The following is a 113,402-nucleotide window of genomic DNA, read 5'->3' as shown; positions in this document are numbered from 1 at the left end:
CTAAGCCGCCAGCGTTTCTTCCGCCGTCGATTGCGGGACACTGGAGCCATGGATCCGGGCCGGGAAGCAACCGTCGCCGAATACGGGCGTGCCTGCCTTCAGCTGAACAGTTGGCTGGCGAACGCGACGCCGTCGGATCTGCAACGCAAGAGTAACGGGACCCGCTGGACCAATGAGGAACTGCTTTTCCACATGGTCTTCGGGTACATGATCGTCCGCGCGCTTCTGCCATTGCTCCGGTTCATCAGCCGTTTGCCCCGCTCCTGGGGCAGGGGCTTCGCTGCGGCTTTGAACGCCTCCACAGGCGCGTTCGACGCCGTGAACTATTGGGGATCCGTTGCAGCCTCCATGGTCTATGACCGGCACCGGATGGGCCGGAAACTCGAAAAGACAATCACAGCGCTGGCACGCCGACTCGAACGCGAAACCCCGGACTCCTTGGCCCGCTCCATGCCTTTTCCCACCCGGTGGGACCCCTTCTTCACAGCTGACATGACCCTTGGCGACACCTACGCCTATGCCACCCAGCATTTCGACTTCCACGCGAAGCAGCTGAGCCTCCGGTCACTGGAGCTTTAACAAGTTTTCACAGACTGTTCCGATTTGTGAATATTTGGGGTAATCTCTTAATCAATGTTAACCAAATTTGAAGTACTAGAGACCATCGTCCGCACCGGCGCCTTGCTGATTGCCCGCTTGGACAGTGCCGACGAGGCCTACCGCGTATCTGAAGCGGCCATCGAGGGCGGCATCCGTGCAGTGGAGGTCCCGTTGACTGTTCCCGGCGCCCTGGGAGTCATCGAGCGGCTTGCCGACAAATACGGGGACCAGGGCATTGTGATCGGTGCCGGTACCGTGCTCGACGCAGAGGCTGCCTTTGCAAGCATCTCCGCGGGCGCGCGGTTGCTGGTCAGCCCGCAGTTCAATCCGAAGATGATCGCTGCAGGAAACCGCTACCAAGCCGTCACTGCCAGCGGAGCGTTCACCCCAACGGAGGTCGTCAACACCCTGGAAGCCGGGGCGGACATCATCAAGCTGTTCCCCGCTGAATTGGGCGGGCCTTCATACGTCAAGACCATCCTGGCGCCCCTGCCGCAGGCACCCATCATGCCTTCCGGCGGAGTTACCCCCGCAAATGTCGGCGCCTGGTTCGACGCGGGTGTGACCGCCGTCGGCGTGGGAAGTTTTGTGACAAAGGCGGCCCAGAACGACGGCGACTACGGACTCGTTGCCCGCGCTGCACAGACCTTCCTCGCAGCGATTGACGAAGCCCGGCGCTAGCCGAAACCCGGCGCAGCCGGAGTCCGGCACCGGCCGGCAAACCAATCCGGCAGGAGCCGGCGAAAGCACAACCCGACAAAGACCGTCGGTCAGAACACAAAGGAGTGAGCTGCATGAGCCAAGCATCAGCAGATATAGACGCCACGGACACCAAGCCCCTGAGGCGCGTGAGAATCAGGTGGTACCTGGTAGCTCTGCTGGTCATCGGCGGCATCGTGAATTACTTGGACCGAAACAACCTCAGCATCGCGAACACCACGATTGCCAAGGAATTTAGCCTCAACGCTTTCCAGATGGGGCTGCTGCTCTCGGCATTCTCGTGGCCGTACGCCATCGCCAACCTGCCGGCCGGTTACCTCGTGGACAAATACGGCCCCAAGCGCATGTTCGCCTGGGCAGCCGGACTCTGGTCCATCATCTCGATGCTGTCCGCCCTCGCCAACTCCTTCGGCTTCCTATACGCCGCCCGCGTGGCACTGGGTATCTCCGAATCCCCGTTCTTCACCTCCGGGCTGAAGGTTGCCGACCGCTGGTTCAACAAGACAGAGCGTGCCCTGCCGGTCTCGATCGTCAACACCGGCTCGCAGATCGCCAACGCCATCGCCCCGCCGCTGCTGACCTTCCTGTTGCTGACCATGACCTGGCGCGGCATGTTCATCGTCATCGGCGCACTCGGCGTGATCGTTGCCCTCGTGTGGCTCCGCGTCTACCGTGACCCCACCCTCAAGGAACAGTTCCTCATCAAGGGTGCCGAGTTCGAAGAACAGTCCAAGCCCAAGGAAAAGCAAGCCGGCTGGGGCGAACTGCTCAAGCAGAAGAACACCTGGTTCATGGTTCTGGGCGCGTTCGGCATCTTCTACACGGTGTGGGTCTACCTCACCTGGCTCCCGAGCTACCTGCAGACCGCCCGCGGCTTCAGCCTCAGCCAGAGTGGATGGCTCGCGGCCCTTCCGTTCCTCTGCGGCATCATCGGTGTACTGACCGGCGGCGTGATCTCCGGCAAGGCCATCCGCCGAGGCATTCCTACCATCACCGCCCGCAAGCTCCCGATCGTCGGGGGCGCGCTTCTTGCAGCCGCAGCTGTCCTGCCCGTTGCCTACGTTGACAACTCTGCATTGGCTATCGCCCTGCTCTCTGTCGGCTACTTCGCCGCCCAGGTGCCGATCGGTGTGCTTTGGACACTGGCCGCGGACATTGCAGAACCCACCCAGGTGGCTTCCTTGGGCGCCATCCAGAACTTTGGTGGCTTCCTCGGTGCAGCACTGGCCCCCGTCGTCACAGGCTTCATCCTCACCCAGACCGGCGGCAACTACACCCTGGTCTTCCTGATCGGAGGAGTCCTGCTTGTGGTGGGTGCACTCTCCTACGGTTTCTTTGTCAAGGACCGCCGGGCCACGGTTACGGCCTAGCCTGGGCGTTGTGGCGGGGAGGGCAACAAAGCCCACCCGCCACAGCCATTTGTTGAAAGAATTTGATCCAGAGTTCAATGCAGAACAGACAGTTGAAGACAAGCATGCCGAAGGTATTTTTCGTGATCGGGCCGGCCGGGTCCGGAAAGTCGAGCGTCAGCAAACTGATCGCCGAACACTACGGCGCCGTGTATATCGACAAGGACACCGCCACAAAACGGTTCACCGAACTCCTCCTGACGCTCAACGGCTCCGATCCGAACGAGCGCGACAACAACGAGTTCTACCAGCAAGCCATCCTTCCCCTGGAGTACGCGTCTATCCTGGACCTCAGCAGGGACAACCTCGCCATTGGCCGCTCGGTGGTCCTGGACGCGCCCTTTGGCAAGTTCTTCGCCGATCCGGACTACCTCGTCAATGCCCGGCGGGAGCACCATTGGCCCGAGGCCGAGCTGATCGTGGTGCATGTTCGAACCGATGGCGAGGCCGTCAGGGCGCGCCTTGTAGCCCGTGGATATGAGCGCGATGAGTGGAAGCTTAATAACTGGGAACAATTCTGGGCCGCGTCCCAGGCCAACGCCTGCGGGTGGAAAGGAGCCCGCCACGTCGACCTCGACAACAGCGGCGACGCGATCGACGTCGAGCTTCTTGACCTTGCCTTCGGCATCGGCGGTGTTCCGCCGTCTGACCCGCCGGCTTGAGCCCAGCCCAAAGGGCCTTCTAGCTTGCGCGGCACGCCTGCCATGACGGGTTTGTGAGGGTCTCCACCTAGAATTGCTGGTTGAAGCAATCTAAACGAGAGCCGCGGCGCAAAACGCTGCGAGTCCTAGGGGACAAGACCATGCCGGATTCTGTGGACAACGAAGCGAGCGCCGCTGCATCAAGCGAAGGGCAGCCGGAACTTCGGCGACGCCGCGATCGCCGCCGCGCAGAGGGTGACGACGACGCCTGGACAGGAACTATGCCGATCATTACGCCGAACGATTCCGACGCACCCGCAGTAGCCGCTGCCCCGCTTCAAAGCAGATCCTGGGCCGAAGCGGCAGCCGCCGCGGACGCGTCCGCCGGGACGGTAACGGACAGCACGGAAACAGGCAACGAAGACTCGACCAGCGGTGACCCGCGCCGTGAGATCCCGACGGCGGCAGCACCGGCGTCGGGCGCTGTTCCCCCGGCTGCCGCACGGGCCGGACGGGCGGCAGCCGCCAACGCTCCGATCTCCGACTTCATCTCCTCCCCGGGTTCCTTCGTGCGGGAACAGAAGCCGCGTCCCATCGGCGGCTTCCGCGGCATGCTCTACAGACTGACCGGCGGCGCCTGGAACCTCGGTCCGAGCGCCAAGCAGCGCGAAGAGGACGAGCTGGCGCGGCGCATTTCCCGCCAGCTTCAAGGCAGCTACAACACGGCCGTCCTGAGCCTCAAGGGCGGAATCGGCAAGACCTCCACCACGGTGGGCGTCGGCCTCACCTTGGCGGAATTCCGCGGCGACCCTCCCTGCGCCATCGACGCCAACCCTGATTCCGGGGACCTCGTGGAGCGCGCGCTGGGTGAGGGCATCTACCAGAAGGCCACTCCGCGCACCATCACGGACCTGCTCAAAAACGTCGACAACGTCGATTCGCTCACGGCGCTGGCCCGGTACATGCACCATGCCGGCCGGCTGCACCTGATCGCCGGCGAGCAGGACCCGGAAGTCTCGGATTCACTGACCGCCGAGGAATACCTGCGGATCCGCCAGTTGATCTCGGGCTACTATTCCATCGCGCTGACCGACTGCGGGACCGGCGTCACGCACAATGCGATGAGCGGCATCCTGCAATCGGCCGACAACCTCATCATCGCCGCCGGCTATGCCGTGAGCGGTGCCAAGCGTGCCCGCAGCACCCTTCAATGGCTCGCGAGCCACGGCTACGAGGAACTCGCCCGCAACGCGATCGTGGTCATCACGGACAAGGACGAGGTGTCGTCCCGCGTGGACAAGGATGCCATCGAGGAGCACCTCTCCGGGATCTGCCGCCAGTTGATTGCCGTGCCGCACGACAGGGGAGTGGCCGACGGTGACCTGGTCACCCTGGACGTCCTGCGCCCCGATACCCGCCGTGCGTACAAGGAGATCGCGGCCGCGATCGTGGACGGGTACGTATAGCGCCTCCGCTTTGGTGGCCCCGCCCAACTAGCTCGCATTAGATGTCGTTTAGAGGGCTCATAACGACATTAACTGCGAGTCAGTTGGGGTGGGGCTACTTAGTTATTGCCTAGCGTGACGCTGCCGACACTCTATTCATTACTTGGTTTACGCGGGCAAGAGCGGGTTATTACTCGACTACTACGCGGATTGCAAATTGTCGCTTCCGCCGGGATTTCCCTACAGTTGCACCTGGACGTCATTCGCTTTGCGGGGCGACCTCGCCATGACCGGGAACTGGGCCCGGGCATGGTGCACCCAATTCTGTGCCTTTATGACACCCAGCTGCGCCCGTTTCTGAACCCGAGGCCAGCACCCAGGAGCCTCCTTGATTCCCAAGAAACTTGCCGTGATGTTCGCTGCCGTGCTTCTCCTCGGACTGACGGGTGCCACTAGCGCCCGCACCTCCGCCAACACAGCGCCCGACGCCGCCCCGGCACCCATCGCGAACGCCGCACCCGCCGCTGAGGTGGCCCCGCTCGCGACGCCGACTCCAGCACCACCCGCCGTTCCGCAACCTGCCGCCGCGCCCGCGCCCGCCGTCGTCGTACCCCAAGCTGCAGCCGTACCCCAGGATGCTCAGGGCGGCTCGGTGAAGGTGCTCGACACTACCGCGGCCATCACCGACCCCAACTGGTTCCGCCAGGCCTACGCCGAGGGCTTCCGTCTCTACGTGATGCACTCCACCGCTTGGGGCACGTGCACTCCGTGGCAACAGACCCAAGCCCAATTGAAGATGGCGCTCGACGCCGGCCTCAAGATCGCGGTCTACACGCGTGACGCTTCCTGCTGGGAGAACGGGATCAAAGCCGCAGGCCCGTACATGGCCCAACTGCAGTTCTTCGCCCTGGACATCGAGCCCGGTGGATCCTTGGTAACGCGGGCCATGGTGGATGGCGTGCGGACCCTGGGTGTGCGACCCGTGATCTACAGCGGCAGCGGCATGTGGCCAGGCTTGATGGGCAACCGCACCGCATTCTCGGACGTACCCCTCTGGGATACCGACACGAGCAACCTCAACTACTCCAGCTGGACCGCGAACTACCTGGCGCCGGCACCTGTGCAGTACGGCGGTTGGAACACGGCAAGCACCATGCGCGTGGGGATCCAGCAGAAGTTCGAACACACCCTGAACGGGATCAACGTTGACCTGAACTCGTTCAACGCGAGCTTCCTGAAGTAGTCACGAAAGTAGTGTCCTAGGGCAATAGTCCTAGGATGAAGGGGATGACCACCACCAGCACCCTTCAGCCCTTCAATCTCCGCAGCATAGCGTTGCCCGCATTTGGGCCCGCCCTGCTGTTCTGTATCGGCGAAGGCGCGGTCCTTCCGGTGGTGGCGTTGTCCGCCCGCGACCTTGGTGCTTCCGTGGCCGTTTCCGCGTTGGTGGTTACCCTGATCGGGCTGGGATCGTGGTTCTTCAACCTGCCCGCTTCGCTCATCACCATCAAGTTCGGCGAACGATGGGCCATCGTCGCCGCAGGCGCCGCCGGAGCCTTGGCCCTGCTGGCGGCCGGATTCGCGCCGCTCCTTGCGCACAACGGCATCTGGCTGCTCGCCGCGGCGATGACCGTCGTCGGGATGTCCACGAGCGTCTTCAACCTCGCGCGACAGAAGTACCTCACGGAAGCCGTCCCGGTCATCTACCGGGCACGCGCCCTCTCGACGCTGGGCGGCGTCACCCGGATCGGCGTGTTCATCGGCCCGTTCGTCGGCGCGGCCGTGATGCAGTTCGCCGGCATCAGCGGCGCATATTGGGTTGGCGTGGCGGGCATGGCGGCAGCCGCGGTGCTTTCCCTCACCATTCCGGACCTTGTGTTGCCGGACGACGGCGACGGCGGGCGGAAGGGTCCCGAGCCCACCCTCCGTGGCGTCGCGGTTTCGCACGCGGGCGTGTTCCTGACGATAGGCACCGGGATCCTGCTGCTCAGCGCGCTGCGGGCCTCACGCCAGGTGGTCATCCCTTTGTGGGCGGACCACTTGGGATTGGACGCCACACACGCGTCACTGATTTACGGCTTGTCCGGCGCGATCGACATGCTGGTGTTCTATCCGGCCGGCAAGCTCATGGACCGCAAGGGGCGCATGTGGGTCGCTGTACCGTCCACCCTCATCATGGGCGCGGCGTTGTTCCTGATGCCGTCGTCCGCCGAGTTTGTGGGGCTGTTGCTGGCCTCCCTCCTGATCGGCTTCGGCAACGGCATCAGCTCAGGACTCATCATGACTCTCGGCGCCGACTTTTCCCCGGAGAAGGGTCGTGGGCAATTCCTGGGCTTGTGGAGGTTCATTTCCGACGCCGGTGCCACAGGCGGGCCCGTTCTGCTCTCGGCGCTGACGGCTGCAATATCGCTCGCGGCGGGCGTCTGGGCCACAGGCTTCCTTGGCCTGGCCGCCGCGGCGGTGTTCGCCGTCGCACTCCCGAAACTCAAGCACCGCAGGAACTACTAGTCCCCGCCGGTGCGGGCCCAACTGGCTCGCAATAGATGTCGTTTTGGGCCCTGAAAACGACGTTAACTGCGAGCTAGTTGGGTATGCAGCTCCCAGACTCCGGTCAGGTGCATCCGGTATGGTGAATTGGATGTTCTCAGTCATAGCGCCTCCGCATCGTGCCCCCACTGCGAATCCGACCGCTGGGAAGCCCGTCACGGACAACGCACCGCCGCTTGGTTCCGGGGCGGAGAACCGCCTGCCGAAGAGCGAGGCAAAGCAGTCCCGGCCTGATCTCGCGACGCTGACCGCGCTGCGTTTTGTTGCCGCTCTGTGGGTGGTGTTCTTCCATCTTCAGGCCATGCAGCACACCTTCCTCGCCCCCGTCTATGAGCTGTTCCGGCCCATTATTGCCAACGGCGACCTGGGCGTGGACGTGTTCTTTGTGCTCAGCGGCTTCATCATCACCTACACGTACCTGGACCGGCTTGGCCCACGTTTCCGCTGGCGAGCTGCAGCGGACTTTGTCTGGGCCCGGTTCGCCCGCATGTGGCCCGCGTTCGCCCTGGTGGTGGGCGTGTTGGGCCTGTGGTTCGTATATGGGACCGCGCAGGAATCCGTGCGGGAATGGTCCCTCCAGACCCAGGCTCCGGACCTGTCGCCGTGGGGGCTGGCCAAGCAGCTGCTGATGATGCATCTCTGGTTCCAACCGGGTACCGACGGCGCCAGCTGGTTCGGCCCGGGGTGGACGGTCAGTGCCGAGTGGCTGGCCTACTTGGCGTTTCCGCTGCTCGCGCTGGTCCTGTTCCGGCTGCGCCGGCTGCATCCGCTCGCGGCGCTGGCCGCCTCAGTGCTCGTCCTCCTGCCGACAGCCATCTGGGGCCCGGACCTGCCAATCGCCACGGATGAGGACCAGCCGTACCAATGGCTGCTGCGGATCGCGTGCTGCTTCATTGCGGGGGCTTTCGCTTGCATCGCAGCTCGGAACGCGGACCGTATGAAGTTCAGTCCTGCCCTGGCCGGTCCCGGCGCCCTGCTGACCGGAACCGCCGTCGTGATCTTCCTGGCCACGGCCGGAAAACCTGGCCCGGGACGGCTGGCCGTGCTTGCCTTCCCGCTGCTCATTGCGTTGCTTAGCCTGACCCGCGGCTGGCTCCGCTCGGCGTTGTCGGCGCGGTGGCTGCAATATGGCGGCCATAGCTCCTACAGCCTGTACTTGGTCCACATGTTCTTCATCTACCTCTTCTACTGGCTCATCAAGGACTGGCCGCATGGGGCCAGTCCGGTGGCGGAGAACTTGCTCGGGGCGGCGTGCCTGCTCGGGATTGCCTTGGCCACCCATCTGTTGTTCAAGTACGTCGAGGAACCGGCCCGGCTCCGGCTGCGCGCACTGGTGCCGAAGGCGGGGGCCGCGAGGGCGGGTGTGTGATGCCGTCCCAGAACCTCAGTCGAGCGAACTAAGGAACGCGGTGGCATCCGCTGCCACTTGGTCCGGGCACTCCCACAAGACCAGGTGCCCTACCCCGGGATAAACCTTCAACGCGGCGCCGGGTATTCGAGCCGCCAAGGCTTCCTGGTGCCTTCGAGGCAGCACACCATCATGTGCGCCCCACAAGATCAGGGTGGGCGCGAGAATGGTTCCGGACTCCGTGGGCGGAGTTGCCGTACGCAAGCCATCGAGGATGAGCTTCCACGTATGCGCGGGCATCCTGACTCCGTCGCGCACCCGGTCCTCGATATACCAAGCAGGAATCGCATGCAGTAGTGGGAACCATGCCAGGGAATTACGTACCCAGCTCTCGTCAACCGGGTCCTGGAGACTGGCGACTTCGTTGGCGAAAGCAGTCCGACCCCGCAGGCTTAGGGGAGAGCCCACCAGCACGAGCGCTGCGACACGATCGGGGTACCCGATGGCTAGCTGCTGGGCCACGTAGCCGCCGCTGGAGGAACCAAGGACGAAAGCCCTCTGGACACCGAGCGCATCCAGGATGGTTGCGGCGTCCTCGGCCTGTTCCGCCAACGAATAGCCGAGCTCCGGCTTCTCCGCGTCTCCCTGGCCGCGGGCGTCGGGTGCGTAGACCCTGAAGTCCGTCAGCAGAGGTACAAGGCGGTCAAAGCTACGACGGGATTCACCCCAGGCGTGCAACAGCAACAACGGCTTCGCAGCGGCGTCGCCCTGGACGAGGCACGGAACCCGTACGCCCGTGGTGAGCCTGAGATCCAGGACTTCGGCGCCCATAGCACCAGGTTACGCCTCGCCGCGCGCCACTAAGGTGAGTGCCGCCGTCAATGTACCCCAAAATCGGCCCAACGCAGGCCGACATCATCATCGAAAACCTCTATCGGGCGGAGGCGCTCAGCGCACCCGGCCTCTAGACCAGACCGTGCAGGAAGCCGCGCGCGGCACTAAGGTGACTGCCGCCGTCGGGCATTCAGACCGAAAAGCCAGGTGGCAGCGACCGTTGCCAGATAACCGGTGATGACAATCAGGGAGACGCCGGCCCAGAAATAGTTGGTGGTGCTTTCCTGCCCGAAATCGCTCGCGATTCCAATCAGCGAGTACCCCGCAACGGCCGCGGCGACGACGCCCGCCAGAGTCGACAGCGAAAGCCAGACACGCGACGACGCCCAGTGCTCACCGCGGCCGTCCTGGACATTCCAGCGCTTTCCCGTTCGCAGCACCAACCAGCCAGCCGGCAGCATGACCGCTCCCACCACGAGGAACGCGGCGACGACGTCGGCGGGCCGGTGCCACTGGTTGATCAGCGTGGAAACCCCGGCCGCCACTGCGAAAGTGCCGCCGAGGAACCCCGCCAGAGGCCGCCACCGCGGCGATACCACCAAGAAGACCGCGGCAGCCGCTGAGGCCGCGAGCGTGGTGTGACCGGAGGGCAGCGAGTTCAGTTCAATGGTCTGGACGCCGCGGAACGGCCTGTTCGGGAACCAGTCCTTGAGGAGCTGGGTGGCCAGGTTCGCCGCGACACAAGCGGCCACCGCGATCCCGGCGGACTTCCAGCGGCGGCGCATGATCGTGACGAAAAGAACGACGACGGCGGCGATCGCCACCGAGATGACCGGCAACCAATCGAGGAACTGGGTGGTTGCCCGCTCGGTGGGACCGTTGATGGTCGCGGCTTCCACCAGGGCGGATTCGTCGATGTACTGTCCCGTGGTGGTGCGCACGAAAAAATAGTAGGTGGCAACGAATGCGGCCATGCATGCCAAGGTGGAGACCACAAAAAGGAAGCCCATCCCAGCGCCGGCCCAGCGCCGGCTGGCGGTACCACGTGTGGCCGGCATCCGGCTCGTCTTAGGAAAACTCATTACTTTCAGGGTGTCATATTTGGCTGGGAGGATCACTTTTGCTCGGCGAGGAGTTCCTCATAGAGCGCCAAATGTTCGGCAACCATCCTCTCGGCGCTGAAGTAGTTTTCCGCGGCGCGGCGGCACTCGCCGCGGTCCAGCGTCGCGGCGGCAATGACGGCTTCGGCCAGTTCCGGGGGACTGGAACGGAGATAGCCCGTGACGCCATCGGACACGATTTCCGGGGCTGATCCCCGGAAAGTTGCCACCACCGGTGTCCCCGTGGCGAGGGACTCGATCATCGCCATCCCGAAGGGTTCATCCCACTGAAGCGGATTCAACAGGGCCACGGACCCGCCCAGGAGGACGAACTTGTCCGCCGCGTTCAGCTCGCCGAGGTATTCGACGTCGGGCCCGAGCAGCGGTGCGATGACCTCGGCGTAGTACTCATGTTCTTCCGCGCTGTACATCTTGGCCGCAATTCGCAGCGGTACCTGGGCCAGTCGGGCGGTCTCGATTGCTTCCGGCAGGCCCTTGCCGGGGTGCATCCGGCCGAGGAAGCAGGCGTAGCCGCCGTCGCCGGCTCCGAGCGGGACGGACTGCGTGTCTATCCCGTGGTGAATGACCTTCCGTATCTTGATGGCGGGGGCAGTGTCCGCTTGATGGTGCGAGATGGCAATGATCGCTGTGTCCGTGGCCATGGCCTGGTAGATGTCATGGTTTTCTGCCGAAAACGGGAGGTGCGCCGTTGCGACGATGGGCGTTCCCTTCGGCCGATGCCTGTACAGCGGCCCCGCCAGGGTGTTGTCGTGGATGAGGTCGACGTCGTCCATGGCCGCGAATGCGTACACGCTGTGGCGGAGTTCGTCCGTCCCGTTCCCTATCCTCGAGCCGTCCGCAAGCGGCGGGCCGGGGACTTTGTCCACTGGACATGTGCTTCCGGACGCCGCCGCCAGAAGCACATCGTGGCCCGAGGCAGACAAGCCTCGGGCCAGGATATCGATGATCGACTCCGTGCCGCCGTATGCAGGCGGCGGTACTGGAATCCAGGGCGGGGCAACCAGTCCGATGCGCACCTAGTGCCCCCGCCGCGGTCCGGCGGTGGCGTGGTGTACATCCAAGAGATCGGACAACGGTTTGCGGGCTTCGAGGTGGAGCGCGACATTCTCGGGCAGGTCCGTGACCCGTGTTTCTCCGTTGACCACCTCCACGGAGATCCGGGAGCCGGCGAGCGGGATGTTCCGCATTCGGATGTCGCCGAAGCCTTCGGGAACCACGGGCGCCAGCCAGAGGCCGCCGTGGGTGAGGCACGGATCGAAGCGGAGCAATACCCTCAGCAAGTGAACCGGTGTGGCAGCCGCCCATGCCTGTGGCGAACACGACGATGGGTAGGGGACGGGCGTCCCGTAGGTTTTCCTGTCCAGTCCGCAGAACAACTCGGGGAGCCGTCCGCCGAACGCCTCGGCCGCATCGAGGAGGCCTGTGACGAGGCGCTGGGACTCCTCGACGAAGCCGTAGCGCATCAATCCGCCGGCAATGAGGGCATTGTCATGCGGCCACACCGAGCCATTGTGGTAGCTCGCCGGGTTGTATGCCGCCATGTCCGAGGCCAACGTCCGGACGCCCCAGCCCGAGAACATGGTGTCCGACATCAGCCGCTCCGCGACTAACGGAGCCTTGTCGTCGTCGACGATTCCGCTCCACAGGCAATGGCCCATATTGGACGCACAGGCGTCTACCGGCCGCTTGTCCCGATCGAGGGCGATGGCGAAATAGCCGCGTTCAGGAAGCCAGAATTGCTCGTTGAATTTTCGCTTGAGCTCGGCTGCCCGTGCGCCCCACACCGCGGCCAGCTTCAGGTCTCCGTCTTCTTGGGCCATCAGGGCCCTGCTGAGGTAGGCGGTGTAGACATAGCCCTGGACTTCGCACAAGGCGATCGGCGGCTCCGCCAATGTGCCGTCGGCGAAGTTGATGCCGTCCCCTGAGTCCTTCCAGCCTTGATTGAGGAGGCCATGGTCCGTGGCCCGCGAGTACTCAACGAAGCCGTCGCCGTCGGCGTCTCCGTAGTCGCGGATCCAGTCCAGGGCGCGATCCACCGCCGGCAGAAGGGATTCCGAGACATCGGAATGGAACCCCCAGCGGGTGAGCTCCCCGGCGAGAGTGACGAACAACGGGGTGGCGTCCACTGAACCGTAGTAGGCACTCCCGCCGCCGAGCGCTAGGCCTGTGGTGGCGCCGAGACGCACCTCGTGCAGGATCCGGCCCGGCTCCTCTTCGCTGAGCGGATTGACGGTACGGCCCTGATGGTCGGCGAGGGTTTTGAGTGTTCCCAGCGCGAGCGAGGGATCCAGTGGAAGGGTCATGAAGGACGTCAGGAGCGAGTCCCGGCCGAAAAGGGCCATGAACCAAGGCGATCCTGCAGCCACCACCGTGCGTCCGGGATGGTCGGGGTCGAAGATCCTGAGGGAGCCGAGGTCTGCCCTGCTTTGGGCCAACGCTTTATCGAAGGCCTTGTTGGCAAGTTCCGTTGTAGGAACCTTGCCATGCCACTCCTGAAGCCTTTCTTCAGGGACATCGTAGGGGCGTTGGTTCCCCCAAACCTGGGCGTCCGCCTCGGGACCGACACCGTCGATGCGGGGCGTGGCCGTCACCCCCGTGGACCAATGGCCTTGAGGTTCAAGGGTGATGTCGTAGCTGATGACATCCCCGTCAACCACGCCATGCGGAGCGTCAACGGCGACCAGGACATGCCGGCCCTGCCGCTGGGACTCAAGGACCAACGAACCGTCGCTGCCCCGGGTCAAATGCACACTCTCGTGGCGTGCCCGGCCCTCCTTCACTTCGAAGATGTCGGCAAAGTCGGCATTGACCGTGAGCGAAACCGTGGCGCGGGTGGGCTTGCTGGAAAAATTCCTGACCGTGATCTCTTCGCGCACTCCGCCGAACAGGCTCCGCCGGCGTTCAATCAGCAGATGGCTGTCCGCCAAGCCATCGGTGCGAGACGCTCGGCCGACGAAATCGGCGCGATAGGGCTCCGGGACAGGAGAACCCAAGGCCTCGATGGGGTGGCCGTTCACCTCCAACGCCCAGTTTGAAACGAACCGCGTGTCACGGAAGAACATCCCGTGCGGTCGCAGTTGGTCCATGTCTCCGTTGGCCGCAGACACGCAAAACGATGTTCCTGCCAACAGTGTCACGGCACCTGCGCCGGCCGAACCTGCGAGGTTCTCGGCATTCCAACCTGTCATCAATGGGCTCCAAAGCTAGGGACGGGGGAATGGGGCAGCTTGTTTCAGCGTATTCGCCACGTCTTCGGAAGTGAACCCTCCTGCAGATATGTGGGCTTTTGGCTGGACGCTCGCTCGGATATGTGGGCTTTTGGGTGGACGCTCGCTCGGACATGTGGGGTTTTGGGTGGACGCTCGCTCGGATATGTCGGGCATTTGGCTGGACGCTCGCTCGGATATGTCGGCTTTTGGGTGGACGCTCGCTCGGATATGTGGGCTTTTGGGTGGACGCTCGCTCGGATATGTCCGGTTGGACCCTCGGTTTGGGGCACGGATGTGAGCGAGCGTTCGGGGTTTGGGGCACGGATGTGAGCGAGCGTTCGGGGTTTGGGGCACGGATGTGAGCGAGAGCGTCGGGAGGGTGAGGGGCGCGTAACACGAATGTGACGCTTGACACGTGTTAGGTGATGGATTTACGCTACCTAACACGTGTTAGGAAGGAATTGGACATGGCAGGAAGCAATGGGAAGCTGCGTGAGATCTCACGCAGGACAGCCCTTGGTGCCTTGGGTGCGGGAATTGTCGGAGCGACGGTGGCGTCGTGGCCGCGGTTGACCGGCATGGACATCCCGGGCCGCGGCGACAACAGCCTTAGCATCGCCATCTTGGGAACCGCAGCGGACGCAGCCGCCCGCCAGCGGGTCATTGATGCGTTCGCGAAGGTGCACCCGGAAATCAAGGTGAAAGTCCAGGCCATCCAGGCCGCGGACTGGAAGGACTTCTTCACCAAGATCCTCACCATGGTGGCAGCAGGAACGCCACCGGATGTGGTCTATGTGGCCACCGAAGGCGCCCAGCTCTTCGCCGAGAAGCTCGCGCACCCCTTGGACGAGTTCCTTCGCCGCGACGCCGCGGACATGAAGGAGTACTTCGCGGACGTCCACCCGAGCCTCGTTGAAGCGTTCATGTACAAGGGCAGCCTGTTCCAGCTTCCCATCGACTGGAACGCCGCCAACATGTATTACAACACCTCGGCCCTGCAGCAAGCCGGACTTGAACGTCCCGCAGATGACTGGACCCAGGTCGATTTTCGCAACACCTTGGCTGCCATGCGGAAAGCAAGGCCGCAGGACTTCACTCCGTACTACTGGACCAACAGGCTCTTCGGCGGCGTGGTGCCCTGGCTCTATGCGAACGACACCAGCTTCCTCAAGGAATCGAAGTCCACTGGCGGCGAATGGCTCTGGGACAGCTTCTACGCGCAGGATCCTTCACGCGGACTGCGCTCCGGCGGCTACCAGTGGCTTGAACCCAATGCAGACGACCCGCGGGTGTACGAATCCTTCGATTACCTCCGTGGCCTCGTCAAGGATGGTCTGGGTGTCCGTCCAGAAGAAGGCGGCGGAAATTCACTCGTCGGGCTGTTCGCCTCCAACAGGATCGGCATGACCCCGGCAGGCGGCTACTGGGTGGAAGGCCTCCACGAAGCCGGAATGAAGGAAGACGACTTCGACGTCCAGTTCTTCCCGCGCTGGCGCACCCAGCGGCACCAGTTCGGCACCGCCGGCTACGCCATCATGAAGACCGCCAAGGACAAGGACGCGGCCTGGGAATGGCTCAAGTTCGCTTCCAGCCTGGAAGCCATGCGCTTGGTCTTCCCGACGCCGAACACCACCCCGGCGCGCCGCTCCATGGTCAACGAGCAGCTGTATGCGGGACGCGGACCCAAACACTGGAAAGTCTTCTACGACACCCTCGACAAATTCCCCACCACAGGTCCCATTCCGGCACCGCCCCAGCAGGCCGCCGTCGAGACCGCATTGATGAAAAACGTATCCCTGGCCGTCAGCGGTGACGAGCGCCAGCTCAAGCAGGCCCTCGACTCCATGCAGCGCGACCTTGAGATCGCCCTAAGGAGGCAGGCATGAGCACGGCAACAACGGGCATGTCCACCAAACGCCGAAACGGCGCGGGGCCCAAACGCCGAAACGGCGCCGCGAAGAGCGAGGCAAGCGGAAGACAGCGTCAGCGCTGGCTGCCGTGGGCGTTCCTGGCCCCGACCATCCTGGGCATGGGCCTGTTCACGCTCGTGCCGATCGTCGCTTCGGTTGTCCTCGCGTTCTTTCGCTGGGACATCATTTCAGCGCCAAGCTTCGTCGGGTTCGACAACTTCGCCGAAGTGGTCCAGGACCCCACAGTGCGTGTCTCGTTCCTGAACACCATACTGTTCGTGGTGGTCGCCGTCGCGCTTCAGCTCGGCCTCGCGTTAGCACTGGCGATCATGGTGCAGGAGAAGCTCCCGGCCTGGCTCCGCGTCTTCTTCCGCAGCGCTTTCTTCTTCCCGCTGATCCTGTCCGCCGCGTCGGTGTCCATCTTCATGCGCTACCTGTTCAACGAACAATTCGGCGTAGTCAACTGGCTCTTGTCCTTCGTGGGCATCCCCGCCGTCCCGTGGCTGACGACGCCGGCCGGATCTGCCGCCGTCGTGATCCTCGTGTACGTGTGGCAGAACTTCGGGTTCTCGTTCCTGCTGTTCATCGGCGGGCTGGCGTCCATCCCTACCGAAACGTACGAGGCCGCGTCGATCGACGGTGCCACGGGCTGGCGCAAACACCTCCACGTGACACTGCCGCTCCTGAGCCCCACCACGCTAGTGGCATCCGTCATGGCGATCATCAACGCCCTGCAAGTGTTCGACCAGCCCTACGTCCTGACCCGCGGCGGCCCCGGCGACTCCACGCGCACCGCGGTGATGGTGATCTTCGAGTCCGCCTTCCAGCGCCTCGAGTTCGGCCAGGCCTCGGCGGTCGGCGTGATCCTCACCCTGATCATCATGGCCATCACTGCCGCGCAGTTCCGGCTCAGCAAACGATTCGTCTTCTACCAGTAAGGCCCGCCATGACTACAACCTCAACCCAGCGCGCCGTCGTCGGGCGCACCACCCCCAACGGTGCTACGCCCCGCAAGAAGCGGAACTGGAGCATGGCGGGACGAATCGTGCTGCTCCTGATCGCGTCCGTCTTCATCCTCGGCCCGGTGCTGTGGACCCTGTCCACCTCGCTGCGTCCACCGGCGGAATCGTTCCAGTTGCCGCCGTCGTTCCTTCCGCTCAATCCCGATTTCTCGTCCTACGACGAGGTCTTCAAGCAGCTCAACATCATGCTTCTGGTCCTCAACAGCGCCCTCGTGACGGGATTGATCGCCGTCGGGCAGATGTTCACGGCGGCGCTGGCCGGCTACGCGTTCGCGAACCTCAAGTTCCGGGGCCGCGGGGCACTGTTCTCGATTGTTCTGGCCACCATGATGGTCCCGGCGCAGGTGACGATCGTTCCGGTCTTCATGCTTATCCGCGGCATCGGTCTGTCCGATACGCTCCTCGCGCTCATCCTTCCGGCGATCCCGACGGCGTTCGGCACCTTCCTGATGCGCCAGTACTTCCTGGGGCTGCCAAGTGATTTGGGCGAGGCCGCCGCGATCGACGGAGCCTCGCCGTGGCGCACGTTCCGCTCGGTGTATGCGCCGCTGGCGATGCCGGGCATGGCGATCGTGGGCATCCTGGCCTTCAACTACCACTGGAACGAGTTCTTCCGCCCGCTCATCCTCACCATCTCCGAGCAGAACTTCACGCTCCCTCTGGGCCTGGTGTCGCTGCAGGGCAACCTCGGCACGGGCAGCATCTCCGTGGTGTTGGCAGGCGTGATCCTCTCCATGATTCCCGCCCTGGTGGTGTTCATGTTCGGCCAGCGCGCCTTGCGTGACGGACTCACCGCCGGCACCGGCAAATAGCCCCTACTTCCCTGAAAGGACTTCGATGACGGACCTCATATCCTCCGCCCCTGCACTAGCCGCGGCGGCCACCCACCCGGACCCGGCTTTCCCGCGCTTCCACCCCCGGCCGGCGCAAGGCTGGATCAACGACCCCAACGGCGTCAGCTACATTAACGGCCGCTACCACGTGTTCTTCCAGTTCAACCCGGAATCGGCCCGGCACCACCGGATCCAGTGGGGCCACGTCAGCTCCCCGGACCTGGTTCATTGGGATGAGCACCCTGTCGCGCTGCGCCCGCAGGACGGCGGGCCGGATGAGTTCGGTTGCTGGACCGGTGTGGTGACCGACGACGGCGGTGTCCCCACCGCCGCGTACTCGGGCGTGCGGGGCGACGGTGGTCACTCGCAAGTGGTGATTTCCCGGGGCTCCGCGGACTTGGTGACTTGGGAACAGGATGGTCACATTGCCGCATCCATGCCGGACGACGGACTGGTCACGGCCGTGCGCGACCCCTTCATCTTCCACTTCAACGGCAAGCGCTACGCCATGCAGGGCGCCGGGCTGGCCAATGGACATGCTGCTTTGCTGCTCTACACGGTGGAGGACATGTCCGACTGGAAGTACCAAGGCATTTGGCTGACCACCGAAAACCCCGTGGCAGCTACGCACACCCCGGCCGAGATCTGGGAGTGCCCGCAACTGGTTCAGGTGCCGTCTGACGGGGCCGAAACCTGGGTCATGATGTTCTCCCTCTGGCTCTCCGGCGATGATCACGAGCACGCCAACGGGGTGGGCCACCTGATCGGCTCGCTCGCTGAGGACCCGTCTACGGGGCTGCCCGTGTTCGTCCCGCGTTCCGGCGGCAGATCCGACCTTGGCCGGGACTTCTATGCCCCGCAGATTGCTCAGCTGGGTTCTGCGTCGGGGGCGGAGCCGCGTGCCCTGCTGTGGGGATGGGCCAACGAAGGCCCGGGCCGTGATGGCCGACGTGGCCGTTCGCAAGACGAGATCGACGCCGCAGGCTGGGCCGGCGTATTAACCCACCCGCGCTTCCTCTCGGTTGAGGACGGTGCATTGGTGGTCGCTCCTGCGGCGGAGGTCGAGGCGTACCGGGGTGTTGTGCTTGCGAGCGGAGCTTCCGGGACCGTCCCCTTGCCGCCGTTTGCCGAGGCGGCTGTGAAGACTGGGGCTGGCGGTGGAGCCGGTGAGGTTCGGCTGGTCCTGGCCTCGGGCGCGGAACGGCAAGTCGTGTTTGCGGGGCCGCTGTCCGCCAGCGAGGAACTCCGCATCTTCGTGGATGCTTCCCTCGTGGAGGTATATCGGAAGGGCTCCGTGGCCACGACCCTCCGCGCCTATCCTGCCCTGGGCGAGGAATGGATCCTTGAGCTTCCCGAAGGTGCGGAAGCGGACGTCTGGGAACTGAAGCTGCCGGAATAGGCGGCAGGTCGCCGTCGTAGTTTCCCCACTTTTGACCTCTTTTGGCCGGTGCTGCAGTCCGGGATCCCCGTATTTCCGCGGATTTCCGGGCGGCGGCCCGGCCAAAAGCGGGGAGATTCAGCGGGCGGGAACGGGCCCCGTGGACTCACGGACCACCAAACGGCAGGGAACCATGGTTTCCAAGCCGGCCTTGGCCTCCGAACCGGTGCTGCCGCCCGCCGTCGGCCGCTGTGCCGGATCCTCAATCTGCGCCAGCAACATGCTCATCGCGGCCGCGCCCATTTCCCGCAGCGGAAGCGCCATGGTGGTGAGCGCGGGGACCATGGTGGCCGCGATGCGGAACTCGTCGTCGTAACCAATGATCGAGAGGTCGCGCGGTACGGCCAGGCCCAGCCGCGCCGCAGCCAAGGCAACCCCGATGGCGAGTCGATCGTTGGCGCACACAATCGCCGTCGGCCGCTCGGTGGCGGAGAGCAGTCCAATGGCGCCATTGAAACCGTCGTTGATGTCCCAACCGGCCATGAACACGCGGTCTTCGCGAACGGGGATGGCGGCCTTGGCCATTGCTTCCCGATGCCCCCTGATGCGCAAAGGCACGGCCGGTGAGGTGGCGGCGCCGGCGAGGAACGCGATATCGCGATGGCCCAGCTGAAGCAAGTGCTCAGTGGCTTCGCGACCCCCGGAAACTTCGTCCGGGATCACGTGGTGCAGCCGTGGGGCGGGACTGTTGTCGAAGCAATTGGCGAGCACGGACGGGACGCGCAACATGCCCTGGGGCACGTCGAGCGGCTTCAAGCCGACCGTGACGTACATCAGCCCGTCCACTTGCCGGTCCAACAGGGTCTCGACGGCGCTCTCGTCACGGGAGGCGTCGCGCTCGGTGTCCATGACCACGGTGACAAAGCCGTGTGCCCGCGCGACGTCGTCGGCGCCACCGATGATGTTGCCGTCGAACGGGCTCACCACCACCTCGTCCGACACGATGCCGATCACGCGTGTTCGTTGGTTCCGCAGGCTCAGAGCGATGGCGTTGGGGGAGTATTTGAGGTCCGCGGCGGCCTGCCGGATACGGTCCTGGCTTTCCTTGGCCACGTTGCCGTCTCCACGGCCGTTGAGCACCAGCGACACCGCACTCCGCGAGACGCCCGCCCGTTTGGCGACGTCGAGTGCTGTGGCCTTGCGCTGCATGCGTGCTCCTCCGGCTGTGGTTCCGTGTCTTGCTGCATTCTACCTAACGCGTGTGAGGGGCGGCCCGCGCCCGTTCCCCAGCCCGACGCTCGCTCAGCTATGGGGCCAAAAGCCCGGACCCTCGCTCACATCATGTGAGCGAGCGTTTGTGGAAAACACCCCAAAGGTGAGCGAGCGTTTGGGGCCCTGTGTGTCAGGAACCCTCGCTCACATATACGCCCTTCGAGCCAGACCCTCGCTCAGATATACGCCCTTCGAGCCGAACGCCAACGCGGTATCGTTGGGCGTGCCGGGCAGAACCGGTGTTTCAGATCTATGGGGGTGGGTCCGATTTTTTCCTTGCGCCAAATGGCTACGATCGTCCTGACAGCTGCGGTGGCAGTGAGTCTCAACGCCTGCGTGTTCGACGTAACTGCGGCCAGACCGCTGGCCCAAGCCGGGACCTCCTCGGCCCCTCCGACCCCCAAGCCATCCGCGGCACCAACTACAAGCAGTGGTACCCAAACGCGGGTCCAATCGTCGCAAGAGCTGCAGGCGTTGCTTGGCAACCTCCGTGCTCCCGACGGCGTGATGTCGCGGCTCATCGATGAGGCAGCGATTCAGGACATGCAGGATTCGATGGCAGTCGGGCCCGCCGACATGACCACAGATCCCGCCAATTGCCGGGACCTCCTGAAAGCAGGAGAGTTGCTCGACTACAGGATCCCGACGGCGGCCGCGGTGCTTGGCCCCCAGGCGAATATGTCCGTCATCATGGCGTCCTCCGACGATTCCGGCTATTTCTGGCAGGGCATATACAGCATCGGTAAAGTCCTCGGATATTGCACCGAGGTGACTATTAGCTCGGGGAATCAATCCGTGCACTCGTCCCTGACTCGGTTGAATTTGGATCTTCATGGCTCGAAGTCGTTCGCCTACGTCACCACTATCACCGGTTCCGGGTCTCCGATCCATGTGCTGCGCATGGTCACCATGAGCGGAAACCTGTTCGTCACGGGCGTGCACCCGCTGCCGGATGCGCAGCCCACGGATGCCGTCATCCAGGAGCTCAGCAGCTACGTCAATGCGATCGTTGACCATGCCGGCGATCAACTGCCCACTATTCCTGCCACGAAACAGCCCACCCCGCCGCAAACAGGCAACTCGGCCTAGCACCGCCCCACGAGGCCTAGCGGCGCCCCACGTTACAGTGAAACCATGCCTCCATTCCCCACCCTCGACGAGCTCCTTGCCACAGCCAAAGTGGTCAGCCTGCCGATGCGGGTCAGGTTCCGGGGTATCACCGAGCGCGAGACCCTCTTGTTCCGCGGCCCGGCCGGATGGGGCGAGTTTTGTCCGTTCCCCGAGTACGGCGACGCCGAGGCTTCCCGCTGGCTCGCCGCCGCCGTCGAAGCCGCATGGCAAGGTTTTCCGCCGCAGCTAAGGGACACTATCCCCGTCAACGCCACCGTCCCCGCCGTGCCTGCCGCCCGGGTGCCCGAGGTCCTGGAGCGCTTTGGCCGCGTGGACGCCGTCAAGGTCAAGGTTGCCGAGCACGGGCAGGAACTGGCCGACGACGTCGCGCGCGTCACCGCAGTCCGGGACGCCCTGCCGGACGCCGCGATCCGCGTGGACGCGAACGCGGGCTGGAACGTGCCGCAGGCGGTTGAGGCACTCGGGCGACTCTCCGCCGTCGGGCTCGAATACGCAGAGCAGCCCGTGCCGCACATCGAGGGCCTCACAGAAGTCCGCCGACGGCTCGCGCAGCAGGGCACGCCCGTGCTCATCGCCGCCGACGAATCCGTGCGCAAGGAAGACGATCCCCTCAAGGTGGCCCGCGCGGGAGCGGCTGACCTGATCGTGGTCAAGGTGGCGCCGCTTGGGGGAGTGCGGCGCGCGCTGGACATCGTGGCGCAAGCCGGGCTTCCCGCCGTCGTAAGCTCGGCGCTGGACACCTCGGTGGGGATCCGCGCGGGGCTCGCGCTCGCCGCCGCGCTGCCGGAGCTGCCGTACGCCTGCGGGCTGGGGACCGTGCGGCTGTTCGGCTCGGACATTACGCAGGATCCGTTAGTGCCCGACGACGGCGCCATCCGCGTTCGCGAAGCCGTCGCCGACGAGGGGCTGCTGGAGCAGTATGCGGCCACCGCTGAACGTCGCGATTGGTGGTTGGAGCGGCTCCGGCGCGTGCACGCACTCCTTAATGCATAGATTGCTGTGAAAAAGCTGGGAATTCACCGGAACTTTACCGGAGCGTCCTCTCGGATTCCGCTGGCGCTGTAAGGGTGGGGAAATCACTCAATCCCCGGAGGTATTTCCCATGTCTGAATCAACCAAGCGCAAGTTCGACTTGCTCCCCATGCTCGGCCATACCAAGGGCAAGCGCAGCCCCGTGACGTGCGCCCTGAAGTGCGACAACGCCTGCTCGGGCGAGGTATGCAACACGAGTTCCAACGCCTACTTCCGCGACATCGCTTCCGCGGCTGTGTCCCGCCGCGCCGCCCTGGGCTTCGGCGCCGTCGGCGCGCTCGCCGTCGTGCTGGGCGGAAGCCTGCCTGGCAACGTTCCCGATGGTGCCGGCCTGTCCGCGGCGGCAAAGACGGGCTTCGACAAGGCCAAGCTCAAGTTCACGCCGATCAAGCCTGTCGACTACACCGTTGACGCCTTCACCGTGCCGGATGGTTTCGCGTGGCAGCCGATCATCCGTTGGGGCGATCCACTCTTTGCCGACTCGCCGGCCTTCGAGCTGAAGGGCCAGACCGCGGCAGCGCAGGCCCGCCAGTTCGGCTACAACAACGACTACACGGACATCCTGCCCATCCCGGATTCCAAGGACCGCCGTGCCGTGCTCTTCACCAACCACGAGTACACCAACGAGAACATCATGTTCCCGGCCACTTTGGCGGCTGCGGAGGCGCGGGCGATCGGGCGTGCCGCGCACGGGCTCACGGTTGTTGAACTCGAGCGCAAGAACAAGAACAAGCCCTGGAACTACGTGAAGGGCGCGCCGCTCAATCGTCGGTTCCTGACCGACACGACGTATGAGCTCACCGGTCCCGCCGCGGGCACGGACCTCGTCAAGACCATCGACGATCCGTCCGGCCGGAAGATCAAGGGCACCCTGGGCAACTGCTCCGGCGGCACCACTCCCTGGGGGACCATCCTCTCCGGCGAGGAAAACTTCAACGGCTACTTCGTAGCTCCCGGCACCTCGGCGGGCGACAAGCGCTACGGCCTCTCGAACAAGCCAACGGCCCGCAAGTGGGAACTGGATGAACCGCGTTTCAACACCAACAACGCCGGCTACGCCAACGAGGCCAACCGCTTCGGATGGATCGTCGAGGTCGACCCGTTCGACCCCTCCTCCACACCCAAGAAGCACTCCGCGATGGGCCGCTTCAAGCACGAAGGCGCCAACGTGATCGTTGCCGCCTCCGGCCGTGTGGTGGCTTACATGGGCGACGACGAGCGCTTCGACTACCTCTACAAGTTCGTCTCCAAGGGCAAGTACATGGCCGGCGACTCGGCCGCGGCCCGCCGGAACAACATGAACCTTCTCTCGGAAGGCGACCTCTACGTCGCCAAGTTCACGGGTGACTCTCCCGCGGCTGAGATCGACGGCACCGGAAAGCTGCCCTCCGACGGCGCGTTCGACGGTTCCGGCGAGTGGCTTCCCTTGGTGGTCGACGGCGCCTCCGCTGTTCCGGGCATGTCCGTCCCCGAGGTCCTGGTCTACACCCGACTCGCCGCGGACAAGGTCGGCCCCACAAAGATGGACCGCTGCGAAGACGTCGAGCCGAACCTTGCGACCGGCAAGGTCTACGTCGTCTGTACCAACAACTCGGACCGCGGCAAGCCCGGCAAGGAAGGCGCCACCGAGGTCAACCCGCGCACGCTCAACCGGGACGGCCACATCGTCGAAATCACCGAAACCGGGGACCAGACGTCCACGCGCTTCAATTGGACCCTCCTGATGGTTTGTGGCGATCCGGCCAAGAACTCCTCCACATACTTCTCCGGTTTCCCGGCCGACAAGGTCTCGCCCATTTCCTGCCCGGACAACGTCGCTTTCGACTCGGCAGGCTACATGTGGATCGCCACTGACGGCGCGCCGTCGTCGATCGGGTATGCGGACGGGCTGTTCAAAGTCACCCTGACCGGCAGCGAACGCGGCAAGGTTGAACAGTTCCTCGCCGTACCGCGCGACGCCGAGACCTGTGGACCGATCGTGCACGACGACGAGCGGACCGTCTTCGTCGCCGTGCAGCACCCGGGCGAGGAAGGGACGTTCGACGCGCCCCATTCCTTCTTCCCGGATTACGTGGGCGCCGGAGCCGCCCCAGCCGCCGGCCAGGTCCGCGCCCCGCGCCCGTCGATCGTGCAGGTGTTCCGCAAGGACGGCTAAGGCTCTTCCCTGCCGCCCGACGCTCGCTCACCTATGTGGGTCTTTCGGGAAACGCTCGCTCACCTATGTCTGCATAGGTGAGCGAGCGTTTGGGATTTTGGCCCCATAGGTGAGCGAGCGTTTGGGTTTGGGGGGCGATAGGTGAGCGAGCGTTTGGGATTTTGGCCCCATAGGTGAGCGAGCGTTTGGAGGGAGGCGCCGCTAATAGACTGGTGCGGTGACTTCGCAAGGCTCCCTGAGCTCCCTCGCCGCTGCCCGGATCGCCGTCAAGGCCCTGCTCGACGGCGGTGTGCGGCACGTGGTGGTCTCTCCCGGTTCGCGCTCGGCACCCATGGCGTACGCGCTGGCCGAGGCTGAAGCAGCCGGGAACGTCAGGCTCCTGGTGAGGATCGACGAACGCTCGGCCGGTTTCACGGCACTGGGCTTGGCCCTGTCGACGGGCGCTCCGGCGGCGGTCCTGACCACCTCGGGCACCGCCGTTGGGAATCTCTTGCCCGCGGTCATGGAGGCCAACCACGCCGCCGTGCCCCTAGTGGTCCTTTCGGCTGATCGCCCCGCCGAGCTCCACGGCACCGGCGCCAACCAGACCACCATCCAACTGGACCTCTTCGGCGAGCACGTTCGCTTCGCCGTCGACATCGCCGCTGGCAGCAATCCGCAGCGGGCCGTCGAGACCGCCATCTACGCGGCAACCGGCGCCCTCGAGGACACGCCACCCGGGCCGGTGCAGCTCAACCTCGCGTTCCGCGAGCCACTGGTTCCGGAACCGGGCGAGGCACTTCCCAGCACCAAGGGCCACGGAGTTTTCCACTACGACTCCGGCCCGCAGCCACTGAGCATGCCCCTCGCTCCCGCCGAACTGACGGAACGGCGCACGGTGGTTTTGGCGGGGCACGACGCCGGTCCGGTCGCCGAGGCGTTCGCCCGCGCCCACGGCCTCCCGCTGCTCGCCGAGCCGTCGTCCAACGCGCGCTTCGGTCCCAATGCGGTGGGGCCGTATCGCCTCATGCTCGACAACTTCGGGCCCGGGTCTGCCCTGCCGATCGAGCGGGTGGTGGTCTTCGGACGGCCGACCCTGTCGAGGCCCGTCGCCGCCCTCCTGGCACGCATCGACCTCCCCGCCGGCATGTACGAGCCCGTTCCGGTGGCCTGGTACGAGCACGGCCGGCGTCGCGAGGAGCGCTTTGACTCCCTGGCGGAGTTGGCCGGGTTCGCTGGCCGCGGCTCGGATGAGTGGCTCGACGCCTGGCTCCTGGCCGGTGCCGCGGCCCAACACGCGCTCGACGGCGTGCTCGAGGCCGAGCATGCAGCCAACGGGCCCGCGGTGGGAGCCACCGTCTGGAAACATGCGCGGGGGCAGCTGGTCCTGGGCTCTTCCAACGGCATCCGCGACGTCGATCTCGCCGGACAGCCCAGCCCCGAGCCCCTCGCCACGGTATTCGCGAATCGCGGTCTCGCCGGCATTGACGGCACCATCTCCACGGCCACGGGAATCGCCCTCGGCGCGGGCCGCGAAACCACCCTCCTCCTGGGCGACGTGACCTTCCTGCATGACGCGGGCGGCCTGTTCCTCGGAGCCGGAGAACCAGGACCGGACCTGCGCATCGTGGTCCTCAACGACGGCGGCGGCGGCATCTTCGGCCTCCTCGAACACGGCAAGGTGGAGGACGACGGCGGCTACGGCACCGCCGTCGAGCGCCTCTTCGGCACCCCGCACAGCGTGGACATTTCAGCGCTCGCCACGGCATACGGCGTCGGGCACACTTTGGTGCGTACGACGGCGGAGCTCGCCGCCGTGCTTGCCGCGCCTTTGAAGGGGCGAAGCATCGTGGAAGTACGCACGGACCGTTCGGAGCTGCGCCCGTTGCACGCGCGCATCAAGTCAGCCGTGGCCGCGGCAGTGTCCCAGGTGCTGCTCGGGGCGTAGGCGGTCCGGGAAGCGCAAACGGGTTGGAGAGGCGCAAACGGACTGGGGATACCCGGATACAAGTGTCGCCCGTCCGTAGTTGTGGCGCGCGTCGGGGAGAGCGTCCTCGGCAGTTGTCCACATACGGCAGAAAGTGCCTCGCGCAGCCCGTTGTTGGGCTGTGATCGTGGATGAATGAACACACTTCCGCCGTTGATTCTAGCGAAGGACCTGTCCAGGATCGGTCTGACTACCAGGGGATCGTCCGCGCAGGCCCGTTCAGGGAAGCTTGTCCGCATTCGTCATGGCGTATACGTGGAGGCGGTGCGCTGGAACGAGCTGCAGCCGTGGGAGCGGTACAGGCTCCGAGTCGAGGCCGCGGCAGAGACGTTTACTTCGCTCACCACGTTTTCGCACCGCTCAGCCGCGGCAATTAGCGGGATACCGGTCATCCTGCGGAAACAGCCGATCCACGCACTCACCGCATTCTCCGGCGGCGGTCGGTCCCGCGCAGGAGTCCGTCGGCACTATGTACCTGAACAAGCCCACAACAGTGAACAGTTGGAGGGGTTCCTCGTCACAGGCCGGATCCGTACTGTCCTCGATATCGCCGCGACGGTCCCCTTCGCGGAGGCCGTGGTGCCCATAGATCACGTCCTGAAGCCTGACACGGTGCGGCGCGTGCCTGCGCTCTCGAAAGAAGATCTGCTGGCTGGCATAGATGGGAGGTATTCGCAGGCGGCGGTTCGGCGTATCAGGGCGGTTATCGATTTCGCCGATCCGCAGTCCTGCTCGCCGGGAGAATCCTATAGCCGGGGGCTGATCCACGTTGCCGGATTCGCCCCGCCGGTGCTGCAATACGAGGTCAGGAACGGTACTGGCAGAGTCGCCATTACGGATTTCTACTGGGGGGAGACCCGGGTTGTCGGCGAATTCGATGGTCGCGAGAAGTACCTCAAACCGGAGTACCTGCGTGGCCGGACGCCATCGGATGTGGTGTATGAGGAGAAGGTTCGTGAGGACCGGATCCGGGCCACCGGCAGAAATGTGGCTCGGTGGGTCTGGGACGAACTCAACAATCCAGGCCGACTGGAACGAATACTGCTCGACGCCGGGGTGCCGCTCCGTGGTCGCGCTTCCGCAGGACACCCAAATGTGTCCGTGACAAGCAAACGGGCCGGTGACGCTCGGATATGAGTGTCACCGGCCCGTTTGTACAGCGATGGCCCGTTTGCGAGTCGCAGACGCAGCAGCAGGAACTACAGCACTCGGCTGAGGAATTCCTTGGTGCGGGCGTGCTGGGGGTTGGCGATGATTTCGCGGGGGTCACCGGATTCCACCACCACACCTCCGTCCATGAAGGTCAGGCGGTCGCCGACCTCGCGGGCAAAGCCGATCTCGTGGGTCACCACGATCATGGTCATGCCAGACTTGGCCAGGTCCTTCATTACGTTGAGCACATCGCCCACGAGCTCGGGGTCAAGCGCGGAAGTCGGCTCATCGAAGAGCATCAGCTCCGGTTCCATGGCCAGGGCCCGGGCGATTGCGACCCGTTGCTGCTGGCCACCGGAGAGCTGTGCCGGGTAGTGGTTGGCTCGATCGGCCAGGCCCACCCGGTCCAACAATTCGAGGGCGGCCTTTTTGGCATCGCCCTTGGATTTGCCCTTGACCTGCACGGGCGCTTCCATGACGTTGTACAGGGCGGTCTTGTGCGGGAACAGGTTGAAGCGTTGGAAGACCATGCCGATTTCCCGGCGCTGCGCGGCGATTTCCTTGACCTTCAGGTCGTGGAGGCGCCCGTTGACTTCGCGGTAGCCGATGAGTTGGTCGCCGACCGAAATGCGGCCGGCGCTGATGGTCTCCAGCAGGTTCACGCAGCGGAGCATCGTGGACTTGCCCGAACCGGACGGGCCGATGACAACGGACACTTCGCCCTGGTTGACGGTCAGGTCGATGCCGCGGAGCACGTGGTGGGGACCGAAGTACTTGTGAAGGCCTTCGATCCGCACCAGCGGTTTCTGGGTGGTGATCGTCATTTTGCCTCATCCTCCGGGAAGTCCATCTTCAAGGACGGCTCTGCTTCGGCACTCGGTGCCACGGCTGCGGCAGCCTTGGCGGCTGCGGGGTTGATGACCGCCGGCGCGAGGTTGGTGTCAACGCCCTTGCCGTAGTAGGCCTCGATGTAGTGCTGGCCGACCATGAGCACGCTGGTGACCAAGAGGTACCAGGCGGCGGCGATGATCAGGAGCGGAATGGGAAGGTAGATCCGGTTGGCCAGGGCGTTGGTCGCGAAGGTCAGGTCCAGGGTGAAGGGGACGGCCAAGACCAGGGAGGTGGTCTTCAGCATGCCGATCGTCTCGTTGCCGGTAGGCGGAACGATGATGCGCATTGCCTGGGGCAGGATGATTCGCCACATGATCTTGCCTTTGCCCATGCCCAGGGCCTCGGCGGCTTCGGTCTGTCCCTTGTCGACGGACTTCAGGCCGGCCCGGAAGATCTCGGCCAGGTAGGCCGATTCATTAAGGCCAAGCCCTAGGATGGCCGGGATAAGGCCGTGGGTGGGGTCCGAAAGCACGTAGGTGACGAGTTGGGGGCCGAAGGGGATGCCGAGGGAGAGCGTGGGGTAGAGGACGGTGACGAGTCCCCAGAAGACAAGCTGGGTGTAGACCGGGGTGCCGCGGAAGAACCAGACCCATACCCAGGAGGTGTAGCGCAGGACGGGGTTGTCGGACTGGCGCATCACGGCCAGAAGGATGGCCAAGACAATCGCCAGAACCATTGCAGCGACGGTCAGAAGCAGGGTCCAGCCCACGCCCTGGACGACCTTGACGTCCAGGATGTAAGTCCCGACCACGTCCCAGCGGAAATTGGGGTTCGTGATCGCGCTCTGAATCATAAGGATCACGGCGCCAACGATGATGATCGCGCTGATCCAACGGCCAGGATGCCTGACCGGCACCGCGTCGTTCAGCACGGGCGCGGCGTGGCCTGGTTGATGATGATCCATCTGTGCACCTGATTTGTTATCGGTGGCGGGAATACTCAAGACTTGACCGCCGGGTTGACCTCGGACTTGGTGATGGCGCCTTCGGCGTTGCCCCAGCCAGTGAGGATCTTCTTGTAGGAACCGTCAGACATGAGCTTGGTCAGCGTCTTCTGGATGACATCGGCGAGGGCGGTGTCCGACTTGGCAACAGCGATGCCCTGGGGAGCGGCATCGTACACATCGCCGAGCTTCTCAAGCTGTCCGTTGGTCTGCGTCAGCGCGTAACCGATGATGGGGGAGTCGGCTGCCATGGCGTCGATGCTGCCGTTGACGAGCCGGGTGGTGACGTCGGTCTGGTTCTTGAGAGTCACGATGTTGATCGGCTGCTTGCCGTCAGCTGCGCACTTCTTGTTGCGGCCCGAGAGGTCCGGGTCTTCCTGGACGGTACCGGTCTGCACGCCGATGGACTTGCCGCAGACGTCATCCAAGGAGAACTTCTTCGGGTTGCCCTTCTGCACGGCCCAGGCGGTGCCGGCGTTGAAGTAGCTGACCATGTTGACGGCGCCGAGACGCTCAGGGTTGATGGTGAAGGACGAGATGCCCAGATCGTACTTGGGGCCCAGGGCGGGGAGGATGCCCGTGAATTCGGCGGTCTGCACCTGGACCTTCAGGCCGAGGGTGGCGCCGATCGCCTTGGCGATGTCGACGTCGTAACCGACCGGGGTCTGGCCGTCGGTTCCGAGGAATTCCGCAGGAGCGTAGGTCGTGTCCGAGCCAACGGTCAGCGTGCCCTTGGACTTGATGGCCGCGGGGACCAGTGCAGCCAGGGTGTCGTCCTTGGTGATGGTGCTGGGGTCAAAGCTTGCATTGGCACTGCCGGAAGGCGAAGCGGCGCTCGACGGGCCCGCCTCTGAGGCGTTGGTGCAGGCAGTCAGTGCCAAGGCGCCGATTGCGATGATGGTTGCAGCCTTGAGCGTCGAACTGACCGGAAGCGAACGGAATTTCTGCATTTTCTTACCTTTTGTTGCAGTGGATGCGAAACTAATCGGTTCATAGTGTAGCGCCGAACATGAGATGTGCGTCACAGAAAACTAAGTTTTACTATTGGATAACCTACCAAGCAAAAAATCAAGCCCCCCAACGTGGCTATTGTCTCGCACCCCAGACAGTTGGGAGGGTAGGTTTCGAACGGAATCCTTGGGTTTGGGGGCTTAGTTGCTAATCCCCAGGGACTCGAGCATCGGCCGGAATTTGGCCCAGGTCTCGGCCAGCTCGGCGTCGGGAACGGAGCCTTCAACGATCCCGCAGCCCGCATACAGGCGCACCGAAGTAGGACTTTCGATGATCGCGCCACGCAGTGCGATGCCCCACTCGCCGTTGCCTGCGGCGTCGAGCCACCCGACCGGTCCGGCGTAGGGCCCCCGATCCATGTGCTCAAGCTCCCGGATCAGTTCCCCGGCAATCAAAGTAGGTGTGCCGCACACAGCGGCCGTGGGGTGAAGGGCGTTGATCAGGGCCAGGCATGTAGGGACATGTCCCTCGATATCGGCGAGCTCGGCCTTCACGTCCGATGCCAGGTGCCACACATTGGGCAGTTCCAGGATGAACGGTTCGCTGTGGGCGTTCATGGCTTCGGAGAAGGGTGCTAGCTGGGTGGTGAGCGATTGGATGGCGATCTCGTGTTCGTGCCGTTGTTTCTCGGAACCGGCCAGCACGCGTTCGGCGTATTCCATGGGGGAGCCGTCCATTCCCTCGGCGTCGCGACGGTCCAGCGTGCCGGCCAGGACCCGCGCTTGTGCAGTGCGGCCCTCCACCTGGATGAGCATTTCCGGCGTCGCTCCCACCAAGCCGTCGACGCCGTATGTCCAGCATTCGCGGTAACGGCTTGCCAGCTGCCGCAGCACGTTGGCGGCGTTGACGCCGTCGGGCAGTGTCGCCACGACGTCGCGCGCCAGGACCAGCTTCTCCAGCTTTCCGGTCCGGATTTCCGCGACGCCGTCGGCCACGGCCTGTTTCCAGGCGGTTTCGCTCAGCGAGCCGCTCTCCAGTGTCACCTTACCGTCACCCAACTGGCTCGCATTTGTTGTCGTTATGGGCTCTCTAAACGACAACAACTGCGAGTTAGTTGGGTGCCCGACGCCGGAGCCTCCCGCCGCCGTGAGCTCACCGACGGCGGGGCTAAGCCAGCCTGCCAGGGCGGCGAGGGCGCCCGCCTCGGTGAGTTCGACGTCGTCGAGCGTCAACTGGGTGAGCCATGACTGCCCGTCCCGGATCCCGACAACAATTTCCGGAAGGATCAAGCGGGATTCAAACGCAGACGTCTTGGAGAACGCAAAGGAGCCAAAGGCGACAGGGCCGGTGCCGGGGATCTCGAGGGGATCCGTGACGTCGGCCTCGATGACAAGGTGGCGCCACCAGATGTCGGCCTCGAGAAAGCGATCGGGCCCGGAAGCGGTGAATCGCGCGAGTTCGCCAAAGCCCACCAGTCCGTTCTCGCGGCGGGACCAGCACAGGACGTCGTCCCGGACCAGAAATGACGGCAGTCCCCCGGAGGATGAATCAACATCGAGGGGGACTGTCAAGGTCTTCAAAATGCTGGTGCGGAGCGTACTCGTCATGATGGAACAACATTACTCCCGCGGGCAACGGTAGCCGTGCTGGCCGGAGCGGGAACCCGGAGCGCGAACCCGGGCCGGACCGGAGCGCCCCGAAAGTTCTTCCCATATTTGTCTGAGACAATTGCAGGGTGAACCGAGCATCCTTGGAAAAGCGTCCGGACGAAGTTGCGACGATGTTTGACGATGTCGCCCCCAAATACGATGTCGTCAACGATGTCCTGTCCATGGGGCAGACCCGGCGTTGGCGCCGCGTCGTCGTGGATGCGATGGATGTCCGGGTAGGCCAAAAGGTCCTGGATCTCGCTGCCGGTACCGGCACGTCCAGCGAACCGTATGCCGACGCCGGAGTGGACGTTGTGGCCTGCGACTTCTCGCTCGGGATGCTGAAGGTCGGCAAGCGCCGCCGCCCCGACATCAATTTCGTTGCCGGGGACGCCACCAAGCTGCCCTTCGCGGACAACTCCTTCGACGCGTGCACCATTTCCTTCGGCCTGCGCAACGTCAACGAACCCCACAAGGCCCTCGCGGAGATGTTCCGCGTCACCAAGCCGGGCGGTCGCCTGGTTATCGCCGAATTCTCGGCCCCGGTAGTGCCCCTCTGGCGGACCATGTACACCGAATACCTCATGCGCGCACTGCCCGCCATCGCCACCAAGGTCTCCTCCAACCCGGACGCCTATGTGTACCTCGCCGAGTCCATCCGCGCCTGGCCGGACCAGGACCACCTGGCCGCGTGGCTGCAGGAAGCCGGTTGGACCGACGTCAACTACCGCAACCTGAGCGGCGGCATCGTCGCGGTGCACCGCGCCCAGAAGCCCGGAGCCGAACACCGGGAAAGCGTTCCCGTGGCCAAGCTGCGCCGCCAGATCAAGCCGCGCCGCCAAGCCGGCGATCAGTCCCGCTAACCGGCCTATTAACAAGGACGCTGTGAACGTACTGATAGTCGGCGCAGGGCCAGCCGGGTCCACCGCCGCGTACTACCTTGCCCAGGCGGGCATTTCCGTGACGGTTCTGGAAAAGACCGCTTTCCCGCGGGAAAAGGTCTGCGGCGACGGCCTCACTCCCCGCACGGTCCGCGAAATCCAGAAGCTCGGCCTCCCGCACGCCGAGGACGAGGGGTGGCGCCGGAACAAAGGGCTCAGGCTCATCGCCGGCGGCCGCACCATTGAATTGCCGTGGCCCGAGGTCGCCGATTTTCCCACGTACGGACTCATCCGTACGCGCCTCGGGTTCGACGAGGAGCTGGCCCGGCACGCCCAGTCGGCGGGCGCCGTCGTGCTTGAACGTCACAGCGTCACCGAAGCACTGCGGGACAACACCGGGCGCGTGATCGGCGCCCGCGCCGCCCTGCTCGACGAGTCCGGACGCAAGACGGGCGAAACGCGCGACTTCCATGCCGACGTCGTGCTCGCCGCAGACGGCAACTCGACCCGCACGGCCGTTTCGCTCGGCATGCACAAGCGCGACGACCGTCCGCTCGGCGTCGCCGTCCGCACGTACTTCACCTCGCCCCGCCACGACGACGATTGGATGGAAGGCTGGCTTGAGCTCCCTGGCAAGTCCGGCAAGCCGCTGCCCGGTTACGGTTGGGTATTCGGCGTTGGAGACGGCACGTCCAACGTTGGCCTCGGGATCCTGAACTCCTCCAAGGAATTCGGCAAGCTCGACTACAAGCAGGTCCTGCGCGAATGGACCGCCGGCATGCCGTCCGAGTGGGGCTTCACACCCGAAAACCAAGTGGGCGAGATCCGCGGGGCCGCCCTGCCCATGGGCTTCAACCGCACCCCGCACTACTCGCCGGGGCTCATGCTCCTGGGCGACGCCGGCGGCATGGTTTCCCCGTTCAACGGCGAGGGCATTTCTTACGCCATGGAGTCCGCCCGCTTTGCGGCCGAGTTCATCATCGACGCGTCATCGCGTGCGCGTTCAGCCGGATGGGGATCCGGCACGGAGACTTCCAGAGCCGCCGATGCGCACCTTTCGCGGTACGCGGACTACGTGCGGGACCAGTGGGGTTCCCACTTCACCCTGGGCCGCGTCTTTGCTGCCCTCATCGGCAAGCCCGCCGTCATGAAACTCGCGCTACGGACGGGCATGCCCATCCCGGTGCTGATGCGCTTCGTGGTGCGGATGCTCGCCAACCTCACGGATGCGTCCGCCAAGGGTTTCGAGGACCGCGCCATCCGCGTCCTCGAGATGCTGGTTCCGGCCACGTCCAACACCACATCCACCGCCGCTTCCACCCGCGTCGGCACCGAATCAACGCTTTCCTCCGCGAAAAGTTAGGGTTAACCCGTGACTCACTCTGCCGAACACAGTTGGACGCATGCCGGGCACGGCTTGCCGGACGCTGTCGAACCCGCTCCCACCACTACCGCAATCGCGACTGGCCTGCAGCTTCCTGCCGGTTTTGCGGCTATCGCCAAGGACGTGGAGTTGGGTCCTGCCATCACTACGAACCTTGCCCGCGTGGAAAAGAAGCTCCGCGAAGCAATTGCCAACTCGGATCCCTTGGCTGACGCAACGTCGCGTCACTTGGTGGAAGCCGGCGGCAAGCGCATCCGCCCGCTGTTGACCCTCCTGTGCGCCCACCTCGGCGACGCGTCCCGTCCGGAAGTGGTCCAGGCCGCCGTCGTGGTTGAACTGACCCACCTCGCAACCCTCTATCACGACGACGTGATGGACTCGGCGCCCTACCGCCGCGGCGCTCCCACGGCCCACGAAGTCTGGGGTAACTCGGTGGCCATCCTCACGGGCGACCTGATCTTTGCCCGGGCCTCGATCCTGGTGTCCGAACTCGGGTCGCGCGCCTTGGGAATCCAGGCCCGCACCTTCGAACGTTTGTGCCTCGGGCAGCTGCACGAAACCGTGGGCCCGCGTGAGGGCGAGGACGCCGTGGAGCACTACCTCTCCGTCATCGCCGACAAGACCGGCTCCTTGGTTGCGGCCTCGGGCCAGCTCGGTGCCATCTTCGCCGGTGCCGACGAGGCCTTCGAAGACGTGCTGGTGGAGTACGGCGAGAAGGTTGGCGTGGCCTTCCAACTCGCCGACGACGTCATTGACGTCACCGGCGTCAAGGTCAAGTCCGGCAAATCCCCGGGTACTGACCTCCGCGAAGGCGTTCCCACGCTGCCCGTCCTCCTGCTCCGCAAGGCTGCCGACAATGGTGACCGCTCCGCCGTCGAACTCTTGAAGCTGGTCGATGGCGATTTGTCCTCCGATGAGGCCCTGGCCTTGGCCGTCGCCGGGCTCCGCGAGCATCCCGTCACCGCCGAATCCTGGGTGATTGCCCGCCAGTGGTCCGCTGAAGCCATTGAAGCCTTGAAGCCGTTGCCCGAAGGCGTGGTCAAGGAGTCGCTCACGAACTTCGCCCACGCCGTTGTGGAGCGCGCCAGCTAGTCCCTCCGCCGACCCAACTGACTCGCAGTTGTTGTCGTTTTGAGCCGTCATAACGACAACAACTGCGAGCCAGTTGGGCGGCCCGGGAGGGTTGGGTTCGGCGAGCCGAACCGGACCGGGCGGAGTGGGCTTAAATGCAATGGCCCCGGTTCCTTGCAACGCTACGAGTCACGCGCTGCAACGAACCGGGACCATAATCTCCGTTCGCATCAGACTCACCGGAGGCATTTAGTGAATCCGGTTACAGCATATGACAACTTTGTCACGGGTGCAACTTTCCCGGTCAAAGGGTTTTTTGGAGTTTGTCGGGAAATTCGCGTCGTAAATTCCCCACTTTTGACGGACCTCTGGACCCCCAAGGCCCGGATTCTCGGGGACGGAATCACGGGAGCTCGCTCAAAGCCGGGGAGTTTCGGCGCCTGGGAGTTGTCCACATAGGGAAACTCTGGCCTTTCAGCGCCAACACCGCACTGTTGAAGTTGGTTTATGGACCTCGTTGGCTTCCTGAAATACGCAGGCTCCGCTGCGAGAACCTCCACCCTGAAGCAGGCTGGCTTCTCCGACCGTGCCATCCGAACAGCGGTGGCTGGAGGCGAGATCGTGCGGCGACGCCGGGGTGTGCTGGCCTTGCCCGTTGCCCAGGAGGACATCGTCGCGGCCCTCAGCGCAAACGGCCTGCTCACCTGCGCATCCGGGGCCCGGCACCATGGCATCTGGGTTTTGCATGAACCCCGGATCCTCCATTTGCTGTGCAGGCACGGCAAGGCCCGGGATTTCGTGGTCCACCGTGAGTCAGTCGTGGAGACCCGGCAGATCCGTCCCGTGGCGAGCCTGACAGACACGCTGCTGCATTCCCTCCGCTGCCTGCCTGATATTGAGGCGGCCATCATGGCGGAAAGTGCCCTCCTCCAAGGCCGGACCAATCTTAATTACCTCCGGGAGAGGCTGCCGGGCAACCGGAACGGGGCGGCCCGGAGGGTGCTCACACTGGTCGACGGTTCGGCAGACTCTCCGATCGAGGTCGTGGCGCGGATACTTTTCCGGCAGGCAGGAATCCACACCGAGACGCAGGTCGAATTGCCCGGAATCGGCATTGTGGACTTCTTGCTAGAGGGAAAGCTGATCGTCGAGGTCGACGGCGAGAGCCACTTGCAGCCTCGGCAGGTCAAGAAGGACAGGCGGCGCAACAACGCGGGAATGGTGAAAGGCTTTTTGGTTCTCAGATACGACTATTCGCAGATCGTGTAGCCCCGGAAGCCAGGGGGTCGGCACGAAGACTCAGCCCAAAGGTGGGGAGAAAGCTCAGGCAGCCCCCAAAAGCCCTCAGTCTTCTTCGTCGCTGAAAGCCCAGTCGAACATGTCGAACACGAACTCGGAGAAGGTGCCTTCTTCTGATTTCCACTGGCCGCGGGCGTTGTTGCGGCGCCACACGATGGGATCCGGCACGCCGAGGTCGCCTACGCGGAAGCCCCAGGTGAACTGCTCTTCCTCGTCCTCCAGGAACATGAGGAAGCCTTCGTCGTCCACTTCGAGCTCTTCGGGGTCCCAGAAGTAGTGGTAGGCCTCCATGAGGTCCTCACAGCCACCGAGGGCGAGGTAGAACTCGCGCAGCACCATGGGAATGGTGAACGTGTGGGCGGACAGGGCCTCGTCCAGCTCAGCGGCGGACAGCCCATCTTCTTCCTGCCATTCGTCCTCGAGATACTTCGGTACAAGCGCGCGGAATTTCTCGAGGAACATGTCAGTCATGCTCCCATCCTAGCTAATCGCGGCCACGTGAATCGGCGCCCGGGGAGACCCCGGCGCGGTGCCATCCCCGGACCGCCAAAGGCACCCGCCAACCCCAACGCCAAGCCACCACCCGGAAGGCGAAAACCCAGGCGGCAATGACCCCTGCTGTGACCCCGTTGAAGGTTCCGATGTTCCAGAGCAAGGCCGTTAGGGCGGCCCCCGTGAAGGCGGGCAGGGCGTAGAGGTCCCGGGCATTGAAGAGCGTGGGAATTTCGTTGGCCGTGATGTCGCGGAGCAAGCCGCCGCCCACGGCCGTAGTGACTCCCAACAGGATCGCAGCCACCGGATTCATCCCGGCGGCCAGTGCCTTGAGCGTCCCCGTGATGCAGAACAAAGCCAGCCCGCCGGCGTCGAACAGGGTCAGAAGGGACGTGAAGCGCTGGATGCTCGAAAACAGGAAGTACACCAGAACCGCGGCCAACAGAGGCGGAAGCAGATACACCGGGTTGGTGAACGCCGCGGGCGGGCCGGCGTTGATGACGATGTCGCGGATGACACCGCCGCCCAGGGAAACCAATGAAGCCAACAGCAGAGAGCCGATGATGTCGAACTGCTTCTTGGCCGCGAGCAAGGATCCGGACACGGCGAAAAAGAAGACGCCGGCCAGATCCAGCCATACCAGCGCAAGGTCAAAAGTGAACAAATGCAGCTCCATTCTTCGTTCACAGACGGGCGATCATGCTCGCCCAACGTTACGCTTGCACGCATGAACAGCCCTGTCTTGATCGCGTGCGCCCACGGAACCCGGAACGTCGAAGGGCAGGCCGCGATCCGCCAGGTCATGGCCGAGATTGAGGCGCTCCGGCCCGGCCTGACCGTTGTCGAGGCCTACGTGGATGTCCAGGAGCCCGAGTTGGGCGGCGTGGTGGCCGGCCTCCCGGAAGGCACGCCCGCCGTCGTCGTTCCTTTGCTGCTCAGTACCGGCTACCACGTCAAGGTGGACATCCCCGAGGCGATCAAGTCCCGCCCGGAGGTGTCCGCGGCGCCGCCGCTGGGGCCGGATCCGCGGCTCGCAGAGTTGCTCGCCGCACGGTTGCGCGACTCGGGCCTGGGCGACGACGACGGCGTCCTGCTCGCCGCCGCGGGCTCATCGCTGCCGGACGGTTCCGTCGATTCGGAAGAGCAGGCGCGCCAGCTCGCCGAGCTGCTTCCCAACAAGGTGCGCGTCGCCTATGGCGCCAGTGCCGAACCGAACGTGCCCGACGGCGTCGCGGCCTTGCGCTCTGAAGTCACCGGAGACGGCGGCCGGGTGGTGGTGTCCTCGTATCTGCTGGCCACGGGCTACTTCCACGACCAGCTGTCCAAAGCCGGGGCCGACGTCGTGACGGCACCGCTGCTGCCTTCTCCGGTGCTCGCGAAGATCGCCCTGGAACGCTACGACGCAGTGGTTGCCGCGAGCGCCTAAGCGGGATTTTCGAATGCACAGCGCGGCCAGGTGAACAAGGCCCGACGGCGGTTCGTGACGAAATATTTCCCTAGGTGACTCTTCGTTTCTGCGTCGTTGTTGGAGAAATCTGGCCAGCCCTACAGTCGATGCATGACTGATACAGCTCTAGCCGGAGCGTCTGCGGACGAGGCTGCACCCAAGCGCCCGGCCCGCACCGCCCGTCCTGCCGCGAAACCCCACGGCCAGTGGAAAGTCGACGGTACCGCGCCGCTCAACGCCAACGAAACCTGGAAGCAGGAAGACAACGGGCTCAACGTTCGCGAGCGTATCGAGTCTGTCTACTCCAAGCACGGCTTCGACTCGATCGACGGCACGGACCTGCACGGTCGCTTCCGCTGGTGGGGCCTGTACACCCAGCGCAAGCCCGGTATCGACGGCGGCAAGACCGCCACGCTTGAGCCGCACGAGCTTGAGGACAAGTACTTCATGCTCCGCGTGAGGATCGACGGCGGCGCGCTCACCACCGAGCAGCTGCGCGTCATCGGCCAGATCTCCGTGGACTTCGCCCGCGGCAGCGCCGACCTGACCGACCGCCAGAACATCCAGCTGCACTGGATCCGCGTGGAGGACGTGCCGGAAATCTGGCGCCGCCTCGAATCCGTCGGCCTGTCCACCACCGAGGCTTGCGGCGACGTCCCGCGTGTCATCCTTGGCTCCCCGGTCGCCGGCATCGCCAAGGACGAGATCATCGACCCCACGCCGCTGATCCACGAACTCGCAGAGCGCTTCATCGGCGACCCCGAGCTCGCCAACCTGCCGCGCAAATACAAGACCGCCATCACCGGCCACCCCTCGCAGGACGTTGTCCATGAGATCAACGACTTCGGCCTGGTCGGCATGGTCCACCCCGAACTCGGCGTCGGCTATGACCTCTGGGTAGGCGGCGCGCTTTCCACCAATCCGATGCTCGCCAAGCGGCTCGGTGCGTTCGTGAAGCCCGAGGAGGCCGCCGAAGTATGGCTCGGCGTCACCAGCATCTTCCGCGACTACGGTTACCGCCGCATGCGGACCAAGGCACGCCTGAAGTTCCTCCTGGCGGACTGGGGTCCCGAGAAGTTCCGCCAGATCCTTGAAGACGAATACCTCGGCTTCAAGCTCGCCGACGGCCCCGCAGCCCCCAAGCCTTCAACACCCGGCGACCACGTCGGCATCCACGAGCAGAAGGACGGCAAGTTCTTCATCGGTGCCACGCCCTTGGCCGGTCGCCTCTCGGGCAGCCAGCTCGTGAAGCTGGCTGACACCCTCGAAGCCCGCGGCTCGTTCCGCCTGCGCACTACCCCGCACCAGAAGATTGTTGTGCTCGACGTCGCCAAAGAGCAGGTGGAACCGCTCGTCGCCGATCTGGACACCTTGGGCCTCTCCGCCCGCCCGTCCGTGTTCCGCCGCGGCACCATCGCCTGCACCGGCATCGAATTCTGCAAGCTCGCTATCGTGGAAACCAAGGTCACGGCAGCCACCGCCGTCGCCGAACTGGAACGCCGCCTGGCCGATCTCGCGGACAGCGGCCAGTTGCCCCAGGCACTGTCCCTGCACATCAACGGCTGCCCCAACTCCTGCGCCCGCATCCAGACTGCGGACATCGGGCTCAAGGGCATGATGCTGCCAACGCCCGACGGCGACCCCACCCCGGGTTTCCAGGTCCACTTGGGCGGCGGGCTGGCTTCGTCCGACCGCGAAGAAGCTGGCCTCGGACGCACCGTGCGCGGCCTCAAGGTTTACGTCGAGGACCTGCCCGATTACGTAGAGCGGGTGGTCCGGAAGTTCGTGGCCGACCGCACCGAAGGCCAGACCTTCGCCGAATGGGCACACGCCGCAGATGAAGGAGATCTCCAGTGACCACCACAACCGAGCTCCGCTCCCACGACGAACTCAAGGCCCTCGCCGAAGCCGGTGCCGCAGAGCTCGGCTGGAACGCGCCCGCCCGCGACGTCATCGCCTGGGTGGCCCGCAACTTCGAACTGCCCGCTGTCGCCGTCGCCTGCTCCATGGCCGACGCCGTGCTGCCTGCCCTCGTCGCGGACCAGTTTCCCGGCGTCGACGTCCTCTTCCTGGAGACCGGCTACCACTTCCCGGAAACCCACGCCACACGCGACGAGGTCGCCGCGAACCTGCGCGTGAACATCGTGGACGTGCTCCCGGAAAACACCGTGGAGCAGCAGGACCGGCTTCTCGGCAAGGATCTGTTCGCCCGCGACGCCGCCCAGTGCTGCGCGCTCCGCAAGGTCCAGCCGCTGCGCCGGACCCTCGCCGGCTACGAAGTCTGGTTCACCGGAGTCCGCCGCGACGAGGCCCCCACCCGGACCAACACCCCGCTGATCACGTGGGACGAGACCAACGGCCTGGTCAAGGTCAACCCGATGGCCGACTGGAGCTTTGACCAGCTGGTCCAGTACTCCGAAGACAACATCCTTCCCGTCAACCCCCTCCTGAGCCAGGGCTACCCGTCCATCGGATGCCAGCCCTGCACCCGCAAAGTGGCCCCGGGAGCGGACCCCCGCTCCGGCCGCTGGGCAGGAACCGACAAGACAGAATGCGGACTACACGTATGAGTACCCAAATCACCAACGAGGACCTGGAGTTGTCTGTGCTGGAAACCGACGCTGCTGAGACGCCGACTGCCGCTCCGGCTCTGCGCTCTGAGCGCCTTTCCTCACTCGACACGTTGGAGTCCGAGGCAATCCATATCATCCGCGAGGTTGTTGCCGAGTTCGAGAAGCCTGCGCTGCTGTTCTCCGGTGGCAAAGACTCCGTGGTGATGCTGCACCTGGCCACGAAGGCGTTCTGGCCGGGCAAGGTGCCGTTCCCTGTGCTGCACGTGGACACCGGCCACAACTTCCCCGAGGTCATCGATTTCCGTGACCGCACGGTGGAGCGCCTGGGCCTCAAGCTCGTGGTGGGCTCCGTGCAGGAGTTCATCGACCGTGGCGAACTTGCCGAGCGTGCCGACGGTACCCGCAACCCGCTGCAGACCGTGCCGCTGCTGGATGCAATCCAGCGCAACAAGTTCGACGCCGTTTTCGGCGGCGGACGTCGCGACGAGGACAAGGCCCGTGCCAAGGAACGCATCCTGAGCCTGCGCGACGAATTCGGCCAGTGGGATCCCCGCAACCAGCGCCCCGAATTGTGGAACCTGTACAACGGCCGCCACACCGTGGGCCAACACGTCCGCGCGTTCCCCATCAGCAACTGGACCGAGCTGGACGTCTGGCGTTACATCGAACGCGAAGGCATTGAGCTGCCCGGCCTGTACTACGCCCACGAGCGCGAGGTTTACGAACGCGATGGCATGTGGCGTGCGGTCGGCGAGGTTTCCATGCCGAAACCCCACGAGGAAGTCATTACGAAGCTCGTCCGCTACCGCACGGTGGGCGACATGTCCTGCACCGGGGCGGTACTTTCGGACGCGACCGACGTCGCTGCTGTTGTCCTAGAAGTTGCCGCATCCACACTCACCGAACGTGGCGCCACCCGTGCAGATGACCGCATCTCCGAGGCAGCCATGGAAGACCGCAAGAAGGACGGCTACTTCTAATGAGCACTGAGACTTCACTCCTGGAGACCGGCCTGCGCGAATCAACGCTGTTCCGCTTCGCCACGGCTGGATCCGTCGACGACGGCAAGTCCACCTTGGTAGGCCGCCTGCTGCACGATTCCAAGGCGATCCTCGCGGACCAGCTCGACGCCGTCGCCCGCACCTCAGCGGACCGTGGCTTCGGCGGAGCCGGCGCCACCGGCAGCCAGGCGATCGACCTCGCCCTCCTGACCGACGGCCTTCGTGCCGAGCGGGAACAGGGCATCACGATCGATGTCGCCTACCGCTACTTCGCCACCGACCGCCGGAGCTTCATCCTCGCGGACTGCCCCGGCCACGTGCAGTACACCAAGAACACGGTGACGGGCGCGTCCACTGCGGATGCCGTCGTCGTACTCATTGACGCCCGAAAGGGAGTCCTGGAGCAGACCCGCCGCCACCTGTCAGTGCTGCAGTTGCTCCGCGTGGCGCACGTGATCGTCGCCGTGAACAAGATCGACCTCGTGGACTTCAGCGAGTCCGTCTTCCGCGAGATCGAGACAGACGTTCAGAAGGTTGCCCGCGAGCTTGGCTTGGGCCGTGAAGATTCAGACACAGGCGGGATTTCCGATCTTTTCGTCATCCCGGTGTCAGCGCTCGACGGCGACAACGTCGTGGACCGCTCCGACCGCACCCCTTGGTACAGCGGCCCGGCCCTGCTCGAGGTCCTTGAAACCCTTCCGGCCGCCGACGAGCTCGAAAGCCACCTGGAAAGCTTCCGCTTCCCGGTCCAGCTGGTCATCCGGCCGCAGGGCGCGCTGGCTCCCGACGCTGTCGCCGCAGGGCTCGACGTCGGAGCGTACCGCGACTACCGTGCCTACGCCGGCCAGATCACGGAAGGAACCGTGAAGCTCGGCGACAAGGTAACCGTCCTGAGCCCGGGCCACGAGCCCCGCATCACCACCGTGACGGGGATCGACTTCGCCGGCATTGAGCTGGCTGAGGCTACTGCTCCGCAGTCGGTGGCGATCCGCCTGGCAGATGAAATCGACATCGCCCGCGGTGACACGATTGCCGCAGCAGGGACGGTGCGCGAGAGCTCGGCCGACCTGTACGCGGCGCTGTGCTGGCTTTCGCCCAAGCCGCTGCGCGAAGGTGCCAAGGTGCTCGTGAAGCACGGGACCCGGACCGTCCAGGCGCTCGTCCGCAATGTGACGGGCAAGCTGGACCTGGCCACGTTCAACGTGGAGGCGGCCTCCAGCCTTGAGCTGAACGACATCGGCAACGCCCAGCTTCGACTGGCCGCGCCGTTGCCGTTGGAGAACTACCTGCACCACCGCCGCACGGGCGCGTTCCTGGTGATCGACCCCGTGGACGGCAACACCCTGGCCGCCGGCCTGGTGAAGGACCACCCGGGCGACCACGAGGACGAACGTTACGTCATCTGACGTTCCTGTGACTGGAACCGCAGCTTGTTTCCCAAACCCCGCCTTCAAGGTCCGGGACGGGAAACAAGCTGCGGTTTTTTTGCGTTGGAGTCATCCCAATTGTGACGCCGGATGAACGTGCGTGACCCCGGGTTTCCGGGTCATTGAACGGCAAATATGACAGTCCCTATGGTGAATCCATGACCTCATCGGATTGGTCCTTGTCTGCCCTCCCGGGGCGATGTCGCAGGGCCTGATAAACGCCCAGCCCCTTCACGCACTCCAAGGATCAACATGTCAAACACCCCAGAACCCACGCCGCCCGCCTCGAACCCGGGAACCACGCGCATCGTCGCCGGCGAGAGCAACAAGCCCAAGCGCCGCCGCACGCTCGAGATCGCAATCGCCGTCGGACTCGTCCTGCTGATCGGTGCCGGCGCCGCCGTCGCGTCGGTTGTGGCGAAGAACAACGAAACCCAGGCCTCAGCGGCAACGACGCCCGCCGCGGAACTCCGGCTCGGCTACTTCGGCAACGTCACCCACGCCCCCGCGCTGGTAGGCGTCAGCAAGGGCATCATCGCCAGCAAGCTGGGCAGCACCAAGCTCACCACCCAGATCTTCAACGCCGGACCGGCCGCGGTCGAGGCCCTGAACGCCGGAGCGATCGACGCCGCGTACCTTGGCCCCAACCCGGCCATCAACTCCTTCGTCCAGAGCAAGGGCGCCTCGATCAGCATCATCGCCGGCGCGGCTTCCGGCGGAGCCCAGTTGGTGGTCAAGCCCGGCATCAACAGCGCCGCGGACCTCAAGGGCAAGACCCTCGCCTCGCCGCAGCTCGGAGGCACCCAGGACGTGGCGCTGCGCGCCTGGCTGGGCAAGCAGGGCCTGAAGACCAACCCGAGCGGCGGAGGCGACGTCGCCATCAACCCGACCGACAACGCCCAGACCCTCAAGCTCTTCCAGGACGGAAAGCTCGACGGCGCGTGGCTGCCCGAGCCTTGGGCCTCACGTCTGGTGGTCCAGGCCGGAGGCAAGGTCCTCGTGGATGAGAAGGACCTCTGGGACGGGTCCATCACAGGAAAGCCGGGCCAGTTCCCCACCACGATCCTGATCGTGAGCAAGAAGTTCGCCGTCGAACACCCGCAGACCGTGACCGCACTGCTCCAGGGCCACGAAGCCTCGGTCAACTGGCTTAACACCGCTTCGGCCGCCGACAAGGCCACCGCCATCAACGCCGCACTGAAGGCGACCGCGGGCAGCACGCTCCCGGCCGACGTCATCGACCGCTCCCTGAAGAACATCACCTTCACTGTGGACCCGCTCGCGGGAACCTACAAGAAGCTGCTCCAGGACGGGGTCGACGCCGGCATCACGAAACCGGCCGACATCAACGGCATCTTCGACCTCCGCGCCCTCAACAGCGTGACCGGGCAGAAGACCTCGGCCGCAGGACTGGGCCAAGACTGAACCGCCAAAACCCAACTGGCTCGCAATAGTTGTCGTTTTGAGGCCTCATAACGACAACAACTGCGAGTCAGTTGGGCGCACATTCACCAACGAAGCAAGCAAGCAACGAACGAAGGACGGGACCATGCCAGTCGTACTGGAACACCTGGGTAAACGCTTCGGCGACGGCGCCCCGGTGCTGGACGACGTCAACGCCACCATCCAGCAAGGCGAGTTCGTCGCCCTGCTGGGTGCGTCCGGCTGCGGCAAGTCCACCCTGCTGAACATCCTCGCGGGGCTGGACCAGCCGACGTCGGGCGCCCTGGAGGTGCCCAGCGACGGTGCCGCCTTCATGTTCCAGGATTCAGCGCTGTTTCCGTGGCTCACTGCCCGCGGCAACATCGAACTCGCGCTGAAACTCGCCGACAAGTCCGGCAGCCTGAGCAAAGCGTCCCGTGCTGCCCGTGCGGGCGAGCTGTTGGACCTCGTCCATTTGGGTGGCGCGGGGGACAAACGCCCGCACGAGCTCTCCGGCGGCATGCGGCAACGCGTCGCCCTGGCCCGCGCTTTGGCCCAGGACCGGCAGCTGTTGCTCATGGACGAACCGTTCGCTGCCCTCGACGCCATCACCCGCGACCTTCTACACGACGAGCTCGAGCGGATCTGGAAGGAAACGGGCCGCACCATCGTGTTCGTGACGCACAACGTGCGCGAAGCCGTCAGGCTCGGCCAGCGGGTCCTGCTGCTGTCCTCCCGTCCGGGACGGGTCGTGGCCGAGTGGAACGTCACCGAGGAACACCGGACCGACGCCGGCCGTGCCGGGGAGCTGACCGGAACCATTACCCGCCGCCTGCGCGAGGAGATCCGCCGCCATGCCAATTGAACAAGAAACGCTCCCTGCAGGGGAAAGGGCCGAAGGGGAAATTGCCGAGCAAGCTCCGCAGTCCCGCCACATCACCTCGCCGTCCCTAAAGGGAAACCCGGACGAACTCCGGGATCTCGAGGCCGGCCTGGACAAGCTGCAGTCGGACGCCCACCGCAGGGCGCGCATCGACTGGACCCGGGTCATCCTCCCTATTGCGGCGCTCCTGGTCCTCATCCTGGCATGGCAGTTCTACGTCTCCCTCGGTTTCAAGCGTCGCGACCAGGTTCCCGGGCCGCTTGACGTCCTAGGACAGTTCGGTGCCCTCTGGGCCGAAGGCAAAGCCCAGGAAGCCATTTGGACATCACTTCAGCGCGGGGTCATCGGCTTCCTCATCAGCGTCGCGGTGGCTACCCCGGTGGGCCTGCTCCTGGCACAGGTGCAGCCGCTGCGCCGTGCCTTCGGCCCGCTCATCTCCGGGCTCCAGGTGCTGCCGTCGGTGGCCTGGGTTCCGGCGGCGATCATCTGGTTCGGGCTCTCGGACGGCACTGTTTACTTCGTCGTCCTCATGGGTGCCATCCCGTCCATCATCAACGGGCTGATTTCCGGCGTCGACCAGATTCCGCCGCAATACCGGAGCGTCGGCAAGGTCCTCGGGGCCTCGCGACTGCAGATGGCCTTGCAGATCGTCCTGCCGGCGGCCCTTCCCGGCTACCTGGGCGGCCTCAAGCAGGGCTGGGCGTTCTCCTGGCGTTCGCTCATGGCCGCCGAAATCATCGCAGTCGGTGGCACCATCGGCTTCGGACTCGGTTCGCTCCTGGACCAGGGCCGCACCTTGTCGGACATGGCCACGGTCATGTCCGCGATCCTCGCGATCCTGTTTGTGGGCATCCTGATCGAGCTCGTCGTGTTCGCCCCGATTGAGCGCCGACTCCTCCTGCGCCGCGGCCTGCTGGCGGGGAGCACGCGCTAAGGAATTCCCGGGCCCACCCGGTGGTTGATGCGGGCATGAAACGAATCGGTTTTCTTTCCTTCGGCCATTGGGGACCCGTCCAAGGCTCGCGCACTCCTTCGGCCGGCGACGCCTTGCTCCAAGGGATCGACCTTGCGGTTGCGGCCGAGGAACTCGGCATCAACGGAGCCTTCTTCCGCGTGCACCACTTTGCGCGCCAGCAGGCCTCGCCGTTCCCCTTGTTGGCGGCTATCGCGGCCCGGACCAACCGGATCGAAATGGGCACGGGCGTGATCGACATGCGATACGAAAACCCGCTGTACATGGCCGAAGAAGCCGCGGCCACGGACCTCATCAGCCAAGGCAGGCTCCAGTTGGGCATCAGCCGTGGTTCACCCGAGCCGGCCCTGCACGGCGCCCGGTACTTCGGCTACGCGCCGGCCGAGGGTGAGGACGACGCCGCGATGGCCCGCCGCCACACCGCCGTATTCAGGCATGCCATCGCAGGCCATGGAGTGGCCGAAGCCGATCCTTCCTTCATGGGCGGCGGGCGTGGCCTCCTGCCGATCCAGCCAACGTCGCCCGGGCTGCCGCAGCGCATCTGGTGGGGCGCCGGCACCCGCAAGACCGCGGTCTGGGCCGCGGAACAAGGCATGAACCTGATGAGCTCCACGCTGCTCACCGAGGACACCGGGGTTCCCTTCGATCAGCTCCAGGCCGAACAGATCAGCATGTTCCGCGAGGCTTGGGCAGCCGCAGGACACGGTTTTGAGCCGCGCGTTTCGGTCAGCCGCAGCATCATTCCCGTGGTTGACGCCGAGGACGAACACTATTTCGGGCTCCGTGCGCAGGTGGATAACCGCGACCAAGTCGGCATGCTCGACGGTGCCTTGTCGCGGTTCGGCAAGAGCTACGTCGGCCCACCCGATGCCTTGGCCGAGGAACTCGCGCAGGATGCCGCGGTACAGGCTGCGGACACGGTACTCATCACTGTGCCCAACCAACTCGGGGCGGAATACAACATCAAGCTGCTGGGCAACATCGCCACGTACGTGGCTCCGGCGATCGGCTGGGAGGCGCCCGGCGCTTAGGCGTAATGTGACGCCGGGTTACCTAGCGTGAACTGGTGTTTCCGGACCTTTGAAGCATGTTACGGCCCGGCCCTACAGTTTTTTCATGGCAATACAGGACATCTACCCCACAGCCCTGCGGCTGCTTGGCCGCCCGGTGCTGGTGGTAGGCGGCGGACCCGTGGCCGCGCGACGCGCCAAGGGACTGCTCGACGCCGGAGCCCGGGTGACCGTGGTGGCGCCGCTTGCCTCTGACGCGCTCCGCGAACTCGCCGCCTCCGGGCTGCTCACCTGGGAGCCGCGCACTTACCTTTCCTCCGACGTCGACGGTGTGTGGTTCGTCCAGACGGCTACCGGCGTTGCCGCGGTGGACGCCCAGGTAGCCGCCGACGCCGAGGCGCAGCGCATCTGGTGCGTCAATGCCTCGGACCACGAAGCCTCGGCTGCCTGGACCCCCGCCGTCGCCGTTGTGGACGACGTCAAAATCGCCATCAATGCCGGGGGAGACCCCCGCCGTGCGATGGCGTTGCGCGACGCAGTTGCCACCGCACTTGAGACGGGAGACCTGCCGCTCCGCCGTCGTCGTGCCTCGATCGGAAGCGTCGCCCTCGTGGGTGGCGGGCCCGGTGACTCTGGCCTCATCACCGTTCGCGGCCGTCGCCTGCTGGGCCAGGCCGACGTCGTCGTCGCGGACCGACTCGGACCGCGCGACTTGCTGCAGGAACTTGCTCCGGACGTCCGCGTGATCGAAGTCGGGAAGACTCCCGGCCACCACCCCGTGCCGCAACTGGAGATCAACCGGATCCTGGTGGAGGAAGCCCTGGCCGGCCACCGTGTGGTCCGACTCAAAGGCGGCGACCCCTACGTCCTGGGCCGCGGCGGCGAGGAAGCAGAATTCTGCCGGCAGAACGGCGTCGAGGTTGAAGTGGTTCCCGGTGTCACGTCGGCGATCTCCGTACCGGCGGCAGCAGGCATTCCCGTGACGCACCGCGGACTTGCGAAGGGCTTCAGCGTGGTGACCGGCCACGAGGAACTGTCCGAAGTCCCGGCGCGGCCTGACCACACCGTGATCCTGCTCATGGGCGTCGCCAAACTCCGCGAATCCGCCGCTGCCCTCGCGGAATCCGGAATGCCCTTGGACACGCCAGTAGGTATCGTAGAGAACGGCTACATGCCCGAACAGCGCGTCACGATCGGCACTTTGGCAACGATTGCAGACCAAGCCGAGGCCACCGGCGTCGCAAATCCCGCAGTGATTGTGATCGGCGATGTCGTCCGTGTCAGCCCGTTTGCCCCCGAACATTTCAAGACCGCTGATTACAGCACCCTGACCCCCAACAAGCCCCGCGTCGTTACCCCTTAGCCCCTCAGCACACTGAAAAGGAACACAGCCGTGTCATCTAGCACCACCGTAGGAACCGCCGCACGTCCGCTGCGCGTCGCCGTCGTCGGCTCCGGCCCGGCCGGCGTCTACGCAGCTGACATCCTGACCAAGAGCGAGGCCGTCAAGAGCGGCGAGCTGACGGTCAGCATCGACCTCTTCGACCGCTACCCGGCCCCCTACGGCCTGATCCGCTACGGCGTTGCCCCGGACCACCCCCGCATCAAGGGCATCGTGAACGCCCTGCACAAGGTCCTGGACCGCGGCGACATCCGCTTCTTCGGCAACGTCGACTACGGCACGGACATCTCCATCGAAGACCTGCGCACGCACTACGACGCCGTCATCTTCGCCACCGGCGCCATCAAGGACGCGGACCTGAACATCCCCGGCATCGAGCTGGAAGGCTCCTTCGGCGGCGCCGACTTCGTCTCCTGGTACGACGGCCACCCCGACGTTTCCCGCGAATGGCCGCTCGACGCCACCTCCGTGGCCGTGCTCGGCAACGGCAACGTGGCGCTCGACGTTGCCCGGGTCCTCTCCAAGCACGCCGACGACCTGCTGGTCACCGAAATCCCGGACAACGTCTACGCCGGACTCAAGGCTTCCCCGGTCACGGACGTGCACGTCTTCGGCCGTCGCGGTCCCGCACAGGTGAAGTTCACCCCGCTGGAGCTCCGCGAACTGTCCCACTCCAAGGACGTGGACATCATCCTCTACGCCGAGGACTTCGAGTTCGACGAAGAGTCGGACCGCCAGATCCAGACGAACAACCAGACCAAGACCATGGTGGGCACCCTCACCAACTGGATCGCCGAGCAGCCCGAGGACCTCTCCGAGCTCAAGGCCTCCCGCCGGCTGCACCTGCACTTCCTGCACAGCCCGGTGGAGATCGTGGACTCCGCAGAGACCCCGGGCAAGGTTGCCGCGATCAAGTTCGAGCGCACCGAGCTGGACGGCACCGGCAACGCACGCGGTACCGGCGAGATCGTGGACTACCCGGTCCAGGCCGTATACCGTGCGATCGGCTACTTCGGTTCCGCACTGCCGGACGTAGAGTTCGACCACCGGCGCGGGGTCGTCGCGAACGACGGCGGCCGCGTGCTTGACGCTTCCGGCGCGCACGTTCCTGGCTTGTACTCCACGGGTTGGATCAAACGCGGCCCCGTCGGCCTGATCGGCCACACCAAGGGCGACGCCCTGGAGACGGTCACGTACCTCCTCGAAGACCGCGAAAACCTGCCGGTCGCCGCAGTTCCCGAGGCGGACGCCGTCGTCGAGCTCCTGGACGCCCGCGGCGTGAAGTTCACCAGCTGGGAAGGCTGGCTGGCCCTGGACGCCCACGAGCTTGCTTTGGGCGCCGCCGCTTCCGAGGCCGGCACCTCGCACGGCGTCGAGGTCAAGCGCGAACGCATCAAGGTTGTACCGCGTGAGGACATGGTGGACATTTCCCGCGACGGCGTGGCGGCACAGGTCTAGGTTCTAAGACGCGGGGTCACTTAGCGCCCATCCGGAGCATCGGAATGGGCGCTAAGTGACCCCGCGTTGTTCTTTATCGGGGTTAGACTCTCCGCATGGACGTCGTCGTCGTCGAAACGACCCAATTGGGGGACCGCAGCTACCTCGTTCACGACGGCACGCTGGCGCTCGTGATCGACCCGCAGCGTGATACCGACCGCGTCGAAACGGCAGCACGAAACGCCGGTGTGACCATCACGCATATCGCTGAGACCCATCTCCACAACGACTACCTCACGGGTGGCCGCATCCTTGCCCGTGACCACAACGCCCGCTACTTGGTGAATGCCGAGGACAACGTGACGTTTGAGCGTGAGCCCGTTGTCCCGGGGGAGACCTTCAACGTAGGCAGACTCTCCGTCAAAGCCATAGCGACCCCCGGGCACACGCACACGCACCTGGCCTATGTCGTTTCGGACCCTGAAGCCGGCACTGGCGTCCGGCAAGCCGTGTTCTCTGGTGGCAGCCTGCTCTACGGTTCTGTGGGCAGGACTGATTTGATTACCGCGGAGGACACCGCCGGGCTGGCCCATGATCAGTACGCCTCGGTCCGGCGGCTCGTGGCTGAGGCAGCACCGGACGCGATCCTGTACCCCACCCATGGCTTCGGTTCGTTCTGCTCCATCGGTCCCGCGAGCAGGATCCCCGCATCGACGATCGGGGAGCAGGCCGCCACCAACCATGCGCTCACCGACCCGGACGAAGACCACTTTGTCAGGCACCTCCTGGCGAATATCACGGCCTATCCGAGCTACTACGCGCACATGAGTCCACTCAACGCTCTGGGCCCGGGCCCAGCGATGCTCGACGTGCCGGAATCTCTGGAATCCGCGGAACTGGAGCGCAGGCTCGAGGCAGGGGAGTGGGTGGTGGACCTGCGCAACCGGGTCGCCTTCGCGGCGAGCCACCTGCGCGGCAGCGTGGCCTTTGAATACGGGACGGGATCGAGCTTCACAAGCTACCTCGGTTGGGTTCTGCCATGGAATCAGCCGCTGACCCTGCTGGGCGACCGTGACGACGTCGAAAAGGCCATCCGCGATCTCGCAAGGATCGGATTCGACTCCCCGGATGCCGCCGTCGGCGAGGATATTGGGGCTCTGGCGCCAGGCGCGTCCTTGGTGCAGTACCTGGTCACCGACTGGTTGGGGCTGGTGCGCGACCGAACCCCCGGTGAGACGGTGCTGGACGTGCGCCGAACCGAGGAATTTTCCGCCTCCCACGTCCAAGGCGCGGCGAACGTTCCACTGCACGAGCTTTTGCTCCGGCTGGACGAACTGCCGGACTCCAGGATCTGGGTGCATTGCACCTCCGGCTACCGGGCCAGCGTCGCCGCAAGCCTGCTGCATCGTGCCGGCCGCGAAGTGGTGCTCATCGACGCACTCTTCCGCGAGGCAGCCGATGCCGGTGTTGAGTTGACGCGCGCCGCTCCGGTCTAAGTGAGCGGGCGTTGCTCAAAAGCCGGTCATAGGTGAGCGGGCGTTGCTCAAAAGTCGGTCATAGGTGAGCGAGCGTCAGCTGTTGATCCATTCCGCGGCGAAGTCCAGGTTGCGGTACACGCTCGCGACGGCGGCGGCCTCGTCGCGTGCCTCGATGGCGTCGGCGAGCTCGTCGTGACCTTCGTGCGGGATGCCGTTGAAGCCGGCCTTGCGTTGTTGGCGCAGGAGATCGTCGTGGAAGACCCCGCCGAAGGACACATACAACTGGTGCAGCAACGGGTTGCCCGAAGCCAGCGCCACCCGTTCGTGGAAATCCCAATCGGCTCGGGCCCAGGCAGGGTAGTCGGCGGCGAGCCACGCGTCGTGGCGTAGTTGGAGAAGGGCCCGCATGGCGGCGATGTCCTCGGCCGTGGCATGCTTCGTGGCCAGTCGGGCGGCCTGGGTGTCGAGCCCCACCCGGACCTCGACTACGTGCTCCTGCGTATGTTCCTTGTACATGCGTTGGGCTGCGCCGGAGATCTCGCTCGTGGCCCTGACATAGGTGCCGTCACCGCGGCGGACCTCCAACATGCCGCTGTGCGCCAAGGCTTTGATGGCTTCACGGAGTGTTCCGCGCGAGACTCCGAGCGAGGCCATGAGTTCCGGCTCGGCCGGAATCTTCTCCTGCAGCGGCCACTCTCCGGACTGGATCATGCCGCGCAGTTGCCTGGTGACTTCCTCGGCCAAGGCGGGCCGGTGCGAAGGTGTCAGGCTCATGCCACGGGCCTTGGTCCGGCGTTGATCGGCGTGCGCTTGCTGGTCAGCTGGTGGCAGGTGACCATGAGGGCCAGGGCTGCCACGGCAAGGAGCGAGAGCGGGAGGGTCCAAGCTCCGGTGGCACTGTGGAGCAGGCCCATGCCGAACGGTCCCAACGCCGCGATCAAGTACCCCACGGACTGGGCGACGGTGGACATGGCGGTGGTCCCCGCCGTCGTACGCCCGCTGCGGCTGATGATCACCAGGACCAACGGGAAGATGCCCAGGCCGAAACCGAACATTACGGCGGGAACCGAGGCGAACGACGTCGGGAGCAACAGCATCGCGGGGATCGCCAGAAGGGTGGTCCCGCTACCCAGGTACAGAGCCGGCCGCATCATGCCAGGTCGCGAGCCAATGGCCAGGAGGATCATGCCGGCGGCCACCGAAACCAGCTGCATGAGTCCGAACTGCAGGCCGCTCTCGGAGGCGCTCAGTCCTTGGGTTGTCAGGATGTAGGCAAACCAACTCATCACGGCATACGCCAGGAGGGCCTGCAACGTGAAGATGGAAGTGATGAGGAATCCCAACCGGGTGCGCAGGAGGGGCCACATGGATACGCGCTCCTGGTTGGCCTTCCGTGAAGTGCTATGGGTGTGGAGGACCATCGGGAGGAAACCAAGAAGTGCGGCGACGCCAAGGAGGCCCCACGCCGCCAGTCCCATCGACGGCGAGCCCAGTTGCTGGGCCAAGGGGACGCTGACTGCGGCGGCGAAGGTGGCACCGCCGGACATCGTGAACGTGTAAAGGCCGGTCATCAGGGAGGTCTTGCTTGCATAGTGCTCGCGGATGTATGAAGGCATGGCCACGTTGCACACCGCCAGGCCGGACATCGCCAGCACTGTTCCGGCGAGGAGGGCGCCGGTCGCGGGGACGCTGCGGACCAGGAGCCCGGCCGCCAGCATGGCCAGCGCCACGAAGATCGACTTCTCGACGCCGATCCGGCGAGACAGCCACGAGGTTCCCAGTCCTGCCACGGCGAAGCACAGCAAGGGGATGGACGGAAGAATCGACGCGACAAGCGCCCCGTATCCGAGGAATGCCTGCAGATCGTGGAACAGCGCCGCCGCGCTCGTAATGCCTGCGCGCAGGTTAAGGCCGATCAAGATGACGGCGATGATCCCGACGACGCCGACCACCCGGGATTTCGGCGCTACCGTACCGCCGCTGGTGGGCACAGTCGTTGCTTCCGTTGCATGGGGAGTCGGGTGAGTTGAGGCCATCCTTAAAGGTTAGACGTTTGATGTTTGGCGCGGGAAGTTTTGTGGTGGAAATCTCCCGGTTGAAGTCCGGGCGCTGGTAGTCTCGCAACTGTTGCTGGCCAGGAACACGGTTCTGGGCAGGTTATGAACATTTTTTGGGGGAAGAATGCAGAACTGGCCCTTTACTGTCGTGCTCGCTGCCGTCGGAATTTTTACTCTTGGCGCTTGCGGCACGCCGTCGTCAGCACCACCTCCGAGCGCCGCCGCACCACCTTCAGCGCCCGCGACGACTCCTTCGCCGCCGTCGCCCACGCCGAGCGTCTCCGCGCCGGACTCTCTCGTCACTGATGCGCTGAAGAATGTGCAATGTGCGGCCGACGCTCACGGCACCTGGTCTTTCTCCGGGACGCTGCACAACACCGGAACGGCGTCCGTGAAGTACACGATCGCGATCGCCGTGGGAACGACAAGCAGCGTGGCCGGGCACGCGATGATCGAGAAGGAAGTCGCTGCCGGCGCCAGCACGGAAGTCCGCGCAGCAGAAGTCGCCCAGGCGGCACCTGCCGGCTCCACGTGTGATGCGGTGGTCTCAAAGTGACGGGAAACAGCGCCACCCGGGCTATCCGTGTCTTAGCATCGTTTGTCCTGACCGCCGTTGTCGCGGCCGGGCTCGCGCCCACGGCGGCAACCGCCGTCGCTCTCCCAGCAGTGGAGTCTCCGACGACGTCTCCCGCCGTTTCCACGTCTCCCGCACCTTCCGAGACCCCCGCCCCTCAGCCGAGCAACGGCACGGCCCCGGTTCAGGAACCGACGGGGATGCCGGCGACGACGGCTCCGCCGGGGACGGCTCCAACGGCGCCCTCCTCGGTGCCCGCGCCCGCTCCGACCCGGGACGTAGCGCCCGCGGCCCCGCCGAACCTCGCTCCGACCGCCGTCGACATCGTTCCTGCAGGAGCGATCGCGGCCAAATGGCAGCTATTGGGCGGTGCGGCGGGACCTTTGGGGGCCGCTACAGCGGACGAATCGTGCGACCAGGATCTCATTTGCGTTCAGTTGTTTGCCGGCGGACGAATCTATTCCACGGCGCTCACTGGTGCTCACGCTGTGCTGCTCGCGGCAGGAAAGACGGGGCCCCAGTGGCACGCAAGCGGACAGCTTTCCGCGTTCGGCTATCCCCTCGGCGAGGAAAAATGCGATAGCAATGGCTGCTATCAGAAGTTCTCCAGTGGTTTGGATATCACGTGGAGCCCCGTCGGCGGTCCTCAGACTGTCTGGACCAAGGGTGGCATCGGCGACTCCCTGTTCCGCTTGTATGGTGGCTACGCCCAAGCGGGGTACCCCACGAGCCCGGAACTATGCGATCTGGTGAACTCCGGGTGCCAGCAGAGCTTCGGGAATCTGAGAATTCTGTGGAGCTCGGCGTCGGGAGCGGCCGGAGTGTGGACACCAGGGGCTATCGGCGCAGCGTATGCTGCGGCCGGAGCTGAATCTGGCTGGCTGGGGTATCCGACAACCCGCGAGACCTGCGGACTCAAGGCCAGTGGCTGTTACCAGATGTATCAGCACGGAGCCGTCATCTGGTCACCGGCCAGCGGGGCACGGACAAGCCACGGCGGCATTCGCTCTGCGTGGGCCAGTGCGGGCTTCGAAAACGGACGGTTTGGCTATCCTGTTTCCGACGAAATCTGCGGCCAGCCAGCATCCGGTTGCCTTCAGCAGTTCCAAAGCGGCGTCATCTACTGGTCGCCGCAGACCGGGGCGAATGGCGTCAACGGCGGCATCCGTTCCCAGTACGACAACATGGGCGGACTGACAGGCGGCTACCTTGGCTACCCCTTGGGGGGCGAGGTGTGCGGCCAGCGCGACGGCGGGTGCTACGAGTGGTTTCAAGGCGGCCTCATCTTCTGGTCGTCGGCCACAGGGGCACAGCCTGTTCGGGGAGCCATCAAAGCCAAGTACGAACAAATGGGCTGGCATCTGAGTTACCTCGGCTATCCGGCGACGCCTGAGACGTGCGTCAACGGTGAATGTGTCCAAGCTTTCCAGGGCGGGTTCCTGACGTGGACGCCGGCCGCTACCCGCGACTACAGGCAAAGTGAGTGCACGGGGTTGAACGACGGCAGAGTGAAATACTCCTCTGGAAACGCCAACCACGTCACCTTGGTATATACCGCCGCCTATGGGCAGTCCTTCGCCGGAGTTGCGTACTGCAAGCGGGTGGCAGGAACGTACGTGGCGGAGTGGACCACGAGCGGTTTTGTGGGCGCCAGTGGGTTCAAGCCACCCGGAGTTCCCTCGGGTCCCACCCGCTACAACTACTCGCCCACCGGCTCGTTCTCTGTCACGGAGGCATTCGGCCTGGGTAATCCGGGGACGGCCCTTCCGTACCGCACGCTTAACCCCGGTTCGCGCTGGGGTGGAAATCCATGGACCGGGAACTACAACACGTACTTCGAATCCAGCTCGTGGGTGGGTTATGACGAGAACATGTGGTATTTCGCTACACGCCCGCAGCATGATTACCGGCAAGGCGCCGTCATCAACTACAACCGTCCCCCTGATTCTCAGATCGTCCAAGACGCCGGATTTGCCATCTTCCTGCACGAAAACAAAGTGCCTACCGCCGGGTGCATCTCGCTGGACGATTGGGCAGTTGTGGACTTCCTGCAAAAGTCGACCCCGGGGGACAGGATCATCATGGGTGTTGCCGCCGACATCTTCCGCTAGGCCCCGTCGCGGTCCGGCTACGGATCCTCCGGGCGCAGCCGGGCCGCGAAGAACCCTCAGCGCGGGTTGCGCGCTCCCAGCCGTTGCACCGCCAGGGCAAGCCACAACTGCACCCGGTCCGGCGTCTGGGCAGGGTCGTAGCCGGTGAGGTCCGTGATTTGCGCCAAGCGGTAGCGTACCGTATTGCGGTGCAGGGTCAGGGCTTCTGCGACGGCGGCCACTGAACCATTGTGGTTGAGGTAGCTTTCCAGGGTCGAAACGAGCTCCGAGCCGTGCGCGGCGTCGAACTTGCGCAGGGGAGTAAGGGCCTCGCTGGCCATATCGGCCAACGGCACATCCTCGCTCGCGAGCAACAGCGAGGTCAGGCTGAGCCGCTCCGGTTCGTTGACGGGCAGGCCGTGGGCCACGGCGTCGCGCGCTTCGAAGTAGCTCCAGCGCACGCCGTTCGGCTTGGTGTACGCGCCGCCGATCCCGATCACCGCATGGATCCCCGCCTCCAGAAGGTGATCACTGAGGTCCTTCGCGAGCGCGCTCGCGGAACTGCCGTCGTCGGGCACTACCGTCACCAGGTCCTTCCCGACGACGGCGGTCACCCCGCCGTCGAGCGATTGCGGCAGCGAGGTGCTGCCGAGTTGTTTGTGGTGGGCTGCGGAGACCACCAGCAGCACCACGTTCTTGCGTGTGCTGTTGATTCCGACGCCGGCCAGGCGGCGGGCGCCCTCCACCGTGTCCAGCGTTCCGTGGATGACGTCGTCCAGCACCTGGCCCGCCAAGGCCCGCTGGCTCTGGCGCTGCTTGACCATGTTGTTGAGTTCCACGCTGATCAGGTTTTGCGCATAACTGACAATCCCGGTGTCGCCGAAGGGCTGCTTGATCCATAGGGTGCAGGCGTCGCGGCGGCCTGTCGGGATGGGGAAGGACGCCCAGTCGTCAGCCGTCGGTGCGGGGTTGCCGGCCACGCTGTTGTAGAGCTGGGCGCTGAACTGCGTGAGCGCGATGTCGGTCCGGAGCATGCTGCCCAACTGCTTAAGCAATTCGCCGAGCCCGCCACCGGTCAGCAGGGCCCGGGCAAGGATCTGGTGGCCGGCGATGAGGCGTTCCAGCTTGGAATAGTGGTCAGCGGATTGGGAATCGGCGACGAGTTTGCCGATGGCGATGAAGGGGGTCTCGTACGGTACTTCCACGAGGGGCAGGCCCCAGCGGTTCGCTTCCGCAATGAGGGCAGGAGGCACGGCCTCGTGGGTCAGCCCGGTGCCGAAGCCTATGCCGACTGCTCCCGCGCGCTGGACCTGACGCACAAAGCGGCGCTGTTCCGCGGCTCCATTGAGCCTGAGCCCGGTGGTCAGGATCAGCTCACCGCCATTGAGGAAGCGTTGGGGATCCTCCTGCTCGGTCACGGCCACCCAGCGGATATCTTCGTTCCAGGTGGTTTCCGCGAGGCCGGCTTTACGGAGCCGAAGAGAGGGGACGGCGACGAGCGCGGCGAGTGACATTGCCATGCCAAAAAGGATATCCCGGCACTGGTCATTCGCACTAAGTCGAGGTGGTCGGGGTGTGCACCTGACTATTCCGCGCTGCGGGGTGCTGGCATAGGCTCGGAGCAGCTGCAACCAATGCCTAGACACCGAAAGAGGTTGTACACCGTGGTCCAAACCTTGCAGAACTTCATCAACGGCGAGTTCGTCACGCCGGCAGGCACCGAACTGCTCGACATCGTGAACCCCACCAACGGGGAGATTGTCGCTCATGCGCCTATCTCTACGGCGGCCGACGTCGATGCTGCCATGAACGCGGCGAAGGAAGCCTTCAAGTCCTGGAAGCACGTCACGCCCGGCCAGCGCCAGCTCATGCTGCTCAAGCTCGCTGATGCCATCGAGGCCCACAGCGACGAGCTCGTTGAGGCACAGCACCGCAACACCGGCCAGGTCCGCGCCCTCATCGCATCAGAGGAAGTTGCCGCTGGTGCAGACCAGCTCCGCTTCTTCGCCGGGGCTGCGCGCATCATGGAAGGCAAGTCCGCTGGCGAGTACTTCGAGGGCCATACCTCGTACGTCCGCCGCGAACCGATCGGCGTCGTGGCCCAGGTTGCACCGTGGAACTACCCGTTCCTCATGGGCATCTGGAAGATCGGCCCCGCCCTCGCCGCAGGCAACACTGTTGTTCTCAAGCCCTCCGACACCACTCCGGAATCCACCTTGGTCCTGGCCCGCCTGGCGGGGGAGATCTTCCCGGCCGGCGTCCTCAACGTGGTCCTCGGCAACGGGGCCACCGGCTCCATGATGGTCGAACACAAGGTCCCGGGCCTCGTCTCGATCACCGGTTCCGTACGTGCCGGTATTGCCGTCGCGAGTGGGGCGGCCAAGGGACTCAAGCGCGCCCACCTGGAGCTCGGCGGCAAAGCCCCGGCCATCGTCTTCAAGGATGCCGACATCAAGAAGAGCGCAGCGGCCATTGCCGAATTCGCCTTCTTCAACGCCGGCCAGGACTGCACGGCCATCACCCGCGTGCTGATCGAAGACTCCATCCACGACGACATGGTTGCCGCCATGGTGGAGCACACCAAGACGCTGCACACCGGTTCGCAGAACGACGAGGAAAACTACTTCGGCCCGCTCAACAACGTGAACCACTTCAACGCCGTGAACTCGGTGGTGGAGCACCTGCCGGCCAACTGCAAGATCGAAACCGGCGGCCACCGCGCGGGTGACAAGGGCTTCTTCTTCGAGCCCACCATCATCACCGGCGCCAAGCAGAGCGACGACGTCGTCCAGAAGGAAACCTTCGGACCCGTCATCACCGTCCAGAAGTTCACCACCGAAGCCGAGGCACTCGAGCTGGCCAACGACGTCGAATACGCCCTGGCATCCAGCGTTTGGACCACGGACCACGGCACCGCCATGCGGATGAGCCGCGACCTGGACTTCGGCGCGGTCTGGATCAACACCCACATCCTGCTGACCGCTGAGATGCCCCACGGCGGCTTCAAGCAGTCCGGTTACGGCAAGGACCTGTCCATGTACGGCGTCGAGGACTACACGCGCATCAAGCACGTCATGTCCGCCCTTGATGCCTAATCCCCACCGGCACCCTAACCTCGCTCCGCTTCGGCCAGGGAAACCCTGCCGGCGTGGCCCCACGGCACCCTACACACGGCACGCAAAAGTAAGAAAGAAAGAACCATCATGACCGCAACAGCACATGAAATCACTTACCGCCTGGACCAGAAGCGCAGCATCAACGGCGCCTTCCCCGGCCCCAAGTCCCAGGCCCTGAACGAGCGCCGCGCGGCCGTCGTCGCGGCCGGTGTGTCCTCAGGCGTGCCCGTTTACGTTGAGGACGCCGACGGCGGCATCATCCGCGACGTCGACGGCAACTCCTTCATCGACCTCGGCTCAGGCATCGCTGTCACCAGCGTGGGCGCCTCGGACCCCGCCGTCGTCGCCGCCGTCCAGGACGCTGCAGCGCACTTCACGCACACCTGTTTCATGGTCACGCCGTACGAGGGCTATGTCGCCGTCGCCGAGCAGCTGAACCGCCTCACCCCGGGCGACCACGAGAAGCGCACCGTGCTTTTCAACTCCGGTGCCGAAGCAGTGGAGAACGCGGTCAAGGTGGCACGCCTGGCAACCGGCCGTGACGCCGTCGTCGCCTTCGACCACGCCTACCACGGCCGCACCAACCTGACTATGGCACTCACCGCCAAGGCCATGCCGTACAAGACCAACTTCGGCCCGTTCGCGCCCGAGGTCTACCGCATGCCGATGAGCTACCCGTTCCGCGAGGAAAACCCGGAGATCACCGGTGCCGAGGCCGCCAAGCGCGCGATCACGATGATCGAGAAGCAGATCGGCGGCGAGCAGGTTGCCGCGATCATCATCGAACCGATCCAGGGCGAGGGCGGCTTCATTGTTCCCGCCGAAGGCTTCCTGCCGGCACTGTCCGCATGGGCCAAGGAAAAGGGCATCGTCTTCATCGCAGACGAGGTCCAGTCCGGTTTCTGCCGCACGGGTGAATGGTTCGCCGTCAACCACGAGGGTGTTGTCCCGGACATCATCACCATGGCCAAGGGCATTGCCGGCGGCCTCCCGCTGTCCGCGATCACCGGCCGCGCAGACCTGCTCGACGCCGTCCACCCGGGCGGCCTCGGCGGCACCTACGGTGGCAACCCGGTCGCTTGTGCTGCAGCTCTTGCTGCCATCGGCACCATGGAACAGCACGACCTCAACGCCCGCGCACGCCACATCGAGGACGTCGCACTCGGCCGCTTGCGTGAGCTGGCTTCGGAAGTTGCGGTCATTGGCGACGTCCGTGGACGAGGTGCCATGCTGGCGATCGAACTGGTCCAGGCCGGCTCCAAGGAACCGAACGCGGAACTGACCAAGGCTGTTGCCGCCGCGTGCCTCCAGGAAGGCGTCATCATCCTGACCTGCGGCACCTACGGCAACGTGATCCGTCTGCTGCCGCCGCTGGTCATCAGCGACGAGCTGCTCCTGGACGGCCTCGAGGTCCTGGCAGCGGCCATCAAGGCCAACGCTTAGCCACAACCTCCAGGTGGACATGCCCACCTCTACGCGCCAAGGATGGACATAGTGTGACTATGTCCATCCTTGGCGTTTAACGGGGGGCATGTCCCCCGTGGGTGCGGGCGTAGGGAAGCTGTCTAGGCCGCCCTGAGCCGAGCGCTTTTCCTGATGACCGAGTTCTTGCGTGCCGTACGCAGCATGTCGAGGGTCAGGAGCAGCAGCGCCAGCCACACGATTCCGAAGCCCACCCAGCGGTCCGGTGTCATGGTCTCGTGAAGGACCGCCAAAGCCACGACGAACTGGAGGACAGGCGCGAAGTATTGCAGGAGGCCGATGGTGGTCATGGGCAAGCGGCGCGCGGAGGCACCAAAGAACAGGAGCGGCACGGCGGTGATGATGCCCGAAGCCGCCAGCAACCAGAAGTGGCCCGGGCCGTTGCTGCCCAGAGTCCCGGCACCCGTGAGGCCGAGGACAATGATGGTGGCGCCGGCGATCGGCGCGAGGACCACGGTTTCCACGGTGAGGCTCGTGATGGCGTTGACCTTCGGCCCTACGCGTTTCTTCACGAAGCCGTAGAGTCCAAAGCTGAACGCCAGGACCAAAGCGATCCACGGCAGCTTGCCATAGGAAACCGTCAAAACGCCGACGGCGATGAAGCCGATCACGACGGCGGCCCACTGGAGCGGGCGAAGCGTTTCCTTCAGGACGCACACCCCAAGGAGTACAGACACGAGCGGGTTGATGAAGTAGCCGAGCGAAGCTTCGACCGCGTGCCCGGTTGTGACGCCGAAGGTGTAGGTCAGCCAGTTGATGGCGATCAGCCCGGCGGCAATGGCGAGCGGTCCAAGGACGGCCCGGTCCCTGAAGGCATTGCCGAGGAGTCGCCATGTCCGGGTGATGGTGATGAGCAGGGCGCAGAAAATGAGCGACCACACCACTCGGTTGGCGACGATTTCCACGGCTCCGGCGGGTTGCAACACCACGAAGTAGAGCGGGAGCAGCCCCCACAGACCGTACGCCCCGATACCGAACACAACACCCGCCGTCGTCTCCTTCTTTGCCATGGCAGCGGCGGCGGAAGCTGCAGCCGAAGCATTCGGCGCGGTGTTGGCGGACTGGGCAGGCACGGTTTGCTCGGGCGTAGACACAAAGTCAACAACATCACATTTTGCGAGGGTATTCCTGACCGTACGGCCGGAAAGTTAATGTGAGCTTCCTCGCCCAGTTGTGTCACCTCCCGCCACGTACTGACACTCCGGCCACAAGTGAGAACTAGAATTGGAAACTGCGCGCCCCACCACGCGGGGCGGATTCCTGTCTCAGAAGGGTTCACGGTGTCCAACTCGGCCGAAACCACCTCAAAACGTCCACTGCGCGTCGCTATTGTCGGCGCAGGACCGGCCGGCGTGTACGCCGCGGATATCCTGACCAAATCGAACGAGGTCAAGGACGGCGACGTCGAGGTCAGCATTGACCTTTTCGAGGCATACCCCGCGCCGTACGGCCTGATCCGCTATGGCGTGGCGCCGGACCACCCCCGTATCAAGGGCATTGTCAACGCGCTCCACAAGGTACTGGACCGCGGAGACATTCGCTTCCTCGGCAACGTGACGTACGGCCGCGACCTCACGCTGCATGACTTCCGTTCCTTCTACGACGCGGTGATCTTCTCTACCGGCGCCATCAAGGACGCGGACCTGAACATCCCGGGCATCGAGCTGGAAGGCTCCTTCGGCGGAGCCGACTTCGTCTCCTGGTATGACGGACACCCCGACGTGCCCCGTGAATGGCCGCTGGATGCCAAGGAAGTAGCGGTCATCGGCAACGGCAACGTCGCGCTCGACGTGGCCCGCATGCTCTCCAAGCACGCAGATGACCTCCTGGTGACCGAAATCCCGGACAACGTCTATGCCGCCCTCAAGGCCTCTCCGGTCACCGACGTCCACGTCTTCGGACGCCGAGGCCCCGCCCAGATCAAGTTCACTCCGCTGGAACTGCGCGAGCTCTCGCACTCCAACGACGTCGACATTGTGCTCTACCCGGAAGACTTCGAGTTTGACGAAGCCTCAGACGAGGCCATCCGCAGCAACAACCAGATCAAGACCATGGTCAACACGCTGACCAACTGGCTCGTCGAGGAACATGCCGAAGCCGAGCAGCCGTCGTCCCGCCGCCTGCACCTGCATTTCCTGCACAGCCCGGTGGAGATCGTTTCCGAGGACGGCTCCGGGAAAGTCTCCAGCATCAAGTTCGAGCGCATGCAGCTGGACGGCACGGGCAACGTCAAGGGCACCGGCGAGTTCGTGGACTATCCGATCCAGGCCGTTTACCGCGCCATCGGCTACCACGGTTCCCCGCTGGACGAGCTTGAGTACGACGCCCGCCGCGGCGTCATTCCGAACGACGGCGGACGGGTGCTGGGCGCCGACGGCAAACCGGTACCCGGTATCTACGCCACGGGCTGGATCAAGCGCGGACCTGTCGGCCTGATCGGGCACACCAAGGGCGACGCGCTGGAGACCATTGGCTGCCTCCTGGAGGACCGCCTCACGCTGCCCCCGGCCGAAAACCCAGACCCGCAGGCAATCATCAACCTCCTGGAAGAGCGGGGCATCGAGTACACCACGTGGGAAGGCTGGAACAAGCTCGATGCGCACGAAGTAGCCCTCGGCGCCGAATGGACCGCAGAAAACCCGAAGGCCGGAGTCGTACGCGAACGCATCAAGGTGGTTCCGCGCGAGGACATGATCGAGGTCTCTCGCGCGTAACGGCAGCGGTTCGAGCCTCGGCCCGCAGCGGTCCGCGCCCTGAGCCTAGCGGCTCGGGACTAACTCCCTCGTCCGCCGGAGGCCTAAAATGAGCCATGGATGAGGAGCTCCGCTGGACTGACGCCGTCGGGCAGGCAGAACTGGTGCGGAGCGGTGCGATTTCGCCGGGCGAACTGCTCGACGCCGGCCGGGATCGTATCCGGCAGATCGATCCGGTCCTGCATTGCATCGTCGCGCACTTGGAACCCGGGACAGAAGGCCCGGCTTCTGACGCGCCGTTTCCCGGGGTTCCCTTCCTGGTGAAGGACCTGTCCCTCGAGATCGCCGGAGCGCGCTTCAACGAAGGCTCCCGCTGGTTGAAGGACAACGTCTCAAGCCAGGACCAGGAGCTTGCGCGGCGGTACCGCAAAGCCGGACTTGCGATCCTCGGGAAGACCAACACTCCGGAATTCGGGCTCAGCCCCCACTGCGAGCCGGCCTTGCATGGTGCCACCCGAAACCCTTGGGACCTGGCGCTTTCCACGAGCGGCTCCAGCGGCGGGTCCGCCGCCGCCGTCGCCTCAGGAATGGTCCCCATGGCGCACGGAAACGATCTTGGCGGATCCCTGCGCTACCCGGCTGCTTGGTGCGGGGTTTTCGGGTTCAAGCCGACGCGCGGTCGGGTTCCCATGGGCCCCGAGTATGGCGACGTGGCCGGGGGCTTCGCGGTGGAACACGCGCTGACGCGGAGCGTGCGCGATTCGGCGGCTCTCCTTGACGCCACAGCCGGGTCATCTCCAGGTGACCCATACTGGGCGCCGCCCCAGGCCCGGCCCTTCCTGCTTGAGGCCGGCACTGTTCCTGGAAAGCTCCGCATCGCCGCAACCGCGACTCCCAACTCGGGGCAACAAGTGCATACGGACTACGTGCGGGTGTTCGAGGAAACCGTGGAATTGCTCGCCGGGCTGGGCCACAGTGTCACCGAAGCGCACCCCGAGGGCCTGGGACGGGCCGGACACCGGGCGGTCAGGGCTGTCTATGGTGGCGCGATCGCGTGGATAGAGGCGTACTGGACGCAGCGGATGGGCAGGCCGCCGGAAGCCGGTGAGATCGAGCCGTTCACCGCAGCCGACTTCGAGCGCTCGCGGGCTGTGACAGGTGGCCAGTACCTCCTCGGCATGGAGGAATTGCAGCGCTTCAGCCGCCGCCTGGCTGGATTCTTCGAGGAATTCGACGTCTGGATGACACCCACGGTCGGCTGGCCCCCGTTGCCCCTGGGAACGCTGCGTGGAACCGAGGAAGAACCGTTGCGCGGCGAGCGCGAAGCCGGCCGCTTTCTCATGTTCGACGGCGAGTATGCCAACCTCTCGGGCAACCCCGCCATGTCGGTGCCACTCGGAGCCGACTCGGCCGGCCTGCCGGTGGGCATGTCCTTCCTTGGCCGTTTCGGGGACGAGGCCACGCTCTTTCGCCTGGCGGGCCAGCTCGAGAAGGCCGCACCCTGGGCGGGCCGCAAACCCGAAGCCCTCGCGCGGGCGTTGGCGGCCCGGCACTGAAGCTGAAGTAAGACAGGAGAGAAGCAATGTTCATGGGCGTCTACCATTTCGACGGGGATCCCGCTCAACTGCTGGAAGGCCACAAGCGCATGGTGGGCCTCCTGCCGCCCGGCGCGTTGAAGATCCATGTATGTCTTTCCACCGAGGGCGGCATCTCGGTCTACGACACCTGCCCGGATAGGGCAACGTTCGATCGCTTCAGCGGGGGCCACAGTTTCGCGGAACTCGTCGCGGAAGTTGGACTGCCCGAACCCCGGATCGAAGCGCTGGGCGAGGTCGAATCGTACGAATTCCACCCGGAGTGAGCGGTGTTGCAGAAGCCAACCCCTAGGTCAGCCGGGCGATGCTCCGGCGGATCGGGCGCGGCGCGGTGCCGTCGGAGAACAGTTCGGGGGTGGCGGCCTGGATGCGCTTGACGTCGTCGAATACGCCTCGCAAGTGGATCCGCAGCGAATTGTCGGCGCCGGCGGGATCGCTGGCCTCCAGCGCGTCCACGATGGCGGTGTGCTGCTCGATCAAGGTGGAGATCGGCCGGGTGTCGATGAGGCTCAGCCGTCGTGCACGGTCCAAATGAGCCTTGGCTGAATTGACTGCCGTCCATGCTGTTTCGTGGCCTGCGAGGCGGAGCAATTCGCGGTGGAAGTCCTCGTCCAGCCTGAAAAATTCGTCTATATCGCCGGCGGCCTCGGCACCTCGTTGGTCCGTGAGGATTTCGCGGAGCCCCTCAATCCCGTCGTGATCAACCACGGCGTCAACCAGGGAAGCGCACTCGATGGCTTCCCTGACGAACTGGGCTTCGGCGACCCTGCCGAGATCCACCAGGGAGACGAACGAACCGATCTGCGGGAAGACCTGAACCAAGCCTTCTTCGCGCAGCAGAATCAGGCTTTCCCTGACCGGGGTCCTGCTGACCCCTAGCTCCTGGGCCAGTTCATTTTCGGACAGAGGCTCACCGGGCCGCAGCTCGAGCGAGATGATTCGACGCCGGAGGGTGTCCAGGGTCCGGTCACGCACCGAAAGCCGGGGCGCCTGTTCACTTACTGGTTTATTCGTAGCCACAGGTCCAGTCTAATATCCATTGACAGACTAGAATGGTAGTGCTTGTATGGTAGTAATAAATCAGCCGAACCCATCTTCTTGAGGCCTCGCTTCGAGGGCATTATCAAGGCCGGCATTCCCACCCGAGAACTCTCCATTTCGCTTTTCATCGCCTGCAAAGGAGCAATTGATGACCGAGAGCTTTGCCCCACCCGCCGTCAAGCCAACTACCAGGAGCACGGGCGACCTCGCGAAGGTTGCCGTTTCCGGATGGCTCGGTACGGCCATGGAATTCATGGACTTCCAGCTCTACTCGCTAGCAGCGGCCATCGTCTTCAACAAGATCTTCTTCCCGGACGTCAGCCCGGTCATCGGCTTGATCGCCGCAATGGCGACCTACGGCGTCGGATATGTGGCCCGCCTCGTCGGTGCCATCTATTTCGGCCGCATGGGTGACCGGATCGGCCGCAAGAAAGTCCTGTTCATCACCATCGCACTCATGGGTGCATCCACCACCCTGATCGGCGTGCTTCCCACGTACGGGATGATCGGTATTTGGGCGCCGATCCTTCTCGTCGCACTGCGCCTCATCCAGGGTTTTGGCGCCGGCGCCGAAATTGCCGGGGCAACGGTCATGCTCACCGAATATGCCTCCGCCCGCCGTCGCGGCCTGATTTCCTCCTTGGTGTGCCTCGGGACCAACTCCGGAACCCTGGGCGCTTCAGCGCTCTGGGCGATCCTCGTTGCAGCTCTTCCCCAAGACCAATTGCTCAGTTGGGGCTGGCGCATCCCGTTCCTTGCCAGCTTCGTGCTGATGATCTTCGCGGTGTGGATTCGCCGCTCCCTCAAGGAAAGCCCGGTGTTCGAGGAGCGTGCCGACGTCGTTGACGGAGTGGCCCTCTCCAAGCAAGACATCCTCTCCAAGCAGGACGTTGTCCGCGAAGCCAAGGACAGCAAAAAGGCAACCAGCACCATCGAAGCCGCCCTCCACCAACGCAAGGGCAAGGCCTTCCTCATCGCGCTTGGTCTGCGCTTTGGCCAAGCGGGCAACTCCGGCCTCGTCCAAACGTTCCTGGTCGGATACCTCGCTACGGTGCTTCTGGTCGACAAGACCGTAGGCACCACGGCCATCGTCTATGGTTCCCTTCTGGGTTTCGTCACTATCCCGCTGATCGGTCTCCTGGGCGACCGCTTCGGACGCAGGCCTCTGTACCTGGCCATCAGCGCCTTGAGCGCCCTGTTCGCGATCCCCATGATGCTGATGGTCACCAGCGGAAACCCCGCCATCATCACGACGGGCATGGTCATTGGTCTTAACCTAGGCGTTCTCAGCCTCTTCTCGATGGAGAGCGTCACCATGGCCGAGTTCTTTGGAGCCCGCACCCGCTTCACCCAGCTGGCGTTGGCCAAGGAAATCGGCGGCATCCTCGCCACCGCCATCGGTCCGCTGCTGGCTGCAACCCTGACGGCTGTCACCGGTCAATGGTGGCCGCTGGCCGCGATGCTCATCGGCTACTCGCTGATTACCTTGGTTTCTGCAGCCGTCGGACCGGAAGTCCGCGGCCGTGACATGGTCCTCCTGGAAGACGCCGTATGAAAGCGGTAGTGGTCCACGGAGCAAACGACCTCCGCATCGACGAGCGGCCGGATCCCGTAGCAGGGCCCGGAGAAGTGGTTCTTGACGTCGAGTGGGGCGGAATCTGCGGCTCCGATCTGTCCTATTGGAAGCACGGTGCGTCAGGAACAGCGACGCTGAAATCGCCGCTCATCTTGGGCCACGAGGTTGCCGGCCGCATCGCCCAGCTGGGCGCCGGCGTCGAGAATTTCGACATCGGCCAGCCCGTCACGGTACATCCCGCGGAACTGGTGGGCGATGGCGTCCTGCCGGAGCGTTTGGCCGGCCGCACCAACCTGTATTCGCGTATCCGGTACTTCGGTTCGGCCGCCTTTGATCCGCACACGGACGGTGGCTTCAGCGAACGGAAGCGCGTCCGGGCATCTCAACTCCGGTCCCTCCCCGACGGCGTCGACACGTTGCGCGGTGCGCTCGCTGAACCGCTCGCCGTTGCCATGCACGCTGTCAGCAGGGCGGGATCACTCGCCGGGCGGGACGTCCTGGTGAACGGTGCAGGTCCGATCGGTTCGTTGGTGATTGCGGCAGCCAAGTACGCGGGCGCCAGGACCGTCATCGCGGCAGACATTAACGACGCCTCGCTGCGGATCGCGAAGGCCATGGGGGCCGACGAAGTGCGCAATGTCGCAAATGGCGGCGCGCTTCCCGACGACGTCGAACTGGTTCTAGAGGCCTCAGGTATTCCCGGAGTCCTCGGCAGCGTCCTCAAAGCCACCGCGCGCGGCGGAACCATTGTCCAGGTGGGCAACCTTCCGGGCGCCCCGAGCCTCTCGGCCATTGGTGATCTGGTGACGCGTGAAATCACGTGGATCGGCTCGTACCGTTTCGTGGACGAAATCAGCGACGCGCTGCTCGCCATGGCCAACGGCCTGGATGTTTCACCCGTGATCACGCACAAATTTGCCATCGACCAGGCCGCCGAAGCCATGAGGGTTGCCACAGACCCGACATCCGGCAGCAGCAAAGTCATGCTCCAGCTGAGCTAAGTCAAGCAATTTTTAAGCAACCCAACTAACTCGCAGTAGGTGTCGTTTTGACGGCTCAAAAAGACATGTACTGCCACCTACTTGAAGGACCAAGCAGTGAAGATCACCGACGCACGGGTGGTGGTTTCGTCCCCGGGACGAAATTACGTCACGCTCGTTATTGAAACCGAGGACGGCATCACCGGCATCGGCGACGCCACGCTCAACGGCCGCGAGCTGGCCGTGGCGTCCTATCTGTCCGAGCACCTCTGCCCGCTGCTGATCGGCCGCGACGCACGCCGTATCGAGGACACCTGGCAGTACTTCTACAAGGGCGCGTACTGGCGCCGCGGCCCGGTGACCATGACCGCGATCGCCGCTATAGACGTCGCGCTTTGGGACATCAAGGGCAAGGCTGCCGGTATGCCCGTCTATGAGCTCCTGGGCGGCGCGGCCCGTGAAGGCGTCATGGTCTACGGTCACGCGAGTGGATCCAGCCTTGAGGAGCTCGACGCCGACTTCCAGCATCACCTTGATCTCGGCTACAAGGCCATCCGTGCCCAGGCGGCGGTTCCCGGGCTGGAAAAGACGTACGGGATCGCGCCTGTGGACGGGAAGACCTACGAGCCGGCGAGCGGTAACGTCCCTCAGGAAGACACGTGGGAGACCACGGCCTACCTGGATTTTGCGCCGAAGATGATGGCACATGTCCGGGAGCAGTTCGGCTACGGCGTCCATGTCCTGCACGATGTGCATCACCGGCTCACGCCCATTGAGGCCGGCAGGCTGGGTGCCTCGCTGGAGCAGTACCGTCCGTTCTGGATCGAGGATCCGACCCCGGCAGAGGACCAATCCGCGTTCAGGCTGATCCGCCAGCACACGACGACGCCAATCGCCGTCGGGGAGGTATTCAACTCCATCTGGGATTGCCAGCAGCTCATCACGGAACGCCTCATCGACTACATCCGCACCTCGGTTTCACACGCTGGCGGCATCACGCACCTGCGGCGGATCTTCTCCCTTGCCGACCTTTACGGCGTCCGCTCGGGTTCGCATGGTGCCGGCGATCTTTCGCCGGTCTCGTTCGCTGCGGCGCTTCACGTGGACATGGGCATTCCGAACTTCGGCATCCAGGAATACATGGGCCACCGGGATCCAGCAGGCGAGGTGTTCAAGACGTCCTACACTTTCAATGACGGCTACATGCACCCCGGCGACGCTCCCGGCCTCGGGGTGGAATTCGACGAAGAGGCAGCGCTGACGTTTCCTTTCGACCCGAAGTACTTGCCTATCAACCGCCGCCTCGACGGGTCGGTGCACGACTGGTGAACACGGTGATTGAAGCCCTCCAACGGCAGCCGTTCGACGTGGTCGTGATGGGTGAAATCCTCCTTGAGATCGCCACGGATGTCCCCGTCGGACACGGCGTACCGGCGCAGCTCGGCATCTCCGGGGACGCGCTGAATGTCGCGGCTTCAGCCGCCGCGGCCGGCGCCCGTGTGGGACTGCTGTCCGTATTGAGCGACGACGAGCTCGGGCAAGCGATTGCCGCCAGAGTCGGGGAACTGGGCATTTCCACGGAGCTCCTGAAGTTCAGGCCGGGACAGCAGGGCATGTACCTGGTGCATTGCGACCCCGAAGGCCAACGGGAATTCTCCTACGCCCGCCGCGGCAGCGTTGGATCCACGCTAGGCCCCGACGACGTCGATCCCGCCGTGTTTTCGGCCGCCGGTGCCGTGGTGGCGGGCGGGATCGCTTGCGCTATTTCGAGTACATCGCGCGCCGCCGTTCTCAAGGCCGCAGGGCTTTCGCCCCGCTTTGTCTTCGACCCCAATTTCCGGCCGCGGCTGACGTCCGAGGAGGCTGCGACGGCGGACCTCTCCGAACTTGCGCCCCAGGCGTTCCTCGTGACCCCCTCATTCCCGGGGGAAACGAGGGCGCTCCTTAGCTGCGCATCCGCGGAGGAAGCTGTGGAAAAGCTTCGGCGCCTCGGCGCCGTGAACGTCGCGGTGACATGCGGAGCTGAAGGCATCCAGCTGGGCAGCGCCGCCGGTTCGCTTTGGGTTGACGCGCTACCGGCACCCGTCGTCGTGGACCAGACCGGTGCCGGGGACGCCTTCGTGGGAACGATGACCGCCCGGATGGTGCTCGGCGACACGCTTTCGACGGCGGCCCGCTACGGTGCCGCGGCCGCTTCCCTTGTGGTGGGCGGCAAAGGTGGCACCGGATGCGTCCCGACGTTTGAGCAGACCCGGGCGCACAGCATCATCGACAACCACAGGCTGGACGGCCTGAGAAACGAGATCCACCATGGCTGATGCCACTCATATCCTGAGGGTTTCCCCTGTTATTCCCGTCGTCACGATCGATGATCCACGCCACGCCGTGCCGGTGGCCCGCGCCCTCGCCGACGGCGGGGTCCGGATCATCGAGCTGACCCTCCGCACGGACAGCGCCCTTGAGTCGCTCAAACTCATCGCAGAGGAAGTGCCGGAGATCCTGCTTGGGGCGGGAACAGTCCTCGCACCCGGACAGGCCGATGCGGCGGTGGATGCCGGCGCGCAGTTCCTCGTCAGCCCGGGTGTCACGCCCGCCCTGCTGGCGCACATGCTCACCCTTGAAGTTCCGATACTCCCCGGAGTTGCCACGGTCGGGGAAGTCATGGCGGTGCTGGAGCAGGGACTTCAGGCTATGAAGTTCTTCCCGGCAGGTCCGGCCGGCGGACCCGCCTATGTGGCTGCCATCGGAGCTCCCATCCCGCATGTGCAGTTCTGTCCTACAGGCGGCATCAGCCCGGCATCGGCACCCGACTACCTGAGGCTGCCGAATGTCTCCTGCGTCGGAGGCAGCTGGCTGACACCCCGCAACGCCATCGAAAACGGCGACTGGAAACTCATCACCGAGCTCGCTCAACAGGCAGCCGCCCTCGGCGTCTCGCCATAGGCAAACTCCTGCGTCGCAACTAGACTGGCCTGTACTGTGCTGCGTCCGGTTTTGGGAGTTCGATGAAGAATCCGATCCATCCGGCAGCTTCGGTCAACGACGTCGCCGAGCTGTTGCAGCGCCATGCCCGCGCTGGACATGAGCAAATTGATACGTGGCGCTATGGGCTTCCCGAGGCCACGGAGCTTCCCGGTTTGCGCCGCCTGATCAAGGAATCCTGGCAGCGATCCGCGCAGCTCAAGGCGAACCCGGACCAGCCCGAAGCTCCCGTGGCCATGGATCTCGACGAGCTTGAGGAATACCGCCGGCAACACCCGCTCGCCACCATCATGCCCGTCATCCAGAAGCTCCTCATCCAGCCCAGCTATGAGAGCGGGCTGTTGGTCGCCGTGGGGGACGAGCTCGGACGCCTGCTCTGGGTGGATGGAAATCCCGCGATGCGGCGCCGCGCCGAAGGGATGATGTTCGTGGCAGGCGCGGACTGGTCCGAAGCCGCGGTCGGCACGAGTGCGCCCGGCACGGCGCTCGCCTTGGGCCGCGGCATCCAGATCTCCGGCGCCGAGCACTACAAACGCTCCGTCCACCCGTGGAGCTGCACGGCGGTGCCCTTCCACGACCCTGACTCCGGAGCCCTCCTTGGGGTCGTCGACATCACCGGCACGGAAGCCGCCGTCGCACCCCACACCCTTTCCCTCGTTGAAGCGACGGTGGCCGCGGCGCAGGCCCAATTGCGCGTGGAAAGGCTACAGCTCGCGGCGACCAAGCGCTCAACGCCAGCCCGACGCCGAAACTCGTCTTCTGCTGGTGGCTCGCCGCAGGGCACGGGCCTGTACCGGAACAGCCTCCAGCTATTGGGCAGAGACCAGGCGCTCTTGAGCATAGGAGGGCGCAGTATTCCGCTTTCCGCAAGGCACAGCGAGATTCTGGCGTTGCTGGGCACCCGTCCCGAGGGGCTCAGTGCCGAGGAGCTCGCCTTGGCCCTGTATCCGGGCGATGGATTCACTGTCACTCTCCGGGCCGAAATGGTGCGCCTGCGCAAGGTACTCCACGAGATCGATCCCGCTGCGGTCCCGGAATCCCGCCCCTACCGGCTCCCGATCGACCTCGGTCAGGATGCTGCCCAGGTTCTCTCCTGCCTGCAGAGGGGCGCCCACCGCATCGCCTTGGAGATCTACAAAGGCGCCGTCCTTCCGCATTCGGAAGCGCCCGGCATTGTGGAGCTCCGCGAGAAGGTCTCGGCGCTCCTGCGCGAGGCGGTCCTCAACGACGGCAGTGCCGAGGCGCTGCTCAAGTATGCGGGCCTACCCGAGGCGAAGAACGACGTCGACGTCCGGCTTGCCGCCCTCAAGCTCCTGCCGCCGCGCTCGCCCAAGCGGGCCGCCGTCGTCGCCGAGCTTGAACGCCTGGAAAGCGAACTGTCGGCCTGACGGAGGACCCTCGTGTGGCATTCGGGAAATACGGAGTTTCGGCCCGTATCGTAGAACCGAGCCAAACGAAAGAAGCTTCCTCCGTGTTGAACAAACGCCTCGCCGTTGCCCTGACCGTGTCCGGACTCCTTGCCGGAGCCACAGCCTGCGGGGCACCCGCCCAGACGGCGCCCACATCGACAACGTCTTCGGCAGCGGCCACCACAGCTGCCGCCGCCGGTTGGGAACTCGATCCAGCCGCGGGGGCACAGAGAATCAAGTCCGCAGGCCTGGATATCCTGACCGCCGAAGGCACAGCCGAGCACTATCACGCCCATCTGGACGTCCTTGTTGATGGCAAGGCCGTCACGGTCCCGGCGGAGATCGGCTTCAGTTTCGGGGCCGACGGGCAGCCCAACGGAATCTCGGCGCTGCACACCCACGACACGTCCGGCGTCATCCACATCGAAGCGCCCACGGCCGGACTGAAGTACACGCTGGGCCAGGTCCTCCGAGAATGGGGAGTCCTGGACGGTAAGGACGCCACCGGAGCACCGCACAGCGGGACCGGCGGCTGGACCGCCTACGTGAACGGCGCAAAGCAGACTGCGCCGGTGTCTGACGTGGTTCTCAAGGCCCACGACGAGGTAGTGCTCTCCTTTGGTGCCGCACCCTCGCCGGTGCCCAGTTCCTACAATTTCCCTGCGGGTCTCTAGCTTCCCCGTTAAGACAGGTGAGTACCGCCCCGAAGTGATCTGAACCACAACGTTGCAACCTGCTTGCAACCTCCCCGCTCCTACGCTGAAGCCATAGCAAAGCCACCATCATGCGGAGCAAAGGAGCTAGCAATGACTGTTTATGCACAGCCAGGTGCCGAGGGTTCGAAGGTCACGTTCAAGGACCGTTACGAGAACTGGATCGGCGGCGAATGGGTTGCCCCCGTCAAGGGGCAGTACTTCGAGAACATCACCCCGGTGACCGGGAAGGCCTTCTGCGAGGTTGCCCGGGGCACGGCCGAGGACATTGAGCTGGCACTGGACGCCGCCCACAAGATCGCACCGTCCTGGGGCAAGACCTCCGTTGCCGAGCGCGCCGCCATCCTGAACAAAATCGCCGACCGGATCGACGAGAACCTCGAAATGTTGGCCGTCGCCGAGTCCTGGGATAACGGCAAGCCGATCCGCGAAACCCTTAATGCGGACATCCCGCTCGCGGCGGACCACTTCCGCTACTTCGCCTCCGCCGTGCGCGCCCAGGAAGGCCGGCTGTCCCAGCTGGACGAGGACACCACCGCCTACCACTACCACGAACCGCTCGGTGTGGTGGGTCAGATCATCCCGTGGAACTTCCCCATCCTGATGGCCGTCTGGAAGCTCGCTCCGGCCCTGGCTGCCGGTAACGCCGTAGTCCTCAAGCCCGCCGAGCAGACGCCGTCCTCCATCCTGGTCCTCATGGAGCTCATCGGTGACCTGCTGCCGGCCGGCGTACTCAACGTGGTCAACGGCTTCGGCGTCGAGGCCGGCAAGCCGCTCGCGTCCAGCCCGCGGATCCGCAAGATCGCCTTCACCGGCGAAACCACCACAGGCCGGCTGATCAGCCAGTACGCGTCCCAGAACCTGATCCCGGTGACGCTGGAGCTGGGCGGCAAGAGCCCGAACATCTTCTTCGACGACGTCGCCGCGCAGAACGACGCGTTCTACGACAAGGCCCAGGAAGGCTTCACGCTCTTCGCCTTCAACCAGGGCGAAGTCTGCACCTGCCCCTCCCGCGCCCTGGTCCAGGAAACCATCTACGACTCCTTTATGGCCGACGCCGTGGCCCGGACCAACAAGATCATCCAGGGCAACCCGCTGGATACCGACACCCAGATCGGCGCCCAGGCCTCCAACGACCAGCTGGAGAAGATCCTCTCCTACATCGACATCGGAAAGCAGGAAGGCGCCAAGGTCCTCACCGGCGGCTCCCGCGCACAGCTCGACGGCGACCTCGCCGGCGGCTACTACGTCCAGCCGACCATCTTCGAAGGCCACAACCGGATGCGGATCTTCCAGGAGGAGATCTTCGGCCCCGTGGTGTCCGTGACCAAGTTCAGCGACTATAACGACGCGATCGGTATCGCCAACGACACCCTCTACGGACTCGGCGCAGGTGTCTGGTCCCGCAACGGAAACGTCGCCTACCGGGCAGGCCGGGAAATCCAGGCCGGCCGTGTGTGGGTCAACAACTACCACGCGTACCCCGCCGGCGCTGCGTTCGGCGGCTACAAGTCCTCCGGCATCGGCCGCGAAAACCACGCCATGATGCTGGACCACTACCAGCAGACCAAGAACCTGCTGGTCAGCTACAACGAGAACAAGCTCGGCTTCTTCTAAGCCGCATTCGACCCGGAGGGAGGGATCAGCACAGATCCCTCCCTCCGGCCCACCCTGGCCACCCCTCAGGAAGCAGCTCCCCCGAGAAAACGCTTTAACGACGCAAGGATTTCGCCAATGACGACGACAATGCAAGCAGCCGTAGTAACTGAATTCGGTAAAGACCTTCAGATCCAGTCCCTTCCCATTCCTGTTCCCGGCCGGGGGGAAGCGCTGGTCAGGGTCATGACCACGGGCGTGTGCCACACGGACCTGCACGCCGCGGAGGGCGATTGGCCGGTCAAGCCCTCACCGCCGTTCGTGCCCGGCCATGAAGGCGTGGGCGAAGTGGTGGCCCTCGGCGAGGGCGTGGCCGACCTGGCCGTCGGGGATCTGGTGGGCAATGCCTGGCTCTGGTCTGCCTGTGGCGATTGCCAGTTCTGCCGGACCGGTTGGGAAACGCTGTGCGAGGCCCAGAAGAACGCCGGTTACAGCGTGGATGGCTCCTTCGGGGAGTACATGCTGGTGGAGAGCCGGTTCGCGGCGAGGATTCCGGCAGGTTCGGACCCGGTGGAGGTCGCCCCGGTGCTGTGCGCCGGGGTCACCGTGTACAAGGGATTGAAGATGACCGAGGCCAAGCCGGGCCAGTGGGTCACCATTTCCGGCATCGGCGGCCTGGGGCACATCGCGGTCCAGTACGCGGTGGCCATGGGCCTGCGGGTTGCCGCGGTGGACATCGCCGACGACAAGCTCGCCCTCGCCAAGAAACACGGTGCCGAGCTTACGGTCAACGCGTTGCACGAAGATCCGGCCGAAGTCATCCAGCGGGAAACCGGGGGCTGCCATGGTGTCCTGGTCACGGCGGTGCATCCTTCGGCGTTCGGGCAGGCGATCGGCATGGCCAGGCGTGGCGGGACGATCGTCTTCAACGGGCTTCCGCCGGGAGACTTTCCTGCGCCGATTTTCGAGATTGTGCTCAAGGGCCTGACCGTCCGTGGCTCGATCGTGGGAACGCGCCAGGACCTGGAGGAAGCGCTGGACTTCTACGCGCAGGGCAAGATCCACCCGACCGTGTCCACGAGGGAGCTCTCCGAGGTGAACGCGGTCTTTGACGAAATGAAGCATGCCAAGATCGACGGCCGCGTGGTGCTGAGGTTCTAATGCCCCACAACAGGCTTGACGCCGCAGTGACGCTGCCCGGGGAAGACTTTTCCCGGGTGGCGCTCACCGCCGTTTCCATCGAACTGCTCCGAAAGCTGTGGGAGCAGCACGGTCCGCTCATGTTCCACCAGTCAGGTGGTTGCTGCGACGGTTCCTCACCCATGTGTTACCCCGCCGGCGAATTCATCACCGGCGATTCGGACGTTCTCCTCGGACTTTTCGACATCGGCGAGCCCGAACGGGCGCAGCCCTTGGAGTTCTGGATGTCCCGGGAGCAGTTCAATTACTGGTCCCACACCCATCTGACAGTGGATGTAGTGGACGGCCGGGGGAGCGGCTTCTCGGTGGAATCGCCTGAGGGGAAACGCTTCCTGATCCGTTCCACCTTGATGGATTGGAAGGTCCCCAAGCTCTGAAGATAGGCGGCGATTGCGTCTCACGATTCGGGACAAATGTGGGGGTCCATTGGCTGGACACTACTCTTGATGAGTCTGTTTCTACCGCCTCATCAAGATTGTGGACTCTTCTATGAACCTCTTCCGGACCAAATCGATCGAGCAGTCCATTGCGGACGCCGATGAGCCCGGACGCAAGCTCAAGCGTTCCCTCAGCACCTGGGATCTGATGATCATGGGCGTTGCCGTTGCAGTCGGCGCCGGGATCTTCTCTGTCGGGGCCAAGGCGGCTGCGAACTTTGCCGGCCCCGCCGTGACGATCTCCTTCGCCGTCGCGGCCGTCACGTGTGCCTTGGCCATCATGTGCTACGCCGAATTCGCTACTGCGATCCCGGTTGCTGGGTCCGCCTACGTCTTCACTTACGCCACCATGGGTGAAGTCCTTGCCTGGATCATTGGTTGGAACCTCATCCTTGAACTGTTTACCGCTGCTGCCGTGATCGCCAAGTACTGGGGCATCTACTTGAGCAAAGTGTTTGCGCTCATGGGCGTGGATATGGCCCCGGCCTTGAACATCGCCGGCGTGGATCTCTATTGGGGCGCTTTCCTGATTGTCGCGATCTTCACGGTGCTCCTCGTCCTTGGCACCAAGCTGTCCGCCCGTGTGGGCAACGTCTTCACGCTGATCAAGATCGCCGTGGTGCTGTTCGTGATTGTTGTCGGCTTCACTTACGTGAAGTTCTCCAACTACACTCCCTTCGTCCCGGCATCGCAGCCTACCGGAGGCACCGACGGGGCGGATGTCATGAAACAATCCCTCTTCGGCTTCCTCACTGGTGCGGTCCCGGCGCAGTACGGAACGCTGGGCATCTTTGCCGGCGCAGCCTTGGTGTTCTTTGCCTTCATCGGCTTCGACGTGGTTGCCACTTCCGCGGAAGAGGTCAAGAACCCGCAGAAGACCCTGCCCCGGGGAATCTTCGGCGGCCTGGCGGTCGTGACGTTGCTCTACATCCTGGTCTCCCTCGCACTGACCGGCATGGTGTCCTATACACAGCTGGCGCAAGCGAAGAATCCCACCCTGACCACGGCCTTCGAAGCGGTCGGAAACACTGACGCGGCCAAGGTCATTGCCTTTGGCTCCCTGATCGGTTTGACCACTGTCATCATGGTGCTGCTTATGGGCCTGGCCCGCGTGGTCCTCGCAATGAGCCGCGATGGTCTGCTTCCCCGCGCGCTGTCCAAGACGAGCGACAAGCGTTCGACGCCGGTCCGCCTCCAGATCATCTGCGGCGCGGCCGTGGCAATCGTCGCCGGTCTGACCAACGTGGATCTTCTCGAAGAAATGATCAACATCGGTACCCTCTCGGCCTTCGTCATGGTGAGCCTGGGCATCCTGGTCTTGCGTAAGAAGCGCCCGGATCTGAAGCCCGCTTTCCGGGTTCCGTTCGGCAAGGTGCTTCCCGTGGTCTCGGCAGTGCTGTGCGTCTACCTGATGACAAACCTGGCCGTGGAGACCTGGATCTTCTTCGCCATCTGGCTGGTAATCGGACTTGCCATCTACTTTGCCTACGGGCAGCGCCACTCCAGACTGAACGAGAAGTTCGCTTCCGCGAAGGCTGCGGTGTCCGGGAAGGCCGCTGTTTCCGACAAGAGCGGCGACGACGAAGACAGCCTCAGCAGGGTCTAAACAGCGGCGGATTCACTGCTCCCGACGGACCCAGCCACGGCAACGACCCCAACGTTTAAGGCGCCGCGTGCTCGTTGACCCACTCCACGAGCGGGCGCAATACCTCCCAACGCTTGGCGATTTCTTCCTTGGCTGAGGGCTGTGACATCCATTCCGGTTCGCCCAAAGTCATCCCGGCAGACAACGACTTGTGCTTCAAGAGCTCGGCCCGGGGATGGTCTTTGTCGAAACCGCGAGGCACGGTCTTGAGCTTCTCGCCTTCCACTGCGAAACCGGCGGCGGCGATGGAGTCTACGATTTTCTGCAGTTCCTCGCCGCTGGCCGGCGAATCCGTGGCGGCGCGGAACCGGGCAATCTGCTCTGGGGTGCGCGAGTGGCATCCACCGCCGAGCAACAGGCCGTCTGCACTGAGCTGGAGGTAGAACCCCACGCCCTCCTTGTCCGCCGCAAACGCTCCTTGTGCCGTCTTGTAGGGGGACTTGTCCTGGGAGAAGCGGATATCGCGGTTCGGACGGAAAACCTTGCCCGGCCCGAATCGCGGCTCAAGCTCCTCCAGCAACAGCGTCAATGGCTCCTTCACGGCGGAGTCGTAGATGTCTTTGTGCGCCAACCACCATTCGCGGTTGTTGTTCTCTTCAAGTTCGGCATAGAAGGCGATGGCCTCTGCGGGGATCCCGGTGAATGTGCTCATGTAAGGATCCTATGGATCACAATGCCGAGCTAGCCAGAGACATTCTCGGCTATGTGGAAAACCCGCCGCGGAACGGTAATCAGGCCCGCTATTCATGGGTATAAAAAAGCAACCCCGCCGCGGAGATTCCGCAGCGGGGTTGCTTCGTTTGTTGACGTTTTTACAGCTTGTTGGCTGCCTCTGAAGCCGACTCGCCTTCGCCTGCGCCGAGGTTGGCGCGCAGCTTGGCGCCGAGTTCAGCATCGACGTTGGTCCAGTACTGGATGGCGCGTTCCTTGATGCCGGGGCTCTTGACGCCGCCCACAGCGCCCGTGATGGTCTCCAGCAGGCGAGCCTTGGCGCCGTCGTCGTAGACCTCGCGGTACAGCGCGCCGGCCTGGACGAAGTCGCCGTCCTCGGCGTGCAGGGAGTGCGCGGAGAGCGTCAGCTCGCCGTCGTTCTCCCAGCCGCCGGCCGGGTTCTGCGGCTCAACAGCAGCCGGGCCACCCACGGAGTTCGGTGCGTAGACCGGAACCGAAGGAGCGTTGAACAGGTAACGTCCCGCGCCGTCCTGGCTGTAGTTGTTGACCTGGTTCTTCGGCTGGTTCACCGGGATCTGGGCGTGGTTGGTGCCCACGCGGTAACGGTGTGCGTCAGCGTAGGAGAAGATGCGGGCCTGCAGCATCTTGTCCGGGGAGGCAGCGATACCCGGAACGAAGTTCGACGGCGCGAAGGTGGCCTGCTCGATCTGCGCGAAATAGTTCTCCGGGTTCTTGTTGAGCTCCATGGTGCCAACGTGGATCAGCGGGTAGTCCGAGTGCGGCCACACCTTGGTGAGGTCGAACGGGTTGAAGCGGTACGTCTTGGCGTCCTCGTAAGGCATGACCTGCACGTGCAGTTCCCAGGACGGGAAGTTGCCGGCGGCAATGTTTTCCTGGAGATCGCGGATGTAGAAGTCCGCGTCCGAGCCGGCCAGTTCCTCAGCCCGGTCACCCGTGATGGTCTTGACGCCCTGGTTGGACTTGAAGTGGTACTTGACCCAGAAGCGCTCGCCTTCGGCGTTGATCCACTGGTAGGTGTGCGAGCCGTAGCCCTGCATTTCGCGCCAGGAAGCCGGCAGGCCGCGGTCGCCCATGAGCCAGGTGACCTGGTGTGCGGACTCGGGGGAGAGGGTCCAGAAGTCCCACTGCATGTCGGCGTCGCGCAGGTGGGTGCCCGGGAGGCGCTTCTGGGAGTGGATGAAGTCGGGGAACTTGATGCCGTCGCGGATGAAGAACACCGGGGTGTTGTTGCCGACGAGGTCGTAGTTGCCCTCGGAAGTGTAGAACTTGACGGCGAAGCCGCGGGGGTCGCGCCACGTGTCAGGGGAGCCGCTCTCGCCTGCAACGGAGGAGAAGCGGATGAGCATGTCCGTCTCGACACCGGGCTGCAGGAAAGCAGCCTTGGTGTACTTGGAAACGTCCGAGGAAGTCTTGAAGGCACCGAAAGCGCCGCCACCCTTGGCGTGGACAACACGCTCCGGGACGCGCTCGCGGTTGAACTGGGCGAGCTTTTCCACCAGGTAGTGGTCGGTCAGGATGATGGCACCATCGGCACCAACGGACTGGGAATGCGCGTCCGAGGTGACGGGGGCGCCCGACTGGGTGGTCGAGATGTTCGCGGTCATCGTTCTCCTATTTCGTGGTTACTTGCGTTTGAGTAGGAAGCTGTTGTTTGGCCTGGCAGTCCTGGCAGATGCCTTGGTACAGGACGTCTGCGATCTGGATGGTCATGGGTTTGGAGTGCTCATCCCAGTGCGGGGTGAGGCAGGGGGCATGGCCTACGGCGCAGTCGACATCCTCCACCCGGCCGCAACTGATGCAGACGGCGTGGTGGTGGTTGTCGCCCACCCGAGTCTCGTACAGCGCGGGAGAGTGGGGCGGTTCGAAGCGTCGCAGCATCTGCAGGTCCGTGAGGTCGCTCAGCACCACATAAACAGACTGCGCTGTCAGTTCGGGAAGATCCTTGCGCGCGGCAGCCAGGATGCCTTCGGCCGGGGAATGTGGATTGTGCTGAACAGCCGCAAGGACCGCAAGACGCTGTTTGGTCACGCGGCGTCCGTGGGAATGCAGGGCGGAAGCCCACGCTTCCTGGTCTGCCGTGTGATCTGCCATACGCCCATTGAAGCACTTATTATGAGTACTTCACAATAAGGTGAGGCTAACTTCGGATGAACCCGCCGACGGCGGCCGGGACTCGAGCGCGCGACAGAGCCACGCGGCCCGACGGCGGCCCACACCGCAGCGGCGAACCCCGCCCCACGCAGCGCTCCGGGAGGGCGGACGCGTTGGTGGGTAGGGTTGGACGGTGGCAAAACTCCTGGCTGACATGACCCCGCTTCGCGAAAGCCCCGCATTCCGCCGCCTGTGGCTGGGGTCTTCGGTATCGATGGTCGGATCCCAGCTGACCCTGGTTGCCGTGAGCCTCGAGGTCTACAGCATCACCCAACAGAGCCTCTACGTGGGGCTGCTCAGCATCTTTGCCCTGGTTCCGCTCGTGATCGCGGGTTTGTTTGGCGGGGCCCTTTCCGATGCCTATGACCGGCGGAAAGTCGCCATTGTTGCGTCCCTCGTTTTGTGGGCCTGCAGCGTGGCCTTGGCACTCCAGGCGTGGTTCCAGCTGAACAATGTCTGGATACTGTTCCTCCTCGTCGCGATCCAGAGCGGCGCGCAAGGTATCAACGCGCCGGCACGCAGCGCCATCATTCCCTTGCTGGTCCGCAAGGAACTGCTGCCCGCCGCCAACGCGTTGAGCATGCTCAACATGGGTATTTCCATGACGGCCGGCCCCCTGCTGGCCGGCGTTCTGGTCGCTTCGAGCGGTTTTGGCTGGACCTACACGATCGATGCCCTGAGCTTCGCCTTCGCGCTGTGGAGCCTTTTCAAGCTCCCGGCCCTTCCTGCGGCAGCGAACGCGTCGGCACCCGGCCTGCGCTCCGTCGTCGAGGGCTTCCGTTTCCTGGGCACCAGGCCGAACCTCCGCATGACCTTCATCATCGACCTCGTAGCGATGATCTGCGCCCAGCCGCGCGCCCTCATGCCCGCGATCGGAGCCACGATGATCGGGGGTGGCGACACTACCGTGGGTGTGCTGCTCGCCTCGGTGGCTGTCGGCGCCTTCCTGGCGGGGTTGTTCTCCGGACCGCTGGGGAGGGTGCGGCGCCAAGGGAGGGCGGTGGTCTGGTCCGTGGCCGGATGGGGCTTTTCGATCGCGGCTTTCGGCCTGGTGGTGGTCCTTGCCGGGGACGCCGGGCGCGATGGGGTCACGCTGTGGATCATCCCGGCGGCCATGTGTTGTGCCCTTGCCGGAATCTCGGACTCGGCCAGCGCGGTCTTCCGCACCACCATCCTGCAATCGGCCACTCCGGACCACATGCGGGGACGGTTGCAAGGCGTGTTCATTGTGGTGGTTTCAGGTGGTCCCCGAGTGGGGGACATGCTCGCCGGTGGCGTCACCAAGGTTCTCAGTGAGGGCTGGGTGCTGCTCCTCGGCGGCGTGTTGTGCGCAGTACTGGCGTGGCTCGTGGCGCGCGGGCAGCGCGGATTCCTCCAATACGATTCCCTCCACCCGGTGCCCTAGCCCGTGGTCAGCCCCCGCCCAACTAGCTGACAGTTGTTGTCGTTATAACGGCCCAGAACGACAACAACTGCGAGTTAGTTGGGCGGAACGTCCGGGCCGCCGTCGGCGTTAATCGGATCAGAACCAGCATGCAATGCAAGACAAAAGCCGTACTGCAAGAAAGTAGTGAAGTGCATAATCATCACAATGGCCTGAAGACCGCAGCGCTATTCGGTGTGCTCTGGGCGGTGCTGCTGGGACTAGGTGCCGTGATCGGCGTGGGCACCCGCAGCGCGTCGCCCATCTGGATCATGGCACTGATCGGCATCGCGACAACGGCTTATGGATATTGGAACAGCGACAAGATCGCCATCCGGTCCATGGCCGCGTACCCGGTTTCGGAAGAGCAGGCTCCGCAGCTGTACCAGATCGTCCGGGAACTCTCCGTGCGCGCGAACCAACCCATGCCGCGGATCTACATTTCTCCGACCATGACCCCCAATGCCTTCGCCACGGGACGCAATCCGAAGAACGCCGCCGTGTGTTGCACCGCAGGCATCTTGAACTTGCTCGACGCGCGCGAACTCCGCGGCGTCCTCGGGCATGAACTCATGCACGTCTACAACCGCGACATCCTCACCTCGTCCATCGCGGCCGCCGTCGCCGGCGTCATTACTTCGGTGGGCCAGATGCTGCTGTTCTTCGGCGGCGGGGACCGGCGGAACGCCAACCCGTTTGCCATGATCGCCATGGCGCTACTTGCGCCGTTTGCCGCTTCCTTGATCCAGCTCGCCATTTCCCGCACGAGGGAGTACGACGCCGACCACGACGGCGCGGAACTCACCGGCGATCCGCTGGCGCTCGCCTCAGCCCTCCGCAGGATCGAAGCGGGTGTGAAGCAAGTGCCGCTGCCACAGGATCAGCGCCTCGTGAATACTTCGCACCTCATGATTGCCAACCCGTTCCGCGGCGGTGCCATGACCAAGCTGTTCGCCACCCACCCGCCCATGCGTGAGCGCATCGAGCGGCTCGAACGGATGGCCGGACGGCCGCTTTCCTAGCCAGCGGTCCCGTAAGTCACCGAGTGCCGGTGCCGCGTCCGACGACGGGCGGCTTCATGCGAACAAGCCCTCACCAATGAAGCCGCCCGCCTTTATGCCCGGAGGCACTGCGAACAGGCCCGAGCCCGTGTGCTTGAGGTACTCCAGGGCCAGCTTGTCGCTCTTCGCCATGGCCATCTGCATGGGCACGTAATGCGTCCGCGGGTCCTTGACGAAGGCGATGAAGAAGAGGCCCGCGTCGAGGTGGCCGAGCCCGTCCGAACCGTCGGTGTAGTTGTATCCGCGGCGAAGCATCTTCACACCGTTGTTCTGGTCCGCGTGCGCCAGACGGACGTGGGAATCGATCGGAATCAACGGCTCTCCGTCGCGGCCCTTGATCCCGAAGTCCGGCGCCGTGAATTCCTCTCCTCCGGACAATGGCGCTCCGGCACCCTTCGTGCGGCCGATCAGCCCTTCCTGTTCGCGGAGCGAAGTCCGGTCCCAGATCTCGATATGCATCCGAATCCGCCGGGACACAAGGTAGCTGCCTCCCGCCATCCACGCTTCACCCGGGTGGGTTCCGGCGGTGGCCCAAACATGCTCGTTGAGGAGTGCAGGTTCTTCGGCCTTCAGGTTGGCTGTGCCGTCCTTGAACCCGAAAAGGTTGCGTGCGGTGGTCTGGGCGCGGGACGTGGAGGAGGTCCGGCCGAAGCCCAGCTGGGACCAGCGGACGCGCACCTTGCCGAAGCCGATACGTGCGAGGTTCCGGATCGCATGCACGGCGACCTGGGGATCGTCCGCGCACGCCTGGACCACAATGTCCCCGCCTGTGCGTTCTGGTTGCAAGGCGTCGCCAGGGAAATGCGGCAGGTCGATCAGGGCATCGGGTCTGCGGCCCTCCAGTCCGAAGCGGGGCTTGCCATCCTTTTCGAAGAGGCCCGGTCCGAAGCCGAACGTCAACGTCAGCTTGCCGGCCGCCAGATCGAGGGCTTCCCCGGTGTCTTCCGGGGGCGCATCGTAGGGGCCGTCGACGGCGCCGGTCGCGCCGGTCGTGCGGCCGGCCGTCATGGCTTCGGCTGCAGCGGTCCAGTCTTTCAAGAGCTGGATTAATGCCGCGCGGTCCTCGATGGTGACGTCGAAGGCGGCCATGTGGAGGCGGTCCTGGGCGGGAGTGATGATGCCGGCTTGGCGTTCGCCATAGAAAGGAACCACGCTGCTTCCGGTACCTGCCGGGGCGGCCACTGCGGCCACGGCGTCATGGCTGAGGTATCCGGCGGCAAGGCCTGCCGCGGCACCGACGCCGCCCACGCCCGCGAGGGAAAACAGTCCCCGACGGGACAGGCCGCTCTTGTCGCCCTTGGCCGCCTTGGCGGCCCCGACGGCGGCAGCCTCCGTCCCGCCGTCGGGCACCTCAGCGGGCTCGTGGTTGAAAGGGCAGCCGCTCACAGAACCACGGCTGAGGTGAGCTTGGACAACGGCTCTCCCAGGGCGTCGACCAGTGCGGCGAGCTGCTGGACCTCAGCCGGGCCGAGTTCGTTGTAGTACGCGAAACCGTCACCCTTGGCGTGCTTCTTGAGCTCGGCCTGCAGGGCAGCGAACTTCTCGTCGAGGCTCGTGGCGAGGGCAGCGTCCTTCTGCGCAAGCGCGGGCTTGAGGTTTTCGAACGCAATCCGCGCCCCGTCGACGTTGGCCTGGAAGTCCCAGAGGTCGGTGTGGGACCAGATCTCTTCCTCGCCGGTGACCTTGCCGCGTGCGACTTCGTCCAGGAGTTCCTTGGCGCCGTTGCCGAGCTTGTCCGCGGAGAGCACCACAGCGCGGGTGCGCTTGCCAAGCTCCTCGGTATCGGCGACGAGCTGCGTGGCGATCTTGGCGCGTTCGGTGGCCGTCAGCGCCGTGTAGCCTGCCGGCGGGAACAGGTCCTTCTCCGCGCGATGCCAGCCGGTCCATTCCTGACCGGGCTCAAGGTCGGCTTCGCGGGCATCGAGCTTGGGGTCGAGGTCGCCGAAGGATTCCGCGACCGGTTCGATCCGCTCCCAGTGCATGCGGGTCGCCGCGTAGAGTTCGCGGGCTTTGGATGCGTCGCCTGCAGCGTAGGCATCGGCGAAGGCCTTGGTGCCGGTCACGAGCTGCTCGGTCTGGTCCTTGACGTAGGCCGCGTATTGCTGGACGCCGGTGTCCACGAGCTTCTGGAAATCGGCATCGACTCCGGCCTTGCTTCCGGAATCCGTGACTTCGAAGGCCGCACGGATACCGTCGCCCTGCATGCCAGGCTTGCACGCGGTGGTGTACTTGCCGGCAGGGGCTGTGATCACCAGGTTGCGGGTCAGGCCGGGACCGATGTTCTCCACTTCGCCGACGATCCGCAAGCTGTCCTCCGCGAGGAGGTAGAACTCGGTGATTTCCGTGCCTTCGTTTTTGACCGCGAAGCTCAGGTTGCCGCTGGCGACACTCCCGGTAGAAACCTTGCACTCGGTCTTGGTGCTTGTGACCTGTATTGGTCCGGCGGAAGCGCTGGGGCCGGGCGTCTTTGTGTTGTCCGTGCAGCCGGTGAGTACCAGCGGAACAGCGGCGGCCGCGGCGACGATGGCAAAAGACGTCCGACGGAGGGAGGTCATTTTAGGCAGCGCTATTTTGGGCAGGGGAGTGCCAGGCATGGGGTTTCCTTCTGTTGTGGAGTGCGAGAAGCGTCTAGGCGGCTTTGGCGGCCTGGGAAGCGGCGGCGTTGCCGGAAGATTTCGCGGGAGTGGAACCGCTGGCGCGGATGTAGAAGTAAAGCACCGGGATCACGTACAGCAGCCAGGCCCCGGCTTCGAGCCACGTGGTGGCAGGGGAAAGGTTGAGGGTGCCCTTGAGCAGGGTGCCGTACCAGGACGACGGCGGGATGGCCGCTGAGACGTCGAACGCGAGGTTGTGGAGCCCGGGCAGGATTCCGGCTTCCTGGAGGTCATGGATGCCGTAAGCGAGCACGCCGCCCGCGATCACGATGAGCCCGACGCCCGTCCAGGTGAAGAACCGGGAGAGATTGACCTTGAGGACTCCGCGGTGCAGCAAGTATCCAAGCCCGGCAGCAACGGCCAGGCCCAGCAGGGCGCCGAGCAGCGGCTGTGACGATTCGCCGGCGGCTTGGGCAGCGGCCCAAAGGAACAGCGCCGTCTCGAGTCCTTCGCGGCCCACCGCGAGTGCCGCGACGACCACGAGGCCCCACGCGGCGCCGTCGGCCATTTTGTCCACTTGCGACTTCAGCTCGCCGCCGAGGCTGCGGGCAGTGCGCGCCATCCAGAAGACCATCCAGGTGACGAGCGCGACGGCGATAATGGACAATCCGCCCCCGATCGCCTCTTGCGCAGCGAAAGTCAGTCCCTGCGGACCGAAGGTGAGCAGGGCGCCGAAGGCGATGGAAACGGCCACGGCGATGCCGACGCCGGCCCAAAGCCGGGGGAGCAGCGAGCGGCGTCCGGTCTTGACGAGATAGGCCATCAGCAGGACCACCACGAGGGTGGCTTCGAGGCCCTCGCGCAGGCCGATCAGGAAGTTCGCGGTCATGTGGAATCTTTCGTTAGGGGAGCCACACTTAGGCTCGCCTAAGGAAGTACAGTACCCGTTTGATCCGATTACGCAAAAGAAGGGTTTCGTAATTATTTTGGGTGGTTGTCACGCAAAGCAGTCTTTTGGCCTCCGCGGATCGGTGCAGCCGCGGAATCCCGGGGTCTCCGCCAAGCCTTGACCCTAAAAAGTTGCGCGACGTGACGCGCCTGGCTTCATTAACGACGCCCCATTAACGACGACGGCGCGTTGCCCGCTCAGGGGGCAACGCGCCGTCGTCGTACTTCCGGATGGCGGACTGGCCGCAGCGAAGTCTTAGCTGCGGAAGTTCACGAACTGGAGATCGACCTCTTCGAACTTCTTCAGGATGTTCATGGTTTCCTGCAGGTCATCGCGGGACTTCGAGGTGACGCGGAGTTCGTCGCCTTGGATCTGGGACTTGACGGACTTTGGGGCTTCGTCGCGGATGATCTTGTTGATCTTCTTCGCGATGTCCTGGGCAATGCCCTCCTTGATGGAGCATTCCAGGCGAAATTCCTTGCCGGAAGGGTATGGCTCGCCCTGGTCGAGGGACTTGAGGGAGATGCCGCGCTTGATGAGCTTGGACTGGAAGACGTCCAGGACAGCGAGGATGCGGTCCTCGGAGTTGGCCTTCATGAGGATCTTTTCACCGCTGAAGTCGATCTCCGCGCCGACGCCCTTGAAGTCGTATCGCTGTGCGATTTCCTTCTGGGACTGGTGGAGCGCGTTGGCGACTTCCTGCTTGTCTACCTTGCTGACGACGTCGAATGTGGATTCGCCTGCCATGACTCTCCTTTGGTTGGTGCGTTGCGGCCCGGAAGGGCGGCTTTGTCTGCCAACCAGCCTAATACGGAAGCGCCCGGCGTGTGCTGAGCGTTCACAGTTCGCTCACAGCACACGCATGGCCGGAACTGAGACTGCCCAGACAGAGTTGTAACAGTTTGAAGATCCCATCCTGAAAGGGAGCACCATGAGCAACCAGGCCGTCCGTTACGTCACCAAGTCAGCCGCTGCCGCCGCCGGTTCAATCGGAGCCGCCGCCGCCACCGCAGCAACCGCGGTTGCGGCCGCGGCGCTCGCAGCGTCGGTGGTCCTGAGCCCGGTTCCTGATGCGGCATCGCGGATGGATGGTGTCCACTCGGACTTGTTGCGGGCCGTGCAGCTCAACCAGATCACGCTGGAGCAAGCAGCCAGTTTCGAGGCCAAGTTGGCGGGCCGGATATTTGGCGGGGCCTGAGATTTTCGCCTGTTTTGAGGCTTCGGCGCCTCGATTCGATTCTTCGGCAGAAGTTCTGTAAGGTTGTCTTGCTCGCGCTTACCGGATCGGAAACGAAACGATGATCGGGAGTGACTTCTTTTGAAGTTCGGCAGATTACCCGAGCGGCCAAAGGGGGCTGACTGTAAATCAGCTGGCAACGCCTACGGGGGTTCGAATCCCTCATCTGCCACAAAATTAAATCCCCGGAACCACATGGTTCCGGGGATTTTTTTTGTTTGTCCGTGCTTGCTTTGAAGGGCCGTTCGACGCGGACCGTTCGAGGCGCGGATGGACTCTCGACGCCCGAATTCCGGTGTCGTCAGGGATTTCGGGTGTCGACGACGAAAGCCCAGTTAGCTTGCGCTGCTCGGCTCCAGCCAGTATCCGTCCTGATGGTGGACGAGTTGCCGGCCCAGGCCTCCGGACAACTGGATCCAGAGCGTGCTGCGATCCTCGGTCATGCCGTCCAAGGTGCCCACGATCCTGTTGCCGCGGGTGTCCTGCAGCACCAGTTCCTGGTGGAGCGGCAGTTCCGGCCACACCTCTGCGTGTGTCCTGATGGTTTGGGTGGTGCTCACGGGATCTCCTTGGTGCCTTCTGCAATTTGTTTTCAGACATTCTTCCCGCGGCACGTGAACCGGCGGTAAACGGCATGCCATGTGGCGACACGCAAAACGAAGCTGTCCCGAAATGTTACTGCGGAGTAACATGGCGGTTATGCATTTGCTTCTGCGAACCCTCTTGATCTTGTTCACCTCGTCCAGGCGGAGCCGGCTCAGCGTTTGGGGTATGTCCTCGTTGCCCATGCGCGTACTGCCCACGGACATCGACATCGCAATGCACGTAAACAACGGCATGTACTTCTCGCTAATGGATCTTGGACGCTTCGACCTTATGGTGCGTGCAGCGATCTGGCAGAAGATGCGCCGCCGGGGCTGGAGCCCCGTGGCTGCAGGGGAGACCATCGCATTCCGGAAGTCGTTGCAGCTTTGGCAGCAATACACCATTGAGTCCAAGATCATCGGGCTTGATTCCAAGGCAATCTATTTTGAACAACGCATGGTGGTGGACGGCGAGATCTACGCCCGCGCGCACATCGCCACCCGGCTTGTCGCCAAGGGCCGGCCCGTGAGCCAAGAGGAAATCCTGGCCGAGTTCGGCGAGCCTCCCGCAGACCTCGAGCTTCCGGAATGGATCCACGAGTGGCGCGAGAACAACGCGCTTCCCGGCGCCCGCAAGGCCGCCCCGCACCTCTGGCACTAGCCGAAGGTACCGCCGGCACTTGGGGCCCGGCGCCCGCAAGCGTCGCTACGCCCCGACGTCGCGCCTTTGCAGCGCAACCGCGCTCAGCAACACAAGTCCTGCCGAGATTCCCCATAGCCAGCCGGCGGCGGCCCAATCCGCCCCATTGGTCACCGGTGAGTTGCCGTAGGCCCAGTGATAAGGGGAGAGATTGAGGAGCCATTCGACGTCCGGACTTTGACGCCCGACGGCGTTGAACACGTAGCCTAGGACGCCCACCGCCGCACCGGCTGCCAGCCCGAACGTCTTTCGTCCGCTTATGGCACCGACGAACAGTGCTGTCGTGCCGCTCAAGAGGGCCAGCCCTGCAAAGAGGACAGTGGCGCCGAACAGGTTTTGCGGATTGATTTTGAGCCGGGCCGATTCATTGAGCATAAGGACTACCGAGAAGACGATGGCCGAGAGCAGCGCGATGCGCAGTAGCAGCGACAGCGCCCTTTCCAGCACAACCTGGGTGCGTGTGACCCCGTGTGCCAAAGTCAGTTCCAACTGGCCCGATTCCTCGTCGCCGCCCACAATGGCAGCGCCCCACGACACGGAGGCGATGGTCATAAGGAGGAATCCAATGAGTCCGTACACCGTTGCCTGGGTGTAGCCCGGTCCGGTTGCGATCTGGTCGTAGTTCAGAGCCTTGGTCATTTCGCGCGGAAGGGAATCGATCATGACCTGCATCTGAGAGCTGCTGCTGATTGACGGGAAGATTGGCACGTAGAGGGCGATCACCGCTGCAAGGCCCGCTGCCCAGCCGAGGGTTGAACGCCAAGGGTCGAGGAAAGCGCGCCTGAAGAGAGGCATTTTCCTATTCATTGCCGGTTCCTTTCATTGCCTCCAGCGGCTTCCGGGCCGTGCCGTTGCGCTTGCCGTTGCCTGAATTTCCCGTGTGTCCGTACAGCTTCAGTACCGATTCCTCCAAGTCAGGCTCTTCCAACACCAGGTCCTTCAGCTCAAGCGTGGACAGTGCTTGCACCAACGGTTGGATGCCGCCTTCTAGAACCGCGGACACCTCGACGCCGTCACCCGCTTTGAGCACCTCAAGCGCCCCGACGCCGGGTACCCGGCCCAACAGCGCACCGGCGTCGTCTGCCGTGATGCCGCTGGCTGTGAGCCGCAAGTGCCGGAGGGCGGTTTCGCGGAGGGCATCCACCGTGGCTACGGTGACGATTTTGCCGTCCCGCAGGATCGCCACCTCGTCCGCGGCCTGCTGGACTTCGCTGAGGACATGCGAACTCAGGAAGACGGTTTGCCCGTTGTCGCGGGCTTCCCGCACCATGGCCAGGAACTCCTGTTGGACCAAGGGATCCAGCCCGCTGGTAGGTTCGTCCAAAACGAGGAGCTCGGGGCTGTGCATGAAGGCCTGGACCAGCCCAAGCTTCTGCTTGTTGCCCTTGGAAAGCTTGCGCGTGTGGCGGTCGAGGTCCAGGTCCAAACGCTCAGCGAGTTCGTCGATGCGTCCGGGTTTCACCGGACCGCTGATGGCCGCGTAGTGGTCCAGGAGCCTGCGCCCGGTGATGCGCTGCTCCAGGAACAGCTCGCCCGGGAGGTAGCCGATCCTGCGCCGTAGCTCAGGTCCTGAGTGGCGCGGATCTTCGCCGAGCACCTGAACATGTCCACCGCTGGGGCGGATGATGTCCAGCAGGCAGCGCATGGTGGTGGTCTTGCCCGCACCATTGGGGCCGATAACGCCGAACACGCTGCCCGGTTCGACGCTGAAGTCGATGCCGTGCAGGACTTCCCGCCGCCCGAACTTCTTGCGCAGTCCTTCGACGACGATTGCCTGTCTCATGATGCGGTCTCCGTTCCGGTGGGTTCCGGCGCCCGTGCCTGCAGTGCTGCGCGCGCGGCATCGAGGAATCGGGTGTCGGTGTAGAAGCCGTTGGTGTAGAGGTCAACGGTAGGGAGCGTCAGTGCGCGGAGCATGTCCGGACCCAGCTCGCTCGTCCCGACCGCCCGGGCCGCGTGCCTGCCGAGCACCAGCATCGAGAGGCTATTCGTCGCGACCACGACGGCGGTGGTTGCCACATCGTCGAAGGCCCGGATAGTGCCGCCCGCGATTCCGGCGTCGATGATGGCCCGGGTCTGGGCCACCACGCCGTCAAAGAAGGCGTCGGCGGCGTCGGACTCGTCGCTGAGGGACTGCCGGACATATGCGATCTCGTGGGCGTATTGCTCGGGGTGGGACAGGAAGTTCCGGATCTGCGTGCCCACTGCCTGAGGGTCGGTTTTCTGGATGCCCTGTCCCGCGGTTTCGGCCAACACATGCGTGTCGCAGGCTTCTCGGAGACCGGCTTTGCTGCCGAAATGGTGGATCACGAGGCCCGGGCTCACTCTTGCCTCGGCGGCGACGGCCCGGATGGTGGCGGCGGCGAAGCCTTGCCTGCCGAATAAGGCAATCGCGGCGTCCCGGATGCGGGCGCGGGTGTTGAGATCGTCAACCATTGAACGCATGTTTAACATACTAAACATGCGTTCAATGGCTCGCAAGGCTTAGGTGATTTCTCCCCAACCGGCTCCGCTCGACCGGGTCCCAGCCGCCCGCCGTCGTGCTTTATTCCCGGTTTGCCGGGTAGCGAACAGAGGCGACTTAGGCGGCGCGGTCGCGTACCGTGGAAGCATGGCTACAATTGACATCACCGGGGAGCAGTTCGCATCGACCATCGAGGGCAACGACATTGTCCTGGTGGATTTCTGGGCTGCGTGGTGCGGCCCTTGCAGGCAGTTTGCCCCCACCTACCAGGCCGCTTCCGAGAAGCACGACGATGTCTTCTTCGCCAAGGTGGACACCGAGGCCGAGCAGCAGCTCGCCGCCGAAGCCGGCATCTCCTCGATCCCCACGCTCATGGCCTTCCGCGAGAAGGTCCTCGTGTTCTCCCAGCCGGGCGCGCTGAACGGACCCCAGCTCGAGCAAGTCATCGAGGCCGTCAAGGGGCTCGACATGGATGAGGTTCACGCGCACATCGCAAAGCAGCGCGCAGAAAACTCCTAGAGGCGCTCGAGCATCACAGGCTCCGCCAGCAGTGCGCTGAGGGATTCGTTGAGGTCCTGGACGGCGATGCCCTTGGAGTGGATGTCGAGGTGTTCCTCGGAGGCCCACTGCTCGGTCAGGATCAGCTTGTCCTCGTTGGCTTCGGTGAGCTCGTAGCGGATGCAGCCGGGTTCGTTCACCACCTCGTCGATCGCGATTTCCAGCGCGAGCTTGACGCGGAAGAATTCGCCGTCGTTGGGAATGAACGTGGCCTGCAGGTCAATGGGTGCACTCATGGGATTCACATTACCGGCTGGCCCGGAAAGGCCCTGAAATATTTTGTAGGACTTCCAAGCAAAAGTCTTCTCTTGGCCCCTCGGAGTTGGTAGCGTGCGTTCATGCTTTCCTACACAGCCGGGGACACTGACGTCCCGCTGCTTGAAGAGACCATCGGCGCCAACTTTGAACGCGTCGCGGCGCGGTTTCCGTTGCGGGATGCGCTGATCGAAGCCGCCGTGGTGCCCGGCGATGAGGCGCGGCGCTGGAGCTACGAAAAGCTGAACGACGACGTCGACCGGCTCGCGCGTGCGCTGCTCGCCAAGGGCGTCGCCAAAGGCGACAGAGTAGGCATCTGGAGCCCGAACTGCGCCGAGTGGACCATCCTGCAATACGCCACGGCGAAGGCCGGCGCGATCCTGGTCAACGTCAACCCGGCGTACCGCAGCCACGAACTCGAATTCGTGGTCCGCCAGAACGGCATGCGGATGCTGGTGGCCGCTCCATCGGACAAGAACAGCGACTATGTGGGCATGGCCCGGGAGGCCTTGGCCAGCTGCCCCGAGCTTCGGGAGCTGGTCTTCCTTCCCGATCTGGGACTGGACATGCTCAACGCAGGCGAACCGCAAACAGACGCCGAGCTGACGTACGCCGAACTGCTCAAGCACGCGGACGACGTCGCGCCCGCAGCGCTCAAGGCTCGCATGGCGGAACTGGACCCGCACGATCCCATCAACCTGCAGTACACCTCGGGGACCACCGGCTTCCCGAAGGGTGCCACGCTGACCCACCACAACATCCTCAACAACGGCAACCAGATCGGCAGGCTGCTGGGATATACGGAACGCGATCGGGTGGTCCTTCCGGTGCCGTTCTACCACTGTTTCGGCATGGTCATCGGGAACCTGAATGCTCTGAGCTACGGTGCAGCCACCATCATTCCCGGCCGCGGATTCACGCCGGCCGCAGCACTGGAAGCCGTGCAGGATTTTGGCGGGACCTCGCTGTACGGCGTGCCCACCATGTTCATCGCCGAGCTGGCTTTGCCGGAGTTCGCCTCCTACGACCTCTCCACGCTGCGCACCGGCGTCATGGCAGGCTCTCTGTGCCCTATCGAGGTCATGGAGCGTGTCATCTCCGAGATGAACATGCGGGACGTAGCCATTTGCTACGGAATGACAGAGACTTCGCCCGTGTCCACTATGACCCTCGCGGCGGACACCCTGGGGCAGAGGACCACGACAGTAGGGCGCACGATGCCCCGGCTCGAGTCCAAGATCGTGGATCCAGGCACCGGTGAAACCCTGGAGCGCGGCGGGATCGGTGAACTGTGCACGCGGGGCTACGCCGTGATGGCAGGGTATTGGGGCCAGCCGGAGAAGACAGCCGAGGCCATCGACGACGACGGTTGGATGCATACCGGCGACCTCGCCCGGATGGATCCGGACGGTTTCATCGTGATCGAAGGCCGTATGAAGGACATGGTCATCCGCGGCGGCGAGAACGTCTATCCCCGCGAAATCGAGGAGTTCCTGTACAGGCATCCCGCCATCCAGGACGTCCAGGTTATCGGCGTTCCGGATGCCAAGTACGGCGAGGAGCTGATGGCCTGCATCATCCTCAAGCCGGGAGCAGCCTTGGAAGTGGACGGAGTACAGGAGTTCTGCCGCGGCAAACTGGCCCACTACAAGATCCCGCGCTACGTGGACATCCGGGAGAGCTTCCCCATGACAGTGTCCGGCAAAGTGCGCAAGATCGACATGCGCGAAGAAGCGATCGCCCGCCTCGGACTCTGACCTCTGATTCCGACGCGGAGTCACTTACGGCCCATGTTGCTGCCCGGCATGGGCCGTAAGTGACCCCGCGTTGGCGTGGTTGGAAGTCTGCCTGTGGATAACTCCTTGTCGGGGTCCGTTTGCGGCCAAACTGGATCCCATGGTCCGCATCATTCCGCTGCCGAAGGAACTCAGTAACCGTCCTTTCACGGTCTATGAATCCCGCGTGCTTGGCGTCGCTCCGAAGCGGCTCCGGGCCAAGGACGTGTCCGACGGCGGCCGCCTGATCTACTTGCCTGCGGGTCGCGAGTTTGAGTTTGCCGAAAGGGCACGGGTGCTCGCCGCGGCAACACCGGGCGCCTGGGTGTCCCATGAGAGTGCCGCGATATTGACCCGCCTCGGCCTTCCTCCGTGGCTGGGCGGCGGCGAGACGGTCCACCTCAGCAAGCCCCATGCGCTTCCCAGGGTCCGACGAACCGGAGTGACGGGGCACCGAGTCCGTGTCCTCCCGGACGAAGTCACGGAAATTGACGGAATTCCTGTGTCCTCTCCATCCCGGACGTGGCTTGACCTGGCGCAGCAGTTGCCGTTGCGGTACGTGATTGCCATGGGAGACCAGTTAATCCGCGTGCCCCGGCCCGGCCTTGAAGGAAGGACGGACCCCTACGCGAACAAGGACGGGCTGCGGCTCCTGATTCGGCAGCATCCGAACATGAAAGGCGTCGAGAAGGCCCGGCTTGCCCTCGAAGACATGCGCGTCGGGGCAGATTCGTTTCCGGAGACATTCCTGCGGCTGGCCATGGTGGATGCGCGATTGCCTGAACCGGAACTGCAGCTCCGCCTCGATCCGGGCGATCCGTGGTCTCCTTCCGCGGACCTGGGGTACCGGCGATTCCGGATCGCCGTGCAGTATGACGGTGCCCCGCATCTCACGCGGGAACGGCAGACAAGGGACAACCGGAGGGACGAGGCTTTCACCAGCGCCGGCTGGTCCTACTTCAAGGTCAACGCCGATGACCTGGCCGAAGGGTTCACCGGCCTCATTGTCCGGATCAAGCAGGCGAAACCCTCAACGCGGGGTCACTTACGGCCGATGCCGGGCGGCAACATGGGCCGTAAGTGACTCCGCGTTGCTAGTGGCCCCGGTGGTCCTGGATGGTCATCCGCGGTCCGAACGTCGGCTTGCGGAAGCCGCTGAGTCCGAGCATCCGGACTACCCGCTGCCGGTGACCGCGCCAGGGCTCCAGGAGGGCGATCATTCCGGCGTCGTCCGTCTTCCTGCCCGTGAGCGCATAACCGATGTACGAGGCCAAATGGTAGTCGCCCACCGCGATCGAATCCGGGCAGCCATGGGTTCGTTGGACGACCTCGGCAGCCGTCCAGATGCCAATGCCAGGAATCGTCTGCATCTTGGCCCCGGCCTCCGCCGCGCTGAGTGAGGCGAGCCGTTCGAGCGCGACGGCGGATCGCAGCGCCCGCATGACTGTTGCAGAACGCTGGGGACCCACGCCGGCCTTGTGCCATTCCCATGAAGGAATGGCCAACCATTGGGCGGCGGTCGGCGCGACGAGCAGGCCCGACGGCAGGCTCGACGTCGAAAGGCGGCCGCCGCTTGGCGCTGCAGTCCCGTAACGGTACATCAGGTAGCGGTAGCCCCGACGGGCTTCGATAGTGGTGACCTTTTGCTCAAGAATCGTGGGTACGAGGGAGTCCACCACACGGCCGGTGGTAGGCAATCGGACGGCGAGGTTCCGGCGTCGGGCTTCCCTGACCATCCGCGGAAGAGTCGCATGGAACGCAGCCTCGTCAAAGCCGGACCAGTCGTCCCCGCTCCCCAACAGCGCAGGCACAGAGGCGATTGCCGAATCGGCGCCGGAGCCCCAAGCCTGGGCATCGACATGCGTGTCTTGGCCGGTTCCCGCGGCGGTGAGGCGCAAGGTGGCCGGACCGTCCGGCGTAGTGAACGCCATCCACACGCCGTCCTGCCGCGCAGCGAACGACGGATCGCCGTTGCCGCGCATGAGGATTCCGAGGGTCTGCAGAAGGTCGAAAGGGCCGCCGGAGTGCCATCGCACCGACGCGTCGGCCGCAGCCGCTGCGGCGGGTGGGGCATCGACGATGGTCATTCATTCATGGTCGCATGCTCGTCCGACAACACTCCAAAAGTGCGGCGTTCAAGCCCCTTACGCCGCGAAACCCACACGACTAGACTCCACGTGTGGCGCGGGGCGTCTGCGCCTTCCATGACAATTTCAGGAGAACGCAATGGCCGGTGTTGTGCATTTTGAAATCCCCGCGGACGACAAGGAGCGGGCCAACACTTTCTACCAGGGTGCCTTCGGCTGGATGCTCAACCCCATGCAGGAGATGGACTACACGATCGCAATCACCACGCCGTCAGACCCGCAGACGGGCATGCCGAGCTCGCCGGGGGCCATCAATGGCGCACTTTTCCCGCGCTCGGAAGAGCTGAAGACGCCCATCATCACGGTCGACGTGGAAGACATCGAGGCATCGCTTGGCCAAATCGAGAGTGCGGGCGGTTCAGTGGTCAAAGGCAAGGATGCTGTTCCGGGAATGGGCTACTACGCCTATTTCAAGGACACTGAAGGCAACATCCTGGGCCTCTGGCAGACCGACTCTTCGGCAGGAGGCACTGCACCGGCTGAGTGAGTCGGTTGCCTATTCTCCGAAGCGCCCGCGGGCCTCCGCCGGAATCAATGGCTTCTCGGCACGGACCTTGAGTTCCTGCACCGCCCAGGTGTTTCCGTCCGGATCGCTGAAGCCGAAGAACGTGCCGCCGTCGCGCTCGTCAAAGACGGTGATTTCGCTGGCCTCGACTCCGCGGCTGAGCAATTCCTCGCGCGCAGCACGCGCATCCGCCACCACAAGTTGAAGGCCCCGCATGGAACCCGGCGCCATCTCGCTCTGCGCGGGGAGGTCTCCGACGACGATCGAACATCCGGAGCCCGGCGGGGTCAGCTGCGCCACGTGCATGTGCTCGTTCGTGGTGTTGTGGTCGAGGTTGAAGCCCACTTTGTCACGGTAGAACTCGATGGCACGGTCAATGTCACTCACGGGGAGCACAACCACTTCGAGGGTCCAATCCATGGTGCATGTCCTTTCCTTGGAGGGTGTTCCCGCTAGCTTGCCCCGCGAGGCCGTCCTTTGGCTAGACGCGAAGCGGACGCGGACCCGCCGCCGCCCCGACCCTCCGCTGCACAGAAGCAATCCCGACCAAGCGGTAACTTGGTACCTATGAAGTACGCCCAGTCCGTCCTGGACCTCATTGGCAATACACCGCTCATCAAGCTCAACCACGTGACCGGGGACATCAAAGCCACCATTCTGGTGAAGCTCGAATATGTGAACCCCGGTGGCTCGATCAAAGACCGCATCGCGGTGAAGATGATCGAGGAGGCAGAGCGGGACGGAAAGCTCAAGCCGGGCGGAACCATCGTGGAACCGACCTCGGGCAATACCGGCGTCGGACTCGCCCTCGTGGCCCAGCAAAAGGGCTACAGGTGCATCTTCGTTGTCCCGGACAAAGTGGGCGAGGACAAGCGTGCTGTGCTTCAGGCGTACGGCGCCGAAGTTGTGGTCACTCCCACTTCTGTGGCCCCGGACAGTCCGCAAAGCTACTACAGCGTCTCCGACCGGCTCGTGTCGGAAATCCCCGGAGCCTACAAGCCGGACCAGTTCTCCAACCCCGCCGCCCCCGGCAGCCACTACGAAACCACCGGGCCAGAGATCTGGCGTGACACCGACGGGAAGATCACCCATGTGGTGATCGGCGCGGGCACAGGCGGCACCATTACCGGTACAGGGCGGTACCTCAAGGATGTGTCCGCCAACCGGCCGGAGTCAGACGGCGGCCGCGTCAAGGTCATCGGCGCAGACCCGGCAGGCTCGGTCTACTCGGGCGGCACCGGGCGGCCCTACTTCGTGGAAGGCGTCGGCGAGGACATGTGGCCGGCCAACTACGACAAGACCGTGCCGGACGATGTCATTGCCGTCAGCGACGCCGACTCCTTTGAGATGACCCGGCGACTGGCCCGCGAGGAAGGCCTCCTGGTCGGCGGGTCATCCGGCATGGCAGTAGTTGCCGCGTTGCAGGTGGCCAAAGACCTTGGGGAGGAAGCCGTCGTCGTCGTGATCCTGCCGGACTCCGGGCGCGGCTACCTGGCGAAGATCTTCAACGACAAGTGGATGCGCTCCTACGGTTTCCTCTCCGGCGGGGAGGAAGCCTCGGTTGGCGAGGTTTTGAAGTCCAAGACGGGCGAGATGCCGGACCTTGTCCACATTCATCCCAACGAGACCGTGCGCGATGTCATCAACATCATGAACGAATTCGGGGTTTCGCACATCCCGGTCCTCTCGCAGGAACCGCCGGTGGTCATGGGCGAGGTCCTCGGCGCCGTCGATGAGCGCACGCTGACCTCCAAGCTGTTCCGTGGCGAGGCGAAATTGACCGACAAGATCTCCGAGCACATGGGGGAGCGCCTGCCGGTCATCGGTTTCTTGGAAACCATCTCCGCCGCGCGCGAGCTGCTTTCCGACGTCGACACTGTCATGGTGACGTTCGTCGGAGCTCCCGTGGGCATCCTGACCCGCCACGACCTTCTCGCCTACCTGAGCAACTGACACTAGGAGTACATATGTCTGCAAACGAAGCAGGATTCAACACCCGTGCCGTCCACGCCGGCCAGGCCTTCGAACCGCGCACCGGCGCCGTGGTCCCGCCGCTGCACTTCAGCTCGACGTATGCCCAGGACGGCATAGGCGGTTTGCGGGACGGCTACGAATACGGCCGCGGCACCAACCCCACCCGCGATGCCCTGCAGGAACAGCTCGCCGCGCTCGAGGGCGGAACCCGCGCCTACAGCTTCAGCTCGGGCCTCGCCGCCGAGGACTCCCTGATCCGCGCCGTTGCCCGGCCCGGCGACCACATCGTCCTTGGCAACGACGCATACGGCGGAACGTACCGGCTCATCAACCGCGTGCTCGGTGAGTGGGGCATCGGCAACACACCAGTGGACATGTCCAACCTTGACGCCGTTGCGGCGGCCGTCGCGGCGAACAAGACCCGCATCGTCTGGGTGGAGACTCCTTCCAACCCGATGATGAAGATCACCGATATCGAGGCGCTCGCCAAAGTAGCGCACGACGCCGGTGCCCTCCTTGTCGTCGACAACACCTTCGCTTCGCCCTACTTGCAGACCCCGCTCGCCCTGGGTGCCGACGTCGTGGTCCACTCGACCACGAAGTACATCGGCGGCCACTCGGACGTCGTGGGCGGAGCGATCGTGGTCAAGGACGCCGAACTGGCCGAAAAGATCGGCTTTGTGCAGTTCGCTGTCGGCGCCGTGTCCGGACCTATGGATGCGTTCCTGACCACCCGGGGCCTCAAGACGCTCGGCGTGCGCATGGACCGCCACAGCGAGAACGCCCAGGCCGTGGCTGAATGGTTGCTTGAGCGCCCCGAGGTTGAAGCCGTGCTGTACCCGGGCCTGCCTTCCCACCCGGGCCACGAGCTCGCGGCCAAGCAGATGAAGAAATTCGGTGGCATGATTTCCGTGCAGTTCAAGGGCGGCGAAGCTGCGGCCCGCAAGGTGGCCGAGTCCACCCAGGTCTTCACGCTGGCCGAGTCCCTGGGCGGCATCGAGTCCCTCATGAACTACCCCTCGGAGATGACGCATGCTTCGGTCAAGGGCACCGAGCTGGCCGTTCCGGTCAACCTGATCCGGCTTTCCTGCGGCATCGAGGACGTCGAGGATCTGATTGCTGACCTTGAGCAGGCGATCGGCAACATCACGGACTGAAGCCCCCTCCATTCCTGACCTTCTTTGATCAACGGATCGGCCGGGACACGCGATCACAGCGGCGTGTCCCGGCCGATTTGCATTCAAACATGGTCAGGAGTGGAGTGCCCGTCGCAAGAAACCTAGCTTTCTTTAGAAAAGCCAGCTAATCTCAAACCATGCCCTTACGATCCGATTGGTCCGAGCGGACGTGCAGCCTGGCCCGCGGCCTCGATATCCTCGGAGACCCTTGGGGAAGCCTGGTGCTGCGGGAGGTCTTCTTCGGCAACGGTCGCTTCGACGCCATCAAGACCCGGCTCCACATCGCAGACAACGTCCTCAGCAAAAGACTGGGTTGGCTGGTTGAAGCGGGCCTCCTTGCCCAACGGGCCTACCTGGATGGCGCCCGCACGCGCCAGGAGTACGTCCTCACCCCGAAGGGCGAAGATGCCTTGCCCGTCTTGAACGCCATCATCCTCTGGTCCGAGAAACATCTCGATGCCCCGGCCGACAATGCCCACATGCGCGTGATCCACAACGGTTGCGGACTGCCGACGGCGTCGGCCGACACGTGCTCCCACTGCGGGTCCCGCCTGACCGCGGCCAACACCAGCTGGCATAGCCTCACGCGATCCGAACACCCGTTGGCCTTGGCCACAGCTCCTCCCAGACGCGACCTCCCGAACGAATCGGAGCCCTCCGCATGACCGCACCCAACCCGACCAGACTTTCAGCTGGCAAGACTCCGCGGAAACGGCGCCTGCACCCCGCCTGGATGGTGGCCGCCGTCGCGTTCCTGGCACTTGTGGGCGCAGCCGGATTCCGTGCAGCGCCCGGGGTGCTCATGGTGCCGCTGCAGCAGGAATTCGGCTGGTCAACAACCGTCCTGTCGCTCGCCGTCAGCATCAACCTGGTGTTGTTCGGCCTCACGGCGCCCTTCGCTGCCGCGCTCATGGAACGCTTCGGCATCCGCACCGTCACCTCGATTGCCCTCTGCCTGATCGGCCTCGGCTCCGCGCTGACGGTGTTCGTCAACCAGTCCTGGCAGATCCTGCTGACCTGGGGTGTGCTGATCGGGCTCGGTACCGGCTCCATGGCCCTCGTTTTCGCGGCCACCATCGCCAACACGTGGTTCTCCAAGAACCGCGGACTGGTGATCGGCATCCTGACGGCGGGCAGCGCTGCCGGCCAGCTTGTGTTCCTGCCCTTCATCGCGGTGCTCGCGCAGAGCCCGGGGTGGCGCGGCGCCTCGCTGCTGATCGCAGCCGGAGCGCTTGCCGTAGTGCCGCTCGTGCTGCGCTGGCTCAAGAACTCGCCCGCCGACGTCGGGGTCCAGCCTTACGGTGCCGAAGAAGAACAGCCGACGACGGCGGATGCCGCCCCTGTCGCGGACGCCACCCAAGCTGAAGGCGCCAAGACGCCTAACGCGGCCGTGCGGGCCCTGCAGGTCCTCAAACGCGCCAGCAAAGTGCGGACCTTTTGGGCACTGGTTGCCGGTTTCGCCATCTGCGGTGCCACCACCAACGGCCTGATCGGCACCCACTTCATTCCCTCGGCGCACGACCACGGAATGCCGGAAACCACCGCAGCAGGCTTGCTGGCCGTCGTCGGGATCTTCGACATCGTGGGCACCATCGCTTCCGGGTGGTTGACGGACCGCTTCAATCCCAAGGTGCTCCTGGCCGTCTATTACCAGTTCCGCGGGGTCGGGCTGTTGGTGCTGCCCGTGCTTCTGGGGTCCACGGTACAACCCAGCATGATCCTGTTCGTTGTGGTCTACGGCCTGGACTGGGTAGCCACTGTACCCCCGACGGCGGCCATCTGCCGGAAGGTGTTCGGGGCGGACGGTTCGGTGGTGTTCGGCTGGGTCTTCGCCGCGCACCAGCTCGGGGCCGCGGCCGCCGCGTTGCTCGCAGGTTACATCCGGGACGCCACGGGCCACTACACCTATGCATGGATCGGCGCGGCAGCGATGTGCACGGTGGCCGCCGTCATCAGCGCCACAATCCGCCAGGATACAAAGAAGAAGGACGCGGGGAAGAAGGAACCGGTTCCTGTGGGAGCCTGATCCTCGCGCTGGAAGCTAGCGGAAAGCCGGAACCCCCGTGATGTGTTGGCCCAGGATCAGCGTGTGTACCTCGTCCGTCCCTTCGTAGGTGCGCACTGATTCCAGGTTGTTGGCATGGCGCAACGGCGGGTAATCCAGCGTGATGCCGTTGCCACCCAGAATGGTGCGGGCTTCGCGGGCGATCTTGATTGCCTCGCGCACATTGTTGAGCTTGCCCAACGAGATCTGTTCCGGTCGCAGTTTGCCTGCATCCTTGAGCCGTCCAAGATGTAGCGCGAGCATGGTGCCCTTCTGGATTTCCAGGACCATGTTCACGAGCTTCTCCTGGGTCAACTGGTAGCTGGCCAAGGGTCTGCCGAATTGCATGCGGCTTCCGGCATATTCGAGCGCGGCCTCGTAGGAGTCACGGGCCGCGCCCATGGCACCCCAAGCAATGCCGTATCGCGCCTCGTTGAGGCAGGAGAACGGGCCGCGGAGGCCAACGGCACCCGGGAGGAGGGCTTCCGGACCGAGCCGGACGGCGTCGAACACCACATCGCACTGGATCGAGGCGCGCATGGAGAGCTTCGCGTCGATGGGAGTCGCCGTGACTCCCGGAGTTCGGGCGGGAACCAGGAAGCCCCGGATGCCGTCGTCAGTGTTTGCCCACGCGATCATGACGTCGGCGATCGATGCCATCCCGATCCAGCGCTTCGAACCATTCAGCACCCAGCCGGCGTCGTCGCCCGTCCCGTCGCGTCGCGCAAAGCTGGCCATCGACGACGGATCCGAACCCGCCGTCGGCTCTGTCAAGGCAAAACAGCCGATCAGTTCGCCGGCTGCCATGCGCGGGAGCCATTGCTCCTTCTGCTCTTCGCTGCCCCACTTGTGGATCGCCGTCATGGCCAGGGAGCCCTGGACCGATACGAAGGTCCGGATGCCGGAATCGCCGGCCTCGAGTTCCATCGCGGCGAGGCCGTATTCGACGGCGGTGCGGCCCGGGCAGCCGTAGCCCTCCAGGTGCATGCCGAGGACGCCGAGTTCGCCGAGTTCCGCCGGCAGTTCCCGCGGGAACACCGCGTCCTCGTACCAGCGGGCGATGTTCGGCCGGATCCGCTGGTCGGTGAAATCACGTACCTTCTCGCGAAGCACCAGTTCCTCGGGGCTCAAGAGGGAATCGAGGGCAAGGACATCGGAGGTATTCGTCGTTGAATGGCTCATGCCAGCATCCTAAGGCCGGACATGTTCCCCGAAGCGTCCTGCAGAGACCGTGGACGCGGGCGCGGCACCCGCGCCGTGCCAGAATTGAGCCATGGCCGCCGCGGACGTGAACGCAATAGGGCTGCAGCTTCGGGCAGCCAAGGGGATCGGGCGACGCCGCATCCTGGCAGGCCTGGTCCTGGCCCTGCTGCTACCCTCTGCCATCGAAGTCATCGTATCCGTGCTGGAATACCGGAACTTCGCCATGATCATGCTCTTCCAGCTGGCCGTCTCCGCCGCCGTTGCCGCAATCGGGGGATTATGGCCGGCCGTGGTCTCCGCCGTCCTCGGCAGCATGCTCTTGAACTACTTCTCGGCCGAACCGGTGGGCTCCCTATCGATCGCGGATCCCGCCACGCTTCTCACCTTGGTCATCTTCCTTGCTGTGGCGTGCGGAGTGGCGCTCGCCGTCGGTTTGGCGACCCGACGGGCCCAGGAGGCCGCGCATTCCGGCGCCGAAGCAAAAGCCCTCAGCGAATTGGCCCTTCGTATCCTGAGCTCGGACGGCAGCCTCGAGTCTTTCCTGGACAAGATCCGCGTCAACCTCGGCATGGAGGCGGTGACGCTGCTCTCCACCTTCGACTCGCCGGACGCCCCCGGACCCAACTGGCAGGTCCTTGCAAGCTCCGGGCTTCAACCGCCGGTGACCCATGCGGCAGCCGACCATGCCGCCGTCGTCGATCGCAACTACACGCTCCTGCTCCGGGGCGGGCCGCTTTCCGAACAGCATCGGCGCATGCTCGCGGCGTTCGGCGCCTTCGTGGTGGCGTTGCGGGAGCGCCAGCAACTCGTCAAGAGCAGGCAGGACAACGTGCGCCTGGCCGAAGGCAACAAAATGCGGACCTCGATCCTGCGCGCCGTCTCCCATGATCTCCGCACTCCGCTGGCGGGCATCAAGCTTGCTGTCAGCAGCCTGCGGCAGGAAGACGTGACCTTTGCCCCCGAAGACGAGCGCGAACTGTTGGCCACCATCGAGGACTACGCGGACCGCTTGGATCACTTGGTGGATAACTTGCTGGACATGTCCCGGATCACCGCGGATGCCGTGAACCCGCTGCTGCGCGGACTGGGCTGGCACCAGATCATGCCGGAGGCTTTGCGAGGCGTGCCGGGGGAGCGCATCCGCAACGAGCTTCCGGCCAACCTTCCGTATGTAGAGGCCGACGCCGGGATACTGGAACGCGTCGTGGCGAACCTCGTGGAAAACGCAGTGAAATACGCACCTGACTCCGATGTTGTGCTGGTCGCCCGGACCGGAGCGGGCATCACGGCGGACGGTCGGCCGGCCAGCGAACTGCGGGTGATGGACCATGGTTCGGGGATCGCGCCCGCGGCAGTCCTGGAGCTTTTCCAGCCTTTCCAACGACTCGATGATTCTCCATCCAGCCGGGACGGCCGCAGCGGAATCGGTTTGGGACTCGCTGTCGCCAAGGGATTCACGGAGGCCATGGGCGGTACGCTCATGGCTGAGGCGACGCCGGGAGGCGGGCTGACCATGGTGGTCACACTCCCTCTGTGGACAGGAGGGCGGCCTTGAACCTCGTGCTGATCGTGGAAGATGAGGCGCAGATCGCCCGCGCGATGCAAATCAATCTCCATGCCCACGGCTACCACGCCATCAGCGTGGGCAACGGCGCGGATGCGCTTAAGGCGGCGGCCCAGCAGCCCGTGGACATCGTGGTGCTCGACCTTGGGCTTCCGGACATGGATGGCGTGGATGTGATCAAAGGAATCCGCGGCTGGAGCAGCATGCCCATCATCGTGTTGTCCGCCCGGCACGGTTCGGAAGACAAAGTAGAGGCCCTCGACGCCGGAGCCGACGACTACGTGACCAAGCCTTTCGGCCTGGACGAACTGCTGGCCAGGCTCCGTGCCGCCTCGCGGCGGGCAGCGCCCCGGCACGAAGTGCCGACGCTCCAGACCGCCGACTTCCTGGTTGACCTGGCCGGAAAGAAGATCACCAAAGACGGCGCAGAAGTGCGGCTGACACCCACGGAGTGGAACATCCTGGAATTGCTGGTGCGCAACGCCGGCCGGCTGGTCAGCCAGCAGCAGATCCTCACCCAGGTCTGGGGACAGGCCTACGCGAAGGAGACCCAGTACCTGCGTGTCTACATTGCCCAGCTCCGGCGCAAGCTCGAACGCGACCCTGCACAGCCCCGCCATCTCCACACCGAGGCCGGCATGGGATATCGCTTCGATCCGTAGCTGCGTACGTAGACTGTAGTTATGGATACCGCATCGTTGCTTGCTGTTTGCCGGGTATACGAACTCCTGCCCGATCCCGAAGGGTCGGTCGGAGTGACGGCCATTGACAAGCGCCCCGTTGACGGGCCGGTGAAGGTCCACAAGCTGGGAATCCACGGAGACATCCAGGCGAGCCGGATCCACCACGGGGGCGAGGACCAAGCGCTCTATGCGTACTCCCAGGCGGATGCGGATTACTGGGCGGGTGAACTCCAGAGGGACATGCCCGCCGGGATCTTCGGGGAGAACCTCCGCGTAGCCGGGATCGAGACGAGCGGTGCCGTGATCGGCGAACGGTGGAAGATCGGCCTGGACGTCGAAGTCGAGGTCACCTCCCCGCGTGTGCCGTGCGCAACGTTCCAACGCCGCATGAATGAACCGCAGTGGGTCAAGCGGTTCACGGAAGCTGGACGCGTCGGCACCTATCTGCGCGTGGTGAAGACCGGTTCCATTTCGGCCGGGGACTACATCCACAAACTGTTTGTGCCGAAACATGGCATCACGGTGGGGCAGTGGTTCAGCAACCCCAACCTCGATGACATGCAGTTGCTCCTCGACGCAGAGGCCGACGGAGAAGTCCTGCTTCAGTCCGACTACCACGACAGCTTCGAAAAGCTCATGCGCCGCAACGGGGTGGACGCCTGATCCGCCTTCGAACGACGTCCTCGAACGGACGTCCTGAGGGGCGCCCTTGAGGGCGCTGGTGGCGGGTTTGTGCGCAAGCTCACCGCCGCCGTCGACCGTTATGTCGCCAAGGGACTAATCTGTGCCCTACACTTGAACTATCCCCCACTCCGGAAATCCCTTTTTCCTGCCCAATTCTTGAGGCAGGACTGGTCAGTGTTGGGGCCCGCAAAATGTGTGTGGGCAGTTTCATAGGGAGAGCCGGGCGAAGAAAACGCTGTACAGACTGCTGAGATAGCAGCCAAGAGATGCAGCGGGAAGTCCTGCCATGGGATTGCGACAGCGCCGGACTTCTTGCGAGCACCAGGGCCTTCGGGTTCTTCTGTTCGCAACGTGTACTGCGGCCAAGCCCAACCGGGCCGCGCCGACTGGCCCCCTATGGATGAGGAAACTTTCCCCTATGCCCGAAAACCTGAACGACCCGTTCGTCGCCGAGTCTGCTGAAGAAGCAGAGACCGCCGTCGAGATCGCCGAAACCGCACCTGCCGCTGAATTCATCGAGGCTCCGGCCCCGGTTGAGGCTCCTGCCTTCACTGAGGCACCCGCTGAAGCTGAGGCACCCGCAAAGGCTTCGGCCTCGGTTGAGGCCCCGGCCGAATCACCCGTCGAAGAAGAGGAAGAGGGCGTCCGCTTCGTCGACCTCGGAATCGACCCCCGCGTCCTGGCGGCCCTGCAGGACGTCGGCTACGAGAAGCCGTCTCCGATCCAGGCAGCAACCATTCCGCTGCTGCTCGAAGGCCGCGACGTCGTCGGCCTCGCCCAGACCGGCACCGGTAAGACTGCAGCATTCGCAGTACCGGCACTGTCCCGCCTGGCCGAACTCCACGACCTCAACGGCCCGTCCCGCAAGACCCAGGCCCTGGTTCTCGCCCCGACCCGCGAGCTTGCGCTCCAGGTTGCCGAGGCCTTCACCTCGTACGCCAAGCACATCGATGACTTCACGGTTCTCCCTGTCTATGGTGGCTCCGCCTATGGCCCGCAGCTTGCTGGCCTGCGCCGCGGTGCACAGGTTGTTGTCGGTACCCCGGGCCGCGTCATCGACCACATCTCCAAGGGTTCCCTGGACCTGTCCGAGCTGCAGTACCTCGTACTGGACGAAGCCGACGAGATGCTCCGCATGGGCTTCGCCGAGGACGTTGAGCAGATCTTCCAGCAGACCCCGGAAGACCGCCAGGTCGCGCTGTTCTCCGCCACCATGCCGAGCCAGATCCGCCGCATGTCCAAGCAGTACCTGAACAACCCGGCCGAGATCTCGGTCAAGTCCAAGACCACCACCGGCGCCAATACCCGCCAGCGGTACCTGCAGGTCATGGGCCCGCACAAGCTCGACGCGTTGACCCGCATCCTCGAGGTGGAAGAGTTTGACGGCGTTATCGCCTTCGTGCGCACCAAGATGGCAACCGAGGACCTGGCTGACAAGCTGAAGTCCCGCGGCTTCCAGGCCGCCGCGATCAACGGTGACATTCCACAGCAGCAGCGCGAACGAACTGTCGACGCGCTGAAGGAAGGCCGCATCGACATCCTGGTCGCCACCGACGTCGCGGCCCGCGGCCTTGACGTTGAGCGCATCAGCCACGTGGTCAACTACGACATCCCGCACGACACCGAGTCTTACGTCCACCGCATCGGCCGTACCGGCCGTGCAGGCCGTAGCGGCGACGCCATCCTGTTCATGACGCCGCGGGAGAAGTACCTGCTGCGTTCGATCGAGAAGGCCACCCGCCAGCCGGTTGAGCAGATGCACCTGCCCACCGCCGAGACGGTCAACACCTTGCGTCTGGGCAAGTTCGCAGACAAGATCACCGAGACCCTCGAATCCGAGGACGTTGCCGCATTCCGTGACTTGATCTCCTCCTACGAAGAAGAGCACAACGTTCCGGCTTCGGAGATCGCCGCTGCACTGGCCGTCATGGCACAGGGCGGCCAGCCGCTCCTGGTCAAGGAACTGCCGGCTGCGCCGGAATTCCAGAAGCGCGAGCGCTCCAAGGACGGTTTCGGTTCCCGTGGCCCGACCCGCACCCTGACCGAGGGCAACGCCACCTACCGGATCGCCGTCGGACGCCGCCAGCGCGTCATGCCGGGTTCGATCGTTGGCGCCATTGCCAACGAAGGCGGGATCTCCTCGGCACAGATCGGCGGCATCGACATCCGCTCGGACCACTCCCTGGTGGAGCTTCCGGCGGACTTGAGCCCCGAGCAATTGCGCGCACTGTCCCGCACCCGGATCGGCGGCGAGCTGATTCACCTCGAGCTGGACAACGGTCGCAAGCCTGCCTCTGACCGTGGCGGCGAGCGTGGCGGTTACTCCGGTGGCAGCCGCGGCGGCGACCGTGGTGGCTACTCCGGTGGAGACCGTGGCGGAAACTTCAAGGGCAACGGTGGCTTCAAAAAGGAGTTCCGTAAGACCGAAGGCGACCGTGGTGGTTACTCCGGTGGCGAGCGTTCCTCCGCTGACCGCGGCGGTTACTCCGGTGGCGAGCGTTCCTCCGCTGACCGCGGCGGCCGTTCCTACAGCGAGCGCAGCGGCGCCGGTGCCGGCGCCGGAACGGGCAGCTACGCCGACCGAGGCGCACGCAAGCCGCGCACTGGCGGCGACGCTGGCAACCGCGATTTCAACCGCAAGGGTAAGTGGTAAACAGGACTAGTTCCTGGGTTTTTGCCAGAGGCCGGCTTTCGAGCCGGCCTCTGGCTGTTTAACGACGGCCCGCCTTTAACGCCGGCCCAGGTCCCGCGCACGCCTGACTGTACCGTTTTCCCCATGTTTGACGGCCCAGAGGATCGAGAATGACCGACCCGCCGCGTCGTAAACGCTTTCCCAAACCAAACATGGGGAAGACGCGCGGCCCGCGGGTGTGGAAAGGTGGGTTCATGGGTTTCCTTGATGGGTTGAAGAAGAACCTCGGCTTCGACAAGGCCGAACACAAGCGGACTGGACGGGCCTCTGAGGCCCCGCGGGAGGCCGCTCAAGCCTCAACGGGGGAGACGGTCCAAAGAGCTAGGCCCGAGGCGTCAGCGGAAGCTCTCGCGGCTCCCGGCCCCGCAGTGCCCGACGCCGGTGCTCCCGCCCCCGGCGCAGGGCAGGTCACCGAAGTCGTAGTGGAGGCAGACGATACCCTGAGCGGCATCGCCATGCAGTTCGGCGTCGACTTGGATGCCCTGATCGCAGCGAACGCGGATACCGTGCCCAACCCGGACCACATCTACCCGGGCCAAGTGCTCCGCCTGCCCTAATTCGGACGCTTTCCGGCTCAAGAATCCGGTGCGGATGCAAATTGTGTCGGCGCCGTTTTTCCTTGTCCCGCAGCCGATTTGTGGCCTGAGAAATCGTCCGGTAGAGTATTTACTCGTTGCCCCCCTAGCTCAGTGGTAGAGCGCGTTCTTGGTAAGAACGAGGTCACCGGATCGATTCCGGTGGGGGGCTCTGAATGAGGGCCTGTGTCAAGGCGGTTTTTGACCGGCTTGACGCAGGTTTTTCTCATTCGTGGCGGTGTAGCTCAGTTGGTTAGAGCGCACGACTCATAATCGTGAGGTCGGGAGATCGAGCCTCCCCACCGCTACAGTTTCCGCAGGTCAGAGGCGTTTCGCTTCTGGCCTGCTGCTGTTTTAAGTACCTGATCCAACGGAAACCCAACTAATTCATTAGTTCGGTCATTCCTTGGAGTTCTTTTCGAGATACGCTTCGAGAACCCGGATCGCCTTGTCGACGTGGTCCTTCAGTTCCCCTGGTTGGCTGTTGTCGGCGATGGTAGGGTAGCGCAGCCTGACGTACTCCACCTTGAGTTCAGATCCCGGATCTCGAAGGCGGGCACGCGTCGCTTCGTCGCTTCGGCGTCGAGGCCACGGCCGAACTCATAGTGCGTCAGGCATGCGGCCACGATGTAGATGCCCTTTCGTCGCGGCCGTGCCCCGTTCAGCCGGAGGCTTCCTCGCTCTCCCCGTGCTCGGTGAGGATCTCGGCGAGGGTGGCGAGGTTGGCGCGCATCTGCCGTGCATACGCCTTGTTCACGAGTGCATCGGCGACACGGCCGAAAACTCCGCCGAGGCCCGCGCCGGATTCCAGGCGGTAGGTCAGCCGGGTCCCCCCGGTCTCGGGGGTCATTGTGTAGGTGCCGGTGAAGTCGATTTTCCCTTCCACGGACTTGACGACCTGCTTCGTGGGGCGCTCGTTCTCTGTCACCTCGACAACCCAGTCGAAGGTCCGGCCTAGGATCTTGCTCCTGCCCTTGAACCGTGACCCGACGCGGACGGGGCCGTCGCCTTCGAGTTCGCTGGTCAGGATGGTGGCGTCGTACTCGGGGAGGTGTGTGGGGTCGTTGAGGTAGTCGAAAACCACCTCGGGCGGGACGGGGATGACGATGCTCTCGTCGGTTACGGGCATTGGTCTGTTCTCCTTCGGGGGATTTTTCATGGGGCAAGGTGATGTTGGCCGGTCTTAGAAGCACCGGAGCGTGGCGTGAGTACCGGGACTGCGGCGGATGGGGACGGCATTCTCTATGAACAGTCGCCCCGTAGTGCTCGCTGATTAGCCGCCGTTGTGGTTCACGTACGCATCGCATTGCCCTTGGTTCTTGAACTGTGGATAGTTCGTCCAGCCGCCGTCCTTGCATTGGTTCTTGCTTGTGGGACTGGGGTTGCATCACCCATCGGGCGGAGACCATGCGTTTCGGATACGGTACGGGTGAACCCTGACGTGGGCGCGTTCGTGCCGCCCACACCGGGCCGGGCTTGGGCGGCAAGGCACGGGGAAGACCATACTCAGTCCGTTTGGCAATCGCTTGAGTGGTCACCACTTGTTAATGGCGGCACATTTCCTCGCGAGGATCACTCGTTACGTGGTCCGTGTCCCGGCAGGTAGCCAACGGTGCCGCGATCTCGCAGCACCTCCGGACGATCCTTCCGAATCAAGGGCAGGGGCCGTTCGCGCGGGGCCGCTACCTACTGCAGGGCAATTCGCTGTCTGTATGCAGGGAGGATGCCCGGCAGTATATTTACATTAGGTCTCTGGCTACCGAAGTTTCACAGCTTGCCGCTTGGGGGCGCCTGCGAACCGCAAGAATCGTAGGCAACCATGCCGCCGCAAAGTACTCGGAAAGGTTTTGCTCAACACCCCATGATGCTTGTTCTGGGGATTCTTTTGAGCGTCGGATTGCTGCACGTGCCCGGTGAGCCGATACGTGCCCATCTTGAAATCACGACGGACAGAGTACTTCCTCAGGGCAGGACGCAAGTCCAGACGGATGATCCCTGGAGCAGTTTCCCGCTCGATTCCCGCGAACTCTGGAAGTTCCGGCTAACCACCAGACATTGAGGCATTCCAGCGTTGCCTATTCCTTCGTAGGCGGCGAATCGCTCGGATCTGACCTTCTCCTCGGTAAAGGGGCTCTTCGCATTTAGGCATGGTTGGTCTGTTTGATTCGGTAGGGGCGGTGGCCG

The 113,402-nt window shown here is 64.4% G+C and carries 103 protein-coding genes and 3 tRNA genes (1 of these 106 running past the window's edge); 73 read left to right on the top strand and 33 right to left on the bottom strand.

Going from position 1 to position 113,402, the window contains the following annotated elements; all coding sequences use genetic code 11:
* The 9 genes from AC4CS3_RS11810 to AC4CS3_RS11770 all read left to right on the top strand — a co-directional run.
* Positions 1–4, top strand: the 3' end of a protein-coding gene (locus AC4CS3_RS11810) for an arsenate-mycothiol transferase ArsC (RefSeq protein WP_490783627.1). It extends 494 nt beyond the left edge of the window; 4 of the gene's 498 nt are visible here — the last part of the coding sequence; its start codon lies beyond the left edge, outside the window; the stop codon is at positions 2–4.
* Positions 5–48: 44 nt separating this feature from the next.
* Positions 49–579: a DinB family protein gene (locus AC4CS3_RS11805; protein ID WP_490783626.1), complete on the top strand. Its 531-nt coding sequence runs from the start codon at positions 49–51 to the stop codon at positions 577–579.
* Between the two features lie 54 nt (positions 580–633).
* Positions 634–1,281 carry a bifunctional 4-hydroxy-2-oxoglutarate aldolase/2-dehydro-3-deoxy-phosphogluconate aldolase gene (locus tag AC4CS3_RS11800; RefSeq protein WP_390278382.1) on the top strand — a complete coding sequence of 216 codons (648 nt, stop codon included), beginning with the start codon at positions 634–636 and terminating at the stop codon, positions 1,279–1,281.
* Between the two features lie 113 nt (positions 1,282–1,394).
* Positions 1,395–2,690, top strand: coding sequence for an MFS transporter (locus AC4CS3_RS11795; RefSeq protein WP_490783625.1), 1,296 nt, complete (start codon positions 1,395–1,397; stop codon positions 2,688–2,690).
* Positions 2,691–2,794: 104 nt separating this feature from the next.
* Positions 2,795–3,391, top strand: a complete 597-nt coding sequence (locus AC4CS3_RS11790; RefSeq protein WP_490783624.1) for a P-loop nucleotide/nucleoside kinase family protein — start codon at positions 2,795–2,797, stop codon at positions 3,389–3,391.
* A 140-nt stretch (positions 3,392–3,531) separates the two neighbouring features.
* Positions 3,532–4,836, top strand: a complete 1,305-nt coding sequence (locus AC4CS3_RS11785; protein WP_490783623.1) for a MinD/ParA family ATP-binding protein — start codon at positions 3,532–3,534, stop codon at positions 4,834–4,836.
* Between the two features lie 367 nt (positions 4,837–5,203).
* On the top strand, positions 5,204–6,058 hold the full coding sequence (locus tag AC4CS3_RS11780; protein ID WP_490783622.1) for a glycoside hydrolase family 25 domain-containing protein: 855 nt from the start codon (positions 5,204–5,206) through the stop codon (positions 6,056–6,058).
* Positions 6,059–6,102: 44 nt separating this feature from the next.
* The gene (locus tag AC4CS3_RS11775) at positions 6,103–7,323 is read left to right on the top strand and encodes an MFS transporter (protein ID WP_490783621.1); all 1,221 of its coding nucleotides are present in this window, start codon (positions 6,103–6,105) and stop codon (positions 7,321–7,323) included.
* A gap of 130 nt (positions 7,324–7,453) precedes the next feature.
* Complete coding sequence (locus AC4CS3_RS11770; protein WP_490783620.1) at positions 7,454–8,731, top strand: acyltransferase family protein; 1,278 nt, start codon at positions 7,454–7,456, stop codon at positions 8,729–8,731.
* A 15-nt stretch (positions 8,732–8,746) separates the two neighbouring features.
* Here AC4CS3_RS11770 and AC4CS3_RS11765 read toward each other — a convergent pair whose 3' ends face one another.
* From AC4CS3_RS11765 to AC4CS3_RS11750, 4 genes are all read right to left on the bottom strand, one after another.
* A complete protein-coding gene (locus AC4CS3_RS11765) occupies positions 8,747–9,541 on the bottom strand; it encodes an alpha/beta fold hydrolase (protein WP_490783619.1) in 795 nt (264 codons plus the stop codon).
* Between the two features lie 167 nt (positions 9,542–9,708).
* Positions 9,709–10,626 carry a phosphatase PAP2 family protein gene (locus tag AC4CS3_RS11760; RefSeq protein WP_490783618.1) on the bottom strand — a complete coding sequence of 306 codons (918 nt, stop codon included), beginning with the start codon at positions 10,624–10,626 and terminating at the stop codon, positions 9,709–9,711.
* Positions 10,627–10,658: 32 nt separating this feature from the next.
* Positions 10,659–11,681: a glycosyltransferase family 4 protein gene (locus tag AC4CS3_RS11755; RefSeq protein WP_490783617.1), complete on the bottom strand. Its 1,023-nt coding sequence runs from the start codon at positions 11,679–11,681 to the stop codon at positions 10,659–10,661.
* Positions 11,682–13,853, bottom strand: coding sequence for an amylo-alpha-1,6-glucosidase (locus tag AC4CS3_RS11750; protein WP_490783616.1), 2,172 nt, complete (start codon positions 13,851–13,853; stop codon positions 11,682–11,684).
* A gap of 488 nt (positions 13,854–14,341) precedes the next feature.
* On the opposite strand from AC4CS3_RS11750, the gene AC4CS3_RS11745 reads away from it, so the two are divergent.
* Genes AC4CS3_RS11745 through AC4CS3_RS11730 form a run of 4 tightly spaced genes read left to right on the top strand, consistent with a single transcriptional unit; the run spans position 14,342 to position 19,038 of the window.
* Positions 14,342–15,760 (top strand): ABC transporter substrate-binding protein, encoded by a 1,419-nt coding sequence (locus AC4CS3_RS11745; RefSeq protein ID WP_490783615.1) that lies wholly within the window; start codon positions 14,342–14,344, stop codon positions 15,758–15,760.
* Complete coding sequence (locus AC4CS3_RS11740) at positions 15,757–16,722, top strand: carbohydrate ABC transporter permease (RefSeq protein ID WP_490783614.1); 966 nt, start codon at positions 15,757–15,759, stop codon at positions 16,720–16,722. Before AC4CS3_RS11745 ends, AC4CS3_RS11740 begins: the two co-directional genes overlap by 4 nt.
* Before the next feature lie 8 nt (positions 16,723–16,730).
* The gene (locus tag AC4CS3_RS11735; RefSeq protein ID WP_490783613.1) at positions 16,731–17,618 is read left to right on the top strand and encodes a carbohydrate ABC transporter permease; all 888 of its coding nucleotides are present in this window, start codon (positions 16,731–16,733) and stop codon (positions 17,616–17,618) included.
* Positions 17,619–17,643: 25 nt separating this feature from the next.
* On the top strand, positions 17,644–19,038 hold the full coding sequence (locus AC4CS3_RS11730; RefSeq protein ID WP_490783612.1) for a glycoside hydrolase family 32 protein: 1,395 nt from the start codon (positions 17,644–17,646) through the stop codon (positions 19,036–19,038).
* Positions 19,039–19,155: 117 nt separating this feature from the next.
* Here AC4CS3_RS11730 and AC4CS3_RS11725 read toward each other — a convergent pair whose 3' ends face one another.
* Positions 19,156–20,226, bottom strand: a complete 1,071-nt coding sequence (locus tag AC4CS3_RS11725) for a LacI family DNA-binding transcriptional regulator (protein ID WP_490783611.1) — start codon at positions 20,224–20,226, stop codon at positions 19,156–19,158.
* A gap of 348 nt (positions 20,227–20,574) precedes the next feature.
* Between AC4CS3_RS11725 and AC4CS3_RS11720 the strand changes: the two genes are divergently transcribed.
* From AC4CS3_RS11720 to AC4CS3_RS11700, 5 genes are all read left to right on the top strand, one after another.
* Entirely contained in the window at positions 20,575–21,378 is an 804-nt protein-coding gene (locus tag AC4CS3_RS11720) for a hypothetical protein (protein ID WP_490783610.1), read from the top strand.
* A 45-nt stretch (positions 21,379–21,423) separates the two neighbouring features.
* Positions 21,424–22,413, top strand: coding sequence for an o-succinylbenzoate synthase (locus AC4CS3_RS11715; RefSeq protein ID WP_490783609.1), 990 nt, complete (start codon positions 21,424–21,426; stop codon positions 22,411–22,413).
* A gap of 109 nt (positions 22,414–22,522) precedes the next feature.
* Positions 22,523–24,607, top strand: coding sequence for a PhoX family protein (locus AC4CS3_RS11710; protein ID WP_490783608.1), 2,085 nt, complete (start codon positions 22,523–22,525; stop codon positions 24,605–24,607).
* 217 nt (positions 24,608–24,824) lie between these two features.
* Positions 24,825–26,534 carry a 2-succinyl-5-enolpyruvyl-6-hydroxy-3-cyclohexene-1-carboxylic-acid synthase gene (gene menD, locus AC4CS3_RS11705; RefSeq protein ID WP_490783607.1) on the top strand — a complete coding sequence of 570 codons (1,710 nt, stop codon included), beginning with the start codon at positions 24,825–24,827 and terminating at the stop codon, positions 26,532–26,534.
* A 174-nt stretch (positions 26,535–26,708) separates the two neighbouring features.
* Entirely contained in the window at positions 26,709–27,710 is a 1,002-nt protein-coding gene (locus tag AC4CS3_RS11700; protein WP_490783606.1) for a hypothetical protein, read from the top strand.
* Positions 27,711–27,772: 62 nt separating this feature from the next.
* Here AC4CS3_RS11700 and AC4CS3_RS11695 read toward each other — a convergent pair whose 3' ends face one another.
* From AC4CS3_RS11695 to AC4CS3_RS11680, 4 genes are all read right to left on the bottom strand, one after another.
* Positions 27,773–28,549, bottom strand: a complete 777-nt coding sequence (locus AC4CS3_RS11695) for an amino acid ABC transporter ATP-binding protein (RefSeq protein ID WP_272909590.1) — start codon at positions 28,547–28,549, stop codon at positions 27,773–27,775.
* Positions 28,546–29,520, bottom strand: coding sequence for an amino acid ABC transporter permease (locus tag AC4CS3_RS11690; protein WP_236812447.1), 975 nt, complete (start codon positions 29,518–29,520; stop codon positions 28,546–28,548). Before AC4CS3_RS11690 ends, AC4CS3_RS11695 begins: the two co-directional genes overlap by 4 nt.
* Before the next feature lie 35 nt (positions 29,521–29,555).
* Positions 29,556–30,509, bottom strand: coding sequence for an ABC transporter substrate-binding protein (locus AC4CS3_RS11685; protein WP_059387235.1), 954 nt, complete (start codon positions 30,507–30,509; stop codon positions 29,556–29,558).
* A 201-nt stretch (positions 30,510–30,710) separates the two neighbouring features.
* Positions 30,711–32,117, bottom strand: coding sequence for an isochorismate synthase (locus AC4CS3_RS11680; RefSeq protein ID WP_490783605.1), 1,407 nt, complete (start codon positions 32,115–32,117; stop codon positions 30,711–30,713).
* Between the two features lie 128 nt (positions 32,118–32,245).
* On the opposite strand from AC4CS3_RS11680, the gene AC4CS3_RS11675 reads away from it, so the two are divergent.
* From AC4CS3_RS11675 to AC4CS3_RS11660, 4 genes are all read left to right on the top strand, one after another.
* Entirely contained in the window at positions 32,246–33,022 is a 777-nt protein-coding gene (locus AC4CS3_RS11675; RefSeq protein WP_084784263.1) for a demethylmenaquinone methyltransferase, read from the top strand.
* A gap of 22 nt (positions 33,023–33,044) precedes the next feature.
* Positions 33,045–34,403, top strand: coding sequence for a geranylgeranyl reductase family protein (locus AC4CS3_RS11670; protein WP_490783604.1), 1,359 nt, complete (start codon positions 33,045–33,047; stop codon positions 34,401–34,403).
* A gap of 9 nt (positions 34,404–34,412) precedes the next feature.
* Positions 34,413–35,516, top strand: coding sequence for a polyprenyl synthetase family protein (locus tag AC4CS3_RS11665; protein WP_441413607.1), 1,104 nt, complete (start codon positions 34,413–34,415; stop codon positions 35,514–35,516).
* Positions 35,517–36,002: 486 nt separating this feature from the next.
* Positions 36,003–36,764: an endonuclease domain-containing protein gene (locus AC4CS3_RS11660; RefSeq protein ID WP_490783603.1), complete on the top strand. Its 762-nt coding sequence runs from the start codon at positions 36,003–36,005 to the stop codon at positions 36,762–36,764.
* Between the two features lie 75 nt (positions 36,765–36,839).
* Here AC4CS3_RS11660 and AC4CS3_RS11655 read toward each other — a convergent pair whose 3' ends face one another.
* Entirely contained in the window at positions 36,840–37,265 is a 426-nt protein-coding gene (locus AC4CS3_RS11655) for a hypothetical protein (RefSeq protein WP_234748940.1), read from the bottom strand.
* A 13-nt stretch (positions 37,266–37,278) separates the two neighbouring features.
* Positions 37,279–37,950: a trimeric intracellular cation channel family protein gene (locus AC4CS3_RS11650; RefSeq protein ID WP_490783602.1), complete on the bottom strand. Its 672-nt coding sequence runs from the start codon at positions 37,948–37,950 to the stop codon at positions 37,279–37,281.
* Positions 37,951–38,013: 63 nt separating this feature from the next.
* Here AC4CS3_RS11650 and AC4CS3_RS11645 point away from each other — a divergent pair, with 63 nt between their 5' ends.
* The 12 genes from AC4CS3_RS11645 (at position 38,014) to AC4CS3_RS11590 (ending at position 52,357) form a co-directional block, all read left to right on the top strand.
* The gene (locus AC4CS3_RS11645; RefSeq protein WP_490783601.1) at positions 38,014–38,712 is read left to right on the top strand and encodes a sirohydrochlorin chelatase; all 699 of its coding nucleotides are present in this window, start codon (positions 38,014–38,016) and stop codon (positions 38,710–38,712) included.
* Between the two features lie 132 nt (positions 38,713–38,844).
* Positions 38,845–40,590, top strand: a complete 1,746-nt coding sequence (locus AC4CS3_RS11640) for a nitrite/sulfite reductase (protein WP_490783600.1) — start codon at positions 38,845–38,847, stop codon at positions 40,588–40,590.
* Entirely contained in the window at positions 40,587–41,303 is a 717-nt protein-coding gene (locus tag AC4CS3_RS11635) for a phosphoadenylyl-sulfate reductase (RefSeq protein WP_441413613.1), read from the top strand. Before AC4CS3_RS11640 ends, AC4CS3_RS11635 begins: the two co-directional genes overlap by 4 nt.
* On the top strand, positions 41,300–42,286 hold the full coding sequence (cysD, locus tag AC4CS3_RS11630; protein WP_490783599.1) for a sulfate adenylyltransferase subunit CysD: 987 nt from the start codon (positions 41,300–41,302) through the stop codon (positions 42,284–42,286). The genes AC4CS3_RS11635 and cysD overlap by 4 nt, the downstream gene beginning before the upstream one ends.
* The gene (locus tag AC4CS3_RS11625) at positions 42,286–43,713 is read left to right on the top strand and encodes a sulfate adenylyltransferase subunit 1 (protein ID WP_490783598.1); all 1,428 of its coding nucleotides are present in this window, start codon (positions 42,286–42,288) and stop codon (positions 43,711–43,713) included. The genes cysD and AC4CS3_RS11625 overlap by 1 nt, the downstream gene beginning before the upstream one ends.
* Positions 43,714–43,986: 273 nt before the next feature.
* On the top strand, positions 43,987–45,159 hold the full coding sequence (locus AC4CS3_RS11620) for an ABC transporter substrate-binding protein (RefSeq protein WP_490783597.1): 1,173 nt from the start codon (positions 43,987–43,989) through the stop codon (positions 45,157–45,159).
* A 124-nt stretch (positions 45,160–45,283) separates the two neighbouring features.
* Entirely contained in the window at positions 45,284–46,021 is a 738-nt protein-coding gene (locus AC4CS3_RS11615; protein WP_234748948.1) for an ABC transporter ATP-binding protein, read from the top strand.
* Positions 46,011–46,973, top strand: a complete 963-nt coding sequence (locus AC4CS3_RS11610; RefSeq protein WP_490783596.1) for an ABC transporter permease — start codon at positions 46,011–46,013, stop codon at positions 46,971–46,973. Before AC4CS3_RS11615 ends, AC4CS3_RS11610 begins: the two co-directional genes overlap by 11 nt.
* Before the next feature lie 35 nt (positions 46,974–47,008).
* Positions 47,009–48,043, top strand: coding sequence for an LLM class flavin-dependent oxidoreductase (locus tag AC4CS3_RS11605; RefSeq protein WP_490783595.1), 1,035 nt, complete (start codon positions 47,009–47,011; stop codon positions 48,041–48,043).
* An 85-nt stretch (positions 48,044–48,128) separates the two neighbouring features.
* Complete coding sequence (gene cobA, locus AC4CS3_RS11600) at positions 48,129–49,385, top strand: uroporphyrinogen-III C-methyltransferase (protein ID WP_490783594.1); 1,257 nt, start codon at positions 48,129–48,131, stop codon at positions 49,383–49,385.
* Positions 49,386–49,415: 30 nt separating this feature from the next.
* Positions 49,416–50,882 (top strand): FAD-dependent oxidoreductase, encoded by a 1,467-nt coding sequence (locus AC4CS3_RS11595; RefSeq protein ID WP_490783593.1) that lies wholly within the window; start codon positions 49,416–49,418, stop codon positions 50,880–50,882.
* Positions 50,883–50,977: 95 nt separating this feature from the next.
* Entirely contained in the window at positions 50,978–52,357 is a 1,380-nt protein-coding gene (locus AC4CS3_RS11590) for an MBL fold metallo-hydrolase (protein ID WP_490783592.1), read from the top strand.
* A 75-nt stretch (positions 52,358–52,432) separates the two neighbouring features.
* Here AC4CS3_RS11590 and AC4CS3_RS11585 read toward each other — a convergent pair whose 3' ends face one another.
* Both AC4CS3_RS11585 and AC4CS3_RS11580 read right to left on the bottom strand, forming a co-directional pair.
* Positions 52,433–53,113, bottom strand: a complete 681-nt coding sequence (locus AC4CS3_RS11585; RefSeq protein ID WP_441413622.1) for a FadR/GntR family transcriptional regulator — start codon at positions 53,111–53,113, stop codon at positions 52,433–52,435.
* Positions 53,110–54,375, bottom strand: coding sequence for an MFS transporter (locus tag AC4CS3_RS11580; protein WP_490783591.1), 1,266 nt, complete (start codon positions 54,373–54,375; stop codon positions 53,110–53,112). The genes AC4CS3_RS11585 and AC4CS3_RS11580 overlap by 4 nt, the downstream gene beginning before the upstream one ends.
* 204 nt (positions 54,376–54,579) lie before the next feature.
* Between AC4CS3_RS11580 and AC4CS3_RS11575 the strand changes: the two genes are divergently transcribed.
* The 3 genes from AC4CS3_RS11575 to AC4CS3_RS11565 all read left to right on the top strand — a co-directional run bounded on the left by AC4CS3_RS11575 (position 54,580) and on the right by AC4CS3_RS11565 (position 57,081).
* Positions 54,580–54,702, top strand: a complete 123-nt coding sequence (locus AC4CS3_RS11575; protein ID WP_490783590.1) for a hypothetical protein — start codon at positions 54,580–54,582, stop codon at positions 54,700–54,702.
* Between the two features lie 85 nt (positions 54,703–54,787).
* Entirely contained in the window at positions 54,788–54,952 is a 165-nt protein-coding gene (locus tag AC4CS3_RS11570; protein ID WP_236812416.1) for a hypothetical protein, read from the top strand.
* Entirely contained in the window at positions 54,949–57,081 is a 2,133-nt protein-coding gene (locus AC4CS3_RS11565; protein WP_490783589.1) for a hypothetical protein, read from the top strand. Before AC4CS3_RS11570 ends, AC4CS3_RS11565 begins: the two co-directional genes overlap by 4 nt.
* A gap of 56 nt (positions 57,082–57,137) precedes the next feature.
* Here AC4CS3_RS11565 and AC4CS3_RS11560 read toward each other — a convergent pair whose 3' ends face one another.
* Positions 57,138–58,580, bottom strand: coding sequence for a PucR family transcriptional regulator (locus tag AC4CS3_RS11560; protein ID WP_490783588.1), 1,443 nt, complete (start codon positions 58,578–58,580; stop codon positions 57,138–57,140).
* Positions 58,581–58,724: 144 nt separating this feature from the next.
* On the opposite strand from AC4CS3_RS11560, the gene AC4CS3_RS11555 reads away from it, so the two are divergent.
* Both AC4CS3_RS11555 and gabT read left to right on the top strand, forming a co-directional pair.
* On the top strand, positions 58,725–60,155 hold the full coding sequence (locus AC4CS3_RS11555) for a gamma-aminobutyraldehyde dehydrogenase (protein ID WP_490783587.1): 1,431 nt from the start codon (positions 58,725–58,727) through the stop codon (positions 60,153–60,155).
* Between the two features lie 108 nt (positions 60,156–60,263).
* The gene (gene gabT / locus AC4CS3_RS11550) at positions 60,264–61,619 is read left to right on the top strand and encodes a 4-aminobutyrate--2-oxoglutarate transaminase (protein WP_490783586.1); all 1,356 of its coding nucleotides are present in this window, start codon (positions 60,264–60,266) and stop codon (positions 61,617–61,619) included.
* A gap of 122 nt (positions 61,620–61,741) precedes the next feature.
* Here the strand turns inward: gabT and rarD are convergent, their stop codons facing one another.
* Positions 61,742–62,668, bottom strand: coding sequence for an EamA family transporter RarD (gene rarD / locus AC4CS3_RS11545; protein WP_490783741.1), 927 nt, complete (start codon positions 62,666–62,668; stop codon positions 61,742–61,744).
* Positions 62,669–62,938: 270 nt separating this feature from the next.
* Here rarD and AC4CS3_RS11540 point away from each other — a divergent pair, with 270 nt between their 5' ends.
* The 3 genes from AC4CS3_RS11540 (at position 62,939) to AC4CS3_RS11530 (ending at position 66,212) form a co-directional block, all read left to right on the top strand.
* Positions 62,939–64,372 (top strand): FAD-dependent oxidoreductase, encoded by a 1,434-nt coding sequence (locus tag AC4CS3_RS11540; protein ID WP_441413629.1) that lies wholly within the window; start codon positions 62,939–62,941, stop codon positions 64,370–64,372.
* A gap of 95 nt (positions 64,373–64,467) precedes the next feature.
* The gene (locus tag AC4CS3_RS11535; protein ID WP_490783585.1) at positions 64,468–65,907 is read left to right on the top strand and encodes an amidase; all 1,440 of its coding nucleotides are present in this window, start codon (positions 64,468–64,470) and stop codon (positions 65,905–65,907) included.
* A 26-nt stretch (positions 65,908–65,933) separates the two neighbouring features.
* The gene (locus AC4CS3_RS11530; protein ID WP_490783584.1) at positions 65,934–66,212 is read left to right on the top strand and encodes a hypothetical protein; all 279 of its coding nucleotides are present in this window, start codon (positions 65,934–65,936) and stop codon (positions 66,210–66,212) included.
* Between the two features lie 22 nt (positions 66,213–66,234).
* Here AC4CS3_RS11530 and AC4CS3_RS11525 read toward each other — a convergent pair whose 3' ends face one another.
* Positions 66,235–66,966, bottom strand: a complete 732-nt coding sequence (locus AC4CS3_RS11525) for a GntR family transcriptional regulator (RefSeq protein ID WP_490783583.1) — start codon at positions 66,964–66,966, stop codon at positions 66,235–66,237.
* A 169-nt stretch (positions 66,967–67,135) separates the two neighbouring features.
* On the opposite strand from AC4CS3_RS11525, the gene AC4CS3_RS11520 reads away from it, so the two are divergent.
* The 11 genes from AC4CS3_RS11520 to AC4CS3_RS11470 all read left to right on the top strand — a co-directional run bounded on the left by AC4CS3_RS11520 (position 67,136) and on the right by AC4CS3_RS11470 (position 79,486).
* A complete protein-coding gene (locus AC4CS3_RS11520; protein WP_490783582.1) occupies positions 67,136–68,542 on the top strand; it encodes an MFS transporter in 1,407 nt (468 codons plus the stop codon).
* Positions 68,539–69,564 carry an L-idonate 5-dehydrogenase gene (locus AC4CS3_RS11515; RefSeq protein WP_490783581.1) on the top strand — a complete coding sequence of 342 codons (1,026 nt, stop codon included), beginning with the start codon at positions 68,539–68,541 and terminating at the stop codon, positions 69,562–69,564. Before AC4CS3_RS11520 ends, AC4CS3_RS11515 begins: the two co-directional genes overlap by 4 nt.
* Before the next feature lie 96 nt (positions 69,565–69,660).
* Positions 69,661–70,872, top strand: coding sequence for a D-mannonate dehydratase ManD (manD, locus tag AC4CS3_RS11510; RefSeq protein ID WP_490783580.1), 1,212 nt, complete (start codon positions 69,661–69,663; stop codon positions 70,870–70,872).
* A gap of 47 nt (positions 70,873–70,919) precedes the next feature.
* The gene (locus tag AC4CS3_RS11505) at positions 70,920–71,861 is read left to right on the top strand and encodes a PfkB family carbohydrate kinase (RefSeq protein WP_490783740.1); all 942 of its coding nucleotides are present in this window, start codon (positions 70,920–70,922) and stop codon (positions 71,859–71,861) included.
* The gene (eda, locus tag AC4CS3_RS11500; RefSeq protein WP_490783579.1) at positions 71,854–72,486 is read left to right on the top strand and encodes a bifunctional 4-hydroxy-2-oxoglutarate aldolase/2-dehydro-3-deoxy-phosphogluconate aldolase; all 633 of its coding nucleotides are present in this window, start codon (positions 71,854–71,856) and stop codon (positions 72,484–72,486) included. Before AC4CS3_RS11505 ends, eda begins: the two co-directional genes overlap by 8 nt.
* A 62-nt stretch (positions 72,487–72,548) precedes the next feature.
* A complete protein-coding gene (locus AC4CS3_RS11495) occupies positions 72,549–73,913 on the top strand; it encodes a GAF domain-containing protein (RefSeq protein ID WP_490783578.1) in 1,365 nt (454 codons plus the stop codon).
* An 83-nt stretch (positions 73,914–73,996) separates the two neighbouring features.
* Positions 73,997–74,608, top strand: coding sequence for a hypothetical protein (locus AC4CS3_RS11490; protein ID WP_490783577.1), 612 nt, complete (start codon positions 73,997–73,999; stop codon positions 74,606–74,608).
* Positions 74,609–74,740: 132 nt separating this feature from the next.
* Positions 74,741–76,264, top strand: a complete 1,524-nt coding sequence (exaC, locus tag AC4CS3_RS11485; protein ID WP_490783576.1) for an acetaldehyde dehydrogenase ExaC — start codon at positions 74,741–74,743, stop codon at positions 76,262–76,264.
* A 117-nt stretch (positions 76,265–76,381) separates the two neighbouring features.
* Complete coding sequence (gene adhP, locus AC4CS3_RS11480) at positions 76,382–77,404, top strand: alcohol dehydrogenase AdhP (protein ID WP_490783575.1); 1,023 nt, start codon at positions 76,382–76,384, stop codon at positions 77,402–77,404.
* On the top strand, positions 77,404–77,820 hold the full coding sequence (locus AC4CS3_RS11475) for a DUF779 domain-containing protein (RefSeq protein WP_490783574.1): 417 nt from the start codon (positions 77,404–77,406) through the stop codon (positions 77,818–77,820). The genes adhP and AC4CS3_RS11475 overlap by 1 nt, the downstream gene beginning before the upstream one ends.
* Positions 77,821–77,932: 112 nt before the next feature.
* Complete coding sequence (locus tag AC4CS3_RS11470; RefSeq protein ID WP_490783573.1) at positions 77,933–79,486, top strand: amino acid permease; 1,554 nt, start codon at positions 77,933–77,935, stop codon at positions 79,484–79,486.
* A gap of 55 nt (positions 79,487–79,541) precedes the next feature.
* Here the strand turns inward: AC4CS3_RS11470 and AC4CS3_RS11465 are convergent, their stop codons facing one another.
* The 3 genes from AC4CS3_RS11465 to AC4CS3_RS11455 all read right to left on the bottom strand — a co-directional run bounded on the left by AC4CS3_RS11465 (position 79,542) and on the right by AC4CS3_RS11455 (position 82,309).
* The gene (locus tag AC4CS3_RS11465; protein ID WP_437771131.1) at positions 79,542–80,177 is read right to left on the bottom strand and encodes a DUF2461 domain-containing protein; all 636 of its coding nucleotides are present in this window, start codon (positions 80,175–80,177) and stop codon (positions 79,542–79,544) included.
* 160 nt (positions 80,178–80,337) lie between these two features.
* Entirely contained in the window at positions 80,338–81,822 is a 1,485-nt protein-coding gene (locus AC4CS3_RS11460; RefSeq protein ID WP_490783572.1) for a catalase, read from the bottom strand.
* A 7-nt stretch (positions 81,823–81,829) separates the two neighbouring features.
* Positions 81,830–82,309, bottom strand: coding sequence for a Fur family transcriptional regulator (locus AC4CS3_RS11455; RefSeq protein ID WP_236812396.1), 480 nt, complete (start codon positions 82,307–82,309; stop codon positions 81,830–81,832).
* A gap of 193 nt (positions 82,310–82,502) precedes the next feature.
* Here AC4CS3_RS11455 and AC4CS3_RS11450 point away from each other — a divergent pair, with 193 nt between their 5' ends.
* Entirely contained in the window at positions 82,503–83,774 is a 1,272-nt protein-coding gene (locus AC4CS3_RS11450) for an MFS transporter (RefSeq protein ID WP_490783571.1), read from the top strand.
* 170 nt (positions 83,775–83,944) lie between these two features.
* Complete coding sequence (gene htpX, locus AC4CS3_RS11445) at positions 83,945–84,814, top strand: zinc metalloprotease HtpX (protein ID WP_490783570.1); 870 nt, start codon at positions 83,945–83,947, stop codon at positions 84,812–84,814.
* 54 nt (positions 84,815–84,868) lie between these two features.
* On the opposite strand, the gene efeB is transcribed toward htpX, so the two are convergent.
* The 4 genes from efeB to AC4CS3_RS11425 form a co-directional block, all read right to left on the bottom strand.
* Entirely contained in the window at positions 84,869–86,239 is a 1,371-nt protein-coding gene (gene efeB / locus AC4CS3_RS11440; protein ID WP_490783569.1) for an iron uptake transporter deferrochelatase/peroxidase subunit, read from the bottom strand.
* On the bottom strand, positions 86,236–87,447 hold the full coding sequence (efeO, locus tag AC4CS3_RS11435; RefSeq protein WP_490783568.1) for an iron uptake system protein EfeO: 1,212 nt from the start codon (positions 87,445–87,447) through the stop codon (positions 86,236–86,238). The genes efeB and efeO overlap by 4 nt, the downstream gene beginning before the upstream one ends.
* Positions 87,448–87,481: 34 nt before the next feature.
* The gene (efeU, locus tag AC4CS3_RS11430; RefSeq protein ID WP_490783567.1) at positions 87,482–88,336 is read right to left on the bottom strand and encodes an iron uptake transporter permease EfeU; all 855 of its coding nucleotides are present in this window, start codon (positions 88,334–88,336) and stop codon (positions 87,482–87,484) included.
* A gap of 315 nt (positions 88,337–88,651) precedes the next feature.
* Entirely contained in the window at positions 88,652–89,143 is a 492-nt protein-coding gene (locus AC4CS3_RS11425; RefSeq protein WP_236812384.1) for a YajQ family cyclic di-GMP-binding protein, read from the bottom strand.
* A gap of 184 nt (positions 89,144–89,327) precedes the next feature.
* On the opposite strand from AC4CS3_RS11425, the gene AC4CS3_RS11420 reads away from it, so the two are divergent.
* On the top strand, positions 89,328–89,594 hold the full coding sequence (locus tag AC4CS3_RS11420) for a hypothetical protein (protein ID WP_437771123.1): 267 nt from the start codon (positions 89,328–89,330) through the stop codon (positions 89,592–89,594).
* Positions 89,595–89,723: 129 nt separating this feature from the next.
* Positions 89,724–89,805: transfer RNA gene (locus AC4CS3_RS11415), tRNA-Tyr, on the top strand.
* Positions 89,806–89,968: 163 nt separating this feature from the next.
* On the opposite strand, the gene AC4CS3_RS11410 is transcribed toward AC4CS3_RS11415, so the two are convergent.
* Complete coding sequence (locus tag AC4CS3_RS11410; protein ID WP_490783566.1) at positions 89,969–90,193, bottom strand: hypothetical protein; 225 nt, start codon at positions 90,191–90,193, stop codon at positions 89,969–89,971.
* A 139-nt stretch (positions 90,194–90,332) separates the two neighbouring features.
* Here AC4CS3_RS11410 and AC4CS3_RS11405 point away from each other — a divergent pair, with 139 nt between their 5' ends.
* Positions 90,333–90,878, top strand: a complete 546-nt coding sequence (locus AC4CS3_RS11405; RefSeq protein ID WP_490783565.1) for an acyl-CoA thioesterase — start codon at positions 90,333–90,335, stop codon at positions 90,876–90,878.
* 45 nt (positions 90,879–90,923) lie between these two features.
* On the opposite strand, the gene AC4CS3_RS11400 is transcribed toward AC4CS3_RS11405, so the two are convergent.
* From AC4CS3_RS11400 to AC4CS3_RS11390, 3 genes are read right to left on the bottom strand one after another with little or no spacing between them, the layout of a single operon-like run.
* Positions 90,924–91,724, bottom strand: a complete 801-nt coding sequence (locus AC4CS3_RS11400) for an ABC transporter permease subunit (protein WP_490783564.1) — start codon at positions 91,722–91,724, stop codon at positions 90,924–90,926.
* Positions 91,717–92,700: an ABC transporter ATP-binding protein gene (locus AC4CS3_RS11395; RefSeq protein ID WP_490783563.1), complete on the bottom strand. Its 984-nt coding sequence runs from the start codon at positions 92,698–92,700 to the stop codon at positions 91,717–91,719. Before AC4CS3_RS11395 ends, AC4CS3_RS11400 begins: the two co-directional genes overlap by 8 nt.
* Complete coding sequence (locus AC4CS3_RS11390; protein WP_490783562.1) at positions 92,697–93,362, bottom strand: TetR/AcrR family transcriptional regulator; 666 nt, start codon at positions 93,360–93,362, stop codon at positions 92,697–92,699. Before AC4CS3_RS11390 ends, AC4CS3_RS11395 begins: the two co-directional genes overlap by 4 nt.
* Positions 93,363–93,528: 166 nt before the next feature.
* Here AC4CS3_RS11390 and AC4CS3_RS11385 point away from each other — a divergent pair, with 166 nt between their 5' ends.
* Positions 93,529–93,900, top strand: a complete 372-nt coding sequence (locus tag AC4CS3_RS11385; RefSeq protein WP_490783561.1) for a thioredoxin family protein — start codon at positions 93,529–93,531, stop codon at positions 93,898–93,900.
* Here AC4CS3_RS11385 and AC4CS3_RS11380 read toward each other — a convergent pair.
* Entirely contained in the window at positions 93,897–94,175 is a 279-nt protein-coding gene (locus tag AC4CS3_RS11380) for a putative quinol monooxygenase (protein WP_490783560.1), read from the bottom strand. The genes AC4CS3_RS11385 and AC4CS3_RS11380 overlap by 4 nt on opposite strands.
* A gap of 102 nt (positions 94,176–94,277) precedes the next feature.
* On the opposite strand from AC4CS3_RS11380, the gene AC4CS3_RS11375 reads away from it, so the two are divergent.
* On the top strand, positions 94,278–95,951 hold the full coding sequence (locus AC4CS3_RS11375) for an AMP-binding protein (RefSeq protein WP_490783559.1): 1,674 nt from the start codon (positions 94,278–94,280) through the stop codon (positions 95,949–95,951).
* Positions 95,952–96,090: 139 nt separating this feature from the next.
* Positions 96,091–97,053 carry a hypothetical protein gene (locus AC4CS3_RS11370; RefSeq protein ID WP_490783558.1) on the top strand — a complete coding sequence of 321 codons (963 nt, stop codon included), beginning with the start codon at positions 96,091–96,093 and terminating at the stop codon, positions 97,051–97,053.
* Positions 97,054–97,063: 10 nt separating this feature from the next.
* Here AC4CS3_RS11370 and AC4CS3_RS11365 read toward each other — a convergent pair whose 3' ends face one another.
* Positions 97,064–98,056 carry a DNA-3-methyladenine glycosylase family protein gene (locus AC4CS3_RS11365; protein WP_490783557.1) on the bottom strand — a complete coding sequence of 331 codons (993 nt, stop codon included), beginning with the start codon at positions 98,054–98,056 and terminating at the stop codon, positions 97,064–97,066.
* 139 nt (positions 98,057–98,195) lie between these two features.
* On the opposite strand from AC4CS3_RS11365, the gene AC4CS3_RS11360 reads away from it, so the two are divergent.
* Positions 98,196–98,603 carry a VOC family protein gene (locus tag AC4CS3_RS11360; protein WP_236812371.1) on the top strand — a complete coding sequence of 136 codons (408 nt, stop codon included), beginning with the start codon at positions 98,196–98,198 and terminating at the stop codon, positions 98,601–98,603.
* 9 nt (positions 98,604–98,612) lie between these two features.
* On the opposite strand, the gene AC4CS3_RS11355 is transcribed toward AC4CS3_RS11360, so the two are convergent.
* Complete coding sequence (locus AC4CS3_RS11355) at positions 98,613–99,041, bottom strand: VOC family protein (RefSeq protein ID WP_234757283.1); 429 nt, start codon at positions 99,039–99,041, stop codon at positions 98,613–98,615.
* Positions 99,042–99,188: 147 nt separating this feature from the next.
* Between AC4CS3_RS11355 and AC4CS3_RS11350 the strand changes: the two genes are divergently transcribed.
* The 4 genes from AC4CS3_RS11350 to AC4CS3_RS11335 all read left to right on the top strand — a co-directional run bounded on the left by AC4CS3_RS11350 (position 99,189) and on the right by AC4CS3_RS11335 (position 103,799).
* Complete coding sequence (locus AC4CS3_RS11350; protein WP_236812368.1) at positions 99,189–100,574, top strand: cystathionine beta-synthase; 1,386 nt, start codon at positions 99,189–99,191, stop codon at positions 100,572–100,574.
* A gap of 14 nt (positions 100,575–100,588) precedes the next feature.
* Complete coding sequence (locus AC4CS3_RS11345; RefSeq protein WP_437771114.1) at positions 100,589–101,752, top strand: cystathionine gamma-synthase; 1,164 nt, start codon at positions 100,589–100,591, stop codon at positions 101,750–101,752.
* A 158-nt stretch (positions 101,753–101,910) separates the two neighbouring features.
* Positions 101,911–102,438 carry a winged helix-turn-helix transcriptional regulator gene (locus AC4CS3_RS11340; protein ID WP_490783556.1) on the top strand — a complete coding sequence of 176 codons (528 nt, stop codon included), beginning with the start codon at positions 101,911–101,913 and terminating at the stop codon, positions 102,436–102,438.
* Positions 102,435–103,799, top strand: a complete 1,365-nt coding sequence (locus AC4CS3_RS11335; RefSeq protein ID WP_490783555.1) for an MFS transporter — start codon at positions 102,435–102,437, stop codon at positions 103,797–103,799. Before AC4CS3_RS11340 ends, AC4CS3_RS11335 begins: the two co-directional genes overlap by 4 nt.
* Before the next feature lie 15 nt (positions 103,800–103,814).
* On the opposite strand, the gene AC4CS3_RS11330 is transcribed toward AC4CS3_RS11335, so the two are convergent.
* Positions 103,815–104,999, bottom strand: coding sequence for an acyl-CoA dehydrogenase family protein (locus AC4CS3_RS11330; RefSeq protein WP_490783554.1), 1,185 nt, complete (start codon positions 104,997–104,999; stop codon positions 103,815–103,817).
* A gap of 91 nt (positions 105,000–105,090) precedes the next feature.
* Between AC4CS3_RS11330 and AC4CS3_RS11325 the strand changes: the two genes are divergently transcribed.
* From AC4CS3_RS11325 to AC4CS3_RS11295, 7 genes are all read left to right on the top strand, one after another.
* Positions 105,091–106,575, top strand: a complete 1,485-nt coding sequence (locus tag AC4CS3_RS11325) for a sensor histidine kinase (RefSeq protein ID WP_490783553.1) — start codon at positions 105,091–105,093, stop codon at positions 106,573–106,575.
* Entirely contained in the window at positions 106,572–107,246 is a 675-nt protein-coding gene (locus AC4CS3_RS11320; protein ID WP_236812356.1) for a response regulator, read from the top strand. Before AC4CS3_RS11325 ends, AC4CS3_RS11320 begins: the two co-directional genes overlap by 4 nt.
* Positions 107,247–107,267: 21 nt before the next feature.
* Positions 107,268–107,930 (top strand): MOSC domain-containing protein, encoded by a 663-nt coding sequence (locus AC4CS3_RS11315; RefSeq protein WP_345448680.1) that lies wholly within the window; start codon positions 107,268–107,270, stop codon positions 107,928–107,930.
* A 439-nt stretch (positions 107,931–108,369) separates the two neighbouring features.
* Positions 108,370–110,604, top strand: a complete 2,235-nt coding sequence (locus AC4CS3_RS11310) for a DEAD/DEAH box helicase (protein ID WP_490783552.1) — start codon at positions 108,370–108,372, stop codon at positions 110,602–110,604.
* A gap of 233 nt (positions 110,605–110,837) precedes the next feature.
* Positions 110,838–111,200, top strand: a complete 363-nt coding sequence (locus AC4CS3_RS11305; RefSeq protein WP_490783551.1) for a LysM peptidoglycan-binding domain-containing protein — start codon at positions 110,838–110,840, stop codon at positions 111,198–111,200.
* Between the two features lie 118 nt (positions 111,201–111,318).
* Positions 111,319–111,390: transfer RNA gene (locus tag AC4CS3_RS11300), tRNA-Thr, on the top strand.
* Between the two features lie 62 nt (positions 111,391–111,452).
* A tRNA-Met gene (locus AC4CS3_RS11295) sits at positions 111,453–111,526 on the top strand.
* Between the two features lie 91 nt (positions 111,527–111,617).
* On the opposite strand, the gene AC4CS3_RS11290 is transcribed toward AC4CS3_RS11295, so the two are convergent.
* A complete protein-coding gene (locus AC4CS3_RS11290; protein ID WP_490783550.1) occupies positions 111,618–111,743 on the bottom strand; it encodes a hypothetical protein in 126 nt (41 codons plus the stop codon).
* A 136-nt stretch (positions 111,744–111,879) separates the two neighbouring features.
* The gene (locus tag AC4CS3_RS11285) at positions 111,880–112,347 is read right to left on the bottom strand and encodes an SRPBCC family protein (RefSeq protein ID WP_490783549.1); all 468 of its coding nucleotides are present in this window, start codon (positions 112,345–112,347) and stop codon (positions 111,880–111,882) included.
* Between the last annotated feature and the right edge of the window lie 1,055 nt (positions 112,348–113,402).

The sequence above is a fragment of the Arthrobacter sp. SE2 genome (assembly GCF_058244265.1).
This window is presented reverse-complemented; position numbering and strand designations above follow the sequence as displayed.

What these genes read in the sequence shown, in the direction of transcription:
- AC4CS3_RS11805 (WP_490783626.1), top strand. Translation starts at nt 49, where the DNA reads ATGGATCCGGGCCGGGAAGCAACCGTCGCCGAATACGGGCGTGCCTGC.
- AC4CS3_RS11800 (WP_390278382.1), top strand. Translation starts at nt 634, where the DNA reads ATGTTAACCAAATTTGAAGTACTAGAGACCATCGTCCGCACCGGCGCC.
- AC4CS3_RS11795 (WP_490783625.1), top strand. Translation starts at nt 1,395, where the DNA reads ATGAGCCAAGCATCAGCAGATATAGACGCCACGGACACCAAGCCCCTG.
- AC4CS3_RS11790 (WP_490783624.1), top strand. Translation starts at nt 2,795, where the DNA reads ATGCCGAAGGTATTTTTCGTGATCGGGCCGGCCGGGTCCGGAAAGTCG.
- AC4CS3_RS11785 (WP_490783623.1), top strand. Translation starts at nt 3,532, where the DNA reads ATGCCGGATTCTGTGGACAACGAAGCGAGCGCCGCTGCATCAAGCGAA.
- AC4CS3_RS11775 (WP_490783621.1), top strand. Translation starts at nt 6,103, where the DNA reads ATGACCACCACCAGCACCCTTCAGCCCTTCAATCTCCGCAGCATAGCG.
- AC4CS3_RS11770 (WP_490783620.1), top strand. Translation starts at nt 7,454, where the DNA reads ATGTTCTCAGTCATAGCGCCTCCGCATCGTGCCCCCACTGCGAATCCG.
- AC4CS3_RS11765 (WP_490783619.1), bottom strand. Translation starts at nt 9,541, where the DNA reads ATGGGCGCCGAAGTCCTGGATCTCAGGCTCACCACGGGCGTACGGGTT.
- AC4CS3_RS11760 (WP_490783618.1), bottom strand. Translation starts at nt 10,626, where the DNA reads ATGAGTTTTCCTAAGACGAGCCGGATGCCGGCCACACGTGGTACCGCC.
- AC4CS3_RS11750 (WP_490783616.1), bottom strand. Translation starts at nt 13,853, where the DNA reads ATGACAGGTTGGAATGCCGAGAACCTCGCAGGTTCGGCCGGCGCAGGT.
- AC4CS3_RS11745 (WP_490783615.1), top strand. Translation starts at nt 14,342, where the DNA reads ATGGCAGGAAGCAATGGGAAGCTGCGTGAGATCTCACGCAGGACAGCC.
- AC4CS3_RS11740 (WP_490783614.1), top strand. Translation starts at nt 15,757, where the DNA reads ATGAGCACGGCAACAACGGGCATGTCCACCAAACGCCGAAACGGCGCG.
- AC4CS3_RS11735 (WP_490783613.1), top strand. Translation starts at nt 16,731, where the DNA reads ATGACTACAACCTCAACCCAGCGCGCCGTCGTCGGGCGCACCACCCCC.
- AC4CS3_RS11730 (WP_490783612.1), top strand. Translation starts at nt 17,644, where the DNA reads ATGACGGACCTCATATCCTCCGCCCCTGCACTAGCCGCGGCGGCCACC.
- AC4CS3_RS11725 (WP_490783611.1), bottom strand. Translation starts at nt 20,226, where the DNA reads ATGCAGCGCAAGGCCACAGCACTCGACGTCGCCAAACGGGCGGGCGTC.
- AC4CS3_RS11720 (WP_490783610.1), top strand. Translation starts at nt 20,575, where the DNA reads ATGGCTACGATCGTCCTGACAGCTGCGGTGGCAGTGAGTCTCAACGCC.
- AC4CS3_RS11715 (WP_490783609.1), top strand. Translation starts at nt 21,424, where the DNA reads ATGCCTCCATTCCCCACCCTCGACGAGCTCCTTGCCACAGCCAAAGTG.
- AC4CS3_RS11710 (WP_490783608.1), top strand. Translation starts at nt 22,523, where the DNA reads ATGTCTGAATCAACCAAGCGCAAGTTCGACTTGCTCCCCATGCTCGGC.
- AC4CS3_RS11700 (WP_490783606.1), top strand. Translation starts at nt 26,709, where the DNA reads ATGAACACACTTCCGCCGTTGATTCTAGCGAAGGACCTGTCCAGGATC.
- AC4CS3_RS11695 (WP_272909590.1), bottom strand. Translation starts at nt 28,549, where the DNA reads ATGACGATCACCACCCAGAAACCGCTGGTGCGGATCGAAGGCCTTCAC.
- AC4CS3_RS11690 (WP_236812447.1), bottom strand. Translation starts at nt 29,520, where the DNA reads ATGGATCATCATCAACCAGGCCACGCCGCGCCCGTGCTGAACGACGCG.
- AC4CS3_RS11685 (WP_059387235.1), bottom strand. Translation starts at nt 30,509, where the DNA reads ATGCAGAAATTCCGTTCGCTTCCGGTCAGTTCGACGCTCAAGGCTGCA.
- AC4CS3_RS11680 (WP_490783605.1), bottom strand. Translation starts at nt 32,117, where the DNA reads ATGACGAGTACGCTCCGCACCAGCATTTTGAAGACCTTGACAGTCCCC.
- AC4CS3_RS11660 (WP_490783603.1), top strand. Translation starts at nt 36,003, where the DNA reads ATGGACCTCGTTGGCTTCCTGAAATACGCAGGCTCCGCTGCGAGAACC.
- AC4CS3_RS11655 (WP_234748940.1), bottom strand. Translation starts at nt 37,265, where the DNA reads ATGACTGACATGTTCCTCGAGAAATTCCGCGCGCTTGTACCGAAGTAT.
- AC4CS3_RS11645 (WP_490783601.1), top strand. Translation starts at nt 38,014, where the DNA reads ATGAACAGCCCTGTCTTGATCGCGTGCGCCCACGGAACCCGGAACGTC.
- AC4CS3_RS11640 (WP_490783600.1), top strand. Translation starts at nt 38,845, where the DNA reads ATGACTGATACAGCTCTAGCCGGAGCGTCTGCGGACGAGGCTGCACCC.
- cysD (WP_490783599.1), top strand. Translation starts at nt 41,300, where the DNA reads ATGAGTACCCAAATCACCAACGAGGACCTGGAGTTGTCTGTGCTGGAA.
- AC4CS3_RS11625 (WP_490783598.1), top strand. Translation starts at nt 42,286, where the DNA reads ATGAGCACTGAGACTTCACTCCTGGAGACCGGCCTGCGCGAATCAACG.
- AC4CS3_RS11620 (WP_490783597.1), top strand. Translation starts at nt 43,987, where the DNA reads ATGTCAAACACCCCAGAACCCACGCCGCCCGCCTCGAACCCGGGAACC.
- AC4CS3_RS11615 (WP_234748948.1), top strand. Translation starts at nt 45,284, where the DNA reads ATGCCAGTCGTACTGGAACACCTGGGTAAACGCTTCGGCGACGGCGCC.
- AC4CS3_RS11610 (WP_490783596.1), top strand. Translation starts at nt 46,011, where the DNA reads ATGCCAATTGAACAAGAAACGCTCCCTGCAGGGGAAAGGGCCGAAGGG.
- AC4CS3_RS11605 (WP_490783595.1), top strand. Translation starts at nt 47,009, where the DNA reads ATGAAACGAATCGGTTTTCTTTCCTTCGGCCATTGGGGACCCGTCCAA.
- cobA (WP_490783594.1), top strand. Translation starts at nt 48,129, where the DNA reads ATGGCAATACAGGACATCTACCCCACAGCCCTGCGGCTGCTTGGCCGC.
- AC4CS3_RS11590 (WP_490783592.1), top strand. Translation starts at nt 50,978, where the DNA reads ATGGACGTCGTCGTCGTCGAAACGACCCAATTGGGGGACCGCAGCTAC.
- AC4CS3_RS11585 (WP_441413622.1), bottom strand. Translation starts at nt 53,113, where the DNA reads ATGAGCCTGACACCTTCGCACCGGCCCGCCTTGGCCGAGGAAGTCACC.
- AC4CS3_RS11580 (WP_490783591.1), bottom strand. Translation starts at nt 54,375, where the DNA reads ATGGCCTCAACTCACCCGACTCCCCATGCAACGGAAGCAACGACTGTG.
- AC4CS3_RS11560 (WP_490783588.1), bottom strand. Translation starts at nt 58,580, where the DNA reads ATGGCAATGTCACTCGCCGCGCTCGTCGCCGTCCCCTCTCTTCGGCTC.
- gabT (WP_490783586.1), top strand. Translation starts at nt 60,264, where the DNA reads ATGACCGCAACAGCACATGAAATCACTTACCGCCTGGACCAGAAGCGC.
- rarD (WP_490783741.1), bottom strand. Translation starts at nt 62,668, where the DNA reads ATGGCAAAGAAGGAGACGACGGCGGGTGTTGTGTTCGGTATCGGGGCG.
- AC4CS3_RS11535 (WP_490783585.1), top strand. Translation starts at nt 64,468, where the DNA reads ATGGATGAGGAGCTCCGCTGGACTGACGCCGTCGGGCAGGCAGAACTG.
- AC4CS3_RS11530 (WP_490783584.1), top strand. Translation starts at nt 65,934, where the DNA reads ATGTTCATGGGCGTCTACCATTTCGACGGGGATCCCGCTCAACTGCTG.
- AC4CS3_RS11520 (WP_490783582.1), top strand. Translation starts at nt 67,136, where the DNA reads ATGACCGAGAGCTTTGCCCCACCCGCCGTCAAGCCAACTACCAGGAGC.
- AC4CS3_RS11515 (WP_490783581.1), top strand. Translation starts at nt 68,539, where the DNA reads ATGAAAGCGGTAGTGGTCCACGGAGCAAACGACCTCCGCATCGACGAG.
- AC4CS3_RS11505 (WP_490783740.1), top strand. Translation starts at nt 70,920, where the DNA reads ATGGGTGAAATCCTCCTTGAGATCGCCACGGATGTCCCCGTCGGACAC.
- eda (WP_490783579.1), top strand. Translation starts at nt 71,854, where the DNA reads ATGGCTGATGCCACTCATATCCTGAGGGTTTCCCCTGTTATTCCCGTC.
- AC4CS3_RS11495 (WP_490783578.1), top strand. Translation starts at nt 72,549, where the DNA reads ATGAAGAATCCGATCCATCCGGCAGCTTCGGTCAACGACGTCGCCGAG.
- exaC (WP_490783576.1), top strand. Translation starts at nt 74,741, where the DNA reads ATGACTGTTTATGCACAGCCAGGTGCCGAGGGTTCGAAGGTCACGTTC.
- adhP (WP_490783575.1), top strand. Translation starts at nt 76,382, where the DNA reads ATGACGACGACAATGCAAGCAGCCGTAGTAACTGAATTCGGTAAAGAC.
- AC4CS3_RS11475 (WP_490783574.1), top strand. Translation starts at nt 77,404, where the DNA reads ATGCCCCACAACAGGCTTGACGCCGCAGTGACGCTGCCCGGGGAAGAC.
- AC4CS3_RS11470 (WP_490783573.1), top strand. Translation starts at nt 77,933, where the DNA reads ATGAACCTCTTCCGGACCAAATCGATCGAGCAGTCCATTGCGGACGCC.
- AC4CS3_RS11465 (WP_437771131.1), bottom strand. Translation starts at nt 80,177, where the DNA reads ATGAGCACATTCACCGGGATCCCCGCAGAGGCCATCGCCTTCTATGCC.
- AC4CS3_RS11460 (WP_490783572.1), bottom strand. Translation starts at nt 81,822, where the DNA reads ATGACCGCGAACATCTCGACCACCCAGTCGGGCGCCCCCGTCACCTCG.
- AC4CS3_RS11455 (WP_236812396.1), bottom strand. Translation starts at nt 82,309, where the DNA reads ATGGCAGATCACACGGCAGACCAGGAAGCGTGGGCTTCCGCCCTGCAT.
- efeO (WP_490783568.1), bottom strand. Translation starts at nt 87,447, where the DNA reads ATGCCTGGCACTCCCCTGCCCAAAATAGCGCTGCCTAAAATGACCTCC.
- efeU (WP_490783567.1), bottom strand. Translation starts at nt 88,336, where the DNA reads ATGACCGCGAACTTCCTGATCGGCCTGCGCGAGGGCCTCGAAGCCACC.
- AC4CS3_RS11425 (WP_236812384.1), bottom strand. Translation starts at nt 89,143, where the DNA reads ATGGCAGGCGAATCCACATTCGACGTCGTCAGCAAGGTAGACAAGCAG.
- AC4CS3_RS11420 (WP_437771123.1), top strand. Translation starts at nt 89,328, where the DNA reads ATGAGCAACCAGGCCGTCCGTTACGTCACCAAGTCAGCCGCTGCCGCC.
- AC4CS3_RS11405 (WP_490783565.1), top strand. Translation starts at nt 90,333, where the DNA reads ATGCATTTGCTTCTGCGAACCCTCTTGATCTTGTTCACCTCGTCCAGG.
- AC4CS3_RS11400 (WP_490783564.1), bottom strand. Translation starts at nt 91,724, where the DNA reads ATGAATAGGAAAATGCCTCTCTTCAGGCGCGCTTTCCTCGACCCTTGG.
- AC4CS3_RS11395 (WP_490783563.1), bottom strand. Translation starts at nt 92,700, where the DNA reads ATGAGACAGGCAATCGTCGTCGAAGGACTGCGCAAGAAGTTCGGGCGG.
- AC4CS3_RS11390 (WP_490783562.1), bottom strand. Translation starts at nt 93,362, where the DNA reads ATGCGTTCAATGGTTGACGATCTCAACACCCGCGCCCGCATCCGGGAC.
- AC4CS3_RS11385 (WP_490783561.1), top strand. Translation starts at nt 93,529, where the DNA reads ATGGCTACAATTGACATCACCGGGGAGCAGTTCGCATCGACCATCGAG.
- AC4CS3_RS11380 (WP_490783560.1), bottom strand. Translation starts at nt 94,175, where the DNA reads ATGAGTGCACCCATTGACCTGCAGGCCACGTTCATTCCCAACGACGGC.
- AC4CS3_RS11375 (WP_490783559.1), top strand. Translation starts at nt 94,278, where the DNA reads ATGCTTTCCTACACAGCCGGGGACACTGACGTCCCGCTGCTTGAAGAG.
- AC4CS3_RS11370 (WP_490783558.1), top strand. Translation starts at nt 96,091, where the DNA reads ATGGTCCGCATCATTCCGCTGCCGAAGGAACTCAGTAACCGTCCTTTC.
- AC4CS3_RS11365 (WP_490783557.1), bottom strand. Translation starts at nt 98,056, where the DNA reads ATGACCATCGTCGATGCCCCACCCGCCGCAGCGGCTGCGGCCGACGCG.
- AC4CS3_RS11360 (WP_236812371.1), top strand. Translation starts at nt 98,196, where the DNA reads ATGGCCGGTGTTGTGCATTTTGAAATCCCCGCGGACGACAAGGAGCGG.
- AC4CS3_RS11355 (WP_234757283.1), bottom strand. Translation starts at nt 99,041, where the DNA reads ATGGATTGGACCCTCGAAGTGGTTGTGCTCCCCGTGAGTGACATTGAC.
- AC4CS3_RS11350 (WP_236812368.1), top strand. Translation starts at nt 99,189, where the DNA reads ATGAAGTACGCCCAGTCCGTCCTGGACCTCATTGGCAATACACCGCTC.
- AC4CS3_RS11345 (WP_437771114.1), top strand. Translation starts at nt 100,589, where the DNA reads ATGTCTGCAAACGAAGCAGGATTCAACACCCGTGCCGTCCACGCCGGC.
- AC4CS3_RS11340 (WP_490783556.1), top strand. Translation starts at nt 101,911, where the DNA reads ATGCCCTTACGATCCGATTGGTCCGAGCGGACGTGCAGCCTGGCCCGC.
- AC4CS3_RS11335 (WP_490783555.1), top strand. Translation starts at nt 102,435, where the DNA reads ATGACCGCACCCAACCCGACCAGACTTTCAGCTGGCAAGACTCCGCGG.
- AC4CS3_RS11330 (WP_490783554.1), bottom strand. Translation starts at nt 104,999, where the DNA reads ATGAGCCATTCAACGACGAATACCTCCGATGTCCTTGCCCTCGATTCC.
- AC4CS3_RS11325 (WP_490783553.1), top strand. Translation starts at nt 105,091, where the DNA reads ATGGCCGCCGCGGACGTGAACGCAATAGGGCTGCAGCTTCGGGCAGCC.
- AC4CS3_RS11315 (WP_345448680.1), top strand. Translation starts at nt 107,268, where the DNA reads ATGGATACCGCATCGTTGCTTGCTGTTTGCCGGGTATACGAACTCCTG.
- AC4CS3_RS11310 (WP_490783552.1), top strand. Translation starts at nt 108,370, where the DNA reads ATGCCCGAAAACCTGAACGACCCGTTCGTCGCCGAGTCTGCTGAAGAA.
- AC4CS3_RS11305 (WP_490783551.1), top strand. Translation starts at nt 110,838, where the DNA reads ATGGGTTTCCTTGATGGGTTGAAGAAGAACCTCGGCTTCGACAAGGCC.
- AC4CS3_RS11285 (WP_490783549.1), bottom strand. Translation starts at nt 112,347, where the DNA reads ATGCCCGTAACCGACGAGAGCATCGTCATCCCCGTCCCGCCCGAGGTG.